The sequence below is a fragment of the Ancylomarina sp. YFZ004 genome, from assembly GCF_054254355.1.
In genome coordinates this window covers 1-115343 of sequence record NZ_JBTCHQ010000005.1, presented here as the reverse complement: position 1 = coordinate 115343, position 115343 = coordinate 1, and the positions used below count along the sequence as shown (strand labels likewise).

Annotated in this window: 96 protein-coding genes, 1 tRNA gene and 2 riboswitches (1 of these 99 running past the window's edge); of the genes, 38 read left to right on the top strand and 59 right to left on the bottom strand. The window is 35.7% G+C overall.

Annotation, left to right across the window (positions count from 1 at the left end):
* The 13 genes from ACXR6G_RS10050 to ACXR6G_RS09990 form a co-directional block, all read left to right on the top strand.
* Positions 1 to 1062: the 3' portion of a cytochrome c3 family protein gene (locus ACXR6G_RS10050; protein ID WP_458361297.1), read on the top strand. The gene continues 72 nt to the left of window position 1, outside the view; the window shows 1062 of its 1134 coding nt (coding positions 73-1134); its start codon lies beyond the left edge, outside the window; it ends in the stop codon at positions 1060 to 1062.
* 49 nt (positions 1063 to 1111) lie between these two features.
* The gene (locus tag ACXR6G_RS10045; RefSeq protein WP_458361296.1) at positions 1112 to 4060 is read left to right on the top strand and encodes a Fe-S-cluster-containing hydrogenase; all 2949 of its coding nucleotides are present in this window, start codon (positions 1112 to 1114) and stop codon (positions 4058 to 4060) included.
* A 19-nt stretch (positions 4061 to 4079) separates the two neighbouring features.
* Entirely contained in the window at positions 4080 to 5450 is a 1371-nt protein-coding gene (nrfD, locus tag ACXR6G_RS10040; RefSeq protein ID WP_458361295.1) for an NrfD/PsrC family molybdoenzyme membrane anchor subunit, read from the top strand.
* Entirely contained in the window at positions 5447 to 5965 is a 519-nt protein-coding gene (locus ACXR6G_RS10035) for a DUF3341 domain-containing protein (protein ID WP_458361294.1), read from the top strand. The genes nrfD (ACXR6G_RS10040) and ACXR6G_RS10035 overlap by 4 nt, the downstream gene beginning before the upstream one ends.
* A gap of 21 nt (positions 5966 to 5986) precedes the next feature.
* On the top strand, positions 5987 to 7150 hold the full coding sequence (locus tag ACXR6G_RS10030) for a hypothetical protein (RefSeq protein WP_458361293.1): 1164 nt from the start codon (positions 5987 to 5989) through the stop codon (positions 7148 to 7150).
* Between the two features lie 197 nt (positions 7151 to 7347).
* On the top strand, positions 7348 to 7725 hold the full coding sequence (locus ACXR6G_RS10025) for a GxxExxY protein (protein WP_458361292.1): 378 nt from the start codon (positions 7348 to 7350) through the stop codon (positions 7723 to 7725).
* A 2-nt stretch (positions 7726 to 7727) separates the two neighbouring features.
* Positions 7728 to 8768 carry a c-type cytochrome gene (locus tag ACXR6G_RS10020; protein WP_458361291.1) on the top strand — a complete coding sequence of 347 codons (1041 nt, stop codon included), beginning with the start codon at positions 7728 to 7730 and terminating at the stop codon, positions 8766 to 8768.
* A 35-nt stretch (positions 8769 to 8803) separates the two neighbouring features.
* Positions 8804 to 10774: a Sec-dependent nitrous-oxide reductase gene (gene nosZ, locus ACXR6G_RS10015; protein WP_458361290.1), complete on the top strand. Its 1971-nt coding sequence runs from the start codon at positions 8804 to 8806 to the stop codon at positions 10772 to 10774.
* Positions 10775 to 10985: 211 nt separating this feature from the next.
* Positions 10986 to 11441: a hypothetical protein gene (locus ACXR6G_RS10010; protein ID WP_458361289.1), complete on the top strand. Its 456-nt coding sequence runs from the start codon at positions 10986 to 10988 to the stop codon at positions 11439 to 11441.
* Entirely contained in the window at positions 11426 to 11881 is a 456-nt protein-coding gene (locus tag ACXR6G_RS10005) for a nitrous oxide reductase accessory protein NosL (protein WP_458361288.1), read from the top strand. The genes ACXR6G_RS10010 and ACXR6G_RS10005 overlap by 16 nt, the downstream gene beginning before the upstream one ends.
* Positions 11882 to 11887: 6 nt before the next feature.
* Complete coding sequence (gene nosD / locus ACXR6G_RS10000) at positions 11888 to 13132, top strand: nitrous oxide reductase family maturation protein NosD (RefSeq protein ID WP_458361287.1); 1245 nt, start codon at positions 11888 to 11890, stop codon at positions 13130 to 13132.
* Positions 13119 to 13826: an ABC transporter ATP-binding protein gene (locus tag ACXR6G_RS09995; RefSeq protein ID WP_458361286.1), complete on the top strand. Its 708-nt coding sequence runs from the start codon at positions 13119 to 13121 to the stop codon at positions 13824 to 13826. The genes nosD and ACXR6G_RS09995 overlap by 14 nt, the downstream gene beginning before the upstream one ends.
* Positions 13819 to 14601 carry an ABC transporter permease gene (locus tag ACXR6G_RS09990; RefSeq protein WP_458361285.1) on the top strand — a complete coding sequence of 261 codons (783 nt, stop codon included), beginning with the start codon at positions 13819 to 13821 and terminating at the stop codon, positions 14599 to 14601. The genes ACXR6G_RS09995 and ACXR6G_RS09990 overlap by 8 nt, the downstream gene beginning before the upstream one ends.
* Before the next feature lie 122 nt (positions 14602 to 14723).
* Here the strand turns inward: ACXR6G_RS09990 and coxB are convergent, their stop codons facing one another.
* From coxB to ACXR6G_RS09965, 5 genes are read right to left on the bottom strand one after another with little or no spacing between them, the layout of a single operon-like run.
* On the bottom strand, positions 14724 to 15665 hold the full coding sequence (gene coxB, locus ACXR6G_RS09985; RefSeq protein WP_458361284.1) for a cytochrome c oxidase subunit II: 942 nt from the start codon (positions 15663 to 15665) through the stop codon (positions 14724 to 14726).
* A gap of 3 nt (positions 15666 to 15668) precedes the next feature.
* On the bottom strand, positions 15669 to 15956 hold the full coding sequence (locus ACXR6G_RS09980; RefSeq protein WP_372644465.1) for a cytochrome C oxidase subunit IV family protein: 288 nt from the start codon (positions 15954 to 15956) through the stop codon (positions 15669 to 15671).
* A 10-nt stretch (positions 15957 to 15966) separates the two neighbouring features.
* Positions 15967 to 16581: a cytochrome c oxidase subunit 3 family protein gene (locus ACXR6G_RS09975; protein WP_458361283.1), complete on the bottom strand. Its 615-nt coding sequence runs from the start codon at positions 16579 to 16581 to the stop codon at positions 15967 to 15969.
* Positions 16574 to 18184 (bottom strand): cytochrome c oxidase subunit I, encoded by a 1611-nt coding sequence (locus ACXR6G_RS09970; protein WP_458361282.1) that lies wholly within the window; start codon positions 18182 to 18184, stop codon positions 16574 to 16576. The genes ACXR6G_RS09975 and ACXR6G_RS09970 overlap by 8 nt, the downstream gene beginning before the upstream one ends.
* Positions 18185 to 18187: 3 nt before the next feature.
* A complete protein-coding gene (locus tag ACXR6G_RS09965; protein ID WP_458361281.1) occupies positions 18188 to 18970 on the bottom strand; it encodes an SCO family protein in 783 nt (260 codons plus the stop codon).
* A 328-nt stretch (positions 18971 to 19298) separates the two neighbouring features.
* Here ACXR6G_RS09965 and ACXR6G_RS09960 point away from each other — a divergent pair, with 328 nt between their 5' ends.
* Positions 19299 to 19730: a c-type cytochrome gene (locus tag ACXR6G_RS09960; RefSeq protein ID WP_458361280.1), complete on the top strand. Its 432-nt coding sequence runs from the start codon at positions 19299 to 19301 to the stop codon at positions 19728 to 19730.
* Positions 19731 to 19784: 54 nt separating this feature from the next.
* Here the strand turns inward: ACXR6G_RS09960 and ACXR6G_RS09955 are convergent, their stop codons facing one another.
* From ACXR6G_RS09955 to ACXR6G_RS09900, 12 genes are all read right to left on the bottom strand, one after another.
* Entirely contained in the window at positions 19785 to 20048 is a 264-nt protein-coding gene (locus tag ACXR6G_RS09955; protein ID WP_458361279.1) for an SEC-C metal-binding domain-containing protein, read from the bottom strand.
* Between the two features lie 126 nt (positions 20049 to 20174).
* Complete coding sequence (locus ACXR6G_RS09950) at positions 20175 to 20900, bottom strand: sulfite exporter TauE/SafE family protein (protein ID WP_458361278.1); 726 nt, start codon at positions 20898 to 20900, stop codon at positions 20175 to 20177.
* 30 nt (positions 20901 to 20930) lie between these two features.
* Entirely contained in the window at positions 20931 to 21377 is a 447-nt protein-coding gene (locus tag ACXR6G_RS09945) for a FixH family protein (RefSeq protein WP_458361277.1), read from the bottom strand.
* 17 nt (positions 21378 to 21394) lie between these two features.
* Complete coding sequence (ccoG, locus tag ACXR6G_RS09940; RefSeq protein WP_458361276.1) at positions 21395 to 22792, bottom strand: cytochrome c oxidase accessory protein CcoG; 1398 nt, start codon at positions 22790 to 22792, stop codon at positions 21395 to 21397.
* Between the two features lie 16 nt (positions 22793 to 22808).
* A complete protein-coding gene (locus ACXR6G_RS09935; RefSeq protein ID WP_458361275.1) occupies positions 22809 to 23384 on the bottom strand; it encodes a cbb3-type cytochrome c oxidase N-terminal domain-containing protein in 576 nt (191 codons plus the stop codon).
* Positions 23385 to 23438: 54 nt separating this feature from the next.
* Positions 23439 to 23645 (bottom strand): cbb3-type cytochrome oxidase subunit 3, encoded by a 207-nt coding sequence (locus tag ACXR6G_RS09930; protein WP_458361274.1) that lies wholly within the window; start codon positions 23643 to 23645, stop codon positions 23439 to 23441.
* A gap of 84 nt (positions 23646 to 23729) precedes the next feature.
* Positions 23730 to 25874 carry a cytochrome-c oxidase, cbb3-type subunit I gene (ccoN, locus tag ACXR6G_RS09925; protein WP_458361273.1) on the bottom strand — a complete coding sequence of 715 codons (2145 nt, stop codon included), beginning with the start codon at positions 25872 to 25874 and terminating at the stop codon, positions 23730 to 23732.
* Positions 25875 to 25912: 38 nt separating this feature from the next.
* Positions 25913 to 26161 (bottom strand): cbb3-type cytochrome oxidase assembly protein CcoS, encoded by a 249-nt coding sequence (gene ccoS / locus ACXR6G_RS09920; RefSeq protein WP_458361272.1) that lies wholly within the window; start codon positions 26159 to 26161, stop codon positions 25913 to 25915.
* Positions 26162 to 26197: 36 nt separating this feature from the next.
* The gene (locus ACXR6G_RS09915) at positions 26198 to 28678 is read right to left on the bottom strand and encodes a heavy metal translocating P-type ATPase (RefSeq protein WP_458361271.1); all 2481 of its coding nucleotides are present in this window, start codon (positions 28676 to 28678) and stop codon (positions 26198 to 26200) included.
* Between the two features lie 172 nt (positions 28679 to 28850).
* Positions 28851 to 29765, bottom strand: coding sequence for a c-type cytochrome (locus tag ACXR6G_RS09910; protein ID WP_458361270.1), 915 nt, complete (start codon positions 29763 to 29765; stop codon positions 28851 to 28853).
* 15 nt (positions 29766 to 29780) lie between these two features.
* The gene (nrfD, locus tag ACXR6G_RS09905; RefSeq protein ID WP_458361269.1) at positions 29781 to 31121 is read right to left on the bottom strand and encodes an NrfD/PsrC family molybdoenzyme membrane anchor subunit; all 1341 of its coding nucleotides are present in this window, start codon (positions 31119 to 31121) and stop codon (positions 29781 to 29783) included.
* Between the two features lie 53 nt (positions 31122 to 31174).
* Entirely contained in the window at positions 31175 to 32110 is a 936-nt protein-coding gene (locus ACXR6G_RS09900; protein WP_458361268.1) for a 4Fe-4S dicluster domain-containing protein, read from the bottom strand.
* Between the two features lie 667 nt (positions 32111 to 32777).
* Between ACXR6G_RS09900 and ACXR6G_RS09895 the strand changes: the two genes are divergently transcribed.
* Positions 32778 to 33872: a chorismate mutase gene (locus tag ACXR6G_RS09895; RefSeq protein WP_458361267.1), complete on the top strand. Its 1095-nt coding sequence runs from the start codon at positions 32778 to 32780 to the stop codon at positions 33870 to 33872.
* 74 nt (positions 33873 to 33946) lie between these two features.
* Here ACXR6G_RS09895 and ACXR6G_RS09890 read toward each other — a convergent pair whose 3' ends face one another.
* From ACXR6G_RS09890 to ACXR6G_RS09860, 7 genes are all read right to left on the bottom strand, one after another.
* On the bottom strand, positions 33947 to 35650 hold the full coding sequence (locus ACXR6G_RS09890) for a transglycosylase SLT domain-containing protein (RefSeq protein ID WP_458361266.1): 1704 nt from the start codon (positions 35648 to 35650) through the stop codon (positions 33947 to 33949).
* Between the two features lie 141 nt (positions 35651 to 35791).
* Positions 35792 to 36334, bottom strand: coding sequence for a hypothetical protein (locus ACXR6G_RS09885; RefSeq protein ID WP_458361265.1), 543 nt, complete (start codon positions 36332 to 36334; stop codon positions 35792 to 35794).
* Positions 36335 to 36363: 29 nt separating this feature from the next.
* On the bottom strand, positions 36364 to 37017 hold the full coding sequence (locus ACXR6G_RS09880; protein ID WP_458361264.1) for a DUF5683 domain-containing protein: 654 nt from the start codon (positions 37015 to 37017) through the stop codon (positions 36364 to 36366).
* 23 nt (positions 37018 to 37040) lie between these two features.
* Entirely contained in the window at positions 37041 to 37922 is an 882-nt protein-coding gene (locus ACXR6G_RS09875; protein WP_458361263.1) for a ParB/RepB/Spo0J family partition protein, read from the bottom strand.
* A gap of 61 nt (positions 37923 to 37983) precedes the next feature.
* Positions 37984 to 38787: a ParA family protein gene (locus ACXR6G_RS09870; protein WP_458361262.1), complete on the bottom strand. Its 804-nt coding sequence runs from the start codon at positions 38785 to 38787 to the stop codon at positions 37984 to 37986.
* A gap of 235 nt (positions 38788 to 39022) precedes the next feature.
* The gene (locus ACXR6G_RS09865; protein ID WP_458361261.1) at positions 39023 to 40024 is read right to left on the bottom strand and encodes a bifunctional heptose 7-phosphate kinase/heptose 1-phosphate adenyltransferase; all 1002 of its coding nucleotides are present in this window, start codon (positions 40022 to 40024) and stop codon (positions 39023 to 39025) included.
* Between the two features lie 120 nt (positions 40025 to 40144).
* Positions 40145 to 42367, bottom strand: coding sequence for an amino acid permease (locus ACXR6G_RS09860; RefSeq protein WP_458361260.1), 2223 nt, complete (start codon positions 42365 to 42367; stop codon positions 40145 to 40147).
* A 303-nt stretch (positions 42368 to 42670) separates the two neighbouring features.
* On the opposite strand from ACXR6G_RS09860, the gene ACXR6G_RS09855 reads away from it, so the two are divergent.
* The 3 genes from ACXR6G_RS09855 to rmuC all read left to right on the top strand — a co-directional run bounded on the left by ACXR6G_RS09855 (position 42671) and on the right by rmuC (position 46074).
* Positions 42671 to 43825, top strand: a complete 1155-nt coding sequence (locus ACXR6G_RS09855) for a thioredoxin-like domain-containing protein (RefSeq protein ID WP_458361259.1) — start codon at positions 42671 to 42673, stop codon at positions 43823 to 43825.
* Between the two features lie 62 nt (positions 43826 to 43887).
* Complete coding sequence (locus tag ACXR6G_RS09850; protein WP_458361258.1) at positions 43888 to 44652, top strand: UDP-2,3-diacylglucosamine diphosphatase; 765 nt, start codon at positions 43888 to 43890, stop codon at positions 44650 to 44652.
* Between the two features lie 51 nt (positions 44653 to 44703).
* Complete coding sequence (gene rmuC, locus ACXR6G_RS09845; protein ID WP_458361257.1) at positions 44704 to 46074, top strand: DNA recombination protein RmuC; 1371 nt, start codon at positions 44704 to 44706, stop codon at positions 46072 to 46074.
* A gap of 686 nt (positions 46075 to 46760) precedes the next feature.
* Here rmuC and ACXR6G_RS09840 read toward each other — a convergent pair.
* From ACXR6G_RS09840 to ACXR6G_RS09810, 7 genes are all read right to left on the bottom strand, one after another.
* Positions 46761 to 47861, bottom strand: coding sequence for an AI-2E family transporter (locus tag ACXR6G_RS09840; RefSeq protein ID WP_458361256.1), 1101 nt, complete (start codon positions 47859 to 47861; stop codon positions 46761 to 46763).
* A gap of 364 nt (positions 47862 to 48225) precedes the next feature.
* The gene (lon, locus tag ACXR6G_RS09835) at positions 48226 to 50679 is read right to left on the bottom strand and encodes an endopeptidase La (RefSeq protein ID WP_458361255.1); all 2454 of its coding nucleotides are present in this window, start codon (positions 50677 to 50679) and stop codon (positions 48226 to 48228) included.
* A gap of 136 nt (positions 50680 to 50815) precedes the next feature.
* Positions 50816 to 52006 (bottom strand): GlmU family protein, encoded by a 1191-nt coding sequence (locus tag ACXR6G_RS09830; RefSeq protein ID WP_458361254.1) that lies wholly within the window; start codon positions 52004 to 52006, stop codon positions 50816 to 50818.
* A gap of 85 nt (positions 52007 to 52091) precedes the next feature.
* Positions 52092 to 52346: a type B 50S ribosomal protein L31 gene (locus tag ACXR6G_RS09825; RefSeq protein WP_458361253.1), complete on the bottom strand. Its 255-nt coding sequence runs from the start codon at positions 52344 to 52346 to the stop codon at positions 52092 to 52094.
* Positions 52347 to 52453: 107 nt separating this feature from the next.
* Positions 52454 to 53647, bottom strand: a complete 1194-nt coding sequence (locus ACXR6G_RS09820) for a GNAT family N-acetyltransferase (RefSeq protein ID WP_458361252.1) — start codon at positions 53645 to 53647, stop codon at positions 52454 to 52456.
* 46 nt (positions 53648 to 53693) lie between these two features.
* Positions 53694 to 54458, bottom strand: a complete 765-nt coding sequence (locus tag ACXR6G_RS09815) for a Bax inhibitor-1/YccA family protein (protein ID WP_458361251.1) — start codon at positions 54456 to 54458, stop codon at positions 53694 to 53696.
* A 173-nt stretch (positions 54459 to 54631) separates the two neighbouring features.
* Entirely contained in the window at positions 54632 to 55312 is a 681-nt protein-coding gene (locus tag ACXR6G_RS09810; protein ID WP_458361250.1) for a DNA alkylation repair protein, read from the bottom strand.
* Between the two features lie 215 nt (positions 55313 to 55527).
* On the opposite strand from ACXR6G_RS09810, the gene ACXR6G_RS09805 reads away from it, so the two are divergent.
* Positions 55528 to 55606, top strand: a tRNA-His gene (locus ACXR6G_RS09805).
* A 602-nt stretch (positions 55607 to 56208) separates the two neighbouring features.
* Here the strand turns inward: ACXR6G_RS09805 and ACXR6G_RS09800 are convergent.
* From ACXR6G_RS09800 to ACXR6G_RS09785, 4 genes are all read right to left on the bottom strand, one after another.
* On the bottom strand, positions 56209 to 57393 hold the full coding sequence (locus tag ACXR6G_RS09800) for a S8 family serine peptidase (RefSeq protein ID WP_458361249.1): 1185 nt from the start codon (positions 57391 to 57393) through the stop codon (positions 56209 to 56211).
* A gap of 524 nt (positions 57394 to 57917) precedes the next feature.
* Complete coding sequence (locus ACXR6G_RS09795; RefSeq protein ID WP_458361248.1) at positions 57918 to 59003, bottom strand: alanine racemase; 1086 nt, start codon at positions 59001 to 59003, stop codon at positions 57918 to 57920.
* Complete coding sequence (locus tag ACXR6G_RS09790; RefSeq protein ID WP_458361247.1) at positions 59003 to 59449, bottom strand: GNAT family N-acetyltransferase; 447 nt, start codon at positions 59447 to 59449, stop codon at positions 59003 to 59005. The genes ACXR6G_RS09795 and ACXR6G_RS09790 overlap by 1 nt, the downstream gene beginning before the upstream one ends.
* A 218-nt stretch (positions 59450 to 59667) precedes the next feature.
* Entirely contained in the window at positions 59668 to 59793 is a 126-nt protein-coding gene (locus ACXR6G_RS09785; RefSeq protein ID WP_458361246.1) for a hypothetical protein, read from the bottom strand.
* A 229-nt stretch (positions 59794 to 60022) separates the two neighbouring features.
* Here ACXR6G_RS09785 and ACXR6G_RS09780 point away from each other — a divergent pair, with 229 nt between their 5' ends.
* The 6 genes from ACXR6G_RS09780 to priA all read left to right on the top strand — a co-directional run bounded on the left by ACXR6G_RS09780 (position 60023) and on the right by priA (position 66940).
* Complete coding sequence (locus ACXR6G_RS09780) at positions 60023 to 60916, top strand: DMT family transporter (protein WP_458361245.1); 894 nt, start codon at positions 60023 to 60025, stop codon at positions 60914 to 60916.
* Between the two features lie 3 nt (positions 60917 to 60919).
* Positions 60920 to 61426, top strand: a complete 507-nt coding sequence (locus ACXR6G_RS09775; protein ID WP_458361244.1) for a YkgJ family cysteine cluster protein — start codon at positions 60920 to 60922, stop codon at positions 61424 to 61426.
* Between the two features lie 325 nt (positions 61427 to 61751).
* Positions 61752 to 62447, top strand: coding sequence for a (d)CMP kinase (gene cmk, locus ACXR6G_RS09770; RefSeq protein ID WP_458361243.1), 696 nt, complete (start codon positions 61752 to 61754; stop codon positions 62445 to 62447).
* A 51-nt stretch (positions 62448 to 62498) separates the two neighbouring features.
* Positions 62499 to 63356, top strand: a complete 858-nt coding sequence (locus tag ACXR6G_RS09765; protein WP_458361242.1) for a 4-hydroxy-3-methylbut-2-enyl diphosphate reductase — start codon at positions 62499 to 62501, stop codon at positions 63354 to 63356.
* 9 nt (positions 63357 to 63365) lie between these two features.
* Positions 63366 to 64346 (top strand): 6-phosphofructokinase, encoded by a 981-nt coding sequence (gene pfkA / locus ACXR6G_RS09760; protein ID WP_458361241.1) that lies wholly within the window; start codon positions 63366 to 63368, stop codon positions 64344 to 64346.
* Positions 64347 to 64465: 119 nt separating this feature from the next.
* The gene (priA, locus tag ACXR6G_RS09755) at positions 64466 to 66940 is read left to right on the top strand and encodes a replication restart helicase PriA (protein WP_458361240.1); all 2475 of its coding nucleotides are present in this window, start codon (positions 64466 to 64468) and stop codon (positions 66938 to 66940) included.
* Positions 66941 to 67025: 85 nt separating this feature from the next.
* Here the strand turns inward: priA and ACXR6G_RS09750 are convergent, their stop codons facing one another.
* The 5 genes from ACXR6G_RS09750 to ACXR6G_RS09730 form a co-directional block, all read right to left on the bottom strand.
* The gene (locus ACXR6G_RS09750) at positions 67026 to 67943 is read right to left on the bottom strand and encodes an NAD-dependent epimerase/dehydratase family protein (RefSeq protein WP_458361239.1); all 918 of its coding nucleotides are present in this window, start codon (positions 67941 to 67943) and stop codon (positions 67026 to 67028) included.
* A 119-nt stretch (positions 67944 to 68062) separates the two neighbouring features.
* Positions 68063 to 68722 carry a phosphoadenylyl-sulfate reductase gene (locus ACXR6G_RS09745; RefSeq protein WP_458361238.1) on the bottom strand — a complete coding sequence of 220 codons (660 nt, stop codon included), beginning with the start codon at positions 68720 to 68722 and terminating at the stop codon, positions 68063 to 68065.
* A gap of 140 nt (positions 68723 to 68862) precedes the next feature.
* Positions 68863 to 70377 (bottom strand): GldG family protein, encoded by a 1515-nt coding sequence (locus ACXR6G_RS09740; protein ID WP_458361237.1) that lies wholly within the window; start codon positions 70375 to 70377, stop codon positions 68863 to 68865.
* Between the two features lie 12 nt (positions 70378 to 70389).
* Positions 70390 to 71115 carry an ABC transporter permease gene (locus ACXR6G_RS09735; RefSeq protein WP_458361236.1) on the bottom strand — a complete coding sequence of 242 codons (726 nt, stop codon included), beginning with the start codon at positions 71113 to 71115 and terminating at the stop codon, positions 70390 to 70392.
* A gap of 51 nt (positions 71116 to 71166) precedes the next feature.
* Positions 71167 to 72096 (bottom strand): ATP-binding cassette domain-containing protein, encoded by a 930-nt coding sequence (locus tag ACXR6G_RS09730; RefSeq protein WP_458361235.1) that lies wholly within the window; start codon positions 72094 to 72096, stop codon positions 71167 to 71169.
* A 222-nt stretch (positions 72097 to 72318) separates the two neighbouring features.
* Between ACXR6G_RS09730 and hxpB the strand changes: the two genes are divergently transcribed.
* Positions 72319 to 72969, top strand: coding sequence for a hexitol phosphatase HxpB (hxpB, locus tag ACXR6G_RS09725; RefSeq protein ID WP_458361234.1), 651 nt, complete (start codon positions 72319 to 72321; stop codon positions 72967 to 72969).
* Between the two features lie 86 nt (positions 72970 to 73055).
* Here hxpB and ribH read toward each other — a convergent pair whose 3' ends face one another.
* The 4 genes from ribH to ribD form a co-directional block, all read right to left on the bottom strand.
* The gene (gene ribH / locus ACXR6G_RS09720) at positions 73056 to 73517 is read right to left on the bottom strand and encodes a 6,7-dimethyl-8-ribityllumazine synthase (protein WP_458361233.1); all 462 of its coding nucleotides are present in this window, start codon (positions 73515 to 73517) and stop codon (positions 73056 to 73058) included.
* 73 nt (positions 73518 to 73590) lie between these two features.
* The gene (locus ACXR6G_RS09715; RefSeq protein WP_458361232.1) at positions 73591 to 74814 is read right to left on the bottom strand and encodes a bifunctional 3,4-dihydroxy-2-butanone-4-phosphate synthase/GTP cyclohydrolase II; all 1224 of its coding nucleotides are present in this window, start codon (positions 74812 to 74814) and stop codon (positions 73591 to 73593) included.
* Between the two features lie 77 nt (positions 74815 to 74891).
* The gene (locus ACXR6G_RS09710) at positions 74892 to 75542 is read right to left on the bottom strand and encodes a riboflavin synthase (protein ID WP_458361231.1); all 651 of its coding nucleotides are present in this window, start codon (positions 75540 to 75542) and stop codon (positions 74892 to 74894) included.
* A 26-nt stretch (positions 75543 to 75568) separates the two neighbouring features.
* A complete protein-coding gene (gene ribD, locus ACXR6G_RS09705) occupies positions 75569 to 76678 on the bottom strand; it encodes a bifunctional diaminohydroxyphosphoribosylaminopyrimidine deaminase/5-amino-6-(5-phosphoribosylamino)uracil reductase RibD (protein ID WP_458361230.1) in 1110 nt (369 codons plus the stop codon).
* A gap of 119 nt (positions 76679 to 76797) precedes the next feature.
* A riboswitch (FMN riboswitch) is annotated at positions 76798 to 76912 on the bottom strand.
* Between the two features lie 223 nt (positions 76913 to 77135).
* Between ribD and ACXR6G_RS09700 the strand changes: the two genes are divergently transcribed.
* The 4 genes from ACXR6G_RS09700 to ACXR6G_RS09685 all read left to right on the top strand — a co-directional run bounded on the left by ACXR6G_RS09700 (position 77136) and on the right by ACXR6G_RS09685 (position 81026).
* Positions 77136 to 77867 carry a polyprenol monophosphomannose synthase gene (locus ACXR6G_RS09700; protein ID WP_458361229.1) on the top strand — a complete coding sequence of 244 codons (732 nt, stop codon included), beginning with the start codon at positions 77136 to 77138 and terminating at the stop codon, positions 77865 to 77867.
* A 178-nt stretch (positions 77868 to 78045) separates the two neighbouring features.
* Entirely contained in the window at positions 78046 to 79386 is a 1341-nt protein-coding gene (locus ACXR6G_RS09695) for a dihydroorotase (RefSeq protein ID WP_458361228.1), read from the top strand.
* Positions 79387 to 79477: 91 nt separating this feature from the next.
* Complete coding sequence (locus ACXR6G_RS09690; RefSeq protein ID WP_458361227.1) at positions 79478 to 79972, top strand: hypothetical protein; 495 nt, start codon at positions 79478 to 79480, stop codon at positions 79970 to 79972.
* 100 nt (positions 79973 to 80072) lie between these two features.
* Positions 80073 to 81026 (top strand): 2-hydroxyacid dehydrogenase, encoded by a 954-nt coding sequence (locus ACXR6G_RS09685; protein ID WP_458361226.1) that lies wholly within the window; start codon positions 80073 to 80075, stop codon positions 81024 to 81026.
* Positions 81027 to 81139: 113 nt separating this feature from the next.
* Here ACXR6G_RS09685 and ACXR6G_RS09680 read toward each other — a convergent pair whose 3' ends face one another.
* From ACXR6G_RS09680 to ACXR6G_RS09650, 7 genes are all read right to left on the bottom strand, one after another.
* Positions 81140 to 81895 carry a hypothetical protein gene (locus ACXR6G_RS09680; RefSeq protein ID WP_458361225.1) on the bottom strand — a complete coding sequence of 252 codons (756 nt, stop codon included), beginning with the start codon at positions 81893 to 81895 and terminating at the stop codon, positions 81140 to 81142.
* Positions 81896 to 82847: 952 nt separating this feature from the next.
* The gene (locus ACXR6G_RS09675) at positions 82848 to 83807 is read right to left on the bottom strand and encodes a methylenetetrahydrofolate reductase (protein WP_458361224.1); all 960 of its coding nucleotides are present in this window, start codon (positions 83805 to 83807) and stop codon (positions 82848 to 82850) included.
* 81 nt (positions 83808 to 83888) lie between these two features.
* Positions 83889 to 87542: a methionine synthase gene (gene metH, locus ACXR6G_RS09670; protein WP_458361223.1), complete on the bottom strand. Its 3654-nt coding sequence runs from the start codon at positions 87540 to 87542 to the stop codon at positions 83889 to 83891.
* A gap of 1 nt (position 87543) precedes the next feature.
* Positions 87544 to 88851, bottom strand: coding sequence for an aspartate kinase (locus ACXR6G_RS09665; protein ID WP_458361222.1), 1308 nt, complete (start codon positions 88849 to 88851; stop codon positions 87544 to 87546).
* 119 nt (positions 88852 to 88970) lie between these two features.
* On the bottom strand, positions 88971 to 90161 hold the full coding sequence (locus tag ACXR6G_RS09660; RefSeq protein ID WP_458361221.1) for a homoserine dehydrogenase: 1191 nt from the start codon (positions 90159 to 90161) through the stop codon (positions 88971 to 88973).
* Positions 90162 to 90170: 9 nt separating this feature from the next.
* Positions 90171 to 91184 carry a homoserine O-acetyltransferase family protein gene (locus ACXR6G_RS09655; RefSeq protein ID WP_458361220.1) on the bottom strand — a complete coding sequence of 338 codons (1014 nt, stop codon included), beginning with the start codon at positions 91182 to 91184 and terminating at the stop codon, positions 90171 to 90173.
* A 110-nt stretch (positions 91185 to 91294) separates the two neighbouring features.
* Complete coding sequence (locus tag ACXR6G_RS09650) at positions 91295 to 92611, bottom strand: O-acetylhomoserine aminocarboxypropyltransferase/cysteine synthase family protein (RefSeq protein ID WP_458361219.1); 1317 nt, start codon at positions 92609 to 92611, stop codon at positions 91295 to 91297.
* 436 nt (positions 92612 to 93047) lie between these two features.
* A riboswitch (SAM riboswitch) is annotated at positions 93048 to 93153 on the bottom strand.
* A 452-nt stretch (positions 93154 to 93605) separates the two neighbouring features.
* Between ACXR6G_RS09650 and ACXR6G_RS09645 the strand changes: the two genes are divergently transcribed.
* The 3 genes from ACXR6G_RS09645 (at position 93606) to ACXR6G_RS09635 (ending at position 98527) form a co-directional block, all read left to right on the top strand.
* Positions 93606 to 94316 carry a hypothetical protein gene (locus ACXR6G_RS09645; RefSeq protein WP_458361218.1) on the top strand — a complete coding sequence of 237 codons (711 nt, stop codon included), beginning with the start codon at positions 93606 to 93608 and terminating at the stop codon, positions 94314 to 94316.
* Positions 94317 to 94462: 146 nt separating this feature from the next.
* The gene (locus ACXR6G_RS09640) at positions 94463 to 94981 is read left to right on the top strand and encodes a GNAT family N-acetyltransferase (RefSeq protein ID WP_458361217.1); all 519 of its coding nucleotides are present in this window, start codon (positions 94463 to 94465) and stop codon (positions 94979 to 94981) included.
* 279 nt (positions 94982 to 95260) lie between these two features.
* Positions 95261 to 98527, top strand: coding sequence for a S41 family peptidase (locus ACXR6G_RS09635; RefSeq protein WP_458361216.1), 3267 nt, complete (start codon positions 95261 to 95263; stop codon positions 98525 to 98527).
* A 133-nt stretch (positions 98528 to 98660) separates the two neighbouring features.
* Here ACXR6G_RS09635 and ACXR6G_RS09630 read toward each other — a convergent pair whose 3' ends face one another.
* The 3 genes from ACXR6G_RS09630 to ACXR6G_RS09620 form a co-directional block, all read right to left on the bottom strand.
* The gene (locus ACXR6G_RS09630; RefSeq protein WP_458361215.1) at positions 98661 to 99161 is read right to left on the bottom strand and encodes a shikimate kinase; all 501 of its coding nucleotides are present in this window, start codon (positions 99159 to 99161) and stop codon (positions 98661 to 98663) included.
* 30 nt (positions 99162 to 99191) lie between these two features.
* Positions 99192 to 101795 (bottom strand): DNA gyrase/topoisomerase IV subunit A, encoded by a 2604-nt coding sequence (locus tag ACXR6G_RS09625; RefSeq protein ID WP_458361214.1) that lies wholly within the window; start codon positions 101793 to 101795, stop codon positions 99192 to 99194.
* An 86-nt stretch (positions 101796 to 101881) separates the two neighbouring features.
* Entirely contained in the window at positions 101882 to 103720 is a 1839-nt protein-coding gene (locus ACXR6G_RS09620) for a DNA topoisomerase IV subunit B (protein WP_458361213.1), read from the bottom strand.
* A gap of 482 nt (positions 103721 to 104202) precedes the next feature.
* Here ACXR6G_RS09620 and ACXR6G_RS09615 point away from each other — a divergent pair, with 482 nt between their 5' ends.
* Positions 104203 to 105657 carry a TrkH family potassium uptake protein gene (locus tag ACXR6G_RS09615; RefSeq protein ID WP_458361212.1) on the top strand — a complete coding sequence of 485 codons (1455 nt, stop codon included), beginning with the start codon at positions 104203 to 104205 and terminating at the stop codon, positions 105655 to 105657.
* A gap of 15 nt (positions 105658 to 105672) precedes the next feature.
* The gene (locus ACXR6G_RS09610) at positions 105673 to 105891 is read left to right on the top strand and encodes a hypothetical protein (RefSeq protein ID WP_458361211.1); all 219 of its coding nucleotides are present in this window, start codon (positions 105673 to 105675) and stop codon (positions 105889 to 105891) included.
* 24 nt (positions 105892 to 105915) lie between these two features.
* On the opposite strand, the gene ACXR6G_RS09605 is transcribed toward ACXR6G_RS09610, so the two are convergent.
* The 4 genes from ACXR6G_RS09605 to hpt form a co-directional block, all read right to left on the bottom strand.
* A complete protein-coding gene (locus tag ACXR6G_RS09605) occupies positions 105916 to 106605 on the bottom strand; it encodes a phosphatase PAP2 family protein (protein WP_458361210.1) in 690 nt (229 codons plus the stop codon).
* 160 nt (positions 106606 to 106765) lie between these two features.
* The gene (gene obgE, locus ACXR6G_RS09600) at positions 106766 to 107782 is read right to left on the bottom strand and encodes a GTPase ObgE (protein WP_458361209.1); all 1017 of its coding nucleotides are present in this window, start codon (positions 107780 to 107782) and stop codon (positions 106766 to 106768) included.
* Positions 107783 to 107882: 100 nt separating this feature from the next.
* Positions 107883 to 108482 carry an adenylate kinase gene (locus tag ACXR6G_RS09595; protein WP_458361208.1) on the bottom strand — a complete coding sequence of 200 codons (600 nt, stop codon included), beginning with the start codon at positions 108480 to 108482 and terminating at the stop codon, positions 107883 to 107885.
* Positions 108483 to 108577: 95 nt separating this feature from the next.
* Positions 108578 to 109117, bottom strand: coding sequence for a hypoxanthine phosphoribosyltransferase (hpt, locus tag ACXR6G_RS09590; RefSeq protein WP_458361207.1), 540 nt, complete (start codon positions 109115 to 109117; stop codon positions 108578 to 108580).
* A gap of 409 nt (positions 109118 to 109526) precedes the next feature.
* On the opposite strand from hpt, the gene purE reads away from it, so the two are divergent.
* The 3 genes from purE to ACXR6G_RS09575 all read left to right on the top strand — a co-directional run bounded on the left by purE (position 109527) and on the right by ACXR6G_RS09575 (position 113095).
* Positions 109527 to 110030 (top strand): 5-(carboxyamino)imidazole ribonucleotide mutase, encoded by a 504-nt coding sequence (purE, locus tag ACXR6G_RS09585; protein WP_458361206.1) that lies wholly within the window; start codon positions 109527 to 109529, stop codon positions 110028 to 110030.
* Positions 110031 to 110206: 176 nt separating this feature from the next.
* Entirely contained in the window at positions 110207 to 111022 is an 816-nt protein-coding gene (locus tag ACXR6G_RS09580) for a hypothetical protein (RefSeq protein ID WP_458361205.1), read from the top strand.
* 9 nt (positions 111023 to 111031) lie between these two features.
* Positions 111032 to 113095 carry a helix-hairpin-helix domain-containing protein gene (locus ACXR6G_RS09575; protein ID WP_458361204.1) on the top strand — a complete coding sequence of 688 codons (2064 nt, stop codon included), beginning with the start codon at positions 111032 to 111034 and terminating at the stop codon, positions 113093 to 113095.
* 41 nt (positions 113096 to 113136) lie between these two features.
* Here ACXR6G_RS09575 and ACXR6G_RS09570 read toward each other — a convergent pair.
* A partial coding sequence (locus ACXR6G_RS09570) for an Ig-like domain-containing protein (protein WP_458361203.1) occupies positions 113137 to 115343 on the bottom strand: 2207 nt, incomplete at its 5' end.

The window sequence follows — 115343 nt, the reverse complement described above, 5'->3', positions numbered from 1 at the left end:
CAAAATACTCCCCAACACGAAAAATCTGAACACAATTTTCTGGAATCATCAAAACAGGGTGAACGTATATTTAAGGGCTTATTACTTACAAAAACTAAGTTGAACGCTTGTGTTAGCTGTCACAATATTAGTTATTCCGATACCCTTAACTGGAACCCTTCGGCATGGGATATTTCACATAGTTTTTCCAATAAAGAAATTTCTGATTTTAACTCAGTTTTAAATGCTCCTATTGCAAAGGTTATGTCTGAGGTTCATGCTGGATACGAATACAACGAAGAAGAACTCACTCATATAAAGAATTACCTACTAAGATTAAAAGATCAAGGTGAAGAACATCAAAAGCCAATAGTTGACAACCTCATCCTATTCCTATTTTTAGGCCTATTGATAACACTAGCTTTAATAGATTTATTCTTCACTAAGAAGATAAAATACAAATTCATCCCAATTCTAATTTTCTTTTTGGCATTAGGCTATCAAATAAAAATGTTAGGCGAAGATGCCATGGCTCTTGGACGAAATGAAAATTACGCTCCTGATCAACCCATTAAATTCTCCCACAAAGTACATGCTACTGATAACAAAATAGATTGTAGATATTGCCATACAGGTGTCGACAATAGTAAATCTGCAGTTATTCCATCTGCGAATGTTTGTCTTAACTGCCACTCAATTGTTCGAGAAGGCCGAAACTCAGGCAAATTTGAAATTAATAAAATTCATGCAGCCATTGAGAATAACAAAGCAATAGAATGGGTACGTATTCACAAACTTCCTGATCATGTCTTTTTTAGCCATGCACAACATGTGAATGTTGGAAAGCGTGAGTGTCAGGAATGCCATGGAGAAGTTGAACAAATGCATATCGTGAAACAAGTTGAGGATTTATCAATGGGTTGGTGTTTAGATTGTCATGACAAAACAGCTATTGATTTCAATTACAACAACTATTACTCTAATACATTCAAAGAACTCCATCTTAAACTGGTAAAAGAACAAATTGATAGTGTCCGAGTTAAAGATATTGGTGGTCGAGAATGTGCCCGCTGTCATTACTAGGCTAGACGAGACTTATTAATCGAAGGAGCTAACTGAAAAAATACCCAATATGAAAAAATACTGGAAAAGCCAGCAAGAAAAAAACGAGAGTTCTGAAGTTAAAATAACAAAGCATGCCCCTAAAGGTAATTTGGAACAGGTTCTCGATATTTTTGAAGATGGAACTTCAGAGGCCAAAAGTAATCGTAGAGATTTCTTAAAGCTTTGTGGTTACAGTTTAGCTATTACAACCGTTTTGTCAAGTTGTGAAAATGCCGTTCAAAAAGCGATTCCATATTTGAATAAACCTGAAGAAATTACACCTGGCATAGCCAATTATTATGCTTCTACTTATATTAATGGCAGTGATTATGCCAGCGTACTCATCAAAACCAGAGAAGGACGACCAATTAAGATTGAAGGCAATAATCTATCACCAATCAGTAATGGAGCTTGTTCTGCTCAAGTTCAAGCATCAGTTTTAAGTTTATACGACAACAGTCGATATAGAAATCCTCAAATAGAAGAAGAAAAGGTTTCATGGGATAAATTTGATGACTCAATCTTAAGCGCATTAGATTCTCAAAAGGAAAATCAAATCGCTTTGTTAACACCGACCATTTTTAGTCCCTCTACCCGAAAAGCTATTCAGCACTTTACTGATGCCTATCCAAATATTAAATGGATCCAGTATGATACGCAATCAGCTAGTGCAATACTTCAAGCTCAAAAACTTTGTTTTGGCAAGGATGGATTACCTGATTATCGATTCAATAGAGCTAATTTGATTGTTAGTTTCGATGCCGATTTCTTAGGAACATGGATAAATCCTAGTGAGTATATCAAAACATATTCGGATACTCGTAAACTTTCAGGTTCATTAAATAAAATGTCTCGTCATATTCAATTCGAATCGAGAATGAGTTTGACTGGTAGCAATGCTGATGAAAGACACGCGATAAAACCGTCCGACTTAAACCTCCAAATTGCTCAGCTGTATAATGAAATCCTGATATTAAAAGGACAACAAAAATATGATATTAAAGAGTCGTCGAAAATAATTAAAGAACTGGCAAAAGATTTATTGGAACAAAAATCACGTTCACTTGTTGTTTCTGGAAGTCAAGATTTGAATGCACAAATTCTGATTAATGCTATCAATTATGAATTAGAGAATTTGAATTCGACTCTTAGTTTTGAAAATCCTCTTTTAAATCATCAAGCCATTGATGAAGATGTGGATCAGCTAATAAACGATTTAGCCTCAGGCCAAGTAAAAGGTTTAATTTGTTATCATACCAACCCCGTATTTAATCATCCAGAAGGAGATAAAATAAAGAAAGCTATTAAGTCTCTTCCATTCAGTCTATCAATTCATGAGACTCCAAACGAGACCTCATCATTGATGAAATTTATAGCTCCTGATAATCATTATCTGGAAAGTTGGAATGATGCAGAAATAAAGAAGGGTTCGTTCAGTTTGATGCAACCAGCCATTCATCCTTTATTCGATACCCGTCAGTTTCAATCTTCGCTTTTAAAATGGTCAGGTCAAGATGTCGATTACCATAAATTGATCATGAACCATTGGGAAGAAACACTTTTCCCAATTCAAACACTTTATACAAGTTTCAAATCCTATTGGGAGCATACACTACAAGAAGGCATCTTTCAGACAAAGGATATATCAACTGACAAACTAAAGTTTGCTGAGCTTGATATTAATAAAACCATTGAGACCATTACTCAAAATAAGAAATCAAGTGGGATTGAGCTGCAGGTATACGAAAAAGTATCCATAGGCGATGGAAGTATGGCTAATAATCCATGGTTACAAGAAATGCCTGATCCGATAAGTAAAATTTGCTGGGATAATTACCTCAATATATCTCCAAAACAAGCCAAAGAGATGGCCCTTGAGACAGGAAATATGGTATTGCTTAATAACAAGCTTGAACTACCAATTTACATACTTCCAGGACAGGCCTACAATTCAGTATCAATTGCGGGTGGCTATGGAAGAACTATTTGTGGTAAGGTTGGTAAAGACGTTGGTCTCAAAGTATCCCATTTAAACACAAACGAGTATTCTTCAGTCAAGCTTGAGAAAATTGAAGGACAGTTCGATTTTGCGATGACTCAAACTCACCATTCCATGGAAGGTAGAGCAATCGTTCGTGAAGCCAATTTGGATGAGTATAAGAAAAATCCCAAAGCAGGAAACGATAACAAACACGAATATAAGAATGCTGGGATTTATAAAGAACCCGAATTCCCGAATCATCATTGGGGATTAGCTATTGATTTAAATGCCTGCATTGGTTGTGGGGCTTGTACAATTGCTTGTCAGGCTGAAAACAATGTTCCTATTGTAGGAAAGAAAGAGGTTATTCGCGCTCACGAAATGTCATGGATTCGAATTGACCGTTATTTCTCTGGTGATGAAAACAAACCTGGCGTCGTTTTCCAGCCTGTTATGTGTCAGCATTGTGATAATGCACCTTGTGAAAATGTTTGTCCTGTAGCAGCTACAAACCACAGCAGCGAGGGATTAAATCAAATGATTTACAACAGATGTATTGGGACACGTTACTGTGGAAACAACTGTCCCTATAAGGTTAGGCGATTCAATTGGTTTGATTATACCCTAGCAGATTCAATTCCAAATAACCTTCATGATCCGGCAGGCATGACCTTAGATTTAAGTCGTATGGTGCTTAATCCTGATGTAACAATTAGGGCTAAAGGTGTTATTGAAAAATGCTCGATGTGTGTTCAAAGAATTCAGGAAGGCAAACTTAATGCAAAACTTGAAGGAAGAAAAGTAAAAGATGGTGATATCAAAACGGCTTGCCAACAAACCTGTCCTTCCGGAGCCATCCTCTTCGGTGACTTAAACGACAAGGGTAGTGACTTATTCAAAGTCGCTACAAGTGATCGAAACTACCATTTATTGGAAGAAATACATACACTTCCTTCCGTTAGTTATCTAACGAAAATTAGAAACAAAAAGAGTTAAACCACTATAATACTGAGTTATGTACGTATCTCCAATTCGAGAACCTCTTATAAAGGGAAACAAAACTTATAGCCAAATAACCAAGGATATTGCCGCTCCTATTGAGGGCAAACCTGGGAAAGCTTGGTATATGGGTCTGACCATAAGTTTATCAGCCATGTTTTTTGGTCTTGCCATGATGGCTTGGACTGTATGGGAAGGTATAGGAACTTGGGGACTCAATCGAACCATTGGTTGGGGTTGGGGAATTACCAATTTTGTTTGGTGGGTAGGTATTGGACATGCTGGAACCTTTATCTCTGCCATTCTTTTACTCTTCCGCCAAAAATGGAGAACCAGTATCAACCGTTCGGCTGAAGCCATGACGATATTTGCTGTTTTATGTGCAGGTCTCTTCCCATTGATCCATATGGGACGACCACTCTTAGCATTTTTTGTATTTCCTTATCCGAATACACGAGGTTTATGGGTAAACTTTAACTCACCTCTTTTGTGGGATGTTTTTGCTATTTCAACCTATCTTTTAGTATCTCTTTTATTCTGGTATATGGGATTAATACCCGATATCGGAACCATGCGAGATAGAGTGACCTCTAAAGCTAAAAAATACATTTACGGTATGCTAAGTTTCGGCTGGACAGGATCTGTAAAGCATTGGCAGCGCCACGAGAAACTCAGTTTAATATTAGCTGGTCTGGCTGCTCCGCTTGTCCTCTCTGTTCATAGTATAGTAAGTGCTGACTTTGCAACTTCAATTATACCAGGTTGGCATACAACCATCTTTCCGCCCTATTTTGTAGCAGGTGCCATTTTCTCGGGATTTGCCATGGTACTGACCCTAATGATTGTTACGCGTAAGGTTCTCAATTTGGAAAACTACATCACAGTGGCACATGTTGAGTCGATGAATAAAATTATAATTGCCACAGGGTCAATCGTGGGAATTGCCTATATGACGGAACTCTTTATCTCATGGTACTCTGGTGTAGAATATGAGCAATACGCTTTTCTTAACCGAGCAACAGGACCTTATTGGTGGGCTTATGCCATCATGATGACTTGCAACGTCATATCACCACAATTACTTTGGTTCAGAAAATTGAGACGAAGCCTTGTCTTCACCTTTATACTCTCAATATTCATCAATATTGGCATGTGGTTCGAGCGTTTTGTAATTATCGTAACATCATTACATCGCGACTACCTTCCATCGAGTTGGTCCATGTACACACCAACCATTGTTGAAGTTGGAATCTTTATAGGAACACTCGGCTTATTTTTCTCATGTTTTCTATTATTCATTCGGGTATTTCCTGTGATTGCTATTGCTGAGATTAAAACGGTTATTAAAAGCTCAGGAGAAAAAGGACCTAAAAACGAAACGCTATGAGAAGATATATATCAGCCTATTTCACAGATGAAGAAGATCTTTTAAGGGCAAGTAAAATTCTGATGGAAAAGAAAATATTGATACTCGATGTTTTAACACCTTTTCCTGTACATGGTTTAGATAAGGTATTGGGTTTAAAAGAATCCAAACTACCTATTGTTGGGTTTATTGCAGGTGCAATAGGAACACTTTTTGCTTTTGGTTTTCAAACTTGGGCTTTTGTGGTTGACTACCCCCTATTCATTGGTGGTAAGCCTCACTTTTCTATTCCTGCCTTTATACCCATCACCTTTGAAGTTACTGTGCTGTTTGCTGCTGTTGCCATGGTATTCGCTTTTCTTTTCAGATCAAAATTAGGATTGGGAGCCAAAAATAAAATTCACGATGAAAGAATAACTGATGATCGTTTTGTCATCATTATTGAGGCAAATGAAAATGATGAGCACTTTAGTCATGTAAAGGCCATATTAGAGCAAGAAGAGGCACATGAGATTCAACTCAAAGAGCATAAATAGTTAATTCAAAATCATAAGCTGATGAACACGAATTATATCTTATCAAAAAAAACTAAACAGATATTTTTATCCATTTCTGTTATTGGTATCCTACTGATTGCACTTAGTTTTCTTTTAGAGAATCCCGATAGCAAACAAGTTTGGATGAATGTTTTGCTCAACAATCTTTATTTCCTGTTTCTTTCTCTTTTTGGAGCTTTATTTATCGCTATCCATAAGATTGCACATTCTGGATGGCATGTAAGCTTAAAACGAATACCTGAAGCTTTAAGTACTTTCCTTCCCTATTCAGCGGCACTTATGTTCTTGCTATTTTTTGGCATGCACGATTTGTATCACTGGTCACATCACGATCTTCATGATCCAATAATAGAGGGGAAATCAGCCTATCTTAATTTACCTTTTTTCTTTATTAGAATGGCTGTATACTTTGCTGGTTGGATTGGCCTAAGTTATTTACTTCGCAAAAATTCAATGTCTCAAGATTTATCTGACGACTATAAATATCATAAACAAGGTAAGACGTTAGCTGCCCTATTCATGGCATTCTTTGCTATAAGTAGTTCAACAATGAGTTGGGATTGGATTATGTCAGTTGATCCACATTGGTTTAGTACTCTTTTTGGCTGGTATGTTTTCATAGGTCTCTTTGTATCGGGAATTGCAGCATTTATTCTAATTATTGCCTTGCTTAAATCTCAAGGATACATCGATTTTGTGAATAAAGAACACATACACGACTTAGGTAAATACCTCTTTGGATTCAGTATTTTTTGGATGTACCTCTGGTTCTTCCAATACATGCTAATTTGGTACAGTCATATTCCTGAAGAGACAGTTTATTTTGCTCAAAGGATAAATGGTTTCCCAATCTTATTTTTCGCCATTCTTGTTCTAAATTTTGTATTTCCATTCTTTGCTTTGATGACTAGAAATTCAAAACGTAATATCAAATGGTTAGCCATGGTTGCTAGTGTCGTTCTAATCGGACAATGGCTAAACATTTACCTCATGCTAAGTCCTGGTATATTGGGTGAGACAGCTCAAATTGGTCTAATTGAAATAGGTTCTGCCTGCTTATACCTTGGAGGTTTTCTATGGGTTGTATTCAATGCTCTTACGAAGAAACCTTTATTATGCAAAAATGATCCTTTCCTTGAAGAAAGCTTCCATTACGAAACATAAAGCAAATGAACCGCGAAGACACTAAGAAATCGCAAAGAGCGCAAAAGCTGACTTAAAATGAAAAATGGAATTAGACGAGTTGTAAACTACTTGAAGATATATATAAAATCAAGCTTTCGAACTCTGCGATTAAATCTAAAAAAAAATGAACAGCAAAGACACAAAAATTTCGCAAAAGCCTCTAAAACCGATGGAATATGACAGAAAATGAGGTGTCAAAAATTGTTGTAGACTGTGCATTAAAAGTACACCGCAAATTGGGACCTGGTTTATTAGAAAGTGCGTATCAGGAATGTTTAATGTATGAATTAAACAATCATGGATTGAAAGTAGAAAAAGAAAAGCCAATGCCATTAATTTATGATGACGTCAAACTTGATATTGGGTATAGGATCGATCTTTTAATAAATAACAAACTGATAATTGAAATTAAATCAGTTGAAAGCTTAAATGATGTTCATTTAGCTCAAATCTTAACATACTTGAAACTGTCGGGTTGTAAACTTGGCCTTTTAATAAATTTTAATGTTGCTCTTATCAAAAATGGTATAAAACGAGTAGTAAATAACTTATAGATATGACAAAATCAATATTGCGAACTTTGCGAAAAATCTTAGCGCACTCTGCGGTTAGAATTATTCACGTAAAAAATGATCTACATATCATTGTTGTAATCGCGTTCTTCACTTTACTATCATCTTGTGATAGGGATAGAAACCATCCTGGTCATTCCTATTTTCCAGATATGGTAGACTCAAGAGCCTATGAAAGCTATACGGCAAACCCAAATTTTGCTGATAGCTTAACAGCTCGCATGCCTGTGAAAGGAACTATTCCCAGAGGAATCATACCATTTGATTTTGAAAAAACCTTAGAAGATAGAGCTCTTGCTGGGCAGATTTTTTTCAATCCAAAAAAGATGAAGCTGAGAGACGTTAAAGAGGGTAAAAAGCTTTATAAGATATTCTGTTACAACTGTCACGGTTTAAAAGGTAATGGTATGGGTTACTTATTTACGAGTGACCGATTCACTTATCAACCTGCTAGCTTAATAACAGATAAAATGATGAATGCTCCACGAGGGGAATTCTTCCATGTTGTCACACTAGGTTATGGTATAATGGGTGCTCATGGATCACAAATTACACCCGATGACAGATGGAGAATTATTGAATATATCAAAGTAAAACTTCAAGGAAAAAAACTTGGAGAGCGTACTATATCTCTAATTGACGACAGTCCTAAGGAAAGCAATTCAGACTTTGAAGCTAGGTTAGCAAAACTATATCCAAATCAAAAAGGAATTGGTCCAGTTGAGACATTGAGCCTAGGCACTATTAATAACAAGATGGCAGAAGAAGGACAAAAGATATACAAGCAAATGTGTTCAAGTTGTCACAAGCCAACCAAACGTTATATTGGCCCAGCTCCAATAGGAATTCTAGAAAGACGAACTCCAGAATGGATTATGAATATGATTCTTAATCCTGAAGAAATGGTTACTAAAGATCCAATTGCCAAAGAATTATTGGGTCGTTATTTATCCCCTATGGCTGATCAAAATTTAACCGAAGATGAAGCCAGAAAAGTTCTTGAATACTTCAGAACATTAAAATAGCATAATACCAATTTAATAACCTATAAATTAATGAAATGGAAAAGTCAAAATTTAAGTGGTTAGCGTATCTATTCATCATGGGCTTAATAGTTTCTGCCTGTGGTGATAACTCAAAACAACAATCTAAAGGAGCATTTGGCGATCAAGATGCAGCCTCTCAAGTATATGTATCGCCTGGAGAATACGATGAATTTTACGCATTCATGTCTGGTGGATTTAGTGGACAGGTAAGTGTTTATGGTTTGCCTTCAGGGCGATTATTTAAAGTGATTCCTGTATTTTCAGTAGATGCTGAGAAAGCTTATGGATTCAATGAAGAAACGAAACCAATGTTGAACACCTCTTTTGGTTTTATTCCTTGGGATGATTCGCACCATCCTGAATTATCTCAAACCGATGGTGTGCCTGATGGTCGCTGGTTATTCATTAATGGTAATAATACACCAAGAATTGCACGTATCGATTTAACAACTTTTGAAACAGTGGAGATTCTTGAGATCCCTAATAGTGGTGGGAATCACAGTTCCCCATTTATTACAGAGAATTCTGAATATCTTGTTGCAGGTACACGATTCAGTGTCCCTATCCCTCAAAAGGATGTTAGTATCAAATCATATAAAGAAAATTTTAAAGGCTCTCTATCCTATATTAAAGTTGCAGATGATGGGGAAATGAGTGTTGCATTCCAGATTTTAGTTCCTGGTTACGATTATGATTTAGCTCATTCTGGTAAAGGAAAATCTCATGGATGGACATTCTTTACAACCTACAACACAGAGGAAAGTAATACCTTATTAGAAATTGGAGCATCGCAACGTGACAAGGATTATATTGCTGCTGTTAATTGGAAAAAAGCCGAAGAATATATTGCTGCAGGAAAAGCTAAAACAATGCCTGCCAACTATGCCCACAATACATATGATGAGCATAGCCATATGGCTAAATCGGAAATGCTTAAGGAAGTTAAAGTTCTTATTCCTCAAGAATGTCCTGGCTTGATCTATTATTTACCAACTCCGAAATCACCTCATGGTGTTGATGTAGATCCATCTGGAGAATATATAGTAGGTAATGGAAAACTATCATCAGATCTTACTGTACACTCTTTCTCAAAAATGCTTAAAGCTATAGAGAATGACGATTTTGATGACGAAGTTGATGGTATTCCTGTAATTAATTTTGAAAGTGTAGTAGCAGGTTCTGTTAAAAGTACAGGTCTTGGACCATTGCATACTGAATTTGATGGAAAGGGAAATGCCTATACAACTTTCTTTATCTCATCTGAAGTTATAAAATGGAAAATTGGTACTTGGGAAGTTCTTGATCGAGCTCCATGCTATTACTCAGTTGGGCACTTAATGATTCCGGGAGGAGATTCGAAAGCACCATTCGGGAAGTATATGGTTTCCCTGAATAAAATTACAAAAGATAGATTTCTTCCTACAGGACCTGAATTAGCGCATTCAGCGCAACTGTTCGACATTTCAGGCGATAAGATGAAACTCTTACTGGATTTCCCAACTATTGGCGAGCCTCATTACGCTCAAGCCATTCCTGCGGATATTATCATGAAAAATTCTGTAAAGTATTACAAACTTGATGAGAATAAACACCCTCACAAAATCACTTCTGAGGATGAAGCAAAAGTTGTTCGTGATGGTAATGTTGTTCGGATATATGTTAGTTCAATCCGTTCACATTTTGCTCCAGACAATATTGAAGGTATAAAAGTTGGCGATAAGGTTTATATCCACCTAACAAATCTAGAACAGGATTGGGATGTACCACATGGTCTTGCTGTAATGGGAGCTCGCACATCAGAAATATTGGTGATGCCAGGTCAGACCGAAACCTTAGTTTGGGAACCCCAATTCCCAGGTATTTACCCATTCTATTGTACCGATTTCTGTTCCGCTCTTCACCAGGAGATGCAGGGTTACATTCGCGTATCACCTAAAAATTCAAAAGTTGAATTAAAATGGGGTGTTGGAGATTTTGATGAGTAAAATAATATTCCAGAAAGGACTATCCAGTCCTTTCTGGAAATTATAATCACAATTTAATCTTTAAATTAAAATGATGACATCTAATTTACTCAGCAAGAAAAATAGATCCTTCATATTTATGCTATTAGCAGCATTAATGTTGTTAGGATTATTTCTTTTCCCGCTTTGGAGTATAAGACTAGAAGCCCCACAATACCCAAACGGTGTTACTATGTATATCTGGATAAACCAGATTACAGGTGATTCTCCAAGTACTTTACAAAACATCAACATTCTGAATCATTATATTGGTATGCAGTATATCAAACCTGATTCAATTCCTGAATTAAAATATTTCCCAATTGTAGTCATCCTTATGTCACTATTAGGTATTGGAGTTGCTTTCTCCAAGAAGAAAAAACTCTTCATCACTTGGGGAGTTATACTCTTAATATTAGGCATACTCGGCATCTATGATTTCTATTTATGGGAGTACGACTACGGGCATAATTTAAGCCCGACTGCACCTATTAAAATACCTGGCATGGTATATCAACCACCTCTTCTAGGGTCGAAAATGTTATTAAATTTCAATGCTATTTCTTTACCACATATAGGATCCTTATTCTTAGGTTTAGCTATGGTATTCAACTTTTTATCTTTCACATTACTATGGAAAAAAAAATAAACATATACTGCTCTGTTTTCATTTTAGCTTTGCTTTTAACTTCGTGTCAGCCAAAAGAAAAAGCAATTGTTTACGGACAAGATGAATGCATACATTGCCGAATGATGATTGTAGAGAACCAATATGGTACTGAATTGGTAACAAAAAAAGGCAAAGTCTACACCTTCGATTCAATCGAGTGTTTGATAGACTATCTACGAACAGACGAGATGGATGAAAATGAAGTTGCACTTACCTTGGTCACAGCGTTTAATAAACCCGAAGTTTTAAGACCCGTTAAGGATTCTTATTATCTACACTCGATTAAACTTCCTAGTCCTATGGGTATGTTTCTAACAGCTTTTGAGACTAAAACTGCTGCTGAAGAAGCAAAATCAAAGTACGGTGGTGAAGTGATGAACTGGGAGTTACTTCTTAAAAAATACGATTCATTTAAATAGAGCGATTTGCAAAAACTAAGCTTTTTAATTTTCTTCATATTTATTACCTATAGTTCTATAGGTACTGTACTTCGTGTGGGAAAGAAACAAACCTATGTAAGCATTGAACAAGCACTTAAAAATAGTCATTCTGGTGATTCAATAATCATTGAAAGTGGTTCATATACAGAACCCAACCTTTTAATCAAACATCCCATTCACCTCATCGGAATTGATTTTCCAAGTATTGAAAATCAACAACAAAAAGAAATCATTACAATTGAATCGGATAGTGTTTTCATTATGGGTTTACTCTTAAAAAATGTCAAGGTCAGCTATATCAACGACTTTGCAGCGATTAAGGTGAACAGACAAAAGCATATTGTCATTTCAAATAACCGATTAGAAAATACTTTTTTTGGCATTTATCTGAAGCAATCAAAAGATTGTATCATACAGAACAATCACATTCAGGGAGATGCAAAAAATGAAATGTCATCAGGTAATGCAATTCATCTTTGGTATTGTAAGGATATTAAGGTTATAGGAAATCAAGCTAGGAATCATCGTGATGGAATATATCTTGAGTTTGTTGACAATAGCATTGTTCAAAATAATATCGTTGAAAACAACATACGATATGGCCTTCACTTTATGTTTTCGGATCATGACGAGTACAGAGGTAATACCTTTCGTTCAAATGGAGCTGGTGTTGCAGTCATGTTCTCTAAGTTCATTAAAATGCAAAACAATCAGTTTGAATACAACTGGGGAAGTGCTTCATATGGTTTACTTCTGAAAGACATCACTGATAGTGAAATCATCAACAATATTTTTAAGCAAAATACAATTGGCATCTACATGGAAGGCTCGAACCGCATAAACATCCATAAAAATGATTTTAATAATAATGGTTGGGCTATGAAAATATATGGTAGTAGTATGTACAACAAAATCAATCAAAATAATTTTTTGAATAATAGTTTTGAACTTGGAGTTACTGGCAAATCAGACAGTAATAATTTCGATGGTAATTTTTGGAGTTCGCATACGGGTTACGATTTAGATAAAAATGGAGTAGCTGATATACCTTATCGACCTGTCAAATTATTTTCTATAATTATTAGTAAAATTCCATCAACAAGTATTCTAATGCGAAGTTTATTAATTGATATTATTGATTTTGCAGAGAAGGTAAACCCTGTTCTCACTCCTGACAATTTAAAGGATCATCGTCCTTCAATGAAAATTATAGACTATGATAAAAATTGAAAATCTAAGTAAAGCCTATCATAAAAATCAAGTTTTAAAGGATGTCAATATTAAACTAGATTCGAATAAGATAATTGCCATTTTAGGTCCTAATGGATCGGGAAAAACAACACTTATCAAATCGATTCTAGGATTAGTTATTCCTCAAGAAGGAGATGTCATATTCAATGATCAATCGATAATTGGAGAGTGGAAATATAGAAAACAAATTTCTTATTTACCCCAAATAGCCAGATTCCCAGAGAATTTAAAAGTTTCAGAGCTTATTGCTCTGGTTAAAGACATTCGCCAACAAGAAGCCAAGGATAATGAACTAATTCAATATTTTGGCTTGGAGAGCGAGCTCAAAAAGCCTCTACGTAATCTCTCAGGAGGAACCCGACAAAAGGTTAATATGGTTTTAGCATTCATGTTCGATTCACCCGTTATTATTTTGGATGAACCAACAGTAGGACTTGATCCAGTAGCCATCAGTCGCTTTAAAGAACTATTACAAAGAGAAAAAGCTAAAGGAAAGCTCATCATTTTCACCACACATATTATGAGTTTGGTTCAGGAAATTTCTGATGAGATAATCTTCTTACTCGAAGGGGACATATACTTTCAGGGATCAGTTCAAGACTTGATTAATCAAAATGGATCTACACAGTTAGAATCCGCGATTACAAATCTAATTGAAAATAGCCATGCTTAAGATATTTAAATATAGCCTCTTCGACCTCATTCGATCAAATTGGAGTATCGCCTACCTTATTTTTTATCTAATGGTAAGCTCTTCCATAATCTATATGAATGGTGATATCACAAAATCAATTATTAGTATGATGAATGTGATCCTTTTATTAATCCCTCTAGTGGCTACGGTTTTTGGTGCTATTTACATGTATAATTCACGTGAATTTACGGAGTTGCTACTCTCCCATCCCATCAAAAGAAAATCAATATTTCTAGGGCAATATTTAGGCTTATCGGTCTCACTATCTTTGAGTTTCATTATTGGAGTAGGATTACCCTTTATTATCCGTGGAGTTTTCACCAGTCCTCAATTATCAGATTTCTTGGTTCTTATAGGTGTAGGATTTATCCTGAGTTTTATCTTCTCATTGCTTAGTTTTTTAGTTGCACTCCGTTTCGAAAATCGAATTAAAGGCTTTGGTCTTTCACTTTTTATTTGGCTATTCATGTCCATTATTTACGATGGTATTTTATTACTGATTCTGATTTGGTTTGAATCTTACCCAACTGAAAATTTAGCTATCCTGCTCACTCTTATGAATCCTATTGATTTAGGGCGAGTATTAATCATGTTATTCCTAGACACATCAGCCTTAATGGGATACACAGGTGCCGTGTTTTATAATTTCTTTGGTGTATGGCAGGGTATTCTAATTTCTGTTATATCCTTATCAATCTGGCTATTAATCCCCATATATATTTTACTCAAATATATCAAGAAGAAAGATTTTTAAGTAAATACCAGAATCAAAAAAAACTCATAAAACGAATAAACGTCTTATGAGTTTTTTTGAGTATTTATCTTTAAACAGGATATGTGAATAACATCGCAAGATTTAAATAATAAATGAAATACTTATTTAAGCGTCTTCATAAATTCGATAATTTCTTTAATATCCTCTTCTTTTAATTCATTTTTATAAGATAGCATGAGGCCTTTCTTGAAGCCCTTTACGATATCATCATTCGGGTTATAAATAGAGTTTAAAACATAGGCACTGTCAACAGTTAACTGTCGTTCTACCCCTTTTGTCACAACTGTCTCCTCAGTCCCAAACAAGCCTTTCCAAGTTGGGCCTACAATTTTGGATCCATCCAGGGAGTGACAAGCCAAGCAGCCATTCTTTTGTACAATACGTAATCCAAGCGCTCCGGGTTTATCCGAGATAATAGGCGCAACAGTAGTCGTATCTATATACCACTTATCAAACTTTTCTTCAGTCATAACAACAACCGAGGTCGTCATTGAGGAATGTGACAAACCACAATATTCTGTACAGAATAAATCAAAATCACCTTCACGCCCTGCAATAAACCACATAAATTGCTCTTTGCCAGGAACAATATCCTGTTTGAGTCTAAATGCAGGTATGTAGAGGCTATGTAAAACATCTAAAGCAACAAGGTCGAGCTTTACTGCACGATCTATTGGTACATATAAGGTATCTGTTTTCTTACCATTCTCGTACTGAAATTGCCAATTCCACATGCGGCCAACACTTTTAATTGTAAAGGCATCATCAGGCACTTCTTTCATAGGCTTATAGCCCATCCAGCCATAATAAAACATGACCAATACCAGCAAAGTCGGTATTAGAGTCCAAATGATTTCAAGCGTATTATTTCCATGAATTTGTACTGCCTTGGGGTGTCTTGATTTTCTATATCTAAAAACAAAATAAATCATGGTCGCAGTAATCCCGATAAGGAAAAAAGAGATTATTCCGAATATAACCATAAATGAAGTATCGACTCCTTCTACAAAATTGGATGCGTCAGCCATTTCTTTTGAAAACATAAGCTATCGGTATAAATAATCTAAAAACGTAACGAAAATAACAGAGACTAATAAGAGAACAATTCCTGCCATCATAATGGCATAAAATTTCTTATCAAACTTAAGATGCATAAAGTACATCAGTACAATAATCGATTTAATTGATGCAAAGACCAAAGCAGCAGTCACTGAATACACTCCCAGTTCGAGTTGCGTAATTGCAACAGAACTAAAAGTGAAAATCAATAAAATTAAAAGGACCCAAATAAAGGTGCTGTACTTTACAATGTGTGTATGTTGACCATTATCCATTTTTTAGGTTTTAAGTAATAAGATAAAACAATGGGAATAAGAAAATCCAAATTAGATCGACTAGGTGCCAATACAAGGCACTATTTTCGAGAATCACGAAATCATCATGCTTGACATCCTCTGTTTTAACCAGCCACATGACATAACCAATAAAACCGACCCCAACAATAATATGTAGAGCATGTAATCCCGTCATGGCATAATACAGCCCAAAGAATAAGATCTCGCCTTGACTACTTTGATGTAGAATCTCACTACCAGGGAAAATACCATGTGAAATTTTACCTGTCCACTCAAAATACTTGTTCACCATAAAGATGATGGCCAAAACGATGGTTATTCCCATTAAGATGAGAGTGAGTCCTTTCTTTTTCAATTGAATGGATGTAATAGCCATGGCAATTGTCATACTACTCACTAAAAGGATTACCGTATTAGTTGTCCCAAGGAAGACATCCAGCTCCTCAGCAGCTAAATGAAAAGCCATCGGGTTTAGATATCGGTATACCGAATAGACAATAAAAAGTCCACCAAAAAGCAAGAGTTCTGTGAAAATAAAAATCCACATACCCGTTTTAGCACCTTCATCGTCTCTATGTTCGTCAATAAGGCTGTGATTAGTCATAATTATAAGGATGATCAGTTACAACAGGGATTTCTTCAAAATTTTCAAGACTAGGAGGACTATCAACCGTCCATTCCAAGGTTTTGCCTTTCCAAGGATCCTTCTCAGCTATAACACCGTGACGAGCTGATCTAACCAGATTTGTAATGACAATAATCAGACCTACTATCATGAGCATGGCACCGAAGGAGGAAATGATATTGGGACCATGAAACTTATCAACATAGTCGTAATAACGACGAGGCATACCGGTCATTCCCAAATAAAACATAGGCAGATAAAGCGTATTAAAACCAGTAAAGAAAATGGCTAAACCAATATTTGCCCATGACTTATCGTACATACGACCAAACATTTTAGGGTACCAATAATGCAGAGCTCCAAAGAAAGCGAAACCTGTTCCACCAAAAACGATATAATGAAAGTGAGCTACCACAAAAGCGGTATCATGCAAATGAACATTTGCTGAAAGTGCCCCCAAAACCATACCCGACAAACCACCTATCATAAAGACAAACAAGAAACATAAAGCCCATAAAAAAGGAGTTTGTATATTGATAGATGCTTTATGAAGGGTAGCTACCCAGTTGAAAATCTTAATAGCACTTGGTATGGCAACAAGAAAAGTTAGAATAGAAAATGTATAAAGTGCAACCCCACTCATACCAGAAGTAAACATATGATGTCCCCATACAAAGTAGCCAACAAAAGCGATGGCTAATGTTGAAACGACAATAGCCGTATATCCAAATATTGTCTTGCGGGCGAAGGTTGGTATAATTTCAGATATAACGCCCATCGCAGGAAGTATCATGATATAGACAGCAGGATGAGAATAGATCCAAAATAGGTGTTGGTATAAAATTGGGTCACCTCCTAATGCTGGATCGAAAAATCCAATTTGAAGTGTTCTTTCCAACACAACCATTAATAAAGTAACACCAACGATAGGCGTTGCCAGAACTTGAATCCAAGCTGTTCCATATAAGGCCCAAGGGAAGAGTGGCATTTTCATCCAATTCATCCCAGGAGCACGCATACGGTGCATGGTTACAATAAAATTGATACCCGTAACGATAGATGAAAAACCTAAAACAAAAGCTCCTGTAACGGCTGGCAGCATATTAGTACCTGTTCTGAAACTATATGGTGCATAAAAAGTCCATCCCGTATCAGGAGGTCCATCACCAAAAAATTGAGCTGATAGGGCAATAAGAGCGCCTACAATATAAATCCACCATGAAATAAGATTAAGTCTAGGGAAGGCAACATCTTTTGCTCCAATCATAATTGGGAGGAAAAAATTACCGAAAACAGCTGGCAAGCCAGGAACAACAATCAAGAAAATCATGGTAATACCATGTAAGGTAAAAAAGCTATTATAGGTTTGTGCACCCATAATGGTTTTACCAGGAGCCATAAGCTCCAATTTCATCATTAAACCAAGAATGGCTGCAATTGAGAAAAAGACTAACATACTATATAAATACAAGAGTCCAATTCGTTTATGATCGGTAGAAAAAATCCAGCCCATTAAGCCTTTAAATCTACCTTTGTATTCTAGGAAACTGGGGTTAGAATCCTGAGTCAGTGTTTCTATCATAGTTTAATTCTTAGGGTAGTGTTTTCTTCGTGGTTTGCGAATGATTAGCAATAGGAATACAATTAATCCGAGAGCCAATATCAAGGTTCCACTCACTCGGGTTACATTTAGAACATAACTTTGTCCTACAGGGTCGTAGGAATAACAAAACTGAAGAATCTTATTAATTGTAGGTCCAGAAAGGCCTTTTGATGCTTCAAGTAAAGCTAATTTGAATTCAAAGGGTAAGAAATAGGTTCCATTTAGGTATCTGGTAATCTTTCCATCGGGGCTTAAAATGATAACTGTAGCTGCATGAGTGAAATCATTACCTGCTTTGATATATTTAAAACCGAGGGCATCTGTTACTTTTGCAATATTGGCACTATCCGACGTAAAAAAACGCCAGCCATCTTTCGTATTTTTGTTGGGAATAAGTCCTTCGTAGTTTTTTTTCTTTTTAATTGCCAGATCGATAGTTTCTCGGGGATCGAAACCTACCGTAAACACTTGATAATCCTCAGATAAATTCATATCTGATTTTTGAATCACATCAGCCAAACCGTCCATTAATGGACTACAAATTCCAGGGCATCGGAAATAAACAAAGATCAATGCCGTCGGCTTATCAATTTGCTCTTTAAGGTTAACAATCTCACCATCCTCATTCATGACTTGAATATCGGATGGTACATACTCATCAAGGTGTTCAATTATTCCAACTTCTACATCCTTCTCAACATCCTGACTAAACAAAATCTGCATTTGCAGAAAACATGCTAAAAATAAAAAAAGTGATAATTTCATTTGAACTCCTCCTTGTATTAATACTGTGAGATAATCAAGTTAAAACTGAACACCTTTAAATATAATAAATAATACTTGCAGCTGAAAAATAATTCACAACTACTTACTAAACAAGACATAAAATAAACTCAAACATCATATGAAATGCGAAGTACAGATCGTAATTTGAATTCATATTACATCGTATTTATAGTAAAAGTGGACTGAACTAAACAATTTATATCCTTATATCAGTAGAAATTATAATTCAATATGCCATAAAGAACTTATAGGCTTACTTTGAAATAAACAGAAATGCGTCTATTTTTAGAATTTAAAGCAAAAATCAATGAGAAAAATCCATATTATATCTATCATTATATTCTTTCTTGTAATATTTTCTTGTACAAATTCAAGCAACAAATCCCTTGTAGTCAAAGGCGCAGTTTCAGAAATTGAACTAGAAAAAGGGGAACAAATTTACAGAGCTAAGTGCATGAACTGTCATCGGAAAAATGGAGAAGGACTGATTCGAGTCTATCCGCCATTAGCTAAGTCTGATTTCTTAGAGAAAAATCTGGAGGAAGCCATTAGAATGGTAAAATTTGGTAGTGGGAAGGAAATTAAAGTGAATGGTAAAAAATACAAAAGCTATATGCCTGCTTCAGGGCTAAATGATAGAGATATTAGCTTGGTATTTAATTACATTCTGAATTCTTGGGGAAATGAATATGGTCGTATCGATATTGAAATCGTAAATAAGATTAAAGAAAAAAAATAGATCAGAATCTCTCCAACCTATCTTTTCTATTGTTTTATTTGTCTTAACAGTTAACTATTCTTGTATAACTGCCGCTTTAAATAATTCGTGATCTTTTCTAATTCTTTTAATAGATAAAACCTTAAAAGTTTCTTCTCCTGTCACTTCATTAATCTTACGAACGGCACGTTTACTTGATTTGGCGTGTTGGGGATAATGACAGCTTTTATATTTCTTACCGCTGTTACAATAACATTTCTCGTTACGCTCAAATTTAACGTAGTAAAAATCTTCCGTATCTGAACGGAAAAAATTTAATATGGGATCTAATAAGTTCATAAGCACGGGTTGTTGGGTTAAATGATTTCCTTAAGTTAACAGTAATCTTTAAGAAATCAAATAAAAAAAATGAGCTAAATTGGGATTAAGCAATTTAACTCATTTTTCATCTAGCCAAATGCTAGCTTAATGACAACAACTAGGCTTCGCTTCTTCTGTCTTCTCAACAGGTACAGTCATTGATTTTTCTGGTGGGCTTAAGTAAGGGATACCTAAGCTTAAGCCTCGAAGAATAAATAGAACACCTATGAATACAATAGCATAAGGAATAACACGTGTTAGCTTCTTTCTTAGCTCTAGCGTAATCATATTTCCAATAAGCGAAATGGCTAGCATCATTGGAATTGTTCCCAATCCGAAAATAAACATGAATAAACTACCGCTATAAACTGAACCAGTTGCTATAGCTCCTGCAATGGCAAAATAAACCAATCCACATGGTAATAGGCCATTCAATAATCCGATAAGAAAAAGTGATGAATGGCTACTTTGAGTAAATAATTTTCTCAAGGACATCTTAAGCTTTCCAACATAACCAAAAACGGATTTTTCGGTATCGAACCTGTTTTTATATAAAGAAGGTGCCAGAACAGAAATAATCATGATAGCTCCCATAATAATAGAAACCCACTGCTGAAATCCACTCATTACAAGACCTTGCCCTAATAGACCAAAAACAGCACCCATAATGGCATAAGTAACTGCACGACCAAGATTGTAGATGACTCCGCCTAAAATTCGGAGCAGCCAAGAATCTGTTTTTAGTGGAATTGCCAAAGCAATTGGACCACACATTCCCACACAGTGAAAACTACCTAAAAGACCTAGAGTTAGAGCGGATAAAAAGATCATTTTTCTTTATGTTTTTTAAAATTCGAACTATTACTTTGACAAGTACATGGCTTCCTCCTGATAGTAGCCTTTATCTTGGTGTTTCCAATCAATTTTAATGGCATATCGACCATTAATAAATTTATCAAGCATAAAAACCTGAAGTCCATTAGTATCAAATTTTATATCTGATCTCAAATCATTCTCAGAATTTGATGGGCGATAAAAAATGATACTTCCACTGACATCTGAGCGCATTCCTTCTGGGAATTGAACTTGTATTACGCCTGCCTTTTGAGATACAACAACTTTCTCTTTTAGAGAATGTGCATTCTTGATTTTATCAATTTTAGTTTGGTAACCTATCCCTTGAGGATAATAATCCTTAGAAATTAGATTAATATCTTGAGTCGTACTAAAACCCACAAATACTAAAATACCTATTACATATATTGAGGCAAACATAGCAAGTTTAGTCCCCCAGCTTAATTTTTTCATATCTTATAGTCTATATACTAATTAGGCCCTACAAAGGTCAAATCTACTTTATCAACTAGTCTATCATTTGCATAAACACCTACTTCTATTTGCGTATTATCACTTAAAACAGATTCCTTAGAAAACTTAGCAAAAAAGGTTCCTTCATGTATCGAACTTGCTGCTGCATTAAAGGTTTTTCCGATAATTTGTATCTCACCTTTTCTATTAAGAATCTTAAACGTAACGGGTAAATCTTCGGTGGTTTTATTTACAATTTTGAAGCTATACATATTACTAATAATTCCTTCAGCTGGCTCTTGATACATCAAACCTGGTGTTCGTAGAATAATAGCTTCCAAATCTTTTCGAGAGGCAAACAAGCCCACCACAACTCCAAGTAAAATAACAAGCACTGTCGTATAAGCAATCTTACGAACTGGCCACTTTTGCTTGATACCCTCAGCGATATTCTTTTCGGAATCGAAACGAATCAGCCCCTTTGGTTTCCCCTGCCATGCCATTACCGAGTTACAAGCATCGATACAAGCCATACAGTTGATACATTCAAGTTGAGTACCATCTCTAACATCGATTCCCGTAGGGCAAACATCAACACAATCATAACAATCAATACAGTCGCCTTTATTATCAGCTTCTCTATCCTCACCAGCTTCTAAAGGAGCTCTCTCCTCTCCTCTTTTATAATCGTAGGCAACTACAATGGTATTGGAGTCGAGTAAGACACCTTGCAAACGACCATACGGACAGATCATCGCACATACTTGTTCTCTCAAGCGAGAGAAAACAAAATACATCACCGTAGAGAAAAACAAGAGTGCTGTAAAAAGGATGGAACTACTCGATGGATTATCCCATAGGTTTAATACAAAATCAGCACCTCTTACATAGGAAAGAAGAGCACTAGAAAGAATTAAACAGATGATATAAAACAGCGCATGTTTCGTCGTTTTCTTCCATATTTTTTCAAAGTTCAGAGCCTGTGCTTTCAGCTTTCGTTGCTGCTGAGGTGTTCCTTCAATCAAATACTCTATTCTACGGAAAACGAATTCTAAAAAAACCGTCTGAGGACAAGCCCAACCACACCATATCCGACCATAACTCACTGTAAAAAGCACAATGAATACAAAAAGGGTAATCATCGAAAACAAAAAGATATGGAAATCTTGAGGCCAAAAATGAACCCCGAAAAGAATAAACTCTCTCTCGATTACATTGAGTAAAATAAAGGGATCACCATTAACTTTTAGAAATGGTGTCACCAATAAAATAGTCAGAAGAAGATAGCTAACTAAATTTCTGTAGTTATATAATTTCCCTTTAGGTTGTTTTGCATACACCCATTGTCTTTTCCCTTTTTTATTTAAAGTTGCGAGTTGGTCGCGATAAGAATCATCAAAGTTTTGATTGGGCATTTCGCTTTATTATCTTTTATTTTTCTTGTTTATACAATTCGCCTTGAGCTGCTTTAGCATTAGGAGGGTTTGTTCCAATCAGAGTCATTACATAACTTGAAACCTGTAACATTTGTTCTGGAGATAATTGGTTTTGCCAAGCTAACATACCTTTTAAGGGCTTACCAATCTTTATGATTTTATATACCTCTTCAAGACTTCCACCATTTAACCAATAATCATCAGTTAGGTTTGGACCAATCGCATTCCCTTCTCCCAATAAAGCATGGCATGCAACACAGTTTTTATCGTAAATAACTTTACCTGCATTAATATCCTTAGCATCTTTCATTAATACTAATGATGACTCATCGAATGTTGGCTTTGGCTTGTTTGCTTGAGCAATTGCCATTTCTTTTTCGTATTCAGCAATCTGAAGATCATCTCCAAACACATGGTAACGAAACATGTAAACAGCCGCAAATACAATAGTCACATAGAATAAATAACGCCACCAAGTCGGCATTGGATTATCTAACTCTCGAATTCCATCGTAATCATGATCACTAATCAGGTGAGCATTTTCTTCAAGAAACTTATCTTTTTTTTCCATTACAGAATATTTTTAATGTCTTAAACAATTAATGTATCAGCGTAAAAAGCAAAACTAATCAGGCTTTGACTGATTTGATTTTGAATCCACACCCTCATCTTCGAGTGCGTAACTTTCCATATCATGGAAAATACTTCTATTACTCTTCTTAAATGTCCACCAAATCATCCCCATAAAAAAACTAAAAAAAATGAGTAGTGAGATGCTAGGATAAAGACCTACATCTGATATACTTTGTAAATAATGACTTACTAATTTCATACTTTATAAGGTTAAAGTACAAAGGAGAAAGGTTAAAGTAAAACTGTATCTGTTTACTTTATCCTTTATCCTTATTACTTGTTTTTATTTTTTTACTGAGATATCACGACCTAAACGTTGTAGGTAAGCAATTACAGCAATAATTTCTTTCTCACTTGCCACTTCTACACCATTCTCTTTAAGATCAGCAGCAATTTCATCAGCTTGCTTCTTTAAATCTTCAAGAGCAACAACATCATAATTTACTGGGTAAGGAGCTTCGTCATAAGGAACGCCCAACTTAATCATTGCACGAATTTTTGCCGATGTGTTCGAAGTACTCAAATCATCCTTAATCAACCAAGGATAAGCAGGCATAATCGATTGTGCATTCATCTTTTGAGGATCGAGTAGATGGTTAAAATGCCAAACATTCGTTTTATACATCTTTCCTCCCGGAACACCTTCACGAGCCAAATCTGGACCTGTACGTTTCGATCCCCATAAATGTGGGTGATTGTAAACCAGTTCACCAGCTTTAGAGTATTCACCATATCTCTCTGTTTCCGATCTAAACGGACGAATCATTTGCGTATGACAGGTATTACAACCTTCACGGATATAAATATCACGACCTTCTAATTCAAGTGGTGTATATGGTTTTACACTTTCGATAGTAGGAATATTTGACTTAACAAGATAAGTTGGAATAATCTCAAAAGCCCCACCAATCAAAATAGCAACAGTAGCTAAAAGCATAAACTGCACTGGTCGTCGCTCTAACCAACGATGTAAACCTTCACCTTTAGCACGCTTAGGTGATGTCACCAATGCAGGAGCAGAAGCTTCTTCATTATCAGCACACTTACCCGCAGAAGCAGTTTTAAATAGATTATATACCATCAAGGCCAATCCTACAAAATAGAATACCCCACCTAGAACTCTAGCATGATACATTGGAAGTATCTGAGTGATTGTCTCTAAGAAATTAGGGTAAGCCAACAAACCATCTGGTGTAAATTCTTTCCACATTAATGTTTGTACAACGGCACCCCAATACAATGGAAGAGCGTAGAAAATGATTCCTAAAGTTCCAATCCAGAAGTGTGCGTTAGCCAACTTCTCAGAATACAATTTGGTTTTCCACATTTTTGGGAAAAGGTAATATAACATACCAAAGGTTAAGAAACCATTCCATCCCATTGCACCAATATGTACGTGAGCAATATTCCAATCCGTGTAATGCGTTAATGCATTTACCCATTTCAAAGACATCATAGGTCCTTCAAATGTTGACATACCGTAAGCTGTTACGGCAACCACCATAAACTTAAGTGTTGCACTATCACGAACTTTATCCCAAGCACCTCTTAGAGTCAACAGACCATTAAACATACCACCCCATGATGGAGCAATCAGCATAATAGAGAAAACAACACCTAATGATTGTGCCCAATCGGGTAACGCAGTGTAAAGTAAATGGTGAGGACCAGCCCATATATATAAGAAAACTAAGGCCCAAAAGTGAATAATTGATAATCGGTAAGAGTATACCGGACGATTCGCTGCCTTAGGTAAGAAATAATACATCAAACCTAAATAAGGTGTTGTCAAGAAAAAGGCCACGGCATTATGACCATACCACCATTGAACTAAGGCATCCTGAACTCCAGCATAAACCGGATAAGATTGCAACCAACTATATGGAATTGCAATAGAGTTACCAATATGCAAGACTGCAACCGTCACAAAAGTGGCGATATAGAACCAAATAGATACATATAGATGATCCGCTCTTCTTCTTAAGATCGTTCCAAACATATTCCATCCAAACACAACCCAAATAATGGTAAGTGCGATATCAATAGGCCATTCAAGCTCTGCATATTCTTTACTGGTTGTAATCCCCAAAACAAAGGTTACTGCAGCAGAAACGATGATTGCTTGCCAACCCCAGAAATGAATCCAGCTTAATTTATCGCTATACATTCTAGCTTTTAACAAGCGTTGAAGCGAGTAATAAACCGCCGTGAAAATTCCATTACCAACAAAGGCAAACACCACTGCATTGGTATGAACTGGTCTTATTCGCCCAAAAGAGGTATAGGCCAAATTGAAATTAAAAATGGGGAACGCCAATTGTAAAGCAGCCAAAAGACCGACCAACATTCCGACTACACCCCAAAGAATAGTAGCGTAGGCAAAATATTTTACGATTTTATTGTCGTAAGAAAAATGTTGTGTTTCCATGTATGTTATAGCTTTATAAATTTACGAATGAATTCTGTTTACTTTTCTTTTGAGGATTTTGACTTATCCTCCTTTATATCTTTAGTTTTACTTTCTTCTTGTTTAGACGCACTTCCGTGCGTCTCTTCGTTTTCCTGATCTTTTATTTCTTGATCATCGAATAAAATCCTGACCGATGGTGAATAATGATCGTCATACTGTCCTTTCTTAACGGCCCACAAAAAACCGATTAGGAATCCTCCTGCCACGACCATACTCACCCCTATTAATACAAATATTACACTCAAGGTTCAATTTTTTAATCTTGTATATAATCAAACAGCCTAATTGAGCTGCACACGTTTCTTACTTACTTTTCCTAGACTTGGTAAAATATCTTTCTTTTTTAGAACTTTTTCCCCTTCCTTATTCCTGGCAAAATAACTCGTTGTAAAACTTGCAAAAGCGACAACAGAAATTGAACTTATAGGCATTAATAAAGCCGCCACAATAGGCGATAAAATACCTTGAACAGCAAAATATAAACCGAATATATTGTAGGCAAAGGATAATAGGAAACTTAGTTTCACAACCCACATTCCTTTTTTCGATATGCTTAAAAACCTTTTCAAATCCTGGAATTTCGATGCTTCTAAAATAGCATCACAAGCTGGAGAAAAATTGTAAATATCATCAGCTATTGATATACCTACATCACTCACCTTTAAAGCTCCGGCATCATTCAAGCCATCACCTATCATCAATATGTTACTTCCTCTACTTTTTAGAGCTTGTATATATTCCAACTTATCCTTTGGGGATTGATTGAATAATAGATTTGAATTCTTTGGGAAGATTTCAGCCAAAATCGATTTTTCAGCATCATTATCACCTGAAAGAACATGTAAATCATAGTTCGATGATAGAGAATAAATTAACTCATTTAAGCCTGTGCGATATTGATTACTCATGATGAATCGCCCTTTCACTTGTCCATCTATAGAGACATAAACTTCGGTAGAACCCGATAAATTTTCAGCTTTAGAAGCTAAAACAAAATTGGCAGAACCAATCTTCACATCTCTGCTCTCAATATGTCCTGATAGACCTAAGGATACCATTTCTTTAAAATCGTGTACCTTTCTAGAAGTCGATTGTTTTAAATGATCGTAAAGGATCGTACTTAAAACATGAGATGAATGTCGAGATAATGACTTGACTGCATCCAAATCCTGTTCGCTTAATGCTTCACCATCATACTTAACACTTACAGCATCAGCCTGTGTGATAGTACCTGTTTTATCAAAAACAATCGTATCAACTCCACTTAAAGCTTCGACGATATCGGCACCTTTTAAATATATCCCTAATCGGCCTAACATTCGCATCGTATTACCTAATGCAAAAGGAGAAGACAAAGCTAAAGCGCATGGGCAGGCGACGATCAAAACTGACGTAAAAGCAAATACAGCTTTTGATGTATCGTTCAGTAACCAATAAAAACCAGCTAAAGCACCAATTACGATTATTGAAAGTGTGAAATATTTACTTATTTGATCAACCAAGGAATTCAACTTAGAAAAGTAAATTTCTTTTTCCTCCGATTGATTCCAAAGTTGTGTTAGTCTCGATTGAACAACCTCTTTTTCGATGCACATTTCAATAGCACCACCTACTTGTTTACCTCCCGCAAACAAATGATCGCCTATTGATTTTAAAACCGAACGAGATTCTCCCGTCACAAAACTATAATCAATTAAGGCTTCACCTTTGGTCAGTATCGCATCAGCAGGTATCAATTCCTGATTTCTAATCAAGATCACATCTCCTTTTTTCAGCTTATTTATTTGCGTACTTTGTTCTTCACCATCAATAATTTTACTGACGGCGACGGGGAAATATGAACGATAATCACGTTCAAAAGATAAGGCCTGATAGCTTTTACTCTGATACCACTTACCAATAAGTAAAAAGAAAATTAAGCCTGCTAATGAATCCATATAACCAGAACCTGTGCTGGTAAATATTTGAAATGAAGATTGAACAAAAAGGGTTATAATACCCAAAGAAATAGGTACGTCTATATTAATAAACTTGTGTTTTAATCCTTTGAATGCAGAGATAACATAATCGTTCCCACTATAAAACAGAACAGGCAAAACCAGAATAAAATTCATCATTCCAAAGAATGATTTGAAATTACTTTCTAAAAATTCTGAACCTGGCACATATTCAGGTAAGCTAAGAAGCATGATGTTCCCAAAGCTAAAACCAGCGACTCCAATTTTGTATAAAAGTTTCTTATTAGCATCCTGATTCTTTTTCTCTTGTAGATTATCAAGTGTAATTTCAGGAATATAGTGGATAGAAGCCAAAAGTTCAGCCAACTGACGAAGGCTTAATTCATTTGAATCAAAAGTAACCGTAACTTCTTTTTTAACGAAGTTCACAGTTGACTTATATACAGCCTTATTTAATACATTAAGATGCTCGAGTAACCAGATACATGAGCTACAATGTATACCAGGCGTATACAAACTTACTTTACGTATGGCATCTTCTGAAAATTCGTAGAGTTTTGAACTTATTTCTTCATCGTCAAGAAAAGCAAACTTCTCTTTAAACTTCCCCTCTTCAATTTTAATCCCAGGAGTGGTCTCAATATTATAATAGGAACAAAGTGAATTGTCATTCAAAAGTTGAAAAACGGTAGAACAACCTGAGCAACAAAATGGCTTACCATCCCAAATTACGGGATGTTTACCACAATCGTCACCACAATGGATACAGGCTTCGTTTTTTGTATCTTCAGCTATTTTCGTCATCTTGCAGACTCATTAGGCTTAATCGAAAACAATGTTCTCAGATTCAACTCTTATTTATATAATTGCAGGTGTTACTCTTGCACATTTCCTATTTGGGATAGGCTATTTACTTTATAAGTTAGGCTTTGCTCCCAAAAAGAAAAAAGATGATATCGAGTAATAAGTTCAGAATCTAGCTAGATTTCGTTCTCATTTTCGACAACTGAAACACTTGGAATAGAACTAGAAAAATAACACCCCAAATTCCGATTACCCCCAGCACGTATGTCGCAATAATCCAAATTGGAGCATTCGCTCGAGTTCCCCACATGGCTCTTTCATCAAGTGGATTCTTAGGATTCGTTGGTACACCTATTGATAAAACACGCTTTTCTTCGATTTGTCCGTAATTATCTTCATCAGTAATCTTTACCAATAAGTCAACTTGTCCTTCTCTATCACCAGGAAGATCAGTTGGAAATTGTATCAACAATTCACCATTCGCATCGGTATAAGCTTCTTCGCCTGAAACATCGAGTTGACCAAATTGTCTCTTTACAAGAAAACTTAACTCAACGCCTTCCAAGCCCACACGTTTTCCGTTCTTTTTCAAACCCGTTAAGTGCGCGTTTAGTTTCTTATGCTCGCTGTCAACATTAAGTTCGATTTTAACATCAGTCACATCAGGATTTACAACAGCTTTAGTGGAAACGGCCTTCTTTTTATTCTTATCGAAAGATCGCAAATAAGCAATAACCATCCATTTGCTTTCATCGTTCAATGTTTTATCGAAAGTTGGCATAGCACCTTTACCAGTCTTAATCTTGTGATAAATTTCACCATCAGATTGAACTAAAAAATTCTGCGAACCTAAATCAGACGGAGCAGGAACCAAAGGCAACATATTTGCCTTGGTAGGGTCACCATGACATGACTTACAATTGGTTTGATATACCTTTTTCCCTGAACTAATATTCTTCTTGCTAAGTTCGTATGGGTTAAGTTTCTTTTTTGCAGTAGCAGATACTTTCCAGTCCTCTGCAGATGCCGAATTCATAAAGGCAAATACAAGAACAAGAGTCGCTAATATAGTGGATACGTTTTTCATGTGTTTCTTGATTTATTATTCCTCAATTTTATAATCAATTCCCTTCTGGTCAGCAATCTCACAGATAGGTACTACTGGAAAGATTTTAGCCAAAACCGTGATAATCAAAAGTGCCAAAGCAAAACTCAATACAGTAACCGAAATTTCAATTGACGATGGAAAATAAGTCTTAAAATGGTCAGGTACATTCTGAATAGGAAGATGTGGATGCAACATAGTAGGAATTACAATCACATAACGCTTAAACCAAGCACTAGCAATCACAAATAGAGAAATGATCATGAGTGGCTTTGGCATTCTAAAACGCTTATTCACCATCAAAATGATTGGCAAAATATTACCTAAAATTTGTGAAGACCAGAACATAATAGCCCATGATCCAAAGAACAATTCCTTAAGGTGAATACTATCTCCTGTCTTCATTTTATAACCCGGAACCAAAAACTCATTTACATTAAAATACAAGTAAACTAAACAAACAGCTACCATTAGCTTACCCATTTTATCGAAATGAAATTCGGTAATATAGTCTTGAAGTTTGTAATTAACTCTGAAGAAATACATTGCTACAACCAAGGCAGCAGATCCGGCAACAAATGCCCCTGCAACGAAATATGGTCCAAAAATAGTTGTATCCCAACCATTTCGAAGCGTTGCAGCAAACAACCATGATGTAACCGTATGAATAGCCAAACCAACTGGAACAATTAAAACCATCAAAGTTCTAATCATCTTGTGAAGATGCTTGTGCTGTTCTGGTGTGTTCGTATAGCCAAATGAAAGAACTGCGTAAACTTTCTTTAAAATAGGAGAAGAATTCTTCATTTCCTTTTTGCAGATCGCTAGATCAGGAATCATGGGTAAAATCAACAATAGAGTACTAATTACTAAGTAAGTCGTAATTACCGTTACATCCCATAGAATTGGTGACTGAAAACGTCCATGAATCATAACATTTAACACTCTATCTGGGCGACCCATATCTAAAACAATCACTAGGCCTGCCACTGCAACAAAGGCAACAGCAATAATCTCAGCAATTCTAGAAATTGGGGTAATCCAATCGACCTTTAATAGTCCAAGTATCGATGAAATTAACATCCCAACCAAACTAACTGCTACAAAGAAGACAAAGTTGGCGATATAAAGTCCCCAAGATACATAGTCACGCATTCCGGTTACGCCAAGTCCGTCACGAAGTTGTACGTAATAAGCCCAACCGCAGACAGCAATAACAGTAACCAGGAAAACAATCCACAATTCCAGTCCTTTATGATTTTGCATCGGACGAAGAATATCTTGCTTTAATTTTTCAAAGGAAAGTGTTGTTTCTTTCGATTTTGTATTGTCATTCATATGTAAAATGATTTTCTATGAATATTTAATATATCGTGTATGTTTAATCTTGATTAATGAAGATTCTCCTCATTCAATAAATCACCATTGAATTCGAAAGCCCTATTCTTAGGAGGCAAGTAAAAGACTCTAGGCTTGGTTCCTAATTCTTCCATAAGTGTATAACCCGCATTATCCTCTATCAATTTAGAGAAGCGAACGGTTTCACCACTGGTTCCATTTGTAACAGCATCTTCATTTCTATCTCCGAAATAATAAACACCATTAGGACAAGCAGAAACACATGATGGTAACTTATTTTCACGTAAACGGTCGGCGCTAAATAAACATTTACTTACAGTACCTTTCTTCTGAGGAACATTCGCCTCAATATTATAGGTTAAATCGTTATACTTCTCGGCATCTTTGGGCTCAGTCCACTGGAAAATACGTGCTGAGTAAGGACAAGCAGCAATACAGAATCGACAACCAATACAGCGTTCGTTATCAATTAGGACAATACCATCCTGTCGCTTAAAAGTCGCATCAACAGGGCATACTTTTGTACAAGGCGGGTTGTCGCAATGCTGACAAGGCTTGGGCATAAAATAAGGTGCAGTATGCTCAGAATCCTGCATCTGTAAAACATTAATATGATGCTGTTCTGGTCGTAACTGATGATGATTTTGACAAGCAGACATACACTTACGTGCATTTCTACATTTACTTAAATCGATAACCATCACGAATGATTTACCAGCGATCCCCTCGCGTCCTCTCTGTTGTAATTCATCAAGAGGTTCGTTAACTGTAGGACGAAGTTGATTTTTATCAACCTGAACCAATTGTCCATCTGCAGTAAGCAAATTCACCATCTCCTCAGGTTCTTTGGCTGCAGCTTTAGCAGCACCTAAAAGTGAAAAACTACTCACAACACCTGCAGCGCCAACAGTTACACCAAAGCTTTTCAGAAAATTTCGTCTACCCTTATCGGAAGTTTTTTGTGTCATATCTCAAAAATTTGCACTGTCACGATTTTGGAATACCATGTTCTGATCTACCTTATCGTATTTATAAAATGTGTATAAATACACGTCAAATATTAAAGTTAAAATTCTGAAAACAAAGTCACAATATATTCCGAAACCGTTTGCAAAACATTCAAAGATAAATAATATTTTCAGATTTTTTAACAATTACAATATCGTTATAAAAATTAGAATATGATAACTAAATACAAATATAAAATCCAATACAAAGCTGCTAATCTGCATATTACAAAAATGAATCAAGCCCATTACACCCGCTATTAAAATAATATTTTAAACCCACGACTAAACCATTAAAGATCCTTTACTCTTAATTATCAGCTATTTACATACGTAATACAATCAAATATGCCTCTATCAATCTAAGACAAAAAGCTTTATTGATTTTTATAAACAGCTCATCTAGCATATCTATCATCGAATAATTAAATAACACAACAAATACACATTTCTCTAATATTCAAACCCTTAACTAATATTGACTTATGATATATAAATTATTAATCATGTTTTACAAGATATTAAGCGAATCAATTGATTTAGAATTTTCTAAAAACAATTAAAAGCGTATTTTTGCGCGGATCTTTCAGCCGAGGATAAACCTATACATTTGGCTTAACTTAAGACTATGAACGAATTAAATAATTTGAAACCTATTAATGATTGGTTTAAAAAATTAGACAGCCGTCCCATTATTATTAGTGGACCTTGTAGTGCTGAATCTGAGGAACAGGTCTTAAATACAGCTCGTCAATTAAAAGAGATTGATCAGGTTAAAGTTTTCAGAACTAGAATCTGGAAACCTAAAACTCAATCTAATAGTTTTGAAGATAGAGGGGATAATGCTCTTAATTGGTTGAACCAAGTTAAATTGGAAACAAACTTATTGACCATGGTTGAGGTGGCTTCACCAAAGCATGTGGAGATGTGTTTGCGTCATAATGTTGATATTCTTTGGATTGGAGCTAGAACAACATCAAATCCATTTTCCATACAAGAACTTGCAAGTGTACTTCAAGGTATGAATGTGCCTGTAATGATAAAAAATCCACTTAATCCAGATATCAATCTTTGGATTAGTGCATTGGAGCAAATCAACAAAGCGGGCATATCAAAACTAGCTGCCATTCATTGTGGTTTCTACCCTTTTGAACAAACTAGTCTTCGTAATATTCCAAAATGGGAGATTCCAATTGAGTTGAAGTCAAGATTCCACAATTTGCCTATGATTTGCGATCCAAGTCATATTGCTGGAAATAAAGAACACATTCAGCAGATCTCACAGAAAGCTCTGGATCTAAATATGGATGGCTTAATGATAGAAAGTCATTTCAAACCTGAAGACGCATCAAGTGAATCTATGCAACAACTTATACCTTCAGAATTAAATACAATTTTGAATAGCTTGGTTTGCCGATTGAGTATTAAAAATGGTGATGATTACAACCCACTGAGTCAATACCGTAATCAAATTGACTCAATTGATGCACAGTTTATCGAGCTACTGGCACAGAGAATGAATGTTGTAAGTGAAATAGGAGAATACAAGTCGGAACAAAACTTAAACATTCTTCAATTAAAACGATGGGAGAAAGTGAGAGAACAAGGTACTGAACTTGGTAAATCACTAGGTTTATCAGAAAATTTCCTCACTCAATTACTTCGAATGATTCATAAAGAAGCTATTCTTATTCAAAATGATGTTATGAATAATAAAAAATAACCCCTTACTATAGAGAAATAAAAAGCCAGTAAACTTATGTGTTTACTGGCTTTTTCTATGTGTATATTTTAAGATTAACTCTTCGCTCTAATCTTCAGTTTCTGTCCTACTCTTAAGCTACGTGAATTTGTAATGTCATTAATTCTCATGATATCATAATTTGAGATACCTGGAAATTTCTTAGCTATTGTCCAGAAATTATCATTCTTCCGAACCGTATAATAAATGTAATCTCCACCCCCACCAGACGACGTTTTCTTAACATTACTTGTCTTCTTAGAGCTTGCCACATATGACTTACCCAAAGTTGCTTGCTTTTGAGATTTAGACATCGAATTAAACGACTTATAATATGAAGATTTCGACTTCGGTACATAAACAGCTAGTTTTTGCCCAACTCGAATCATATTACGTCGGATATTATTCCAATAACGCAAATCTGAAGTTCTAACATGAAACCATGATGCAATTAAACCGACGGCATCACCTGATTTCACTTTATAGTAAACCTTAGATTTCCCTTTCGGAGAAGCATGTGCAAACTTCTGGTATCTATCTCTAGGATTAGCAAGCTGATCCTTTAAATTGAAATAGTATTCTTTTTTATAAGATGTAATTGAATCCTGATTGTCAATAAAAGCCAAAGCTGACTCAAAAGGAATTTTTAACGAATATGGTTTATTAAAAGCAGGAATAATATCGGCTCGATACTGAGGATTCAATTCACGTAATTTCTTTTTTGAAACCTTAGTAAACTGAGCAATCTGATCAAAGTGTAGTTGTTCCTTTATCATTATTGTATCACAAACCTCTGGAAATTGATTAGGTCTTGGATACAAACCATGTTCTTCGTGAAAGTTAAAAGAATAAAGTGCTGCAATAAATGCTGGCACATACCCTCTCGTTTCTTTAGGTAGTCTGTAATAAATATCCCAATAGTTCTTCTTTCCTCCACTGCGACGAATGGCCTTATTTACATTTCCAGGACCACAATTGTATGCAGCAATAACCAAAGGCCAGTTGCCGTACATCTTATACAAATCCTTTAGGAACCTAGCTGCAGCATAACTCGATTTTATAGGATCACGACGATCGTCTACAAAAGAGTTAACCTCTAACTTATACTGCTTACCTGTCGAATACATAAACTGCCACAAGCCTGAAGCACCAGCTCTTGATAGAGCTTTAGGATTAAGAGCAGATTCAATAATTGGCAAATACTTCAATTCCTGAGGTAAGCCTTCTTTATCGAGAATTTCTTCGAAAATAGGAAAGTAATATTCCGACATACCCATCATAAGCTCAACCTGCTTTCTCCTACGTTGCGTATAAAGCTCAATATAATTTCGTACAATTTTATTATACGAAAGATCAAACATCGAAGGGATAGATTGTAATCTCTTAATATAAACTGAATCTGCTAATTTTTCCTTTTTATACTTTGTTTCTGGACCTTCATAGGCTCTTGTTTTAACCGATTTTTCAGCATACCAAGCATTAACCAACTTATCTAGGTTACTTTTAAATTCAGGTTGTATACTATCATTCAAATCCCAACGAACATCAACAGGATTGATTTTCAGAAAAGCCAAAGAATCTTTCTCCACAGCTGGAGTCATATCCTCGTCTTCAATAATAGGATTTTCAACTTCACTTTCCTGAGCAAAAACTTCAGACGTTTCAACTTCAGCAGACGAATTGTCTACAAGTGTTTTACTCGTAGAGCAAGCCATACTTGCAATAAGAGCCAATGAATAAAGGGAATATTTAAATTTCATACTTGTTGTTTTCTTCATTTCTATTTCAAAAGAAATAGAATTCAAATTAAAAATAGTGCCTCGTGCACTCTCCACACTTAATTATACGCATTCAAGCAAATTTTATTGCTCCACAAATCTTTTAAAATGTATAATCACCAACTACTTTAAGATCTCAAATAAGATTTCAGCAAGGAAACTCTTACTATTTACCTTTATATAATTTTCTTTATCTATTCCTAACAGGCCTAATTCTTCGGCAGTCTGATTCACCATAAAGAATTCGCGTGCTTCGGTTGCAATTTTTCTTTTTTGAGTAACATTTAAAAGCTCAGATTGAAACTTAGGCCAACTCGAAGCAGTTTTCAAATCTAAATCCAACGAATCTTTCTTTACAACAAGAGATTTAAAATAGCTTGCAAGCTTATCAACATGTTTCGAATTCTCTACAATATCATCTTCTTTAATCTCTACAAGCTTTAAGCCAGAAACAGAATTGATATGCATCACGTATTTTTCATTCCCACAATGAATTGTTGCAGAAGTAAAATCTTGATCTAGAATATCTGAAAATAACACAAAAGTCCTTTGCTCATGCTTATCTATTGTATCACCAACAATTTCGTGTAATACAATTAACTTATCCTGTGCAATTACAGATAAATGAGTGATAACAAGAAAAATAAAGAATAAGGCTAATCTCATATATTTCAGCTTTTTAGATTCACAAGATACTAAAAATTAATTCGACAGGACAAACCAAGTGTACTCCCCGAAATGGGTGAAAAGTTCATTTTTGGTTGAATCGTCATACTTAAATCATCGTTGATATTAAAATCAGTAAAGTGTGCATCAACAGTTGCATCGATAATATTAAGAACATAAACTCCAAATAAAATGATATAACTTAAATCTCTATCTCTCTTATACTTGTCCTTACCATTCTTTAATCTAGTCTTATACAAATCATCTAACTGAGATGATGTCGTGGTAAAGTCTACATTATTAACTAATTTTTCATAGCTTTTAGATGAAGGTTCCTGAATTGTTCCTCCTTCAGGCTGATATTTATATTCTAAATATTTAGAAAAGTCGATATAGCCATCCTTGTAATCATTGTACTGACCCGTATTCCACCCAATAGCATATAAGGTTACTCCAATACCACCGTAAAGAATGGGAAGTTTCCAATACTTTTTATTGTAGATCTGTCCCAAGCCTGGTAATAAAGCAGAATAAACTGTGGCCTTATGAGGTGAATGCTCTTTTACTTTTTTTGGTGAAAAAACAGTATCTGATTCTATTTTCTGAGCGTATACATTTCCTCCGGAAATTAATACAACAAAGCACACTACTACAAGTAAAAGGAGTGTTTTCAATTTATTCAAAATCGTGATTTTTGATTATTTTATTATTTCATCTGATCGAGAACACCTAAAATACGCTCTAAATCATCATCTGATTTAAAAGGAATAATAATCTGTCCTTTTCCTTTTGTATTACGTTTCAAATCTATTTTAGAATCAAAATGTTTTGAAAGATGTTGTTTAAGGCTTTCATATTCTTCAGCTAAACGAGCTGGTTTGGCCTTTTCTTTAACAGGTGCTCCATTATTAGCTTCACGAGCCAATTCTTCAATTTTTCTTACTGATAAATCATCAGAAACAGCCATCTTATATATAGATAGTTGATACTCTCTGTTATCAACATTTACAAGAGCACGAGCATGTCCCATAAGAATATTCTTCTCACGAACCCCCTTCTGAATCTCTGCAGGAAGCTTAAGTAAACGTAGATAGTTTGAGATCGTTGAACGTTTTTTCCCAACACGATCACTCAAGCTTTCTTGAGTTAAATCACATTCGTCAATCAATCTTTGATACGAAATCGCAATCTCAAGAGAATCTAAATCTTCACGCTGAATATTTTCAACTAAAGCCATTTCAAGCATTTTGTCATCTTCAGCAAGACGAACATAAGCAGGAATCTTACTTAAACCTGCTATTTTCGATGCTCTAAGACGACGCTCTCCAGCAATAAGTTGAAATGAATTGCTATTAAGTTTACGAACAGTGATAGGCTGAACAATACCAATTTCTCTAATCGACTTAGCTAATTCATTTAAAGCTTCCTCGTCAAATTTAGTTCGAGGCTGAAAAGGGTTCACCTCAATTTTCGATAGTTCAATTTCGTTACTTAGTTCATGTTCCTGACGCGATGGACGAGCTTGAAAATCATCTCTATCGTCAATCAAAGCTCCTAAGCCTCTACCTAATGCACTCTTTTTTGCCATAATATATCATTATAAAACATGAATTCGACTAGCCTATAATACCTAATCGAATTGCATTTTCTTATTTCTCAATTTCGTTTTCCTGATGCGCTTCTTCAAGCTCTGAATTATTCTCGACCAGTTCTCTTGCTAGATTCAAATAGTTGACTGCTCCATTTGATTCTGCATCATATAAAATAGCAGGCTTGCCAAAACTTGGCGCCTCTCCTAATTTTGTATTTCGCTGAATAATTGTTTCGAAGACCATATCCTGGAAGTGTTTCTTAACTTCACTTACCACCTGATTTGATAAACGTAAACGGCTATCGTACATGGTTAATAAGAAGCCTTCAATTTCCAATTCAGGATTCAATCTACTTTGAATAATCTTAATGGTATTTAAAAGTTTACCTAAGCCTTCCAAAGCGAAATACTCACACTGCACAGGTATTAGGATTGAGTCAGCAGCAGTTAAAGCATTAACGGTAATCAATCCTAGTGAAGGAGAACAATCGATTAGGATATAATCGTAATCGTCGCGAATCGCATTCAAAACATTCAGAAGAATTTTTTCACGATTAGCTAGATTAAGCATTTCAATTTCAGCACCGACCAAATCAATATGCGAAGGAATAATATCTAAGCCCTCCATCTCGGTTTTTAGGATTGCATCTTTAGGATTAGTACCATCAACAATACACTCGTATAAGCTATTTTCGATTGTGCGAACATCAAAACCATAACCTGATGTTGCATTAGCTTGAGGATCGGCATCAACGATAAGAACACGATGTTCCAACACGGCAAGACTAGATGCTAGATTGATAGCAGTCGTTGTTTTTCCAACACCACCTTTTTGATTTGCAAGAGCGATTATTTTAGCCATAAACAATTCCTATTTTAATCAGAAAACCGAATACAATCCGCTTCTCTATTGTAGATACAACACTTACTTTCAGCACAAGTAGAACATCGACTTAAGCAGGCATAATCTCTTATATCCTAGTCTCATCAGTTCAGATCTGCTTGTTTCAAAGATAGTATTTTATAAGACATTTAAAATTCAGACATACTTATACTTATCAAAAATAAGCTTAAAGTTATAAACAATTAAAATTGACTTAAGCTTCTGCATAAAGCTTTAAACTCTCAGCCAATAACTGTTCCTTATCAATTGGAACAACAACTGGAATCTCACAAACAATTCCCCCAGCAAGGTTCGATATTGCAGCAATTTCTGCAGCATTCATTCCTGCAGCCAAGCAAAGTGTGGCAACAGAAATAACGGTATCTCCTGCTCCTGACACGTCAGCAATTTTTCTAACAACGGCTGGAATATGCTCGTAAGTATTTTCATTACTAATAAACACACCTAATTCTGATAGTGTAATCAATAACTTATCAACGCCCATTTCTTGCTGAAATTGTTTCGCTGCTCTAAATAAACCATCGATATCACCTTTTTCTAAAGTCAAATTTGAACCCTCAAGAAATTCTTTAAAGTTTGGTTTGAATAAAGTGACATTTTTATAATCAGAATAGTGACGTTTTTTTGGATCAACTAAAACCGGGATATCCAATTGTTTTGCTTTATCCGTAACGGTTTCAATCAATTTCTTTGTGATCAAGCCCTTATCGTAGTCTTCAAATACAATAGCATGTATATCTTGACTATCCAATAAGTTTAGAACGTGATCGATAAATGACAACTCAGTATCATCAGCCAACTCATGCGTATCTTCTTCATCAATACGAATCACATGCTGATTGTTACTAATAAACCTGGTTTTAACTGTTGTTCTACGATGAGAACTCACAACAATACCCGATTGCTCGTGTTGAATTTCAGATAAAAGTTTGACAAAATCTTTACCTCTATCATCATCACCAATTACAGAACACAATATGGGATTAGCTCCAAGCGATTTAATATTCAAAGCCACATTAGCAGCGCCACCCAGTCTATTTTCGCGACTTGAGCATGAAAAAATGGGTACAGGTGCTTCCGGGGAAATACGATCTACCTCGCCCCAAGCGTAGGCGTCAACCATAACGTCACCTATAATAAGAATATTGTAATCGGAGAAGGATTCGAAAATACGATTCAATTCAGCTTTATTCACAAGCGGTATTTTTATTTGTTTGCCCAACAAAGATAAACAAATTCGAATCTTTAAAAATAGGTAGATGTAGCTTTAGATTTTTTTAAGACATCTATTAATTAATATCATCCCAATTAACATCTATTCAATTTCTTTCTTTGAATTCGCATTCACAAAAAGAATATGGCCTAAACTCTCATAGCCCATAAACATTTCAGCTCCTTCGTGCTTGATAATATCACCTCTAAAACCGATTAAGGTTAAACCTGCATGTTCTGAACGTTCATTAATCAGATCCTTAGGAGAAACATCTTCTTGCGCTATTAATACTTCAACATTTGTACTTCTAATTGGTAGTCGGCCCGAAGCAATCATTTCATCAAGACTCTCTCTCACCTCCAGAGCTTGTTCTGCCTTACAAATATTAAAAATCTTAATATCAGCCTTTCTCCAATCAGGATGTCCGGCAATAATAAAGCTCAATAAAATCATCAAATTTGCATTATCAGCATCAGAGGGTTTAATCCAAATATGAATATCTGACTTCAATTTAAATCGACGCTTTGAAGAGGCCATTACACAAAAATCAAAATCCCCTGCATTGGCTAAGGCATAGTTTTCGATAATTTCATCTAAATTCTCGCTATTATCTTTGTCATATTCGAAGATCACCATATTATTTTCCATGCCTGCAACACCTGGCAACTGAATAGCTTGAGCAATGGCAGAAGTATACGAGGGTGATATAATGGTGTCGACAAAAACATGATTCCCTACATTTCCAGAACGACTCACCAACAAATCAAGCTCTTGCGTGGCTTGCTCATGTGTAGCCTTAGAATAATAGCCTTCTATTCGATGTAGATAGGTTCCAAAACCATATTTGTAGGCAATCCAGTTTAATAGTTTAAAAGCCGTATCTCGTTCAAAAGAATCTTTTGATATACAAATGGCGCTTGGTCTCCACTCTTGCACACGCTTCTTCCCTGCTTTTTGCAAAAATACTTGAACATTCCTATTCAGCTGATATAATGAATTCAAAAAAATTGAAGCTAATCCATGCCTATCCTTATGATAGGAATTGATATACAAATAGGTCAAAACCATCAGCACAATTGCCAATAAAGCATATATCGTATTAATCTTGAACATGATCAAAATAGATACGATAAAACCCAGCAGTGACAAAAACCATTTCGACTTAAAAGAAGGTCGGTAACTAGGCGATGAACCAAAATGATTTAGAAAAGAGATCAAACAAAGCGCACCGTAGGTCACCATAAAAAACATAGATATAATTCCTGCAACAGCGTTAATATCACCTAGTAATACAAAAAACAGAGCAATCACACAGGTCACTATTGAAGCATTTATTGGTTCTCCATCTTTCTGACGCCCTTTCGCTAACCACCTATTCAGGCCTTTCGATGGCAGTGATCGATCAACCGAAAGAGCTTGCAAAGTTCTTGGTGCCACCATTACCGAACCTAAAGCCGAAGAAATAGTTGATGCGGCCAAACCAAAAGGGATTGCAATAGCACCACCTAAGGCAATTTGACTCATAACGAGTTGATGATCTAACAAATCCTGAACGCTGGCATACTGAGCTAATTTATAGACAACAAAAACATAAATAATCATGCCAATAAAAGTAGCCGCTGTTGTGCCCCAAGGAATTGATTTTGCAGGATTTTTAAGATCTCCTGAAAGCCCTACTCCAGCAGTTATCCCGGTAAAGGCAGGGAAAATAATGGCAAAAATCACAAAAAATTGATCTGAATTTCGAAACTCCGCTTTAAATAAAGAAAAATCAGAAACCGATGCATGAGCCGTATCTCCAATAAAAAATAAGATTAGCGATGCAAAAAGAATGGCCGCCACAAAATAAAGAGCCTTTACTCCCAGATTAGCACCTTTTTTTAGAATCAAAGCTGACAAGAGCAACATAGCAGGTACAGAAACGACTTGCCTAGGCAAAGAAAGATCGTAGGTCCTCAATGCCCAATTGAAAATAGGTTCGAAGGCTTCAGTAAAAGCAATCACATAAAAAGCAACCGAAATAGCTTGCGAAAGGAATAAAGCCAAACCAATTGTAGCTCCAATATTTAAACCAAAAGATCGAGAGATAATAAAATATTCACCACCACCTTCAACTCTTTTATTAGTTGCAAGTTCCGAAATAGCAAAGGCTGTTGGTATAGTTACCAAGTGTCCCAATAGGATAATAAAAATGACACCCCAAAAACCAAGAGTCCCAACCGCATAGCCAAACCTTAAGAATAAAACGGCGCCTAAAATGGTAGATATAGCTGTAAAAAAAACAGGTGCCGTTCCAAATTTTCGTTTCCCTACTCCCTCTTGCATAGGTTATTAATATTGATTTTATTTTTCCTTTTGTACTAAATTTAAACTTTATTATTTAAGCATCCGAATCTTTCAAGACAAAACTTATATATCAAAACTCGAGTTTTAAATACTTACAGACACAATCTGTTCAACAAATTTAAGTGCTAATACAGGAAATTATTACTATTTTCGGCTTTAATTATCACATTAAGATTTTTAACAATATAGCTTTACAAAATCTCAATATCAGACGTAGAATAACCTATACGAATCTATTACCTAACAAATAAGCTATATTTAAAAGACATAAAACAAAAAACAATGAAGAAACTATTATTTGCACTTCCTCTATTACTTCTGTTTGCATGTAATCAGGAACCTACTGTCAAAATAAAAGGTAGCATTAAGAAAGGTGACGGTATTACACTATATCTTGACAAGCTTCATACAGCTAGAGTAGAAACAATTGATTCAGTTAAGCTTGATAAGGATGGTGAATTCAGTTTTAAAACAAAATCATCACAACCGGAGTTTTATTTATTGCGTTTATCGAATGGGAAATTACTAACGCTTTTAACAAGTCCTGACGAAGAAGTTGAGGTGAATTCTATTTCTACTCATATGAATCAAGCTTATCTTGTTTCTGGTTCTACTGGTTCTGCATTTGTAAAAGATTTAAATGATAAGCTTACAGAAACTAAGGATAGTATAGCTGTAATCAGAAAAGAATTAAAGGAGAAAAAAGCAGATCCAAACTATTCTAGTATTTCACAGAATTTGTTGGCTAAGTATATTGAAGTGATTCAAGATCAAAGAGAATTCTCTGCTAACTTCATCATGAGAAATGCGACTTCTCTTTCGAGCTATTTAGCACTTTATCAAAGAATTGATAAGAACACATATACCTTAAATGAAAATAGCGACATAAAGTATGCTAAGGTTGTTGCTTCATCGATGAGAGCTTTATATCCCGAACACGAATACACAAAAGCCGTATTAGCGAATCTGGAGACCATGCAAAAAAGTTTGAATAATTTGAAAATGAAGAAGCTGATTGAAGATAAAGGTGCAAACTACCCAAAGCTTAGCCTTAAAAATACCAAAGGAAAAGAGATCAGCCTAAATTCTTTAGATGGTAAATTGATTGTTTTAAGTTTTTGGGCATCACAAGATGCTAACTCTAGAAAGCAAAACAGCACTCTAAAAAAGATCCATACAAAGTATAAAAACAAAGGCTTAGAAATCTATCAGGTTTCTGTTGATCAAGATGCAAAGCTTTGGAAAGAAGCTATTAAAAAAGATGGTTTAAATTGGATAAATGTTTGTGAACCTGAAAATGGTAGTGCGTTAGCAGTTCGTAATTTCAATGTTCAGCAAGTACCTGCCAACTATATTATCAGTAAACAAGGTGATATTGTAGGTAAGAATCTATACGGATTAGCTCTTGAAGAGAAAGTTGATGAATACATCAAATAATAAATAAAATATTGAGTCTGGTTAGTTCCAGACTCAAAACTATAGCTTAATTAAGCAGACGTATGACAACTGGAAAAAAGATATATTTTGCTTCTGATGTTCACTTGGGCGCACCCGCTTTAAACAACAACCTTCAACGTGAAAAGTTGTTTGTAAAATGGCTCAATCAGGTGAAAGAAGATGCTAAGGCCATTTATTTAATGGGTGATATTTTTGATTTCTGGTTCGAGTACAAAAGAGCAGTACCCCGAGGATTCACAAGGTTTTTTGGGAAGCTTGCTGAGATATGTGATTCTGGAATAGAAGTGCATTTTTTCACAGGTAACCATGACATTTGGGTTTTCGATTACCTACCACAAGAACTTGGCGTTATTGTTCATCGTAAAGAGTTCAGGACAGAAATTGATGGTAAAAAATTCTTTCTGGCTCATGGTGATGGCTTGGGACCTTACGACAAAGGCTACAAAATGCTTAAGAAGATATTCACCAATAAATTCTTGCAGTGGTGTTTTGCCCGATTACATCCCAACTTTGCAATTGGCTTAGCTCTTAAATGGTCTTCTCACAGTCGCTTAAGCGATGGGAAAGTTGAAGCCGATCAGTTTAGAGGAACAGATAAAGAATGGCTCGTACTCTTTGCCAATGATATTCTCAAAAATGAAGATTTCGATTATTTTGTATTCGGACATCGCCATTGGCCTTCAAATATAGAACTAGATAAAGGAGCTCGTTACATCAATACCGGGGATTGGATTTCACACTTCACCTATGCGGTTTTCGATGGTGAAAACATGGAACTCATGAACTTTGAAAAACCTGAAGCTTAACTTTCATCTTAAATAGACTATAACTCATCAAATTCAACTAAATTCTTTTCTATGGAATTTTTATATATCGCGATTGGAATCTTAAAAGGGATGATAATTGCCTGGTTAATTTTAAGAAAGAAATTAAATTCTGCCGCAGCAATACATCGTGAGGAACTTTTGAAAAAAGAGAATGCTTTTATTCTTGAAAAGAGCGAGCTGGATCAATCTAAGATGAGATTTGAAGAAAGAGCCAATAACCTTCAATCTGAAAAACAGATACTTCAAACTGAGCTTTTAACCGAGAGAGAAAAGACTGAGAAATTAACACGTTCATTTTCCATTTCGGCTACTGAGCGTAAGAATTTAGAAGAAAAACTAGAGAATCAGAAAAAAGAGCTTGAGGAACTACAAAAGCGATTTACTACTGAGTTTGAAAATATTGCCAACAAAATACTGAAAGAAAATTCAAAAGAATTCACTTCTTCGAACCAGAAGAATATGAATGATATATTAAGTCCTATTAAGGAGAAATTGACCTCGTTTGAGAAGAAGGTTGAAGAAACCTACGATAAAGAATTACGTGATAAAATTAGTTTGCGCGAAGAAGTTAAAAAGCTTTACGATCTGAATACGAAACTCTCTACTGAAGCTAACAACCTAACAAAAGCTCTTAAGGGTGATGTGAAAAAGCAAGGTAATTGGGGTGAAGTTGTTCTTGAGCGAATTCTTGAAAGATCGGGTTTGACTAGAGGTCAGGAATACGATAGAGAAGTTGTCATGAAAAATGATGATGGCCAAACAATTCGTCCTGATGTTATTATTCGTCTCCCTGAAGAGAAACACATTATTATTGACTCCAAAGTATCATTAGTTGCTTACGAAAGATTTGTAAACGCAAGTAGTGACGAAGAGAGAGAAGTCTGCCAAAAGGATCATATCGCCTCTTTCAAAGCTCATATAAAAGGCTTAGCAGATAAGCATTATCAAAGCTCAGACTCCTTAAATACACCTGATTTTGTATTGATGTTTGTGCCTATTGAATCCTCATTCTCTGTAGCGGTTCAGGCCGACCAGGAACTATTTGGATACGCATGGGACAATAAAATTGTTGTGGTGAGTCCCTCAACACTATTGGCAACACTACGTACCATTTCATCTATCTGGAAACAAGAAAACCAGAACAAAAACGTGATGGAAATTGCCCGCCAGGGTGGTGCTCTTTACGACAAGTTTGTGGGCTTTGTAGAAGATCTGATTAAGCTTGGTAAGCAAATGGACGGTTCTCAGAAACTGTATCAAGAGTCAATGAAGAAGCTTTGCGACGGAACAGGTAATCTGGTTGGTCGTGCTGAGAAAATTCGCATACTGGGCGCTAAAGTAAAGAAGAAACTTCCACAAGATTTACTGGATAGAACCAGCGAAGAGAAAGCTGTGGAATAAATATAAAAAGCATTAAAGAAGGAAAGGCTGTTTCAATCGAAACAGCCTTTATTTATATCTATACTATCCATAGCAGAAGTTTTCGAGATGTTCGACACTCCAATGATAATTTAGCCTTTATTAACTCTAGTGCTTTTACTATTTCTTCTTTGTAAGAGAATCACGATATAATTTCCCAATGCAACTATTGATGAAGTAATTACGATGATAATTATGTTTATATCAATTTTAACTATGGATAATTTATCAAGGATTAGTATTAGCAATAAGGCAAATATCGAAATAATAAAATACCAGAAATTTAATTTCTCATTCATTCTGTTGTTATTAATCGTTTAGAATATTAATTAAAAACAATGCCCTAAAAAATAGTCGCAAGAAGTCATTATATTACCTTCAGCATTGGTATTAGGCTAACTAGTATCTAAATTCCTTTGGGGTTATATCTTCTCCGTCAGCTTCCTTACAAAGCGATATTTATTGAAAAATTCCTTGGCAATTAGTCCAGCAATGGTTCTTGCATCTGGATACTGCACCGATAACTCTTTAAAAATCTTTTTTTCTAGAAATACCTTTTTGAAGTCTGGTTTCAATTGTCGCTATTATTTCTTTCCTGTTAATGCTTTTCTTCGCCATAAAATATTGTTTAAAATTTGTGCTAACAAGTAGATAAAGTACTCCAAGACTTATATACTCTCAGTCAGCTTCCTAACAAAGCGATATTTATTGAAGAACTCCTTCGCAATTACACGGAGAATGGTGTAAGCTGGTATCGCCAACATCATACCTAAAATACCCGACATCGAACCTGCGAACAGGATAACCAAGAAGATTTCAAGTGGGTGCGCGTTCACACTATTCGAATAAATAAGAGGTTGGAAAAGAATATTATCTATCATCTGAACAATTAGAAAGACCAAAGCGGTATAACCCAGAAGAGGGACAACTTGTGTATAAAAATCAACATCTAAATTAGTAGCAATTCCGATAATTAATCCAAACATGGTTCCGATCATTGGCCCGATATAAGGGATGACATTAATTAAGCCTGCGAATAGACCAATTACAACGGCATGACTGAATCCCATGCCTACAATCGTTAAACCTAAAGTAACCATAGTACCCACAAGAATCACTTCAAAAAAGAGACCAACAAAATAGCGCATCAAAAGATTCTTGATTGAATCGAGTACATGACGAACACCTTCTTCTTTATTCTCTGGAACAAATAAAACCAGTGAATCAATAAAAAGACTGCTATCCTTCAGGAAGAAAAATGTAATGAATGAGATTGAGAATAAGGCAATAAACAAGCCTCCAAGCGTACCAGCAAGAGATCCGAAAATAGATGAAATATCAGAAAACTTAAGCACCGAAGACAGATTATCAGTAATTAGAGCTTGAACTTTAAAATCACTTCCGTCAGTAGAGTATTTGGACACAAAGGCCTCGATATTCTTTATGGGTTCATCCAAGCTATGAATGGCAGATTGCACATCGATATTCGACAATTGCTTAGCTTCCTCTACAACCATTGGAATAAAAGTTCGGAAGAATACCACCATCACAAACCAAAGCAAAGCAAGGGTTAAACCAGCGGAAACGCTTATTGGGACCTTACGCCCTTTAATAGTCGCTTTATTAAGAAACTCGACAATTGGACGTCCAATAAAAGACAAGACAACTGCAATTCCAATATAGGCAAGTATGGCACTGAAATACCAAAATATCAAACCTAAAAAGAGCAAGCCGATGGCCGCAATTAAATATTTCCCTTTTCCATTCATATCAGAAAGTTCATTTTATACCAATTAAATTTCAAAATCATCTAAATATAAGATGGAATATTTTTTAGCTAGATCGAGACAAAAAAGTAAAAGATAGCGAGTTACCTTGCATCTTTTTTAACGAAGATATAGCTGAAAAGAAATATTTTATTAGATCGGTTTTGATGTTAATTTGGTATTATAGTAATAGACAACGTGTATAGACTACAAAGAAGCGAATTTCGCTTTCTTTATTCGATTAAAATTAACAAAAATATTAAGCAATCAATTATGATGCAAAAATTAAGGGCTATCGAATAATTTCGACAGCCCTTAATGAAAACTATATAAGTTCAATTTCTATTTAAACTCAAAGCATAGAGTCTTAAATATTAATTGGCTCTTTAACTTTTTGCTTCATCAAAGCAATTTCAAGAACATCCATTACATCTTCTACATAATGGAATTTTAGTCCTTTTAAATAGATTGGTTTGATTTCTTCGATATCTCTTTCATTCTCGTGACAAAGAATAATTTCCTTGATTCCGGCGCGCTTAGCAGCCAAAATTTTCTCACGAATCCCACCAACTGGTAATACTTTCCCTCTCAAGGTAATCTCACCAGTCATGGCCAAATTCTTCTTAATCTTACGTTGAGTAAAAGCAGAAGCAATAGATGTAATCATTGTAACACCTGCCGATGGTCCATCCTTTGGAATAGCACCTTCTGGAACATGAACGTGAAGATTCCACTTATCGAAAGCTTCTTGATTGATATCAAGTTTCGAAGCATGAGCTCTTAAGTATTCCTGAGCCAACAGAGCTGATTCTTTCATCACATCACCAAGATTACCTGTTAGGGTTAACTTACCTTTACCCGGGCTTAAACTCGACTCTACATAAAGAATCTCACCACCAACTGATGTCCAAGCTAAACCTGTTACAACACCAGCAAACTCGTTCCCTTGATATTTATCGCGATTGAAACGCTCAGCACCTAAATAGGATTTCAGCTCATCAACTTTAACAACTTTCTCGTAACTATCTTCCATAGCTACTTTCTTTGCTACACCACGCATTAGTTTAGCAAGCTTCTGATCAAGACCACGAACACCCGACTCTCGAGTATATTTCTCTATGATCTGAACAATCACCTCGTCAGGAACACTCACATGCTCAGCTGTCAAACCATGATTTTCCAGTTGCTTAGGTATCAAATGACACTTAGCAATTTCTGTTTTTTCCTCAGTGATATATCCACTAACATCAATCATCTCCATACGATCGCGAAGTGGTGCTGAAATTGCTCCAACATTATTTGCTGTAGCCACAAACATCACCTTCGACAAGTCGTAATCTACATCAAGGAAGTTATCGTGGAAAGCACTATTTTGCTCTGGATCTAAAACCTCTAATAAAGCTGATGATGGATCACCTCTGTGATCAGAACCTACCTTATCAATCTCATCCAAAATAAAGACTGGATTCGATGACTTAGCCTTTTTCATCCCTAAGATGATTCGACCTGGCATCGCTCCAATATATGTTTTTCTATGTCCTCGAATTTCTGCTTCATCGTGCAAACCACCCAATGACATTCTCACGTATTTTCTATCTAGAGCACTTGCTATGGATTTTCCAAGAGATGTTTTACCAACACCTGGAGGGCCATAAAGACACAAAATTGGCGATTTCAAATCACCTTTTAATTTCAAAACAGCCAAATGCTCAATAATACGATCTTTTACCTTCTCAAGTCCAAAATGATCTGAATCCAAAACATTCTGAGCATTCTTCAAATCGAAATTATCCTTGGTGAATTCATTCCATGGAAGATCGATCATTTCCTGCAAGTAGTTCAACTGAACTGAATATTCAGCAGCTTGAGGATTCAATCGCTGTAATTTTTTCAATTCCTTATCAAACACTTCAGCAACTTCGTCGCCCCAAAGCTTTTCAAGCGCTTTACCTTCAAGCTCCATCACATCCTCCTCACCAGGATTTCCACCCAGCTCATCTTGAATGGTTTTCATTTGTTGATGCAACAAATACTCACGCTGTTGCTGATCCATGTCAGTTTTCACCTTAGATTGAATATCATCTTTCAATTCTAAAATCTGAACCTCAGCCGATAATAGCTCAAGTAAACGCATTGCACGATCACTTAAAATACCAATATCTAGAAGACCTTGTTTCTTACTCAATTTCATCTCAGAGTTACTTGAAATAAAGTTGATTAAGAAAGATGAACCTTCAATATTTTTAATAGCAAATGTTGCCTCATTAGGAATCTGAGGACTCAACTTAATCACTTTAATAGCGATATCTTTAATTGAACCAACAAGAGCTTTAAATTCATTATCCTCTACTTCAGGACGAATATCCTTAAGTGTCTTTATTTTTGCAACATGGTAAGGGTCATTAGAGGTCATTTCTTCAATCTCGAAACGCTTTTTACCTTGCAAAATAACAGTCGTTGTTCCGTCAGGCATTTCCAAAATCTTAATGATTTGGGCAACGGTACCAATCTTATTCATATCATCAACTTCAGGTTCTTCAACCTCGTAGTCGATTTGAGAAACAGCCCCTAGAAGGCCTTTTTCAGCATAAACTTCTTTTACTAACTTTAAAGATTTTTCTCTACCAACTGTGATTGGAATAACCACACCTGGGAAAAGTACTGTATTTCGAAGTGGCAAAATTGGCAAACTGTCAGGCACCTCGAAATCATCGATGGCACTCTCGTCTTCATCCGCAATAATTGGAATAAAATCAGAGTCCTCATCCATCATATTCGTTAGCGCCATGCTTCCTATATTGATTTCTATCTTACTACTCATATCTATCTTAGTCTTATTTCTGTCAAAAAATGCAAGAATGCCATACAATCACTCAGCTTGTGACATATTGACGCAATCTTACTTTACTTTTATACTACACAGCTAACAGGCAATACTTATGCCAAGAAATAAGTAATTAAAAAGACTTACGATATTTAGCTGTAATCTCAAACACATGATCCATAATCTCCTGTTCTACCTCATCGAATTCTATACCTCGACGTTGCATCACCAATTGCGCCACTTCATGTGCAGCCTTTAAGCGATACTCCTGAAATCCATGATTACCTCCCATTGAGAATGAAGGAATAAAATTACGAGGAAAGCCTGCCCCGTATACATTAGCACTAACACCAATCACAGTTCCCGTATTCAACATGGTATTTATACCACACTTGGAATGATCACCCATTATTGTTCCACAAAACTGCAAGCTTGTTTTATCAAATCGATTCGATTTGTAATTCCATAGCTTCACTTCAGAATAATTGTTCTTAAGATTCGAATTATTCGTATCAGCTCCAATATTACACCACTCACCAATTACGGCATTCCCAAGGAAACCATCATGAGCTTTGTTAGAATAGCCTAGAAAAACCACATTACTCAACTCTCCTCCTGATTTACAGTGAGGACCTAGAGTTGTTGCACCATAAACTTTAGCTCCCATTTTCAATGCTGAATGTTCGCACATAGCCAATGGCCCACGAACAAGGGCTCCTTCCATAATTTCGGCATCTTTACCGATATAGATAGGACCTTCATTTGCATTTAGAGTTGCAAATTCAACTTTAGCACCTTCTTCAAGAAAAATATTTTCCTCTCCAAGAACATTAACTGTTTTGCTAATAGCTTGCGACTCTCTTCCTTTAGTTAAAAGTTCAAAATCATCACGAAGCGCCTTATCGTTAAGCTGAAAAATATCATATGCTTTTTCAATTCGAAGCAAGTCACCCTCGAAAATAATTTTCTCAGCGTAGTCTGGCAATGAAGTATCAAAACCATCAAGCTTATCTTCACTTACCCATGCTGCTATTAAAATACCATCATGAACTAAAACTTGCCCTTCGGATAATGAATGGATAGCTTCAATTAATGCTGGATTTGGCAAAACACAGGCGTTAATTAAAGTATTTTCACCTGCCTTATTCATCGGGTATTTCTTGGAAAGATAATCCTGAGTCATATAACTGATCTCCTGATTAAGGTATTTATTCCACTTCTCAGAAATTCTTAAAATCCCCAATCTAATTTCAGAAATAGGTCGAGTAAAGGTCAAAGGCAAGAAGTTTTGCCAGCTTTCATTATCAAAAAGAATATAGTTCATAGTGTGTTTTATTTCGTTTGGATTAACAAAAATAAAAAAAGCTCCGATAAATCGGAGCTTTTTTTATATTCTAAACACAATAAGATTATTTCTTAAGGTGATTCTTGTATTTGTTCTTAAACTTATCGATACGTCCTGCAGTATCAATTAGAGTCATCTTACCAGTATAGAAAGGATGAGAAGTGTCAGAGATCTCAAGCTTAATTAATGGGTATTCTACGTTTTCAATTTCGATAGTCTCCTTTGTGTTCGCAGTTGACTTCGTGATAAAAACAGTCTCATTTGACATGTCTTTAAAAGCTACTAAACGGTAGTTTTTTGGATGTATTCCTTCTTTCATCTTATTCTCTTTAAAATTTCTTATAATCTTCTTCCAATGGTCTGCAAAGGTAAATATTGTAATTTATTCTGCAAAGAAATGACCAAAGAATCTAACTTTTATTGCATTTATTCCTTGGATGCCTTAGTTCCTCTGTTTTCCAGAGGGATAATAGGTGTTCTTTTAAAGGGTGCTTTAGGGTCAAATAAGTAACGATAGGTATGATGCTTCTTCTTTCTGACCCCTCCAACCGACTCATAAATCGATATCATTTTAGGGTTAAAATCCCCAACCCAGGATAACTCCACCTCAGTATATTGCTTCTTTGCCTTAATCGCCTTATCCATATGCCAGAAAATAGCCGATTCAATTCCGAATCGTTGATATCTTGGCAAAACACCCATAACTGTTATACGAGTACGAGTAATGGTTTTACGTTTCAAGTAATAGAAAAATTTCAGCTTATTCCAAAAATCAAGCTTCCCATTCAATTTACTTAGAATCTGATTGATATCAGGCATTGCAACGAAGAAACCGACTGGTTTACCTTCGTGATAAGCAAACCATATAAATTCTTCCTCTAGAATCCCCTTACCTTCACGTGCAATCTTTCGGATATCTTCAATATCGATAGGCGTAAAATTATCGTGAAACTTCCAGGCTTCATTATAAACTTCTATGATATCCTGAATATATTTCTCAGCATTCGAAAATTGAAAATGTTTAAATTCAAAGCCAGGTTTCTTAGATACCCATTCCGCAATTTTTGCAAAACGCTCAGGGAAAGGTTTTGTTCTATCAACATGATAGCTGTATTGTTCGAAGAAAACTTGAAAACCATAAGATTCAAAAAATGCCTGATAGTATGCTTTGTGATATGGCATTCCGTATCCCTGTGGCATAAATCCTTCGACTAACAATCCCCAATGGTTATCGTTTTCGCCAAAGTTGATAGGACCATCCATCGCTTCCATTCCTTTTTCTTTCAACCAATTTTTGGCCGTATCAAAAAGTAAAAAAGCAGCATCCTTATCTTCGATACACTCAAAGAATCCACATCCGCCAGTAGGCTGATCAAAACTAAAAGCTTTATTCGTATTTATAAAAGCTGCGATTCGTCCAATCACCTTTCCATTATCATCGCTTAGAATCCAGCGAATAGCTTCACCATGCTTAAAAAATGAATTCTCCTTAGGATCAAAAATCCCATTTATCTCACCATCCAAAGGGCAAGCAAAATTAGGATCATTTTTATAGAGGGTACGAGCAAGATCTAAAAATGATTGCTTCTGACTTTTATTTACAACTTCAATTATATTCATTTGATGTTTTAAATGTTACAGTTTGAAAAAATCGGTTTTAAAAAGATTAATTGCGACTTGAAATCTTAGATAACAATCTTAAGATTTCAAGATATAACCAGATTAAAGTTACCATAATACCAAAGGCACCATACCATTCCATATATTTTGGAGCACCCTTTTGAGCGCCTTTTTCAATAAAATCAAAATCTAATACCAAATTCAATGATGCTATAGCAACAACAAACAGGCTAATTCCAATGCTAACGAGGCTATTCCCAAATGCAAAGCCCATATCTACACCAAACATATCTAAAACCCAAGTAGCCATATAGAATATAAATATACCGCCAGTAGCAGCAACAACACCTGTTCTAAACTTCTTATTTACCTTAATCAATCCTGATTTATAGGCAAAAAGCATCATAAACAAAATTGCAAATGTTAGGCCCACAGCCTGCATTACAATTCCTGGAAATATGGCATTAAAACTTGCAGATAGACCACCTAGAAGCAAACCTTCGCACACCGCATAAATTGGTGCTGTAATTGGTGACCAAACAGGCTTGAAAATTGTGATTAAAGCTAAAACAAGACCTCCAATTCCACCACCAATCATCCATGGCATAATTGCAGAAGATAGGCCTCCTGTTTGTGCAGATTCAAAATAAATACCCCAGGTGTAGCTTGCCGCCGATACAACCAAAAGCAACATCAATGCAATTTTATTCACTGTGCCACTCACAGTCATTACATCCTCGTAGGTACCATATCTTGCTTTCGCAAAAATTTTATCTGTAAGAGCAGGGTTCGAACTTTTTGTTAAATTCATAATTCTTTATTTATTTTTCTCTGACACGAATTAAAGCAATATCGTGCAGTTTATTCGACAATTCAGCTAGTCGTTCATTTTGTTTTCAATTTACAAAATAACGCCTGTCTATTTTTGAAATTCAAATTTAGGGATTATTTCACAATTCGTTTATTAGAATTAAGGATTTAATCTCAATTCATGTCAGGAAATTCCGCTTGTAGTTCCACATAAACGCCAAGCCACTTATCATCAGCCACTTTTAACATTTCCATATTTGAAAATACAAGTTTTTTTAAGGTTTCATTTCTGCGAGCTATCTTACCAATGGATCTTGGCAATTGCTTAATCAAATAGCTATGTTGAGGACATGCTGGTAAACAATTCATAAAATTCTCAAAAATAGCATCTCCTCTATCCTTGTCGATTAAGGCTAAACGACCAATAGTCATCGTCGCACAAAGCTGTTCCTTTTCTACATCAGACTTTATCCAAGCAAGCAATCGGATATCCAAATTTGGTAAATTAATCAACAGATTCATACAAATCTGCTCAAGCAATTCGTTACTATCCGCCTCATCAATCCATCTTTTCAATTGCTGTTCACTAGCTTTCTCAGGCTTCTCCAAAAGGCTTGCCATAATTCGACTTTCGCGAAAACCCTTTCCCCATAATTTTTGGGCAAGTAAATGGTTTTGTTCATTTCGTTTTGCGAGTTCTTTCAAATTCACAACAGAAGCACCTAATGCCTTCTGATAGTTCAAACCATATTTTTTCATTTCTGAATGTACTTCACCATTTCTAAGCTGAAGAACTTCCTTAAACAATTCCTGAAATTGCTTTTCTATATTTTCATCATCTATAAAAAACTCCATAATTCGTCTGTTTAGTCTAATATTTCTACAAAAAACGCCTCGCTTTTCGTTCTACAAAGGAAAACAAAAAAATATTTGAAAAAAAAATATACACCTAACTAATTGCAAAGCAAGAACAACAGTCATTACAGAATGTTTTTTATTATTTTTTTTACAAATAGGTTTGGAACTTAGCTTTAGTTTTTCATATCTTTGCATCGCAAAAGAGATCAAATGGTGGTTGTAGCTCAGTTGGTTAGAGCGCTGGTTTGTGGTTCCAGAGGTCGGCGGTTCGAAACCGCTCATCCACCCCCAATGCAAAACGCAGATACTTTTAATTAAGTATTTGCGTTTTTTTATGCATTCATTTTTCAAGAGAATCATCCCAGGCTTTTAATTATTTCTGCCTCCCTTAAAATCAAGAAATATTACAGTGCGAATATTATTTTAAAAGTAAAAAAATACCCAAGACCAACAATCCATCCTAAGACTATCACAACAAACCTGTCTAACACACAGCTTATATGGAAACATATGACAGGTTTTATGAACACAAAAACAAGTTATAGATAAGCCGCTAAAAATCTGGAATACCGAGCGATTCTGCTCTTTTATTTAAGCATAAAACCTGAGAGTCTTCATTTACAATCTGATAGCGTTAAAGTTTTGGAAAGGTAAATTACTTTCTGACATTGAAAGTGTAATTTATTCGTGCTGTTTGATGCCGAATTTATCGAGATTAGTTCGGTAAGTATGATAGAAAATTGTTTTAGTTTTTTAAAACCCTATTTTGCTCTGTCGATCAATTAGATAGTACCTAAGTAAATCTTGCAGTGAAGCCATTAAATTTTATTTCTCCTATTATCTATAAAAAAAGCCATCAAAATGATGGCTTTTTTTATATGAAATAATTAATTTTATATAGCACCTATTGGATCAGCATTTCCATCAGGATCACCATTTACATAACCATCAGTTTTTGGATTACCATTGGTCATTATTAAAATACCACACATATGTGGAGCAGCCATTGATGTACCGCTCAAAGTTGCATAAGCTCCTCCTTTGTAAGTAGAATATATGCTTACCCCTGGCTCGCAATAATCAATAGGGGGATTTCCATAGTTCGAAAATGAAGCAAAATTATCATTACTATCCATAGCAGAAATAGTCCAAATATATTGCCCATTAGCTCTTGCAGGAGAATGATTGTTTGCATCATCACTTTCGTTACCAGCAGCTAATGCAAAATAAATTCCATTATTAGAAGCTGCAATTACTGCGTCATCTAATGTTTGAGAAACTCCACCACCTAAACTCATATTAGCAGCATCACCAGCAGAAGCAGCACTTGCAACATAATCAACTCCAGCAATAACACCCGAAGTTGTGCCACTACCTTTTCTGTCAAGTACTCTTACAGCAACAACAGTTGCACCAGCAGCAACCCCAATTACACCAATTTCATTATCAATCGCAGCTACTGTTCCAGCGCAATGAGTTCCATGTCCATTTTGATCATCTGCATTTTTTGTTCTTACTACAAATGTTACGCTTCTAGCAACATCAACATTTAAATCAGGATGATCAAGATCAATACCACTATCAATAATCCATGCTGTTTTTCCTGTTCCATCTCCATAACCAACACGTGTAATGCCCCAAGGAAAACTTTCAGTAATTGGTTCTGGAGCTGGCTTGCGAAGAGCAATTATCTTGTCTTGTTCAATATATTTTACTCTACTGTCTTTTTCTAATTTTGCAGCATTTACTGCTGACATTTTTACACTAAAGCCTTTCATAACTTCAGCATAAGCCTGTCCGACTTCAAAATCGGAAGTAGATTTTGTTCTAAACATCGATTCAGCAAATGCTTTTACATCATTTACTCTGTCTTCATAAGTAGCAGTGCTGGCAGATTTTACCGAACTCTCATTCAGTACCACAATGTACTGTCCTTCAATAACATCTCCGTTCTGGGGATTAATATCGACCACGATTTCTTCCTGAGTGGAAGTGATCATTTCACCTTCTTCTTTCTGACAACTGGTAATTACAATAAAACCAGCAATCGCCATAAGCATTAAAAATCTTTTTTTCATAATAAAGTTTTTAATTTGTACTTTAACTAAGTGAACTATCAATATAAATTACAAAAAAAAGATCAGAATTCAACAAATTACGATATTGATTATTAATCAGTTACAAATATTAAGTAAATGTTTTATTCTTGTTCGTTAGGGATATTCTACATAGAGTCTTTAATTTATAATAATTCTAAATCTCATCACCCCTAATCTATCCTTAGCTTATCACAACAAAACTACTTGCATCCACCAACGAAGAAAAAGAAACCATTTAAAGAAGCCTGCAACTTGCTATCGGGAAAACACAAGCAAACCCCCACCCAATAGATTCAAAGGCTTCAAAAGAGCTATACGGATTAATACAGCCAGCTTGAAACAACAGAACGATTCATAAATTCATGAGTTATAAAAAAAAGAATCCCCGTAAGAAAAACTTACGAGGATTTAAATTGCAGTCCCAACAGAACACAGACAAAAGAATTTAAGCTCTGTTTATTGATGCCTTATGGGATTGAAAATATCTAATACAACTCCTACCATTACTTATACGAAATGTTAGCAATCTTTTTTTCAATATATTTTGAATTCATTATTCGAAGAATCCCCATATAATCTAACCTAAATTCAATTAAGTCTCCAACTTTATATTTCTTTTTATTTTCGTCAAGGTCAATTACTATCATATCTGAACTTGCACCAGTAATTTTCAAGCTTTTGTCAACCAATTCAAGATGATCCGTTTCTACGTCAAGCAGACCTAAATCAATGATTGCTCTGTATGAAGTTTCCCCTATGTCAGTTTGGTTAAATTCATAACTTTCTCCTTCAACATTTGTTCCCATTTCGCCCATTGGAACAACTAGCTTTTCGATTAATTCGATAATTTCACAATACAAGATAAACACATCAGAGTGCATTTTTTTAAATTTTGTATTGTTATAAACATCTGTACCAAGAAATAATGTTTCACCTACTCGAAAATGGTTAATCCCTTTGGGTAAAAGATTTTGAAAAATCAAAGGTATTGTTACCGAAGAACCTCCTGAAACATAAGGAATTTGCTTGTCAAATTTTGCTTCAATTAACTGTTCATATAAACTTAACTGAATGAGTTTATCGTGATTGGGCAGGACACCATACAAACAAGAAAGGTTTGTACCAATGCCTACAACCTGAATATTTTCTAATTTAAAAACGCTTTCATAGAAAGCAATAAAGTCTTCACCTAAAACACCTTCTCGAAGTTCACCAAGCTCAATCATTATAATGATTTTATGAGTCTTGTTTTGCTTTTTAGCTTCTTTCGACAAAAGCTTAATCGTTTCAAACTCAGTATTCATGCTAATATCAGCATATTTAATAATACTTGAGATTGAACGTTTTGCAGGTGGTTTAATATAAATAGTTTCGATTTTAGGATTAATCGATTTAATTTCCTTCAAATTGGACACACGAGAGTCACATATTTGTTTGAAATCAAATTTGAGCAGTTCAGTTAAAAATGTTTTATTACCACTCAACATTTTTGACACGATTGACCATTCGATTCCATTTTTCTTAAATAGAATATTGAGATAGTCAAAATTTGATTTTAGTTTCTTTACATCTAGTGTTACAAAAGCCATTATTTCTCCTTTTTATAACGCATTTCAACATACTTGCTGTTAAATCCAACTTTTTCATATAAAAATCTTGCTGGGTTTTCGGGTTCAACGTGCAATGCAATACTACCTTCTGCAATATCAATCGTTTTTTTCATTAATTCTTTTCCTATCCCTTTCCCCCTATGATTCTTATGTGTTGCAATATAAACTAAGATGTTCTCAGGAATATAATCTTTCATTCCTGTCTGGTTCACTACTACCACGCCTGATATTTCATCCTCTAAATATGACACCACAATAAAACCACCAAAAGAAGTCGTTTCTTTTAAAGCGTAACTCATGGCTTTTTCAATATCAGATCTTGGATCTCCATATTCTTGCAAGTTGTCAAATAAGAAGTCGAGTAAATTCTCTTTTTCTCTTAAACTCGGCTTGTTCGTTGTACTGAACACTTTTGTTTGAATCATAAAATCATTCCCTTTTAATGAATACTATTGTAATCTACCCTAATGTTTTTTTTACAAGATAAGTAAATATTTTTTTGGTCTATCGAATATATACTTGGTTTGATACTATCCTAAATACATTTCGACCTTTTAAAATAGATTTATGAGAAAAGAAAACTTAAAATTATAAACTGAATAATAATTGGATATCCTAAAATCCATTATAGTTTTGACATCGATTAAAAATTCATTTCATAAATAACTACAATCACAGTAAACGATGAGACATAAGCAGTTACAACTGTAAATATTTCTAAGATTTTATTTTGTTCAAATTCTACCTTGCTATTTATATTTCCACTCAAATCATCTAAGCCAATAAAGTTATACTGTTAAAAATTTATTATTACTGTTAAATCATCAATATATTTGTATACGTTCATAAATTATATTCGAAACCGCTCATCCATCCCAATGCAAAGCGCAAATACTTTTAAATAAGACTTTGCGCTTTTTTATGCATTCATTTTTCAAGAAAATATTTCCAAGCTTTTGATTACTTTTGTCTTCTTAAAAAATCTAAGTTTGTAAAGCATGAATCAAAAATCGTTACTTGTATATGGCAGCCTAATTCTAGCCATGCTATTTTGGAGTTTTTCCTTTATATGGACTAAAATAGTATTCTTGGTTTACAACCCAATCACAACGGTTTTTCTACGCCTGTTTATTTCCTCAATTCTCTTATTTATCATTGGAAAAGGATTCAAGCAAATAAGTCGGATTGAAAAGAAAGATAGGTTAAGCATTTTAGCTTTAGCCTTTTTCGAACCCTTTCTCTATTTCTTAGGCGAAAGCTTTGGTTTAAAATACGTTTCATCTACAATTGGAGCCGTTATTATTTCTACTATTCCTTTATTTTCACCAATTGCTGCCTACTATTTTCATAAAGAAAAATTAGGCAAAATGAATATTTTGGGAATCCTTATTTCAATTATTGGAGTAGCCATCATCATTTTTAACAAAAGCTTTTCCCTCATCGTATCTCCAATAGGATTAACGTGCTTATTTATAGCTGTTGGATCAGCTGTCGGCTATTCTGTTGTACTAAAAAAACTAGCTGCAAAATATAATCCAGTTACTCTCGTTACCTATCAAAATACTTTAGGTATGATTTACTTCTTACCCTTATTTTTAATTCTAGATTGGCAGCATTTTATACAGGCAGTCCCAACACAAGAGGTTTTAACCGCACTGCTTTTATTAGCCGTATTTGGATCTACACTAGCATTTATTTGTTTCACCTATGGCTTAAATCATTTGGGGATTACTAAAAGTAATATATTCATTAATGTTATACCCGTATTTACGGCCATATTCGCTTATTTTGTAATAGACGAATCACTGAGTTTTCAGAAGATTATAGGTATGATGGTTGTAATCGGAGGCTTATTTTTATCGCAGCTAAAATTCAGAAAAAAAGCAGTATAATTTATGGCAACATACAAAATCGACATAGAAGCTCTAAAAGAAAAAGCTAAAAACACAGAGGCTGAAACCAAAACATTCTTTGCTAAACTAAAGAAAAAAAAGCCGAAACAACTTGACGCTATTACTCAAATCCTTCACAACGAAGTGTTTGAAGAGATAGATTGTTTAGAATGTGCCAATTGTTGTAAAAGTATCAGTCCTATTATCATCGATAAGGATATTGAACGAATGGCAAAGCAACTGAGAATGAAACCTGCTGCCTTCATTGATCAATACTTGAATCTGGATAAGGAGAACGACTACGTTTTTAAAGAAGCACCCTGTCCTTTCCTTATGCCCGATAACTATTGTATGGTTTATGAACAAAGACCCAGAGCTTGTCGTGAATACCCACATACAGACAGAAAACGCTTTTATCAGATTTTAAACCTAACACTTAAAAACACGTACTATTGCCCCGCTGTTTATGAAGTGGTTGATCGTTTGAAATTACAGAAGGACAAACTTTAAATTACAAGCTTTAATACTGAAGTTACTACTAAATAGTGTTATTGGTTCACCATTTAGTAACTATCACATTTCTTCTTTTATGAAGTCAATACCATCCCATTTTCTCCTAAGAAATCTCCAGCTCTCATTTCCTCTTCATCTCCTTCAATTCAAGATATTTACACCCTTCATCAAAATATGATGCAATTAAATCCCTTATTGCAATCGTTTACAGAGAAAAACAAGAGTGCCAAGTATCAATTTTGCCCGTAAATTCTAGTCTTTTCAAGGATTTTCTTTATACTTTTGTTCGTGATATCACAAAATATATCGACAACAAAACACAATGAACTCAGTAAAACGTAAACTTATTATAGCCGTAGACGGGCATTCTTCTTGCGGGAAGAGTACCGTGGCAAAAGATTTGGCAAAGAAAATTGACTACACATACATCGATAGTGGAGCCATGTATCGCGTGATTACTCTTTTTGCGATGCGTCATAACTTGATTAATGGTGAAAAACTTGATGAAAATAAGTTAGCTCATCGAATTAACGACATCAATATCACATTCTCATATAACGAGGAACTAAAGCGCCACGAAACCTTTATGAATGGCGAATTGGTTGAAGATGAAATTAGAAGTCTTGATGTCTCGAATAATGTGAGTTTGATTGCAACAATTAAGTTTGTTCGTGAAAAAATGGTAACCCTTCAACGTAAGCTTAGCGAAGCCGGTGCCGTCATTATGGATGGTCGTGACATTGGAACGGTTGTATTTCCCAATGCTGATCTGAAAATTTTCATGACGGCTGATGTGGAAGTAAGAGCTATCAGAAGATATAAAGAATTAAAAGATAAGGGTGATGATATTTCTTTGGATGCCATTCGCGAGAATGTGAAGAAAAGAGATTTTATCGATGAGAACAGAGACGAAAGTCCTTTGCGAAAAGCAGATGATGCCATTGTTTTAAACAATAGTCATATGACTAAGGAAGAGCAACTGGAATGGATCGTTGCTCGAATGGCAGAAGTTCAATAATTAGAATAATGAGACTGAAATCTCAATTCTATAAGCTTATCTCAAAAAAATATGATTATTGAAATTGATCCCAATTCTGGTTTTTGTTTCGGCGTTGTAAACGCCATTAAAAAGGCTGAAGAAATTCTTGCAAAAGATGAAACACTTTTTTGCATTGGGGATATCGTACACAACAATATTGAGGTTGATCGATTAAAAGATCAGGGTTTGAAAACAATCAAACATGATGAATTCGATAAACTTAAAAACAAAAAAGTTTTGTTCAGAGCTCATGGCGAACCGCCAGCCAGCTATATCAAAGCAAAAGAGAATAATATTGAAGTGATAGATGCGTCCTGTCCTGTGGTTTTGAATCTTCAGAAAAAGATTAAGAAAACGTATCAGGAAACGAAGGAGAGGGATGGCCAGATACTGATATACGGGAAAAAGGGACATGCTGAAGTCAATGGTTTGGTAGGACAAACTGATGGCCATGCAAAAGTTGTTGAACGTGTTGAAGATTTAAAAGAAATTGATTGGAATAAACCTGTGGTTCTATTTTCACAGACGACCAAAACGATTTCTGGTTTTGAAAAGATTACAGAAGTTCTGAAATTAAAATGTCAGAATGAATTACATATAAATGATACCATTTGCCGAAAGGTATCCAATAGAATGCCCAATATTCGTGAATTTGCAAAAAAACATGATGTGGTCATTTTTGTGAGTGGACAAAAAAGTTCAAACGGCAAACTCTTGTTTGATGTATGCAAACAAGAGAACTCTCAAAGTTATTTTGTGTCTCATCCCGATGAGCTTAAAATGACTTGGTTTACTAAAGCCAAATCGATTGGAATAAGTGGAGCAACCTCTACCCCAAGCTGGCTGATGGAACAAATAGCAGAAAACATCAAATTAGAAATTAAATAAATTATTAGCATGTCGAGAATTAAAAAAATAGGTGTGCTTACATCAGGAGGGGATGCGCCAGGTATGAACGCCGCCATCCGCGCCGTCGTAAGAACAGCCATTTTTAACAAACTAGAAGTTGTTGGAGTAAAACAAGGTTACGAAGGTTTAATCAAGGGTGATTTCGAAACTATGGAATCATACGATGTAAGTAACATCCTTCAAAAAGGAGGAACAATTCTTTGTTCTGCAAGAAGTGAAGAATTTAGAAGTGTAGAGGGAAGAAAGAAAGCACACGAGCAAATGCTTGCTGCTAAAATTGATGCTCTTGTTGTGATTGGTGGAGATGGAACTTTTTCTGGAGCACGTATCTTTACACAAGAATACGATATTCCGGTAGTAGGTATACCTGGAACCATTGATAACGATCTTTACGGTACAGATTATACCATCGGTTTCGATACGGCTTTAAATACCGTTATTGAGGCTGTGGATAAGATTCGTGATACAGCCAGTGCACACAACCGTTTATTCTTTATCGAAGTAATGGGACGTGATGCTGGGTTTTTAGCATTAAGAAGTGGTATTGCTACAGGTGCAGAAGCTATTCTGATTCCTGAACGTCAAACCCATTTAAAAGATCTTGAGAAGTATTTAGCTAAAGGTTATAAAGGCCATAAGAATTCGGGTATTGTAATTGTTGCCGAAGGTGATAAATCGGGTGGTGCTTATACTATTGCTAAAGAAATCGAGAAGAAACATCCTGAATACGATATTAGAGTATCGGTATTAGGTCATATGCAACGTGGTGGTTCACCATCGGCATTCGATCGTGTAACAGCGAGTACATTGGGTGTAGCTGCAGTAGATGCTTTGCTTGACGACCAGAAGAGTATTATGGTAGGAATGGTTAACGGAGAAGTTTCACACGTATCTTTCAACAAAACCATTAAAAACAAAAAGATCGTAAAAGATTCATTGTTGACGCTTAATGATATTCTATCAATCTAATTGATATTTAATTTCTGCAAAAGGCCGCTGCGTCATCTGTATATTTTTTTTGAAAGTTTTCCCCCTCAAGTCTTGAGATATTCGTCACAAGACATAACTTTGAGAAAAATGTCAGATTTATGAACGCAGGCTCCCTTTTTGCAGATCTTATTTTACCTCTTCCATTGGCTGGACTTTTCACCTACTCAATTCCCTGGGAATTGCAGGATGAAGTCGCCATTGGTAAAAGAGTGGTTGTTTCTTTCGGAAGCAAAAAGATCTATTCGGGCATTGTTAAAAACATTCACAACAATCCACCTCAGGATTACGAAGTGAAAGACATTCATGCCTGCCTAGATGATTCACCCCTTATTAATTCCTTACAGTTTTCATTTTGGGATTGGATTTCTGATTATTATCAGAGCACTATTGGCGATGTTTACAAGGCTGCAATACCAGCTGGTTTAAAACTCGAAAGCCAAACCAAAATTTCCTACCGCGTAGATTTTACAGCAAATAAACAACTCTCGAGAACCGAAGTATTGATTCTTGATGTCCTAAAAAATTCAAAGGATGTTAGTATTCAAACTCTGAATCAAGCAAGTGGTTTAAAAAATGCTTTGCCTCAGTTGAAAAAACTCCTTGAGAAAGGTGCCATCGAGATTGAAGAACGGGTTTTAAGTTCTTATAAGGAGAAACAAATTAAATATATTCGTCTTCAAAAAGATATTACTGAAGGAGAACTTGGAGAGAAACTAAACAGTCTCAAAAGAGCTAAAAAACAGCAGGAACTTCTATTCGCATATCTAAACCTTTCAAAACATGGGATTGCTGAGACTCCAGAAAAAGTAAATGCTTCTGAATTATTACTTAGTAGCAATTCAAGTGCATCCATATTAAAGGCTTTGGTTGATAAAAACATTCTGGAGATCTATTTTGAAACGACCGATCGTCTTGATTTCTCAGATTCGGATGTTAGTCCCTTAAAGGAATTGAATCAATATCAGAGTCAGGCTATAAAGGAAATACGTGAAGGCTTTGAGACTAAGAACACAGCGCTACTTCATGGCGTCACTTCTAGTGGAAAGACGGAAGTATACATTCACTTAATTCAAGAACAGATCAAATTAGGCAAACAGGTTCTTTATCTCTTGCCAGAAATTGCTTTGACAACTCAAATCATAAGTCGATTAAGACGGGTATTTGGAAACCGAGTAGGTGTTTATCATTCTAAGTTTAACGATGCAGAACGTGTCGAGGTTTATAATAATATTCGACAGAACGATCCTGATAAATCGTATCAGGTTATTCTGGGTGTGCGCTCCTCAATTTTTCTCCCATTTAATAATTTGGGACTGATTATTATTGATGAAGAACACGAAAATACATACAAGCAATTCGATCCTGCCCCACGTTATCATGCACGTGATGCCGCTATATTTTTAGCACATCTACATAAAGCGAAAACCCTATTAGGAACTGCAACGCCTGCCGTTGAGACCTATTCAAATTGTAAACAAGGCAAATATGCTTTGGTTGAATTAATGCACCGTTTTCAGGATATTAAGATGCCCGAAATTCAGATTGCTGATTTAAAGGAAGCCAAGCGTAAGAAGAGAATGAAATCTATTTTCACACCTGAGCTATTCGATGAAATAACAACTACGCTTGAAAATAAAGAACAGGTTATTCTTTTTCAGAACAGACGAGGCTACGCTCCATTTTTGGAATGTAAATCATGCGGTTGGGTTCCCCATTGCGAGAATTGTTCTGTCAGCTTAACCTATCATCAATACAATAACCAGCTAACCTGCCACTATTGCGGACATAGTACACAACCCCCACAAAGTTGTAAACAATGTGAATCGACAGATATGGTTGATAAGGGCTTTGGCACGGAGAAAATTGAGGATGAATTACGAGGCTTTTTCCCGCAAGCTCGAATCGCACGAATGGATTTGGATACTACACGAAGCAAAACGGCTTACGAAAAACTCATCTATAAATTCGAAAATCATGAATTAGATATTCTGGTAGGAACACAAATGGTATCGAAGGGTTTAGATTTCGATCATGTTTCTTTAGTGGGTATTTTAAATGCCGACTCAATGCTCAACTTCCCAGATTTTAGAGCTCACGAACGTAGTTACCAGCTCATGGCTCAAGTTGCCGGACGTGCAGGTAGAAAAAATAAGCAGGGCAAGGTGATTATTCAAACTCACGAACCCAAACATCCCATTATTCAATCAGTCGTTCGCAACGATTATTTGAATATGTATCAAAATCAAATCAGCGAAAGAGAAGAATTTATCTACCCTCCTTTTTATCGACTAATTAATATTACGCTCAAACACAAGAATAATGGCTTACTAACGCAAGCAGCGAATACTCTGGCCAATTCCTTGAGAAAAACATTTGGGATTCGGGTTTTTGGGCCACAAGCTCCAGTAATTAATCGCATTCAGAACTATTACATCGTTCATATTCTCTTGAAGATTGAAAAGAAAAGTTCTCCAGCAAAAGCAAAATGGATTCTAAATCGTGAAGCCAACAACCTTAAAGCAATTGATCGCTTTAAAATGGTGATGGTGCAATTTGATGTGGATCCAATGTAATTTGATGATGTGATGATTAAAAATATTGCAAAAAAAGAGCCACACATCTATGATGTATGGCTCTTTATATATTATTCGAGACAAGTTACAAACTCGAAGTTTGCAGGTGCTCTTTAAATTCTTTCAATTCCTCTTCAAAGCTAATCTCATGGCTTGTATAGAGTGCTAAAATTGCATCGTCAGCAATAGCAATATGGTTCGGCAGTTCAAGATGATTATTAGTGAATACCATTTCCATCTCAGGATTCAATTCTTTTAGGGTATCAATCAAATCTAGCACCGATTTTTTATCGTCAACCAAATTGTAAATACCACTTTCAAGTTCATGATCAAGCAGGTTAGAAAGGATCTCTATCGTTTTATTCAAAGAGATAAACGACTGCTCTTGCTTACCATTCCCTTGGATAGAAATTCGTCCTACAAAGTGTGAATCGAACATATAAGAGTTCAGAATACCATCCATATTCAGGCTGGCTCCATAACCAAAAACTTCACCTACTCGAAGAATATGTGTTTTGATTTTAGCTCCTAATCGCTCAATATGCTGTTCCCCTCTACGTTTAGAACTCCCAAACGAAGTATTGGGTTCAACAATTGCTTGTGAATTATTCTCTCCATTTGAAGCACCATAGACAGCTACGGAGCTTAAATAAATAACTTGCTTTACATTACTTTCTTCAATGGCATAGGTCAATTCAGCTGTTCCCCAATTATTCACCTGCTCATGCAAATGATGTAATTTTTCATCATCTGTATTTTCTGCCGCTAAATGATAAACCACATCCACATCCTTAACGACCTTATCAAGGCTTCGGGAATCAAGTAGTTCCGCTTTCACAAACTTAAGCTTTCCTGGTTTGATCTGCGAATGCAAAAACAAATTATAATTCCCTTTTTTAAGGCTATCTAAAACGATAATTTCCTTAACCTTAGGGTTCTTATCTAACTTGATACATAATTCTGTACCAATATATCCTGCTCCTCCTGTAATTAATACTTTCATATGATTACAATTTTATATTTTGCCAGCCCGATATACACCGGGAGAAACTCGCCTAAATCATCCCTTTTAAAGTTGATTTTTAAAATAAATGGCTCATTTCTTGAAATTAGAATGATAAACTATTTCTTCTTTACGACTAAATCGGTATTCAATCCACACTCAGTCTTTTTCATACCAAACCATCGGCTTCCTCTATCATCCCCCATGGTCATCTTACGTGTACAAGGCTCACAGCCTATACTATCGTAACCTTGCGCTTCAAGCGGATGACGTGGTAGATCCCACTCCTTAAGATATTGGTAAATATCTTTCTTACTCCAATCAAGCATGGGGTGAAATCGAATGACATCATGCGGTGCTGGCTGCTCAATCTCCATAGCCTTGCGCACAGCCGATTGATCTGCTCTTACACCATTAATCCAAACATCATTATCAGCCAAAACACTATCGAGTGGCTGAACCTTATTGATGTGACAACAATGGTCGGGATCAGAAGTGAAAAGAAAATTGCCCTTAGCATCCTTCTGTAGAGACTTTGGAACATCAGACTTGGTATTAATAATATTCAAGCCAAATTCTTTTGCCAACTGATCTTTATAAGCTATCGTTTCTGGAAATAAAAAACCTGTATTGATAAAATATATAGGTATTTCCTTATCGATACGACTTATAATATGAAGCAAAACAATACTATGTGTTTGAAATGAAGAACTTGCAAACATACGCTTGCCTTCACTTTTATATTGTTCAAGTTTTTTCTTGATATTTTCAAAATCCATTCTCTGTATATTTCTTTTCTTATAGGATAAAGGTAGTATAAAATAGTTAAAATTGTTGGCTCAATAATTCACAACAAAGCTTAATAATTCTCAATAAAAAAGAGCTCTAATTGATCATTTAACAAAACAAATTAGAAGATCTACTTAACAACACCTGCCCGCATCAAACGAGTTCTTTTTAAACTTCTGCGTCGGAATTGAAATAAGCCATGAATAACAACTAAGAGTAATGGGAATAAGAAATTGAAATATTTTATAAACAAAACTTTAGCATCAGACAGCTCATTTAAAGGTCGAGACTGAACCCCTTTAGTTCTTAGGCTCATCAAGCCAGAATCATCACTTAACCAATCAATGGCATTCGCGATAAAATTAATATTGTCTGTCTGAATTATAATTCTTTGATCACCTATACCATTCACAATAAAGTTACCATCGCCAATGACGCAAAGTCGGGCTTCCTGATCACTTACTATGGGACCGTGAACGGCAGCTGCGACAACCTGCCTTGGAAATAAGAAATCACTAGGGCGCCAAATTTGACCGATGTTAAAACTAACAGGAGCTTTCAATTTTCCTGACATATGAGATGTCCATGCTAACTCGTGATAAGTCAATGTAGAATCGCCAACATAGGTCATCGGACTAGCAAATTGTAAAATCATTGCTTCTATCCCATCAGTAATATTATGATCGGAAAATTCGGTAATCAGAGGTAAGTAAGGGAAGTTAACTTGCTGAGGATATGAAAAATATCTTTTTTCCTGAACAGTTACAGTGCTACACTTTCGATCTACGATAAAAGCATCTTCGACTAAGATCCCTTTTTCTTCGAGCCAAATCTCAAGGTTTGTATTTACGCCAACGCCAATACCATGATTCAAAATTCCATTTACCCGGTCAATACCTACAAAAATACTTCCACCAGTACCTAAATAATTATCCAATCGCTTAAACTCTCTTTTGGTAATTTCTTCAAAAGGAGATAAAATAATGATCGCCTTGAAATCACTCAAATTCATTCGTCTGTTCAGGTTAATAACTTTCAAATCATATAAGACTGAAAGTTCCTTATTCATCTGATCCAAAGTTGCCAATACAGGTTCTCCATGCCCAATAATGTAACCAATTTTAGGCTTATCTTGAATTGTTAATCGTTTAATCAGAGTAGACAGATTGTATTCCATTGCAATCCCTGGTTGAATCAAAGGAATGGTTTCCGATTTATCCCCAACTTGAATAACAAGTCCAAGAAAGACCTTCTGAACTTTCACCTGATCTTTTTCTCTGACTTCTAGGGGGACGGGATGAATGCCAACTCCAATAGCTTTCAACTCTAGCTCCTCACTTGAGTTGGGGTTAACTTCCTCAATCTCTATACGCTTATTACTATGCTTATTATATTCGGTAAGCAAATGTTTAAAATCGCGTATTGTTCTACTGATATCTGGTGGTAAATCCTCAGAAACATACAAGGTAATGATAATAGGATCTTTCACCTCTTTCAATATTCGCTTGGTTACCTTATCAAGCGTATAACGTTTATCTGCCGTAAAATCGATACGAAAAAAGAAATATGACGACAGTATGTTTAAGAAGATTAAACATGTTAGGACTATTGTTATGCGAAAAATGACGTTATCTTTAAATCTCATCTATAAATACAGTTAAGCTTTCAAATTACGGGATACCAAAATTTCTTTAGAAGCATACAAGCCAAAAGTGATCATCGAAAAGAAAAATATAAAATCCTGAAGATCAAATATGCCTCTTGATATGGATTCAAAATGTGTAAACATGCTCAAAGAACTAAAAATACTCCCTGTCATACCCAGACTTGAACTGGCTATCGTTTCAAAAATTTGATGAAAGAAAATACCAATAAACAATGTGCTCAATAGGGCTATAATAGGGCTATCACTTAAACTAGAACAAAAAATACCCATAGCAATGTAGCTCATGCTCATCATCAATAAACCAATATAGCCCAGTATAATGGCAGGATGATCAACAGAGCCAATTGACCACAAGCTGATATAATAGATTAGACTTGGGGCCAAAGCCATTGATATCAGAATAAAAGTAGATGTGAATTTACCCAAAATGAGTTGCCAATAACTAATCGGTTTCGTTAGTAATAACTCTAAAGTTCCACCTCTTAGCTCACCCGTTAAAGATCTCATGGTGAGCGATGGGATAAAAAAGAAAAGTGACCAATAAGCTACTTTAAAAAAAATATTCAGATTCGCTTCACCTATAAAGAAAATATCATCTCCATAGATCCAAGTGAAAAATCCACTAAAACCTAGAAACATGATGATTAAAACATAGCCCATAAGAGAGTCGAAAAAACCGGCTAACTCACGTCTGGCTATTTGTATAATTTGATTCATATTGAGGATTCAGTTTAGGTTTTATTTTAAAAATTATCTTAATCGAGAAGATTAATGAGTTGTAAGTTCTCTAAAAATATCCTCAAGTTTGGTTTCTATTGGTGTTAGCTCAGTAATATAGTAATCGTTGGCGACACAGGTATTAAATATCTCTTTCACCGATGATGTATTTGGGTACGATTGAACTTCTAAATGCTGGCATTCAAAATCAAGGAAATCGACTGTTTCAACACTATCAATTTCCATTATCTTTTCAAAAATATCATTAATATCACCACCAGCAATGCCAACTTTTAATATTTCATTCCCTTGAGCCTGCTTTCTCATTTCCTCAGCCGTACCATCAACCACAACACGTCCGTTATTGATGATTAAAATACGATCGCAAGTTGCTTCAACTTCAGCAAGAATGTGAGAACTCAAAATGACAGTTTTCTCTTTACCAATTCGCTTAATTAGTTCACGTATTTCTACAATTTGATTGGGATCTAAACCTGTCGTCGGTTCATCAAGAATTAAAATATCCGGATCATGTATTAAAGCTTGGGCCAAACCAACTCTTTGTTGATATCCCTTTGAAAGTTCCCTTATCAACTTATGCTTTTCACCTTCTAAGCCACACACTTTCACCATATCTAGCAAGCGCTCCTGAATCAGGTGCTTCGGTATCTCATGGATTTTTGCAATAAATTCGAGAAAGTCAATAATATTCATATCCTGATACAAAGGATTGTTCTCAGGTAAATAACCGATATGTTTTTTGATTATTTCAGGATGTTCACGGACAGAATAGCCTCCTATTTTAATATCGCCTTCTTCTGGCAATATAAAGCAAGAAAGAGCTTTCATAGTTGTTGTCTTCCCAGCTCCATTAGGCCCTAGAAATCCTAAAACTTCTCCTGCCTTTACTCTGAATGATATGTTGTCAACCGCTTTTTGAGGTCCGTAACGTTTGGTCAGATGTTCAACTACAATATCCATAAGACGTATAAATGATTTAAACAAAAATAAAAAATTACACTCCGCATCAACATTCAAGCCCTATGTTTTAACATAAATTAACGGTGAAGTTTATTCCTTTGATAAATAGAAATGATAGAATATGTATCAAAAGTATGCAATGTAATCAAATCATAAATACTTGAGCTCATGTCATGAATTTTAGTGTTATTTTTACGAACAATTAGAATCAACACAAATAGAATGATTAAGGCTGTAATTTTTGATATGGATGGGTTATTAATTGACTCAGAACCTTTTTGGCGCATGAGTCAAAAGAATTTATTTTCTAAACGAGGTATCAACTTGAAAGAAGATGATTTTGAAAGTTTCATGGGCAAACGAATCGACGAAGTCGTGGCTATCATATACTCCAGATTTCCAAATCAAGATATAACACAAAAAGAAACCGCAGAAGAAATTGTTGACGGTGTTATAAATCTTGTCTTGGAAAGAGGCCTTGCTTTACCAGGTGTACAGTCAACTCTAGAGTCACTAAAAAAACAGAATTATAAAATAGGTTTAGCTTCATCATCTAACCTCAGAATTATAAAAGCTGTATTGAAAAAACTAGAGATTGAATCTTTCTTTGAGGTGGTTCATTCAGCTCAGTTTGAAGAATACGGCAAACCTCATCCTCAAATTTTTATTTCAACAGCTAAAATGCTCGAAGTATCACCATCGGAATGCTTGGTTCTGGAAGATTCTTTCCATGGTGTGATTGCTGCGCTAGCTGCCAATATGAAATGTGTGGCTATTCCTGATACTAAAGCCAATAATCTGAACCGATTCATTATAGCTGATCAAGTTCTAGAAAGCATGGAAGATTTTTCAATTGATAATCATAGCAACTAAACAGATTCGAAAACATACAAAAAGAGCACTTGAAAAATCAAGTGCTCTTTTTTTGTATGATTGTGAATCAGATAAAAACCTTTTTATTAAAGCTGCTTCAATAAATTAGCCATTTCAATTGCAGACATTGCAGCTTCGAAACCTTTGTTTCCAGCTTTAGTTCCAGCACGCTCAATTGCTTGCTCAATGCTATTAGTCGTTAAAACACCAAAGATTACTGGTACTTCTTGATCTAAAGAAACGCTTGCTACACCTTTAGTTACCTCACCTGAAACATACTCGAAGTGTGGGGTAGACCCCTTAATAACAGCTCCTAAACAGATAACAGCATCATATTTTCCAGATTTAGCTAATTTTTTAGCAATTAATGGAATTTCGAATGCACCTGGCACCCAAGCAACATCAACATCGTCTTCAGAAGCACCATGACGCTTAATTGCATCCAATGCACCTTCTAGAAGTTTACCTCCAATAAATTCGTTGAATCGTCCAGCAACAATACCAAACTTCAAACCTTCAGCAATTAAGTTTCCTTCAATTATATTCATCTTTTTTGAGATTTTGGATTAGAGATATGCGATTGGAATTATCCAAGCTAATATCTAAAATTCTATAGTTATATTATTTATTTACTTGATTCCATTTAGCATCCTGATGTAAGAGGTGTCCCATCTTTTCCATTTTGGTATGCATATAAAATTCATTCTTTTCGTGACAAGTCATTTCAATCTCTTCACGACCTACAACTTCAAGATTATAGCCTTTTAAACCCGAAATCTTAAGAGGATTATTCGTCATCAATCTTAGTTTCTTAACACCAAGGTCAGATAAGATAGCTGCACCAATTCCATAATCACGAAGATCAGCTTTAAAACCTAAAGCAATATTTGCCTCAACAGTATCCATGCCTTCATCCTGCAATTGGTAAGCCTTAAGCTTGTTCATTAAACCTATTCCACGACCTTCCTGACGCATGTATAATAAAATACCCTGTCCTTCTTTTTCGATACGACGCATTGCTTCTTGTAACTGATCGCCACAATCGCAGCGAATAGAACCAAAAGCATCACCAGTTAAACATTCTGAATGCACACGAACCAATACCTCATCAGTAGAGCTTATATCACCTTTTACAAGTGCAATATGATGCTCACCCGTAATTTTATTTACGTAGCCATGAGCTCTAAAGTCACCATGTTTAGTTGGCATTGCTGTTTCAGTAACCTTCTCAATCATCGTCTCAGTCTGACGACGATATTCAATTAAATCAGCAATAGTGATCATTTTCAAATCATGCTTCTGGATATATTCGCGCAACTGAGGCACACGAGCCATAGTACCATCCTCATTCATGATTTCGCAAATAACACCTGCAGGATACAAACCTGCCATACGAGCTAAATCGACAGCAGCTTCGGTGTGACCTGCACGAACCAAAACGCCATTTTTACGAGCTACCAATGGAAAGATATGTCCTGGACGAGTAAAATCCTCAGGTTTTGCATTACGATCAAAAACCAATTTAATGGTGTGAGCTCTTTCGTGAGCAGAAATACCAGTTGTACAATCGGCAGCATCGATACTTACAGTAAAAGCAGTTTGCTTTGCGTCCGTATTCTTCTGCACCATCATGTCAATATTCAGCTCATCCAAACGTTCCTGAATGATAGGCATACAAATTAAACCTCCAGCCTGACGGGCCATAAAATTAATTGCTTCTGGCGTTACCATTTCGGCAGCCATTAACAAATCACCTTCATTCTCACGATCTTCATCATCAACCACCACAATCATTTTCCCGGCTTTGATATCTTCTATCGCTTCTTCAATGGTATTAAATTTCATCTTGTATAGAGTTATATTGCTGTATTGTAATTTGATTATATCTTAAACTAGCTCCGCACTAGATCTTTGTTTTGTATTTAAAAAAAGCCATTCTCCTTAAGGAAATCCATACTGATATTGCTTTCTTCTTTCTCATCTTCCTTATGAAACATGAATTTCTCAATGTACTTAGCTGTCATATCACATTCCAAATTCACATGGCTTCCAATTTTCTTTGAGATGAGAGTTGTATCATCCTGAGTTAATGGAATGATTGAAACCTTAAATTGGTTCTCATCAACATAGGCAACAGTCAAGCTGATTCCATCAATAGCAATTGAACCTTTCTCAATCACATACTTAAGAATATTCTTAGGAGCTGAAATACTCACCCAAATGGCATTATCATCTTTGGTCTGAGAAACAATTTCTCCAACACCATCAATATGTCCACTTACCATATGACCACCCATTCTGTCACCAACTCGGAGAGCTCTCTCAAGGTTTACTCGAGATCCCTCTTTTTGCTTATGAAAACTGGAACGATTCATTGTCTCTGGCATCACATCAGCAGAAAAACTCTTTGAATCAAAATCAACAACCGTTAAACAAATACCATTGGTTGCGATACTATCACCTAGTTTTACGTCATCCATTATTTTATTTGCAGCAACAGTCAAACGAATTGAATTGCTGCCTTTTATCATGGCTTTTATATATCCTATTTCTTCTACTAGTCCTGTAAACATTCTCTTGTAGTATTTACTTTTTCACCTTAATAGATAACTTCACCAATCACTAAAATATCATCGTCTATATTTTCAAAACGAATATTTTGCAAATTCACAGCATCTTTCATCATTTCAATTCCATGACCTCCAACGGGCGTTTTTGCATCATTCCCTCCAATTATCTTTGGAGCAATATAAGCATGCACCTCATCAACAATTTGAGATTCTAAAGCAGCATAATTAAGAGTTGCTCCACCTTCCAGAAGAATCCCATCTATGCCCTTTTCTCCTAAAACCTGCATAAGCTGGTTCAAATCGACTCTTCCATTCTTCTCATCAATGATCAATACTTCATTTCCTAAGGCATTAATCTCATCAAGCTTAGTTTGATTAGCTGCTGATGTTACCGCAACAATTGTTTTTGCTTCGATCGTTGTATTCAATATTTTTGAATCCAAAGGAATTCTAGCTTGACTATCAACTACAATTCGAATTGGATTTCGTCCTCTTTTATTTCCTATCAATCGAGTCGTTAGAATGGGATCATCAGCAATAACAGTATCAACGCCTACCATAATTCCCATTAACTCATTTCTCAGCTCATGCACATTCGCTCTGGATAGTTCATTAGATACCCAACGAGAATCTCCTGTTCGTGAAGCAATTTTCCCATCCAATGTCATGGCCGTTTTCATGATTACATAAGGCTTCTTGCTTTGAATAAACTTCAAAAACACACGATTCATCTGAGTCAACTCTGCACTTAAAAAGTCAGATTCAACTTCAATACCATGCTCTTGTAATAGTTTTACTCCTCGACCTGAAACAAGTGGATTGGGGTCTAGCATACCAATGACAACACGAGCAATCTTATTATCAACAATAGCTTGAGCGCATGGCGGTGTCTTCCCATAATGAGAACAAGGTTCTAATGTAACGTATATGGTAGCACCTTCTACCGATTCCTTAGCAGATCGAAAGGCATTCACCTCGGCGTGAGGTCCACCAAATATTTCATGGTAACCTTCACCTATGATTCTATCGCCTTTTACAATAACTGCACCTACCAATGGATTGGGGTTTACACCACCGCATCCTTTAGTTGCCAAATCATAGGCCAACTGCATGTATTTATAATCCTGATCTGTTCTCAAAATAAATCTGCTTTAAGCAAAAAATAAAAAAGCCCCGAATAGCATAACTATTCAGGGCTTAATAATATCATCGACCAATGGGAATACCCCCAATGGAAACATCAATCAAATTGAAGTCTTGTTTTCTTCTTCCATCCAGACTGTACTGTCGGTACTGGAATCACACCAGTTCAATCTTTCGATTCGCGGACTATCACCGCCGGTCGGGAATTTCACCCTGCCCTGAAGAAACAATAAATATGTTGAAGCAGACTTGACGCCTTGCTTCGTTGCAAATATATATCTAATTGATTAGATATCACAATAGAATAATAAATTTGATTTTAGTCTTAAGAACATCTTTGAAAATTAAGTTCATTTCTTTTTTCACTTTTTAACTAAAGCTTGAGTCTGCATATCATTCAGATGTGCTATATTCGTGACTTAATAATATATTTCAACTCTAAATTCTTTATTAGTGACTGATCGCATTGTTATAATCCCAACCTACAACGAGAAAGAAAATATTGAAGCAATAATCAGGAAAGTTGTTTCTCTTGATATTGGTTTTGATATCCTAGTTGTAGAAGATAATTCTCCTGATGGCACGGCCAATATCGTTAAGAATTTACAGAAAGAATTCTCTCAACTTCATATTCTTGAGCGTAAAGGAAAACTTGGACTAGGAACAGCTTACATCGATGGTTTTAAGTGGTGTTTAGCTCGCCATTACAATTACGTTTTCGAAATGGATGCTGACTTCTCTCATAATCCTGAAGATCTAATTCGTCTACACGATGCTTGCGCAAATAAAGGCGGTGATTTGGCAATTGGATCACGTTACGTTTCGGGCGTAAATGTAGTAAATTGGCCAATGGGACGAGTTTTGATGTCATACTTCGCATCAAAATACGTGAGATTTGTGACTGGAATGAAAGTTCATGATGCAACCGCTGGTTTCATTTGCTATACACGAAAAGTTCTTGAAACTATCGAATTAGATCAAATCCGTTTTATCGGTTACGCTTTCCAGATTGAGATGAAATTTACGACCTGGAAATACGGCTTTAATATTATTGAAGTACCTATCATATTTACAGATAGAACTGAAGGCACTTCAAAAATGAGTGGTGGTATTTTTAATGAGGCTGTTTGGGGTGTTGTTAAAATGAAACTCCGTAGCTACTTTAGAAAGTACAAAAGATCATAATTCTCAAATAATGGTTTTGATAAACACAGACACTTCTTCTTAATAATTTATTGAAGAAGTTTTTTTCACGTCTGATATTTTGAGAAATTCAAAAGCTCATTAAAAGCGATAAATAGTGATTTTCATTTCGAAAATTCTTAATTTGCATATTATAGTCCCGACACTCTAAACAACCAAAATGATAAGTTTACTCATAAAAAATGCCTTAATTATAAATGAAGGCAACCAATTTATAGGATCTGTGTTAATTAAAGATGATCTGATTGAAGAAATTTACACAGGCTGTCCAGATAACATTCAAGAAGATTGGAAAATAATTGATGCATTTGGGAAATTATTGATTCCTGGTGTCATCGATGATCAGGTACATTTCCGCGATCCGGGTATGCCACAAAAAGGAGATTTGTTTACTGAATCGAGAGCAGCTGTAGCTGGAGGAACAACTTCGTTTATGGATATGCCCAATGTAAAACCTCAAACTCTGAGTCAGGAATTGCTTGAAGAACGTTATAAGCTTGGAGCTCAGAAATCCTTGGCAAACTACTCCTTTTATATGGGTGCTTCAAACACCAATTTGGAAGAAGTAATCAAAACGAATCCGAAAAATGTTTGCGGTATTAAAATATTTATGGGATCATCTACTGGTAATATGCTGGTTGATGACATCGATACGCTTTCGCAGATTTTCGAGAAGGCTCCTCTTCTTATCGCGACGCACTGTGAAGATTCGCCTATGATTGATGCTAATTTGGAGACTTATCGTGAGAAATATGGTGATGATATCCCTATGGATTATCATGGAGAAATTCGTTCAGCAGAAGCTTGTTATAAATCTTCGTCAAAAGCTATTGAGTTAGCTAAGAAATACAATACACGTCTACACATCCTTCACCTTTCAAGTGGAATGGAAATGGATTTATTCGATAATAAGATTCCTTCAAAGGATAAACGAATCACTGCTGAAGTTTGTGTGCATCACCTTCGTTTTAACGACACTGATTATGCAAGTAGAAAAGCAAGAATTCGTTGGAATCCGGCCATTAAAACTGCGGATGACCAAAATAAAATTTGGGAAGCTTTACTAGACGATCGTCTTGATGTGATCGCAACAGATCATGCACCACATACGGTAGAAGAAAAAGATGGTAACTACATGCAAGCTGCTGGTGGTGGACCTTTGGTTCAGCATTCTCTTGTATCTATGCTTGAGTTTGCTCACAAAGGTAAGTTGAGTATTGCTAAAGTAGTTGAGAAAATGTGCCATGCTCCTGCTGACGTATTCCAGGTTGAAAAAAGAGGTTATATCCGTAAAGGTTACTTTGCAGATTTAGTTCTTCTTTCTGAAGATGAATGGACAGTAAACAAGGAGAATATTCTCTATAAATGCGCTTGGTCTCCATTCGAAGGCGATAACTTCCACTATAAAGTCAATCAAACATTTGTGAATGGACAAATGGTCTATAACGAAGGGGAAATTGACGATAACTTTAGAGGGAAACGTCTAACTTTTACCAGATAATATCGATCCAAAATATTGGCGATGATAATTCATGTGGATTATCATCGCCAAATCATCTTTATAATTTTGTAATACACCAATATCTTTCATCATGAAAAAGGCAAACTCATTAATGTTAATGGCTCTGTTTGCCTCACTCGTTCTTACATCTTGTGAGTCTTCTGGTAGCCAAAATCCTAATAACTCATCTCCAATTCAAGGTCTGAATATTGCGAATCCTATCACTTATGAGGTTCTTATAAAGAATCCTGACATTGAAGATGATTGGCAATCGAAATGCCTGGAGAACACCGATATCAAATCAATGTCAAAAGATGTTATCAACGCAGTTATGGGTGGACGATTAAAAGCCTATGATTATTTTGACGATCATCTTCTCTCAAAATCTGAGATAAAGGCGATCCTTAAAAAGAACGGCAAGGAGAACAATATCGGTAACATCCAATTTAAAGAGGAATGGTATTGGAATAAGAAAGAACTTCAACTTCGAAAAAAAGTAAAATCCTTGATGTTTGGTTACGAAATATGTGACGAGAACAAGAAAGTTAGAGGATATAGAGCTAGTTTTGTGGTGTATTTAGATTAAAATTAGAAGATGTGTTAATTTGAGGATATGATGATTCATCAATGTGGACTCCCTCTAAAAAACATCAACTAAAAACAAGCACAGAAGAATTTAAGCTAAGATGATCAAAGAAAAACAGAGAGTATTATTTATAGATTCAACACACCCACGATTACTTGAAATGTTGGAAGAGGCAGGTTTCGACTGCCAATATACGCCTGAATTGACAAAAGAAGAAATGTTATCAATTTTCGATCAATTCGATGGTTTTATTATTCGAAGTAAATTCAAATTAACAAGAACAGAACTTGATAAAGCAACACGCCTGAAATTTATAGGTCGTGTGGGAGCTGGTCTTGAGAATATTGATGTGCCATATGCCGAAAGTAAGGATATAACTTGTTTCAATGCGCCTGAAGGAAATCGTGATGCTGTAGGAGAACATGCACTAGGAATGCTTCTATGTTTATTCAATAATCTGTGCCGATGTAATGCTGAGGTCGGTAAGGGTATGTGGAGAAGAGAAGAAAATCGTGGCTTGGAAATCAAAGGCAAAACGGTTGGAATTATTGGCTATGGCAATATGGGCAATGCTTTTGCACAACGCCTTAAAGGTTTTGGTTGCAAAGTAATCGCTTACGATAAGTACAAATTCGATTACTCAGTTGATTATTGTGAAGAAAAACAACTTCAGGATCTTTTCGATCAGTGTGATATTTTAAGCCTACATATCCCTCAAACTGAAGAAACCATGTTTATGGTGAACGATGACTTCTTGAATAAATTCAAGAAACCGTTTTTCTTAATTAACACAGCCAGAGGGAAGATTGTTAAAATTTCTGATTTGGTGAAGCATCTTAAAACAGGTCAAGTTCGTGGTGCATGTCTCGATGTATTGGAGTACGAAAAAACATCTTTCGAAGATTTACATGCCAATGAATTACCAGATGATTTCAAATATTTAATTGATGCAGAGAATGTGCTTTTAAGTCCACATGTTGGAGGTTGGACTCAGGAATCAAACATCAAATTATCTGAAGTTACTGCTCAAAAAATCATCGATAAATTCGCATAGATCTTATTCCCGCTGATCATGCATATCTGCGGGGAAACAAAAACTTATATAAAAGTAAAGCACCCCGAAAGAGGGTGCTTTTGTGCAACTACACACTTAATATTAATTCCGAATCAAACTTGTTCAAGCACAACGTCCTGATTTGATTTTTTATTAATATGTTCTTCTGAATTCGTTATATCAGCATTAGGCTTTGTTTTCCTAACCTGCTTAATAATGTGGCTAAATTTATACCCATCACATTTTTGTTTATCTGCTTTCATTAGAAGTCTTCCGGTTTCTGAAAGATCCTTTAAAAAACACCAAAGAAGTGTGTATTCAGTCATATTATTGACAACCAATTGTTTCTTATCTCTTATTTTCTCTTCCTGTAACAGATTAAGGCTATATGCTTTTCTAGTCATGCTATTAAGCTCAGCACCTAAAGCTTCGGTGAAACCTCTTTCTTTTAAAGCTTCCAGATTATTCGCTATGTTTTGCTCTACAACTTTTACTTTAGTGCAAACCCCTTCGATATTTCTTTTACGAATTTCTTTCTTAGCCTGCATCACACCAAAATCTGTAGCTTTTACTGTAAGAGCGGCATTCGCCCTTTTAGCATAGGCTGCAATCAAATCTAGGGTGGGAATAATCTCATCTACACACTGGTATAAATCTGACGTCTTTCTCTTAATTTCTGCTCTCAATCTTGGTGCTTGGGTCAAATTCAAAACCTTTATAATCTGGCTCTCAACTATCTCCAAAAATTCTCCCTTATACTCTGGAGAAAACTTCTCAAAAGCATTCCGATCACGCTCAAACATCTGCAAGAGTAACTCCCCTACTACTGGAAGTTCTTCTTGTCTAAATTTATAAAATGAAACACCCATTTAAAATAATTGATTTGAATTATACTGCTTTAAATAAAATCAATAATACATGATAACCAACGACTCCCACCAAACATCATTTCTCCCAAGATATCAATGTACGCTTAAAATCGAATTTTGCGTTCACAAACAAGCCAAACAGAACATTTGATAACGATTTTAAATCCTCCAACGACCCTTTAATGTCATCAGATGCACGCTTTTTACTATCAGTATGTAAAAAACCACCCTCCGCTAAGAACTTAATCTTTTACTGTAGACATTCAACAAGCTCCGATGATGATTAAATTAGATCCAATACTTAATTTTCACTATACGATCAAACTCTTTTATCCTCCACTATTCATCTTGAGAACTACATTTATCAAATCATTACTTCCCTATTAGAAAAACAAGTTCATAACAAAGATGATTTCTCATCCGATAAGCAATTTTGAATATCTACTGATGATATTTAACCCTACAGAAACTAATTTATCAACAAGAAAAATCAACATTCCAACTCTCTAAAGAAACAATCAAAGTAAGGTTAATTACATAAACGCTTCCAGAATACTTATTATCATAAGTACTCATAGAGGTGTGATGCAAACATAAGAAATCTATTTTAATATGTCTAATTATAGCTTTAGTTTAAAAAAGGAAATATTACTCAGGATAATCAATTATACTGAGCTTAGAGCATACATGATCTGAATCATTACAAAAGGAACACAGCACCAAATATCAGAATAGCAGAATACAACTACAGCTTCAAAACATACATAATAACGAATTAAAATAAGTTACAAAGGGAGCTTTAAAGGGATAAATAATTTAAAAGAATCCTTAAAAGTAAGGTCAATCAATATAAGGTATCGGATTCAACAAAAAACCGAAAATCCTATTTCTACAATTGAATCAGGATTCCCGGATGGAATTTTAAAGATTAAAACTTCCCTATATAAGCAGACTAAAAAATCACCTTAGCGATATCCCTTACACAGTTGCTCGCCATAAAAGAATAAAAGTGCAAAGATGGCACTCCATGTTTTATAAGCTCCTTGCTCTGATGAATTCCCCATTCGGTACCAAGAGCTTTTACATGTTCATTCTTTTTACATTTTCGAACTTCAGCAGCTAATTCTTCAGGAATATCCACCTTAAAAACTTGAGGTAAAAGATTCAACTGGCTAAGAGCAGAAATCGGCTTTATTCCTGGAATCAATGGAACCATAATACCTGCAGCACGAATTTTCTTTTCAAACTCAAAGAATTTCTGATTATCGAAGAACATCTGAGTCACAATATACTCAGCTCCAGAATCCACTTTTTGCTTTAAGTAAAATATGTCTGAGTCCAAATTTGGAGCACCTTCGTGCTTCTCAGGATATCCGGCGACTCCATACGAGAAGGGTGTCTCGAACGCTTCGGTATGTGTACCATCCAGATAATCGCCTCTATTCACTTGATTAACCTGCTCAATAAGATCAATGGCATAATTATGACCAGATTCCTTAGATGCAAACTCATGGCGCTTTGAAGAATCGCCTTTAAGAAGAAGGAGATCTTGAATATCAAGAAAATTTAGATCGATTAAAGCATTCTCAGTTTCCTCAGGTGTAAAACCCTGACAAATAACATGAGGTACAACGGTAACCTTATATTTATTCTTAATCGCAGCGGCCACAGCAACTGTTCCAGGGCGTTTATTGATCACTTTCTTCCGAAAAATTCCATTACCAGATTCTGCAAAAATAACCTCATCGCAATGAGACGTAATATTGATATACTTAGGATCGAATTCCTTAAGTTTATCAATAGTATTAAAAACTTTATAGATACTATTCCCCTTGCGAGGAGGAAGCAGCTCAAAAGAAAAATGTGTGGTTTTATTTTCTATGGCTTGGTTTATATGGTCAATTACTTTCATTTTATAGTTCAAAATATCAAGATGGTAGTTTTTAGTTATGGCTCTACCATCTTGACTGGTTAATAGTTAAAGTGCAAAATCTCATAATGATTTTAAATATTGTTGTGCTTGATCTTCACTCATATTCCTTCTTTTGGCGTAATCCTTAATCTGATCATCTTGAATTTTACCTATACTGAAATAAAGTGCATCAGGATGTGCAAAGTACAGACCACTTACCGTTGCGGTTGGGTACATGGCAAAATTCTCAGTAAGGGTTGCGCCAATATTATCTTCCACATTTAAGAAATCCCAAAGAACTTTCTTTTCAGAATGTTCTGGTAAAGATGGATAACCAAATGCTGGGCGAATACCCTGATATTTCTCACGAAGCTTCTCTTGGATTGTTAGGTCCTCGTTTGGAGCATATCCCCAATCTTGACTTCTAACTCTATCGTGAAGTAATTCGGTATAGGCTTCTGCCAATCTATCAGCAAGAATTTTAAGCATGATACTCTTATAATCATCCAAATCCTTGGCATATTCATCCAAACTTTCTTCAATGCCTAATCCTGCAGTGGCAACAAATGCACCAATATAGTCAATACGACACGATTCAACCGGAGCAACAAAGTCTGATAAACAAAGGTTACTTAAGCCTTTAGTAAACTTCTCTTGCTGGCGTATATTAGTAAATCGAGTCAACTCTGAACTTCTTTCCTCATCGGAATAGATGATAATATCATCACCTTTAGAATTGGCTGGGAACATTCCAAAAACGGCTGCTGCTTCAATCAGATTTTTCTCCTCAATCTCGTCCAACATCAAATTGGCATCGTCGAATAGTTTTTTAGCCTCCTCCTTATATTGTGCATCTTCCATAATTTCAGGATACATGCACTTCAGCTCCCAAGCCACAAAAAAGAAAGTCCAATCGATATACTTACGTATTTCGCTTACTGGTAAATTGCGTTCGACCTGCAAGCCAAGTTTATTCGCCTTATAAATAGGAGATGTTTTCCAATCAATTTTCTCTTTATTAGCACGAGCCTGTTCTATGGTGAAATACTCTGCAGGTTTTTCTTTAGCATAAGCCTCACGAATATCATCGTACCTAATGTGAACCTCTTTCAAATAGGTTTCTCGCTTATCTTTATTGCATAAACTTTTGAATACACCAACCGATTTTGAAGCATCGCTAACATAGACCACGCCACCCGAATAGTTGGGTTCGATTTTCACTGCTGTATGCAATTCTGAAGTTGTTGCACCACCTACCACCAAGGGAATAGTCAAACCCAGACGTTCCATCTCTTTAGCGACGAAAGCCATCTCTTCAAGCGATGGTGTTATCAAGCCACTTAAACCAATAGCATCGACATTTTCAGCCAGTGCTACTTCTAATATTTTAGAACAGGTCACCATAACACCTAGGTCGATAACCTCGAAATTATTGCAACCCAATACAACACCAACAATATTTTTACCGATATCGTGAACGTCACCTTTAACAGTTGCCATTAGAATTTTGCCAGCATTACTTGCTGCTAATCCTTTTTTCTCCTCTTCGATAAAAGGTTGAAGGTAAGCCACTGCTTTTTTCATGACTCTGGCAGATTTAACCACCTGCGGCAAAAACATCTTTCCTTCACCAAAGAGATCACCAACAATATTCATCCCATCCATCAAAGGACATTCAATCACTTCAAGAGCTCTCGGATAGAGCTGACGAGCTTCTTCAGCATCGGCATCGATATAATCCGTTATTCCTTTTACCAAAGAATAAGATAAACGCTCTTTTACAGGCTTCTCTCTCCAAGCATCAATCTTCACTTGGGTTTTGCCTTCCGATTTCACATTCTCGGCAAACTCAATCAATTGCTCTGTAGCTTCAGTATGACGATTGAGAACAACATCTTCAACTCGCTTTAGAAGTTCAGGTTCAATCTCATCGTAAATCTGCAACATTCCCGGATTAACAATACCCATATCTAGACCTTCCTTTATGGCATAATAAAGAAAGACAGAATGCATGGCCTCGCGAACCATATTATTCCCTCGAAAAGAGAACGATAGATTACTAATCCCGCCACTAATCTTCGCATATGGTAGATTGGCCTTAATCCAAGCTACCGTTTTAATAAAATCGACAGCATAATTGTTATGCTCCTCAATTCCTGTAGCAATAGCCAACACATTTGGATCAAAAATGATATCCTCAGATGGGAAATTGACAACTTCGGTTAATATTTCATAAGCTCTTCCGCAAATTTCGATGCGTCGCTCATATGTATCAGCCTGACCTTTTTCGTCGAAAGCCATAACCACAACCGCGGCCCCATATCTTTTTATCTTCCGTGCATGAGCGACAAATTCAGCCTCACCCTCTTTCATAGAAATAGAGTTAACCACACATTTACCTTGCACACATTTTAAACCTTCTTCAAGAACCGACCATTTTGATGAGTCAATCATGATAGGGACACGAGAAATTTCAGGTTCAGAAACCAAAAGCTTCAAGAAAGTAACCATTTCTACCTCAGCATCCAGCATGGCATCATCCATGTTTATGTCGATAATTTGAGCTCCATTCTCAACCTGATTACGAGCAATTGATAAAGCCTCTTCGTATTTTTTTTCACTTATCAATCTGGCAAATTTTCGAGAACCTGCTACGTTAGTTCGTTCACCGACATTTACAAAATTCGATAGCGAGTTAATTCTTAACATCTCCAATCCACTCAAACGGGTTTCGGGTTCTATAGTAGGTAACTGACGAGGCTTTTCACCTTTCACCGCCTCAGCCAATGCGCGAATATGCTCAGGTCTTGTACCGCAACATCCACCCACAATATTAATCTTCTCACCCTTCAATAGAATATGAAGGTCAGAAGTCATTGTTTGTGGCGTTTCGTCGTACTCGCCTAATTCGTTTGGTAAGCCTGCATTGGGATACACACTCACATAGACTGGAATCAGCTTATCTAATTGTTCGATATAAGGAACCAGATCCTTTGCTCCAAAAGCACAATTAAGGCCTAAGCTTAAAAGTCGATCCGATTTCATCGAAGTCACAAAAGCCTCGAGTGTTTGACCCGAAAGTGTTCTTCCACTATTATCCGTAATTGTACCTGAAAGCATAATAGGCATATCAAGCCCTCTCTCATTGAGTATCTCATCAGCAGCAAAAACAGCAGCCTTAGCATTCAGTGTATCGAATATGGTTTCTATCAATAAAACATCAACCCCACCATCAATCAATCCATTAATTTGCTCAGTATAAATCTTAACCAAATCATCAAAATTCACATCGCGATAACCCGGATCTTCAACCTTAGGCGACATGGATGCTGTTTTATTGGTAGGTCCAATTGCACCTGCTATCCAACGTGGAATTGAAAGATCTTCCTTAAGAATTTCATTGACAACTTCACGGGCGTTCTTAGCCGCTTCAAAATTTAATTCGTAAGCCAAATCTTCCAATCCGTAATCGATAAGCGAAATAGCATTGGAATTAAACGTATTGGTTTCAATAATATGAGCTCCTGCTTTCAAGAAATCTTTATGGATTGATTTAATGATCTCAGGCTTAGTAAGTGTCAATAAGTCATTATGCCCTTTCTGATCAAATCTCGAATTGGCAAAACGCTCTCCACGAAAATCAGATTCAGATAATTCAAAAGCCTGAATCATGGTTCCCATCGCTCCATCCAACACCAAAATCTGATCCTTTAATCTGTCCTTTATCGATGTCATCTTATTGTTTTTTATCTTGTAAACAGCAACAGTTCTCAAGAGGTGTTTCCTGACTGCCTTGACTTAGAAATATAGCGGTATTCTTATTTTTTTGCTCAATTAATATCTGATGATTTTGAGTAATTTCAGCAATCGTATCAGGTGTATAATGTCGAATTGTTATCAACTCCAAACCATCTTCGCGTTCTACATCATATTTTAATTTCAGATCATCAATTAAATCATTGATGAATCGGAAAGAATGGCTAACACAAAACACAAAGCTCACGGCGGTATTCTGCGTAAAGTTCAGTTTTACACCATACTTATTAATTAAAGAAAATACGAAAAACAAATCGTTCTCGCCAATAAAAGAAAAGTTATGAGGCTTGATACTGATCAAAACCTGCTTCTTCTTTACTATAAAGTTAGGCAATAATGGCTGAGGCAGTTCCCCTTTTGTGATTAAAGTACCTTCTTCTTTAGGCTTAATAAAAGATTTTACCCGTAAAGGAATTTCTTTTGCCTGAAGAGGCTTGATTGTTTTAGGGTGAATCACACTTGCTCCATAATATGACAACTCAATAGCTTCTTGATAAGGAATCAAATCGAGCTTGGTTGTATTAGAGAAGTAATCTGGATCGGCATTTAAAACACCCAGAACATCTTTCCAGATAATCATTTTTTCTGCATTCAGAATATAAGCTAAAATAGCTGCCGTATAATCAGATCCTTCACGACCTAAAGAACAGGTATTCCCTTTAAAATCAGAAGCAATAAAACCTTGTGTGATATAAAGTGAGTTATTCTCTGTTTTGAATCTATCTTGAACTTTTTTCTCCGAACTATCCCAACGAATATTAGCATCACGGTATTTGTCATCAGCATCTAAGCAAGTTCTTATATCAACCCACTCATTAACTTGTCCTGTTTTATTTAAGTAAGCCGAAACTATAGTCGTTGATAACAATTCTCCATATGCAATTAGCTGATCGTATTCAAAATTGAAAGACTCACTAAAAGGTTTAGATAATCGATGCTCAATTTCTAAAAAAAACGACTGAAGTTTATCTAATAAATCTTGTGGGAACTCATCGAATAAATCAAGCGTAAGAGTTAAGTGTTTTGCCTTCAATTCTTCCAACAACGCGTTAACATTAGCTTTCCCTGAGTAATGTGCATCAATAATTCCCTCTAACAAATTGGTCGTATTACCAATTGCAGAAACCACAACCGCTAGAGGTTCTTTAATCTCTCCTATAATTTTACTAATATTTTTTATGGCAGCTGCATCTTTTACTGATACCCCTCCAAACTTATATATGATCATGTTAATGTGATGAATTGTGAATGTGTAAATGAGTAGAAAAGTAAATGTGTCATCTGAACTTATCAGATAAATTCACATTATACCTAATTATTCATCTGATAATTATTAACAAGAAAAAATTATTCATCACCCAAATAGGCCAGGAAAATATCCTTATCAATCAACTGATTCTTAATCTTCATCAGACTTGAAAGATTGATCTTACCTATAACATAGTTGAAATCTTGCCCGGTTAGCGATTCACTAACTTCAGTAAACTCAAAAAGATCTAAATCTTCCTTCTGGGTATACCTCAGGTAAATCTGAACTGACATATCATTGGTATATTCCAGACCTCCATAATACTTCAACTTCTTATATTCATACTTGTAATTATAAGCCAAAGCTGTAATATCTGAAAGCACTGCCGATCCTGTTGGATGAGAACCCGCTCCTTTCCCATACATAAACTGATTGTCGTAGAAATTTCCTTGAATTAAAACGCCGTTATAGTGATCTTCTACGGTATAAGCATGCTCTGTAGGTTTTACAAACTTGGGTGCAACCAATAAATTCACATGATTTCCATTCACCTTAGTTACTTTACCAAGTAAACGAATTTTGTAGTCTTTCTGAGAAGCCAGCTGAATATCGTGAGCAGATAATCTTGAAATACCAATATTAAATACCTGATCGGGGTGAACAAATAATCCAAATCCGTGAACAGTGAGAATGATTAACTTATAAAGCGTATCGAAACCTTCAACATCAGAAGTTGGATCACTCTCAGCAAAACCTAAATCCTGCGCTTGCTTTAAGGCTACATTATAATCAAGGTTTTCATTAAAAATCTTAGTCAAAATATAGTTCGATGAACCATTCAAAATACCACTCACTGATTGAAGTAGATCATTGTCGTAATACTCTTCCAGATTACGGATGATAGGAATACTACCACAAGCCGATGCTTCGTAAAGGAATGAAACCTTATTCTCCCATTGCAGTTGAATCAACTCTTCAATATGATAGGCTAACATCTTTTTATTTGCAGAAACAACATGCTTCCCATTCTGAAGAGCCGTTTTCACGATACGATAGGCTTCATCAGCATCATCAATTAATTCAGCAACAACATTAATTTCAGGATCATTCAAAATATCATCAGGATTCAAAGTCAAAACCTCTGGTGCTAAATCACGTTCTTTCGATGGATCTTTCACGCAAACTTTTACAATTGAGGCATCGAGCCCCTTAGAGTTTTTCAAAACATGAGCCAAACCAGAACCCACAACTCCAAAACCAAATACACCAATTTTTAATTTCTTACTCATTACAATGTTCTATTTATAAAATGATTGAATAACCTTTGTTAATTGTTTTTGTTCCAATAAAAACCCGTCGTGTCCATATAAAGAACGAATCTCAGCATATTGAGCTCCTTGAATATTTTGAGCAACAAATTTTTGTTCTGCCACCGGGAATAATAAATCGGACTCAACTCCAATAACCAAAGTCTTCACTTTAATCTGACTTAATGCATGAGCTGGTGAAGTTCGCCCTCGTCCTATATTATGCCCATCCATTATTTTTGACAACTGCCAATAGGAATAAGCATTGAAACGATTAGCCAACTTCAGTCCTTGGTAGTTTTGATAAGAACTAGCTTTAAAATCATCCTGCTTATCATGTTCAGTTTCACTTTGCGTATCCTGATAGGTCTGATAATTCCGATAACTCAATAAAGCAATCGATCGTGCCGTTTTCATCCCTTCCAAACCTGCTTCATTTGTTGATTCCTTCCAAGTTGGATCAACTGCAATGGCCATTCTTTGCGATTCGTTAAAGGCAATTCCCCAAGGCGAATGCTGTGCATTACTGGCCAGAAAAACCAAATGCTCCAAATGTCCATTCAAATTGTAAGCCCATTCTAAAGCTTGCATCCCTCCCAGAGAGCTTCCAATCAACGTATGAATTTTTTCAATTCCCAATTCGATTCGTAATAATTCGTGAGCTGCAACCAAGTCACGAACTGTCAGTTGTGGAAACTCATGGTAAAATGGTTTTCCTGTATTTGGATTTTCGCTTAAAGGCCCCGTACTGCCATAACAAGATCCCAAAACATTAGCACAAACAATAAAGTGCTCCTTGGGATTAAAGAAATCTTCTTCGCCAAACAAGCCTGCCCACCAATCAAACACATCAGAATTGGCTGTGAGAGCATGGCAAACCCATATCACATTATTCTTCTGAGGATTATACTCCCCATAAGTGTGATAAGCAATGGTGATACCTTCGAGTCGTTCTCCGGACTCCAAGACTAAACCAGCTTTATAATTGAAATATTTTGGATTCACTTTGTTTTGTTTTTATTGTATCAAACTATACTATGCAAAAGGGTTTTGAAGAAGGCAATCCAGTTGGTCTAAGTTTTTATGAAGACTCAGACTAACTGAAATTGTTGCCACTAATCAACTATCTCTAATATTGCCTTCTCTACAGATTGTTTGATATCTGCTTTTATATCTTCAATATGCTCGATACCCACTGAGATTCTCAATAGTCCTGGTTCAACTCCGGAGTCTTTTTGTTCTTCCAAACTCAACTGCTCATGTGTTGTTGAACTTGGATGAATGATTAAGGTTTTGGCATCTCCAAGATTGGCAACATGAGAAAGTAGTTCGACTCCATCTACCAATTTGTCAGCAACTTCTTTTCCTCCTTTTACTTTAAAAGTCAGAACTGATCCAGCTCCTTTCGTAAAGTATTTCTTTGCTCTTTCATAGTATGGACTAGATGGTAAACCAGGGAAATTCACTTTTTCAACCCAATCTTGTACCTCTAACCATTTTGCTAAAGCATATGCATTTTCAACATGACGATCAAGACGAAGTGATAATGTTTCTAATCCTTGCAACAACAAGAATGAATTGAATGGACTTTGCGAACAACCATAATCTCTTAAGCCCTCAACTCGAGCACGAATTGCAAAAGCAATATTTCCAAATGGTCCATCCGAACCAAAAACATCCCAAAATACAAGTCCATGGTAACCATCAGATGGTTCAGAGAATTGAGGGAATTTCCCATTGCCCCAATTGTAATTTCCACCATCAACAATTACTCCTCCTACTGCGGTTCCATGCCCACAAATCCATTTGGTTGCAGATTGAACAACCACATTTGCTCCATGATCAATCGGGCGGAAAAGGTATCCTGCTGCTCCGAGTGTATTATCCACGATCAGTGGCAAATCATACTTTTTGGCAATAGCTGAAACCTTTTCAAAATCAGGAATTGAGAACTTTGGGTTAGGCAAAGCTTCTACATAAATCGCTTTGGTATTCTCATCAATCAAGGGCACAATTGTTTCTGACTCATCGATATCAACAAATCGACATTCAATACCTAAACGTTTAAATTGAACTTTGAATTGATTATATGTTCCACCGTAGACCTGAGCAGCACTCACAAAATTATCTCCGCACTCAAGAATGTTGGTTAAAGCTAAGAACTGTGCAGCCTGACCAGATCCTGTTGCTACTGCAGCAACACCGCCTTCTAGAGCAGCAATTCGCTTCTCGAAAACATCGTTAGTTGGGTTTTGTAAACGGGTATAAATATTTCCAAATGCTTTCAAACCAAAAAGGTCTGCTGCATGCTTCGAATCGTTGAATGTATAGGCTGTAGTTTGATATATAGGTACCGCTCTCGAGTTTGTTGTTGCATCAACTTCCTGACCTGCGTGTATTTGTAGTGTTTCGTATCTTAAATTCTTAGACATAGCTATCTTATTTTTTGGATGGAGTATTCCCCTTAAGAAATATCACTTTCCGATTGTCTTAATATGGATTTGAAATAATAAGGTGAGTGTAGGTATACTGACTCACATTGGCACAAAAACTTAGCAGTTTGAGGTACAAGGTAGTTAAGCCTATAAAGCTTAATTAAAAAAGATTGTACAATTCTAAATCCTAATCAACTAGATTAGAAAGAATAAATCACAAAATGTAAAGGTTTTTGAGTTCCCGCATCGGAGTTATTTTATACGCACTAGCATCTAAAAAAGGGGAAATTTTATAGACAGAATGCGTTACAGCATACGCATCATCATTTGCATTCGCATCACCTGTGTAGATGTGCTATGGGATTGCAAATGTAAACTTAGCTCTTGAAGAGCTACCTGATGGATGTAATGATTTTCTGTCTTCATAGTTTCTAATTTATATTCACCAATTACTTGGTCAGGATTTGACACCTTTCGGTTTTGGTACCGCGGTTGTCAGAAGGTCACAGAGCCTGTCTCTCACTTCTTCTGTATAAATTATGGCCTCTAAAATCGAGGTTTCTTCTCTTATAACTGTGAGCAAATGTAGATATGTTTTTTTAATATCCAAATCAAACATCCTCACTTCATCTCTAAACAAGCAATTTCAAACGACACTATTCAGCTATATTACAGCACGATAACACACTTTGTTATTTTCTGAAATTAAAATCACTGACAGCTTACACCTGTGTAGAATGATAATTTATACCAAAATAGGCTGTAAAGTTGGATATTGATATTCAATCACATCCCAAGCGGCAATAGGAAAACACCTCACGTGACACTGAAAAATTGATAAATTTAAGGATCATATAAGCCCAAGTCCTATATCAATTTAGAGCAAAAAATCTCAGGAAATATAAATCAATTATAATCCTTATAATACAACCAGACAATATACACTGCTTCAACTCGTTATATACCAAACCTCTAAATTTATTATATGATTATGATACAGTCTAAGATTCAGCTTAAGTTACTATTATTATTCCTGACAATCATACCATTTTCCGTGGCTAATGCACAGAAACAAACTCCTTTTAAAGAAAAAACAGACTTCCAATTTATGACAGGATTAAACAGAGGATTTGGTTTAGGTGCAAATCTAGTGTTTAATAATTTTTCAGAAGATTTCCCTTTTGATATTCGACTGGGGGTTGGATATACATGGTTAAATCCTGGTAATTCATCGGATGCTCGTCGTATTTTTATTAATAATGCAACAAATGGTGTTCCTGAGGAAAAAGGGCATAATATTGATATGAGAATTGACTTATTAAAGCCAATTACCTTGATGGGGAATTCATCATCATACTGGTTTATAGGGCCTCGCTACTCGAAATTTAAAGGAAATTTTAAATATATTGGGGGCAATGAAGATTTCGACGTGACCTCCTCTCAATATGGATTTGGTGGCGGACTAGAGAGTCACTACAAAATCTCGGACAATCTAAAACTAGTGATTACCGGAGGATTAGACTACTTTCTATCAGCTAAATTGAAAGGTCATGATACAGCATATTATCCTGATAATGATAACGTAAATGCTCGCACAAACGAAGATACTGATACTAAGTTCCGATATAAAGACGCCAACAAAGCAATCGATCAACCAAAATGGATGCCTCGATTGCTAGTTGGAGTTCAATTGGATTTATAGATCAGTCAAATCCATTTCATAGCTGCCCCTATCTCTATTTTGGCACCATACTAAAGTGGCTTAAGTTTGAGATTAGAATCAGTTAATCTCATTTGCATCTTTTCTTTCGTATATTGATCGCGATTCTGAACCTAAAATATCAAACGATGAATATCCAAATCCGTCCTGAACACAAAAATGACATATCTGCCATATCAACGCTAAACGACATGGCATTTGGACAAGAAGCTGAGGGAAATTTAATCGTCAAGCTAAGAAAGAATCAAAACTTCATTAAAGATTTATCTTTGGTTGCTTGTATGGGAAATGAAATTATTGGACACATTCTTTTTAGTAAAATTGCTATAAAAAATGATACAGAAGAATTTGAATCTTTAGCTCTAGCTCCAATGGCAGTTATTCCTGAATTCCAAGGCTTAGGAATTGGTTCTCAATTGATAAATAAGGGACTACAAAAAGCCACAAAACTAGGTTACAAATCAGTTGTTGTTTTAGGCCACGAAAACTATTACCCTCGTTTTGATTTCAAACCAGCAAGTCAATTTCAAATCACATGCCCTTTCGAAGTTCCAGATGCCAATTATATGGCTATTGAGTTACAAAAAGGGAATCTTGATAGTGTTTCTGGATGTGTCGTTTATCCAAAAGAATTCAAGAATTTATAAATTACAATAATTTCATATTATTGTAAAGATTCTAACAAACAGTATTTTCTATTAAGCATATAATACAAGCTAATTAAAGTAGCCTTTCTGCATAGAGTACGAAACCGTACACCCTTTGTTCGTCTACGAACAAATACAAAAGAAGCTCTAAAATCATTACACCCTGTAATACTGAACAATACACCTTCTGGCATAGTATATGATAAGAAATCGAGTTTGCATATTATCTTTCTTTAGATAAACTGCTTTTCATTCTATTTTTAATCAACAAACTGAGACATGATCAAAAAGTTATTTTTCATTACAACTTTTTTAGTTGCACTTGCAAAAAGTCTTTTAGGTGCTGAAACTCCAACTTGGCTTCGCTATCCTGCAATTTCTCCAAATGGAACAACATTAGTTTTCCAATATAAAGGAGATATATTCAAAGTAAACTCAGATGGAGGGATGGCGACTGCTCTTACTTCAAATTCTTCATACGACACGCAACCTGTTTGGTCACCTGATGGCAAAACAATTGCATTTGCTTCTGATCGTTTTGGAAACTTTGATATTTTCACGATTCCAGTTGAAGGAGGAAGTCCAAACCGAATTACTTTTAATTCGGGGAATGAAAAACCAAGTAGCTTTACACCAGATGGGAAACACATCTTATTCTCAGGACTTATTAGTGATACTCCAGAAAATGCCATGTTTCCATCAGGCGGAGTACCTGAACTATATAGTATATCTGTAGATGGTGGACGCGAAAATCAGATTCTGACTTCTCCAGCTCTATTTGCTAGTTACAGTTCAGATAAAAGCTTACTGCTTTATCAGGATCAAAAAGGATACGAAAATCAGTGGAGAAAACATCACACTTCGGCTGTAACTCGTGACATTTGGATTTATGATGTTAATAACAAAAAACATAAAAAATTCTCTTCATTTAAAGGTGAAGACTTAAACCCAATATTCAGTTCTGATAATAAGGACGTTTATTACCTTTCTGAGAAAACAGGAAGTATGAATATTTGGAAAGCTCCTGTCAACGATGCTTCAGCATTAACTCAGGTTACTCAATTTGAGAAACACCCTGTTCGTTTCATCACAATTTCCAAGAATAATACTTTAGCTTATTCTTATAATGGTGACATCTACACTCAAGCTGCAAATGGCAAAGCCAATAAGATAGAAATTAACATCAATGCGGATAGCAAAGAAAACCCTATTGTTTATAAGCAAATGAGAGGTGGGGCTGGTGAAATGTCTGTTTCTCCTGACGGAAAAGAAGTTGCTTTTATTATACGTGGTGAAGTCTTTGTTACTTCGGTAGAATATGGAACAACGAAACGAATTACCAATACGCCAGAACAAGAACGTGGTGTAAGTTTCAGTCCCGATGGTAAGGCCTTGCTTTATGCATCAGAAAGAAATGGAAGCTGGAACCTTTATCAAACTAAAGTTGTTCGCGATGTTGAAATGAATTTTGCAAATTCAACCCTTTTGAAGGAAGAAGTCGTTTTAGAGTCTACACCAGAAACCTTCCAAGCTAAATTCTCACCTGATGGTAAAGAAGTTGCTTTCCTTGAAGAGCGTGTTATACTAAAAGTTATTAATCTGGAAAGTAAAAAAGTTCGTACTATCCTTGAAGGAAAATGGAACTACTCCTATAGCGATGGGGATCAGCATTACGATTGGTCACCTGATAGCAAATGGTTTTTAGTCAACTTTTACCCTCATACCTTATTTATGTCCGACGTCGCTTTAGTAGATGCTCAGGGCAATAAAACGATCAGGAATATTACAGAAAGCGGTTACTCTGATAACGAAGCCAGATGGTCTCTAAAAGGGAAGGCTATGATTTGGTTCACTGACAAACGTGGTTTTAGAAGTCACGGTAGTTGGGGATCTCAAAGCGATGTATATGCTCAGTTCTTTACTCAAAAAGCTTACGACGATTTTAAATTATCAAAAGAAGAACGCGAGTTAAAAGATGAGATTGAGAAAGAAGCCAAAAAGAAAAAAGAGGATACTGAGAATAAAAAAGACGAAAAAAAGAAAGGTAAAAAAGACAAGAAGAAAGACGACAAAAAAGATGAGAAGAAAGACGAACCTTTAAAAATCGAATTTTCTGGTTTAGAAGATCGTCAAGTTTGTCTAACGATTAATCCTTCCAGACTTTCCGATGCCATTCTTACTCCTGATGGAAAAAAACTATTCTACTTAAGTAAGTTCGAAGGTGGATACGACCTTTGGGTTAACGATTTAGTTAAAAATGAAACTAAAAAGATTCTGGATCTTAAAGGTGGCGGAGGTGCTATGCAATTCGACAAAGATGCTAAAAATCTTTTCTTAATGTCAGGTCGTAGCATTATCAAAGTTGATGTTGCTAGCAACAAGCGTAAGAACATTAGCTATAATGCTGAAATGTATCTTGACAAAGCCGCTGAACGTGAGTATATGTTTGAGCATGTATGGCGTCAGATGAAGAAGAAATTTTATGATCCAAAACTACATGGTGTGGATTGGGATTTCTATAAAGAAGAATACAAGCGATTTCTACCTCATATTTCTAATAATTACGACTACGCAGAAATGCTAAGTGAATTGTTGGGTGAATTAAACGCATCACATACAGGATCTGGTTACAGAGCAAGTTCAGACAATGGTGACAAAACGGCAAAACTGGGTGCTTTCTTCGATTGGAACTATAATGGTGATGGTCTCAAAATTGCTGAGGTTCTTGAAAAAGGGCCACTACATAAAGCTGAATCTAAAATAAAAGCTGGTGTTATTATTGAAAAGATAGATGGCATAAGCTTAAATAAAGACAAAAGTTATTACCCACTTCTGAATCACAAAGCAGGCAAGCAGGTATTATTGAGTCTATACAATCCAACAAGCAAAAAACGTTGGGATGAAATTGTGAAGCCAATTTCTTATACTGGAGATCTTTTATATGAACGTTGGGTTAAGAAATGTCAGAAAGAATGTGATAAGTTATCTAATGGCCGTATTGGCTACGTTCACGTAAAGGGAATGAACTCGGCAAGTTTCCGTAAAGTTTACTCTGAGATGCTAGGTAAATATGGTACTCGCGATGCGATTATTGTTGATACACGTTTCAACGGTGGAGGTTGGTTACACGATGACTTGATCACCCTTTTAAGTGGAAAAGAGTATGCTAAATTCAGCCCTCGGGATCAATTAATGGGATCAGATCCTATGTCGAAATGGAAGAAGCCATCTGCTGTATTGATTAATGAAGGAAACTATTCCGACGCATGTGCATTCCCATATGCTTACCAGTATTTAAAGATTGGTAAGCTGATTGGTATGCCTGTTCCTGGTACAATGACAGCTGTTTGGTGGGAAACTCTACAAGATAAGAGTATATACTTCGGTATGCCACAAGTTGGTATCAAGGATATGAAAGGTGACTATATCGAGAATCAGCAAATAGAGCCAGATATTAGAGTAGAAAATAAATTTGAACTGGTCACTGAAGGTAAGGATCAACAACTACAGAAAGCTGTTGAGCATCTACTTGAAGGCCTAAAATAAATAATAGTTTGTTTAGACCATGATTCCTTCCACAAAAGAGGAGCATGGTTGATTTTAAAATGAAAAAACGGTTTTTCACAAAAATGGCTAGTCTTAATTGACTAGCCATTTTTATATGCTATAAACTCGATTCTTATTTAAACAATTTAATGAGTTCATCAAGTCTTAAACCATCTACATTTACGTTTAACTGTGCTTGCTGATAGAAGGGTAATCTTTCATCAAGATGATTGGCAATATAAGCTTCAAGCTCATTATTAGGAATTGCCTTTACAATAGGACGTTCTCCATCAGATTTTAGGATATTTTGCTTTAGTATCAATGGACTTGATTCAAGAAACAAAGTCTTCCCCATAGCATTCATTTTATCCATATTATTGTGAAAACAAGGTGCTCCACCTCCAGTAGAAATGACACAAGCTTGTTCCAGATCTTTCACAGACTCTAGAGCAGATTGCTCACGTTCGCGGAAAGAAACCTCACCAAACTGTTCAAAAATATCAGGTATACTCAATCCTTCTCTTTTTTCGATCAGTTCATCTAAATCGATAAAATCGAAGCTTAAGGAGTCTGCTAAACGTTTACCCCAATAGGATTTCCCGCAGCCCATATAGCCTATTAGAAAAATATGCATAATTGTCACTTGAATTTATCCACAAAGCAATTAAGCTTCAACATTTACTACTGTATCATCAGACACATTATTATCATCCCCTAATTCAGAATCAACGTCTTCTACTTCACGAACAAGAGGTTCAATTTCTTTAATCTTAGCCACATCATATGTCGTTAATCTCTTACCTCTAGCCTTAAATGATTTTACAGCAATAAACTCTTCCGCATCGATTTTCTCAGTTGGTCGATCTGCCTGAGCCCCTCCAAATTTGATTTCAAACTGTGGGAAGGCTGCATCTGATAAACAAACTAATTTACTTGCCTTATTATCCCCTATAAAACCCTGCACTTTCGAGTTACCATCCATCGTAAAACGCTTCAGGTAATAATGTTCTTGATCAGCATCATAGAAAACAGCGGTCCAAATCTTATTCACATCGAATTTCTCAATAATACTTATCTGATCAGAATAGTGATTGCTTAAATCAAAACTACTCAGATAAAAGGCATTGTTACGTTGAACGACCAATATTTGATCCTCCCCAATAAATTCACCTATGAAATCCCCACGCTTTTCAGTATTCAAACGCAATACATCTGGATCGAACCAAACCTTTCTTCCGCCTAAGGTCGAAACTCCTTCATGTTTGAGGGTGATTTTTTGAACCGGAGTACGACTTAAAATATTCCCCATTGAAGCACGTCCCTTGATCAGTAGATCTGCAAAATTGTATTCAAAATTCAATTTTTTGATTCTACCTTGAGCCTTCAAGAGGACTCTTATAATTTCAGCTTCACCATTAGGATTAGCACTAAAGTAGGTAATTCTAGAACCCGGACTTTCCTTGGTTAAATTATACTCTTTATCACGAGTTAAGCCCGTAACATTAAATCGTTTTGCATAAGTAACCCCAGCTTTTCCATCGCGATAAACCACATTATAAATGGTTCGCTTATCGTTTTTACGGAATATGGATATATGCACTATATTTTGCCCAATAAATAATTTATCGGTAACCTTAGTGATGAAATAAGAACCATCCTTACGGAAAATAATCACATCATCAATATCTGAGCAATCACATAAGTATTCGTCTTTCTTCAAGCTGGTCCCTAAGAATCCTTCAGCAAAATTTACGTAAAGTTTTTCGTTAGCAACCACAACCTTACTAGCTACAATACTATCAAAACTTCTAATTTCTGTCTTACGCTCTTTGCCTTTTCCATACTTCTTTCTAATCGATTGGAAATATCGAATAGTAAAAGGAATAATATTGGCGATATGAACTTTAATTTCCTCAATCTCATCTACGATAGACTGAATATAATCCGTTGCCTTATTGATATCGAATTTAGAAATACGCTTAATTTTAATCTCAGTCAATCGAACAATATCCTCTTCAGTTACTGCTCGCATTAAATGCTTGGTATGCGGCTTCAGTCCAATATCAATCGTTTCGATTACAGATTCCCAAGTTTCGCATTCTTCTATATCTCTATAAATTCTTTTCTCAATAAAAATACGCTCAAGTGATGCATAATGCCAGGCTTCTTCAAGTTCTGCTTTTCGAATTTCAAGCTCAAGTTTTAATAAGGCAACTGTCTTATCTGCTGAACGTTTTAAAATCTCCTGAACTCCAATAAACTTAGGCACATCATCCTCAACAACACAGGCATTAGGTGAAATTGAATATTCACAATCGGTGAAAGCATATAATGCATCAATAGTTTTATCCGAAGAAATACCAGTGGCCAAATGAATTAAAATCTCAACATCAGCCGCTGTATTATCATCAATTTTCTTAATCTTAATCTTCCCCTTATCGTTCGCTTTAATAATAGATTCAATCAGGGTCGATGTTGTTCTCCCAAATGGGATTTCAATTATTTTAAGGGTTTTATTATCAATTTTCTCGATACGTGCTCTTACTTTCACAGCTCCACCGCGCAATCCATCATTGTATCGACTCACATCAACCATACCTGCAGTTGGGAAGTCTGGAAAAATCTCAAACTCTTCCTCCTTTAAATAGGCAATACAGGCTGCTATAAGCTCATTGAAATTGTGAGGTAATATTTTAGAAGCCAAACCCACAGCGATACCTTCAACTCCCTGTGCAAGTAATAATGGGAATTTAACGGGTAAAGTTATCGGTTCCTTATTTCTCCCATCGTAAGATTGTTTCCAATTGGTCGTTTTAGGGTTGAATAGAACTTCTAAAGCAAACTTAGACAAACGAGCCTCGATGTAACGAGGAGCAGCTGCAGAATCACCCGTTAGGATATTCCCCCAGTTTCCCTGCATATCTATCAACAATTCTTTCTGTCCCAATTGAACCAAAGCATCACCAATAGATGCATCACCGTGTGGATGAAACTGCATGGTGTTCCCGATGATATTAGCTACCTTATTGTACCTACCATCATCAAGCTTTTTCATTGAATGCAGAATCCTACGTTGTACAGGCTTTAACCCATCGTTCACATATGGTACGGCACGTTCAAGAATTACGTATGAAGCATAATCTAAAAACCAATTTTCATACATCCCTGACAGATAGGTCACTTTTCGTAAGGCTTCAGAGCCCTTCTCTTCATTGTGTCCATCATTTTCTTCAGGAGTTTCCAAACCATTAGTCTCGTCGATACTCATTGATATTTAGTTTTATTTCTGCTAGCCTGAAAAACTAGTTTATTTTATAAATTATTTTGTTTACTGACAAAGCTACATTCCGATGATCATCCATTGATATCGTCACGCTCAACATGCAAATTCTCAATAATAAATTCTTGTCTATTGGGGGTATTCTTTCCCATATAAAAGGAAAGCATATCAGAAACAGAATCCTCTTTCTTCATCAAAACAGGATCTAAACGAATATCCTTGCCAATAAAATATTTGAATTCGTCTGGCGAAATTTCACCCAAACCCTTAAATCGAGTAATCTCAGGATTAGCTCCCAAACGTTTCATTGCTCTTTCTTTTTCTTCGTCAGTATAACAATATTTTGTCGTCTTCTTATTTCGAACTCTAAACAAGGGTGTCTGTAAAATATATAAATGACCACTTCTCACTACATCAGGAAAAAACTGAAGGAAGAAAGTAATCAACAACAATCGAATGTGCATTCCATCAACATCGGCATCCGTCGCAATAATCACATTATTATAACGTAAACCTTCTAACCCATCCTCAATATTCAAGGCTGCTTGTAAAAGATTGAATTCCTCATTTTCATAAACAATCTTCTTCGTTAAGCCATATGTATTCAAAGGTTTTCCCTTCAAACTAAAAACAGCCTGAGTATTTACCGATCTTGATTTTGTAATCGATCCACTGGCCGAATCTCCCTCGGTAATAAAAATACTAGTTTCTGATTTATTCTCGTGAGTCGAATTAAAATGAACTCGACAGTCGCGAAGTTTCTTATTGTGTAAGTTCGCTTTCTTAGCTCGCTCTTTCGCTATTTTCTTAATGCCTGAAATAGCTTTACGCTCTTTCTCCGACTCTATAATTTTTCTATGAAGAGCATCCGCAACTTCTGGGTTCTTGTGTAAATAGTTATCTATGTTAGATGTCACAAAATCCATTATGAAATTTCGAACCGATGGACCATCAGGACCAATATCTTTCGATCCTAATTTGGTTTTTGTCTGAGATTCGAAAACTGGTTCCTGCACTTTGATACTAATTGCTGCAATTATAGAAGTTCTGATATCAGAAATATCAAAATCCTTTTTATAAAAATCGCGAACAGCTTTTACAAGTGCCTCACGAAATGCTGCAAGATGCGTACCTCCTTGGGTGGTATGTTGACCGTTGACGAAAGAATAATATTCTTCACCGTATTGATGGCCGTGGGTCATAGCCAATTCGATATCTTCACCCTTAAGGTGAATAACCTCGTAAAGACTTTTACTATTCATGTTCTCGTGCAACAAATCGAGAAGTCCATTCTTTGAGAAAAATTTCTTACCATTGAAATATATAGAAAGACCTGCGTTCAAATAAACGTAGTTCTTAAGCATAGTTTCGATATACTCGCTTATGAAACGGTAATTAGAAAACATTTCTGGATCAGGGTGAAAAGTAATTCTAACCCCATTCTTTTCTTCACTCTCCTGAATCTCGTCTTCGCTAACTAATTCTCCTCTACAAAAAGTGGCTTTTTTAACTTCACCTTCGCGAAAAGATTCTACAACAAATTCATCGGAAAGTGCATTGACAGCTTTTATACCAACACCATTCAGACCTACAGATTTTTTAAAAACTACAGAATCATATTTAGCACCGGTATTCATTTTCGAAGTCACATCAATAACCTTACCCAAAGGAATCCCTCGACCATAATCGCGAATACAAACGGTACGATCAGTAATATCAACATAAATTGATTTACCAATCCCCATTGCAAATTCATCGATAGAGTTATCGATAACCTCTTTTATCAGGATATAAATACCATCGTCATGAGAAGAACCGTCGCCCAACTTACCGATATACATACCGGGACGTTTGCGAATATGCTCTTTCCAATCGAGTGTTCTAATTGAATCTTCTGAATATTTAGCTGTCATTTATTGAAGCGCTCAAAATGTTAACAAATAAAAGATCTTTGATTATCAAAAACCTTAGAAATGAAGAATAGGTTTGAAAAAAGTGAATCAGCTTATAAACAACCTACACTCCAAATTGACCAATCACATTAGAATTACGACCTCTTTGAGAATTCTTTGAGGGTAAAATAATCCAGCAAAAATCAGCCACCCACAAATATAGCTAAAAGTATGGCTTTTCCGAAAGTAGTTTATCAACAGCTCATTAATTGGAAACTATATAAAGAGCTGAACACATCTCAAATAGGGATCTTCAAGCATATACACATGAAGCATACATTGTTAAGAAATAGATTTCACAAAACATAAGACACAAAATTGAACATCTACATAAAACGCCTTCCTTTTTGCAAACCATTGCATAAAAAATCATCATTTACTTCTGATTTCAATAACAAGGTCATCAATATTTATATACATTTGCGGCTTAAATTTAGAGCTTTATGAATTTTAAATTTGTCCTAAACATCCTGGGACGCATACTTCTCATGATAGCTGTTTTCATGATGACAATCATACCATGGATCATCTATTTTCATGAAAATAGCATTTTGTTTGCTATTGAAGAATCAATAGCAATTCCTTTAATTACAGGATTGGTATTGATTTTATTAACCAAAGGTTATAATAAAGATATTGGTGCTAAAGAAGCCTATATTCTGGCATCATCTGCCTGGATAATCATGGGAATGGCTGGTAGTCTTCCTTTTTGGCTAAGTCATACAACAAACAGTTTTATAGATGCTCTTTTTGAGTCAATATCGGGCTTTACAACAACAGGTTCCTCTATTCTAACTGATATTGAAGCGGCACCTAAGTCAGTTTTATATTGGAGAAGCTTAACCCATTGGATTGGTGGAATGGGAATCATTGTATTAACTGTAGCCATTTTTCCTTCACTTCGAATTGCCTCTTACCGATTATTTTCAAGTGAATCATCAGGTATCGATTCTAGCAAATTGATGCCAAAAACCTCATCGATGGCAAAACGTTTATGGGGAATATATATCAGTTTAACAGCCATCATGACGCTGATATTAATGCTCGGAGGCGTCAACTTTTATGAAAGTATCTGCCATGCCTTTGCTAGCATTGCAACAGGAGGCTTTTCCACTAAAAATGCAAGTGCAGGCTTTTACACGCCATTTGTACAGTATGTCATGATGTTTTTCATGCTGATCTCGGGCATTAACTTTGCCTTGCACTATGGACTTTTAAAAGGACGATTCAAAGATCTGATCAACAACATCGAACTAAGAACTTACCTCAGTATTATTTTCTTAGTAGGAACTTCTATCAGCTTGATGCTTTATTTTAAGATAGGCTTACCTTTTGAACAAGCTTTCCGCGATTCGTTCTTCCAAGTCATTTCTGTGATTACAGCTACAGGATTTGCCTCGGCCGATTACTTAGAGTGGAATCAAGTATCGTGGTTGCTTATATTCTTATTGATGTTTATAGGTGCATGTGTCGGTTCTACTGGCGGTGGTATAAAAGTTATCAGACATGTCATCGCAGTAAAAGTTATTTTCAGATTATTACTTCAACAAATACACCCACATCAAGTTAAATCTATCAAAATCAACAAAAAAACTGTAGAAGAAAAGAAAGTGCACTCCATTGTCACTTTTATTTTTATCTATCTTTTTATATTCTTTTTAGGTGGTATGTGTTTAATGGCAACTGGACTCGATCCTGCATCAGCTTTCAGTGCATCCATTACATCTATGGGTGGCATAGGGCCAGGTCTTGGAACAGTTGGTCCAGCATCCAACTTTGCTCATCTTTCTGATGTAGCCAAAATCATTCTTCCAATTCTTATGATTACTGGACGCCTGGAGGTATTAAGTTTTTTAGTTATATTCACTCCTAGTTTCTGGAAAGGAAATAATAGATAAACTAATACTTGAAAGATGATTAAGAAAGTAGTTCCAATAAGTCTCTTTATCCTACTATTTGCAAAAATCACTTACACCTTAATCACAGATTTTAACGCCCTAAACGGAATTCAACTTTTTGGAATGGGACTTGGACTATTCATCTGCTCATACTTTCCATTTATAATAGCAAGTGAAAAATACATTGACTTTTTAGATGGATTTAAAGTCAAGCCAATCAAAAAAGAAAAATAAGATTATATCCTAAAACTAAAATACCTAAAAGAAACCCAGCTTTAGCAACTTAAGAATCACAAAGGAAATTGTTACCATTTCTAAAGCAACAATTGCAATCAATAAACCAGCTCCCGAATTTTCTAAAACTTGCTTATAACGTGCAAATTGCTTTTGTGGGTACAAGCGGGACACCCACCAGCGAGTGATTCTGTAAAAGAAGTATCCTACTCCCAGACCTAAAGCCATTCCACCAAGAATATCACCTGGATAATGAAGCCCTAAATACAAGCGGGTATAAACAATCAACAAAGACCAAATCGTAATAAATAAGGTATAAATATTATTCTTAAAGAGTTTTGAGGTATAAATCGCAAATGCAAAAACAGCTGTAGCATGTGATGAAACGAATCCAAATTTATCGCCAGCATAAGCCTTCACCAAATTGACAATCCCATATAAATCGGGTTCATGACTCGGACGGAATCGCTGCAGTATATTCTTAAAAAGATAGGTTGATATTAAATCACCAAATAATATCAATAATGAAAGTCCAATCAACCACCACCAAGCTTCTTTTCCCTTATACTTAAAAATCTGATAAGCAATTAGAATGTAAAAAGGTATCCAAAACTCAATTCGAGTAAAAAACATCATGATAGCATCCCAAAAAGCACTATGAGAAGAATTGAACCAAATAAAAAGTTCTTTATCGAGTTGAAGTAAAGTTTCCATAGAGAATAATAAGTATAAATGAACAATACATCAACGCAAGAACACTTGCTTTTATTGCACCTAGACAAGCTTAGGCAGCAGAATATTGTCAATTAATTTAGAGCAAAAAATAGGCTTGGTTTATAACCAAGCCTAAATCATAAAAAAATATCTTAAAGATCTACTCAGCCTTATCAGCTATAGCATTATCTTCATTTATAGCTTTCCAAAGCATATCTTTCAGTTCAACAAGACCTTGCTGAGCAACTGAAGAGATAAAAGTACATGGGATATCGGGTAGATCTAGACGAATCTCGTCTTTCAATTCCTCATCCAACATATCAGACTTCGTAATAGCTAACAAACGCTTTTTATCTAAAAGTTCTGGATTGAACTGTTTCAATTCATTCAAGAGAATTTTGTATTCATCATGAATACCCTTACTATCAGCAGCAACCATAAATAAAAGAACCGAGTTTCGCTCGATATGACGTAAGAAACGTAGACCTAAGCCACGACCTTCATGTGCTCCCTCGATGATTCCAGGGATATCCGCCATTACGAATGATTTATTATCGCGATACCCAACAATACCTAAGTTAGGAACTAGAGTCGTAAATGGATAATCAGCGATTTTTGGTTTTGCAGCAGAAACTACAGATAGTAACGTTGATTTCCCAACACTTGGAAAGCCTACCAAACCAACATCAGCTAAACATTTAAGCTCTAGAATCACAACACGCTCAACACGTTCTTCACCTTGCTGTGCATAGCGTGGTGTTTGATTTGTTGACGATCGAAAATTCCAGTTACCTAAACCACCACGTCCACCTTTTACTAAGACTTTGGTTTCACCATCATCAGTCACATCAAAAATGACTTCACCGGTTTCAGCATCACGAGCCACTGTTCCCAATGGTACTTCGATAACCTCATCAGCACCTTCGAATCCAGTACTTCTACTCTGACCTCCAGAACCACCATCTTTACCGAATACGTGTCGGCTAAAACGTAAGTGAATTAAAGTCCAAAGTTGCTTATTAGCTCTGATAATAATGTGACCTCCACGACCACCATCACCACCATCAGGTCCACCTTTCATGGTTAACTTATCACGGTGAAGGTGAGCCGAACCAGTACCTCCAGCACCAGAGCGACAAAATATTTTAACGTAATCTACAAAGTTAGATCCTGCCATTTTGTGTTGATTTTTAGCCTATATAGCACGAGCTATTTGCTATGAGTGAAATACAACGAATACACAATGGCAAAGTTGTACCTTTAAAATTTATCGTTATTTATACGATATTGAGCTCTTTATTTGAACAAGCTTTCGCAACTAGAACAGCTATTCTTTCAGAAACTTCAGAGAGTGATCCTATACCATCAACGGTAAAATAGAGATCTTGTTTTTTATAATAATCGGCAATGGGAGCAGTTACGTCATCGTATATTCTCAAACGTTTAATAATAACTTCCCTTCCACTATCATCAGGTCTCCCAGATGATTCTCCTCTTTTTAGTAATCGCTGAATCAGAATCTCTTCTTCAACTCTTAATTCAATTACCAAATCGACATTACCTTGTCTTTCAGCCAGCATATCAGCAAATTGGTCTGTTTGACCAATATGGCGAGGCATCCCATCGTAAACGATACCTCTAGCTTTAGAATGCTGATCTAAAAATTTTTCTACAATTCGATAAGCCAATTTATCTGGGAAAAAATTTCCTCCATCAATTAACCTTTTAGCTTCCAGACCTTCTGGTGTTGCAAATTTTATCTCTTCTCGACATACATCACCCGTGGATAAATGAATCAAGTTGAATTTCTCTTGCAATAATTTAGACTGAGTACCTTTTCCAGATCCTGGAGGCCCAAACATGATGATATTCACCATAGAACTTATCAGATATAAAATCAAAAACGAATGTGAGTCAGCATTTAAAATATCTATTTAATAAGATAATTTGAGACAAACACATTCGAATATAACTAGTCGATAACTGTATAAACATCAGGAAGATTTCTTCCGATACCATCGTAATCTAAACCACGACCAACAATAAAGTCATTAGGAATATCAATACCTACGTAGTCAATTTTCACATCACGCTTTAAAGCATCAGGTTTAAATAACATGGTTGCAACTAGAATTTCTTTAGCCTTATATTCTTCGATTTGAGCTAAAGTGTTTTCCATTGTAATTCCAGTGTCAACAATATCTTCAAGAATAACAACTGTACGATCTTTAAGATCCTCAGTGAAACCCATCAATTTTTTCACCGTACCTGTTGTTCCCATACCTTCGTATGAAGTTAAACGCATGAAAGTAATTTCAGCATTTTCAACAGTTATTAGCTTCATCAAATCAGATGCAAACATGAATGATCCATTTAGAATACAAATAAACATTGGATTCTTTCCAGCTAAATCCTTGTTCATCTTCTCAGCCATTTCTGCAATAGCATTATCAATCTTCTCAGCCGGGATAGATACCCTAAACTCTCTATCAAGAAGTTTTACAGTTTTCATCTGTCTATAATTTTATTTGCCTTCCCAATTCTTTCGGAAAGAGTTCGCTTCATAAAATTCCAAATGGAATTAAATTAATGCTTCCGTTAGGTGATTATTCTTTTGATTTTATTCTCACGTAAGCCGTCTCAATTTCATTAAAGAAAATCAACGTCCCATATCCTTCACACTCTATATGCCATGTTTAGCTAAAATTCAACCTTAAGCATAAAACCGTCAATATAAGCCATCTAAAGGACAAAAAAAAAGTTTTAAATCCATAATGTAACATCCATATTTTTTTTCCATTTTTGCCTTAAACAAAAGCAACCATATGTTTGTTGATCATATAGAACTAAAACAATTCTTACTTGGCGACAAAAGTACAATTTTTTGTTATTACTTTTATAAATCCACCAATTAAAACACGATGAAAGCGAAAGTTAGTATTATCATGGGAAGTACTTCTGACCTTCCAGTTATGGAAAAGGCAGCCAAAATTCTGAACGATTTTAAGATTCCATTCGAAATAAATGCCTTATCGGCACACCGTACTCCTGAAGAAGTTGAAGTTTTTGCGAAAGGCGCAATGGATAATGGCATTAAAGTTATTATTGCAGGTGCAGGTATGGCAGCGCATCTACCAGGTGTAATTGCAGCTATGACGCCACTACCAGTTATTGGTGTACCTATTAAAGCAAGTCTTGATGGAATGGATGCTCTACTTGCTATTGCGCAAATGCCTCCAGGAATTCCTGTTGCTACTGTTGCTATTAATGGGGCAATGAATGCAGGTATTTTAGCTGCTCAAATTATTGCATCAGGTGATGCAGCACTTCAAGTTGAGGTTATCAAATTCAAAGAAAGCCTAAAGCAGAAGATCGTTAAGGCAAATGAAGAATTAGCTACAGTAAAATATGAGTATCGAGTTTGATAGTGAAAATCTATCTAATGAGATTATAGAGATACATTTATAAATAATCCGCAAAGTAAACCTATTTACTTTGCGGATTCTTTATTTACTCAGAACCAGGAGATTAAAAAACAATTAATATTTGACATATTAAAAATTCTACACTAACTTCATGATTGATCTTAAAACATTTAGCAATGAAATCGATCAATCTTATCCTACTATTACTATTTACATCGTATTTAAGTCAGGCCTCTTCTGAAAATCATTTAGCAGGTGCACGATCAAATGCTATGGCTAAGGCATCTGTTGCTTCATTCGATATTTGGGGTAATTACAACAACCAAGCTTCTTTAGCCAAACTCAAAAAAATCCAATTAGGTATTTTTTACGAAAACCGCTTTCAGCTCGAGGATTTAAGCACCAAAGCAATTGCTTTATACCTACCTACAAAACTTGGTGGTTTTAACCTTAACTATTCACAATTTGGTTCAGACTTATACAAAGAGAGCAAAATCGGTATAGGTTATTCAAAAGCATTAGGTCAGCATTTCTGGGCTAGCGTTCAGATCAACCAAATGCGAGTAAAACTCAATCAGGTTTATGGTGAGCAGAGCAAATACAACTTCGAAATTGGCTTATTGGCTGAAATATTTTCTGACTTTTATGTAGGCTTCCATCTTTTTAATCCGACTCAGGAGAAATTTGAAACCCTATATTTTGATGAAGCCATTCCAACTGTTGCACGCTTTGGTTTTTCGTGGCATTTATCAAAGGAGACGTTGCTTAACTCAGAAGTTGAGAAGGATTTTGATAACGACATTCGTTTAAAATTTGGTATCGAACACAAACTACTTGAAAAACTATTTCTTAGGCTAGGTGTCTCAAATCACCCCGATCAAATTAGCTTTGGACTGGGCTACCAATACAAAGTGATTAGAATGAACTTTGCCTACTCCAAACATCAGAATCTTGGATATACGCCTTCAATTGACCTCAATATTTCATTTTAAAATTTAGCTATGCTTCGTTTTAAATCTATACTAATATTTCTCACCATCACACTACTGGTATGCACTAAGCTTATCGGACAAAATACGGCTAGTAGAAATGATATTATTGAGAAAATGATCGAGAATATTGCTGAAAACAGCGAAGAAACCCTAGACTATACTGATCTAGTAGAAAGATTCAACACATTATATGACAATCCCATCAACTTAAATAATGCTAGCAAAGATGATTTAGAACAATTACATCTACTTTCAGATTATCAAATACAGAACCTATTGGATTACAGAAAAGAGAGTGGCCTTATTTATAGTTTTTACGAACTAAGATTACTTGATGGGTTCAATTATTCTATACTTCAGAAAATAATTCCTTTTACAAGTCTGGAAATTGACTCTCAAAAAATTTCAATTCCAACAAAACGTAGAGCCAAACATTTTGTTCTCGTCAGAACTCAAAGAACATTAGAGCAAGAAGAGGGCTATAATACATATAATTTTGAAGATGATGAGTTGATTAGTCCTGATGATAATCCTCAGTATCTAGGTAAAGAATGGAAATATTATACACGTTATAAATATAGCTCACCTAAAAAGAATATTGAATTTGGATTTACTGCTGAAAATGATGCTGGCGAACCCTTTTTTAAGGAAATTAACACCAATGGATTTGACTTCTATTCTGCCTTTGCCGAATTTAAAGGCAAGGGGACAATTCGTCAAATTAATATTGGCGATTACCAGATCAAATTTGGACAAGGCTTAAGTCTTTGGTCAGGCTTGGCTTCTCGAAAGTCTACATTTACGACTCAAAATTCCAAAAGATTACAGGGTGTCAAATCCTACCATTCAACTGACGAAAATCTATTTTTTAGAGGTGGTGCAATCCAATTAAAACTTCTAAAGAATATTCACTTGACTGCTTTTACCTCATCAAAAAAAAGAGATGCAAGCATTGAAAACGGTTTAACTAATAGTATCATCAACACCGGGCTTCATCGTTCATATAGCGAATCGGAGCAAAAGGATAGACTCGATGAAAAAATATGGGGTGGCACATTGCTTTTCAAGCTAAACAAAATTGAATTTGGAGCTTCATTTCTAAAATCACAATTTTCACCTGAGCTTGCAAACAAACCAGATGAAATCAATAAAATTTATGATTTTTCAGGAAAGGAAAACCACAACCTGAGCGCCTACTACGAAACTCGATATAAGAGAATTCATTTGTATGGTGAAGTTGGACAGAGTAAATCGGGTGGTCATGCCATTTTACAAGGCATGCATTTACAAGCCCATCCTCAATTATCCTTAGAATTCATTTATCGAAATTACGATAAAGATTACCAAGCTCTTTATGCTAATGCCTTTGGAGAACAATCTGGCACTCAAAACGAAGAAGGCATCTATTTTGGAGCTGAGTTTCATCCCTACCCCAAATGGACAGTTTTAGCCTATTATGACCTATATGAGTTTCCTTGGCTCAAGTATCGCGTTAGCGCTCCAACAACTGGTCGAGATTATCTTTCTCAAATAGAATTTAATCCTAACAAAAAGGTCTCAGTCTATTTCAGATACAAGCACGAAACCAAACCAGAGAATTCAAATGATGAAAAAATCAAAACCCCTATTGATGTCTCAAAGAAACAATACCGTCTACATCTATCAGCCAAACTTAATGAGAATTGGGAAATTAGAAATCGTGTAGAATTATCTGAATACAAAAAATCTAAGAAAGAAAATGGCTATCTCCTTTATCAGGATCTTATCTATCATCATGGTCAACTACCATTCACAACCAGCATTCGATATGCACTTTTCGACACAGATTCATATAACACTAGAATCTACGCCTACGAAAATGACATTCTATATGCATTTTCGATACCTGCCTATTTCAATAAAGGATCGCGTTTCTACTTCAATTTCAGATATAAGTTCAATAGATCAGCTAGTTTATACATACGATATGCACGAACACAATATGCCAACACCAAAAATATTGGTTCTGGAAACTCAGAAATCTCAGGAGACACAAAATCAGAAATTAAATTACAGCTAAAACTAAGTTTATAAAAAATGCCACCTAAATGATTAGGTGGCATTTCTAAATCTTATTAATATGTCATATAAACGTAACCAGATAATGGCTTTTTATTGACACCAAATTTGAATACGTAAAAGTAGGTTCCTGGTGGAAGTCTATCATTAGAAATTTGTCCAGAAACATTTCCATACCCCTCCCATTTATTATCGTAATCACGTTTTTCATAAACGATATTTCCCCATCTATTGAAGATCTCCAAACTATTATCTGGAAACCTTTCCAAACCGACAATCTTAAATTTATCATTTAAATTATCGTTATTGGGTGTAATCGCATTGGGTATAAACACATCGATCGGAACAACAACAATTTTAACTTTCCCTTGTGTAGACAAACCATCTTCATCGCTCACCTCATATAGCATAGTCAATTCTCCAATGAATCTTTCTCCAGTATTAAATTCCATACTAAGAAGATCATCAATTGAAATGATATCATTATCATTAAGTATTTGACCATTTAAAAGAACAATTTCCCCAAAATCAACCGTTGCCAGAATTTTTACAGAAAGTTCATCGCCATCTGGATCAAAAGGACTTTCCAAGTTAATCGGATTGTTCAATGAAGCCTCTTTTACTTCCATTTCAAAGTCGAATACCCTCGGAGCATCATTCACTGGTAAAACAGAAATTGTCACTGTAGCTTGTCCACAAGCAGCTAAATTTTCATTATCACAAATTTCATAAGTAAACTTATCTGTACCATTATAATCTGCATCAGGAATATAAGTATAGGTTCCATTCGTATTTATAGTCAAAATACCGTGTTCAACATCTTCAATTGGAGATGTATTTATCTCAAAGGAATCACTATCAACATCCGAATCATTATCTAAAACACTTGCTCCATCCAATATTTCATCCTCATTCACATGGGCTTCATCGTCCATGGCTAGAGGTCCATCGTTAACCGCTATAATTGTAATATTAACTGCAGCCTGATCACATTGCTGTGGCGATCCATCATCACAAACACCATAGACAAAAGAATCTATTCCACTAAATTCCAGATTTGGAGTATAAGTGTATGTTCCATCATTATGAATTACTAAGTTTCCATTAGTTACATCAACGACTGGGTTTGTATTAATTGTCAAATTTGTGCCTGGAACCTTATAATCGTTAGTCAACAGATTTTCACCATTCAGAATATCATCTTCATTAACTTGCGAAGAATCATCATTAGCTTGTAATATTTCATTAACATCTGTAATTAATATCGTAAAATCACCCGCAATTTTAGAACCGTCAGCACTAATAGCTTCGATACGAATTAGGTGAGATTCATCCATCTCAAAATCAATCAAAGTTTCATTAGCAATAGTGACAATACCAGATGATTCTTCAATCTTAAATCGACCGCCAGCATCGTCCAATAAATGATAACTAATTACATCCCCATCGGCATCAGTCGCCAAAGCAGTAATATGAACTGGAGAATCATTTGTCTCAAATTCACTGATGATATTATCAGCAGGGTCAATATCTATTAAGTTTGTAATTGCATGATCTGTATCGCCTCCTGTATCATCAACGTCAGTCACAAAAATTGGAAAATCACCAGCGATTTTAGAACCATCAGCACTTCTGGCCTCAATACGAATACTGTGACTAGCATTGCTCTCGAAATCAATCTGACTTTCATCCTTCACAGTCACTTCTCCTGACAACTCTTCTATTTTGAATCGACCATTATCATCATCAATTAAATGGTAAGTAATGGCATCATCATCAAGGTCGGTAGCATGCGCTGTAATATGAACAGGCGCATCGTTTATAGCATTCTCGCTGATAACATTCTCACGCTCCTCATTATCGATCAAATCTGTAATAGGATGATCCGTATCGCCATCCTCATCGGTAACTAGAATTGTGAAGTTCTCTTCTACCGTTGAGTTATCTGAACTCTTAGCTTTAATTTTAATGATATGTGACTCATTGATCTCAAAGTCGATTAGACTTGCATCGGCGACAGTCACAACACCAGTATTTGCATCGATCTTAAAACGACCTGCTGCGTTATCTACTAATTCATAGGTAATATTATCGCCATCTTCATCTGTGGCAAAAGCTGTGATATGAACAAGTGCGTCGGCAAGTACATTCTCACTTATTGTGTTGGCTGCTGGATCATTGTCAATCAAGTTTACAATAGCATGATCCGTATCGCCACCTGTTCCATCAACATCAGTCACATCGATTTGGAAGTCGCCTGCAA

Excerpts from the sequence above, each read along its gene's own strand:
- cmk (WP_458361243.1), top strand. The coding sequence starts at position 61,752 with ATGAACTCAGTAAAACGTAAACTTATTATAGCCGTAGACGGGCATTCT.
- ACXR6G_RS09645 (WP_458361218.1), top strand. The coding sequence starts at position 93,606 with ATGATACAGTCTAAGATTCAGCTTAAGTTACTATTATTATTCCTGACA.
- metH (WP_458361223.1), bottom strand. The coding sequence starts at position 87,542 with ATGACATCGATAAAGGACAGATTAAAGGATCAGATTTTGGTGTTGGAT.
- nrfD (WP_458361269.1), bottom strand. The coding sequence starts at position 31,121 with ATGAATGACAATACAAAATCGAAAGAAACAACACTTTCCTTTGAAAAA.
- ACXR6G_RS09800 (WP_458361249.1), bottom strand. The coding sequence starts at position 57,393 with ATGAAAAAAAGATTTTTAATGCTTATGGCGATTGCTGGTTTTATTGTA.
- ACXR6G_RS09960 (WP_458361280.1), top strand. The coding sequence starts at position 19,299 with ATGAGAAAAATCCATATTATATCTATCATTATATTCTTTCTTGTAATA.
- ACXR6G_RS09740 (WP_458361237.1), bottom strand. The coding sequence starts at position 70,377 with ATGAGATTTAAAGATAACGTCATTTTTCGCATAACAATAGTCCTAACA.
- hpt (WP_458361207.1), bottom strand. The coding sequence starts at position 109,117 with ATGAAAACTGTAAAACTTCTTGATAGAGAGTTTAGGGTATCTATCCCG.
- ACXR6G_RS09820 (WP_458361252.1), bottom strand. The coding sequence starts at position 53,647 with ATGAATATAATTGAAGTTGTAAATAAAAGTCAGAAGCAATCATTTTTA.
- ACXR6G_RS09780 (WP_458361245.1), top strand. The coding sequence starts at position 60,023 with ATGAATCAAAAATCGTTACTTGTATATGGCAGCCTAATTCTAGCCATG.
- ACXR6G_RS09625 (WP_458361214.1), bottom strand. The coding sequence starts at position 101,795 with ATGAGTATCGACGAGACTAATGGTTTGGAAACTCCTGAAGAAAATGAT.
- ACXR6G_RS10005 (WP_458361288.1), top strand. The coding sequence starts at position 11,426 with ATGGAAAAAAAAATAAACATATACTGCTCTGTTTTCATTTTAGCTTTG.
- ACXR6G_RS09660 (WP_458361221.1), bottom strand. The coding sequence starts at position 90,161 with ATGAGTAAGAAATTAAAAATTGGTGTATTTGGTTTTGGAGTTGTGGGT.
- ACXR6G_RS09615 (WP_458361212.1), top strand. The coding sequence starts at position 104,203 with ATGAATTTTAAATTTGTCCTAAACATCCTGGGACGCATACTTCTCATG.
- ACXR6G_RS09830 (WP_458361254.1), bottom strand. The coding sequence starts at position 52,006 with ATGAACTATATTCTTTTTGATAATGAAAGCTGGCAAAACTTCTTGCCT.
- ACXR6G_RS09685 (WP_458361226.1), top strand. The coding sequence starts at position 80,073 with ATGATCAAAGAAAAACAGAGAGTATTATTTATAGATTCAACACACCCA.
- nosZ (WP_458361290.1), top strand. The coding sequence starts at position 8,804 with ATGGAAAAGTCAAAATTTAAGTGGTTAGCGTATCTATTCATCATGGGC.
- ccoN (WP_458361273.1), bottom strand. The coding sequence starts at position 25,874 with ATGGAAACACAACATTTTTCTTACGACAATAAAATCGTAAAATATTTT.
- ACXR6G_RS09970 (WP_458361282.1), bottom strand. The coding sequence starts at position 18,184 with ATGATAGAAACACTGACTCAGGATTCTAACCCCAGTTTCCTAGAATAC.
- ACXR6G_RS09680 (WP_458361225.1), bottom strand. The coding sequence starts at position 81,895 with ATGGGTGTTTCATTTTATAAATTTAGACAAGAAGAACTTCCAGTAGTA.
- nrfD (WP_458361295.1), top strand. The coding sequence starts at position 4,080 with ATGTACGTATCTCCAATTCGAGAACCTCTTATAAAGGGAAACAAAACT.
- obgE (WP_458361209.1), bottom strand. The coding sequence starts at position 107,782 with ATGGCAGGATCTAACTTTGTAGATTACGTTAAAATATTTTGTCGCTCT.
- ACXR6G_RS09910 (WP_458361270.1), bottom strand. The coding sequence starts at position 29,765 with ATGAAAAACGTATCCACTATATTAGCGACTCTTGTTCTTGTATTTGCC.
- ACXR6G_RS09630 (WP_458361215.1), bottom strand. The coding sequence starts at position 99,161 with ATGCATATTTTTCTAATAGGCTATATGGGCTGCGGGAAATCCTATTGG.
- ACXR6G_RS09715 (WP_458361232.1), bottom strand. The coding sequence starts at position 74,814 with ATGAAATTTAATACCATTGAAGAAGCGATAGAAGATATCAAAGCCGGG.
- ACXR6G_RS10045 (WP_458361296.1), top strand. The coding sequence starts at position 1,112 with ATGAAAAAATACTGGAAAAGCCAGCAAGAAAAAAACGAGAGTTCTGAA.
- ACXR6G_RS09775 (WP_458361244.1), top strand. The coding sequence starts at position 60,920 with ATGGCAACATACAAAATCGACATAGAAGCTCTAAAAGAAAAAGCTAAA.
- ACXR6G_RS10020 (WP_458361291.1), top strand. The coding sequence starts at position 7,728 with ATGACAAAATCAATATTGCGAACTTTGCGAAAAATCTTAGCGCACTCT.
- ACXR6G_RS09975 (WP_458361283.1), bottom strand. The coding sequence starts at position 16,581 with ATGACTAATCACAGCCTTATTGACGAACATAGAGACGATGAAGGTGCT.
- ACXR6G_RS09990 (WP_458361285.1), top strand. The coding sequence starts at position 13,819 with ATGCTTAAGATATTTAAATATAGCCTCTTCGACCTCATTCGATCAAAT.
- ACXR6G_RS09730 (WP_458361235.1), bottom strand. The coding sequence starts at position 72,096 with ATGGATATTGTAGTTGAACATCTGACCAAACGTTACGGACCTCAAAAA.
- ACXR6G_RS09895 (WP_458361267.1), top strand. The coding sequence starts at position 32,778 with ATGAACGAATTAAATAATTTGAAACCTATTAATGATTGGTTTAAAAAA.
- lon (WP_458361255.1), bottom strand. The coding sequence starts at position 50,679 with ATGAGTAGTAAGATAGAAATCAATATAGGAAGCATGGCGCTAACGAAT.
- ACXR6G_RS09595 (WP_458361208.1), bottom strand. The coding sequence starts at position 108,482 with ATGGTGAATATCATCATGTTTGGGCCTCCAGGATCTGGAAAAGGTACT.
- ACXR6G_RS09900 (WP_458361268.1), bottom strand. The coding sequence starts at position 32,110 with ATGACACAAAAAACTTCCGATAAGGGTAGACGAAATTTTCTGAAAAGC.
- purE (WP_458361206.1), top strand. The coding sequence starts at position 109,527 with ATGAAAGCGAAAGTTAGTATTATCATGGGAAGTACTTCTGACCTTCCA.
- ACXR6G_RS09965 (WP_458361281.1), bottom strand. The coding sequence starts at position 18,970 with ATGAAATTATCACTTTTTTTATTTTTAGCATGTTTTCTGCAAATGCAG.
- ACXR6G_RS09640 (WP_458361217.1), top strand. The coding sequence starts at position 94,463 with ATGAATATCCAAATCCGTCCTGAACACAAAAATGACATATCTGCCATA.
- ACXR6G_RS09815 (WP_458361251.1), bottom strand. The coding sequence starts at position 54,458 with ATGAATTTAACAAAAAGTTCGAACCCTGCTCTTACAGATAAAATTTTT.
- ACXR6G_RS09915 (WP_458361271.1), bottom strand. The coding sequence starts at position 28,678 with ATGACGAAAATAGCTGAAGATACAAAAAACGAAGCCTGTATCCATTGT.
- ACXR6G_RS09735 (WP_458361236.1), bottom strand. The coding sequence starts at position 71,115 with ATGAATCAAATTATACAAATAGCCAGACGTGAGTTAGCCGGTTTTTTC.
- ACXR6G_RS09750 (WP_458361239.1), bottom strand. The coding sequence starts at position 67,943 with ATGAAAGTATTAATTACAGGAGGAGCAGGATATATTGGTACAGAATTA.
- ACXR6G_RS10030 (WP_458361293.1), top strand. The coding sequence starts at position 5,987 with ATGAACACGAATTATATCTTATCAAAAAAAACTAAACAGATATTTTTA.
- ACXR6G_RS09945 (WP_458361277.1), bottom strand. The coding sequence starts at position 21,377 with ATGAAAAAATTAAGCTGGGGGACTAAACTTGCTATGTTTGCCTCAATA.
- ACXR6G_RS09695 (WP_458361228.1), top strand. The coding sequence starts at position 78,046 with ATGATAAGTTTACTCATAAAAAATGCCTTAATTATAAATGAAGGCAAC.
- ACXR6G_RS09935 (WP_458361275.1), bottom strand. The coding sequence starts at position 23,384 with ATGGAAAAAAAAGATAAGTTTCTTGAAGAAAATGCTCACCTGATTAGT.
- ACXR6G_RS09650 (WP_458361219.1), bottom strand. The coding sequence starts at position 92,611 with ATGTCTAAGAATTTAAGATACGAAACACTACAAATACACGCAGGTCAG.
- ACXR6G_RS09840 (WP_458361256.1), bottom strand. The coding sequence starts at position 47,861 with ATGAATGGAAAAGGGAAATATTTAATTGCGGCCATCGGCTTGCTCTTT.
- ACXR6G_RS09580 (WP_458361205.1), top strand. The coding sequence starts at position 110,207 with ATGAAATCGATCAATCTTATCCTACTATTACTATTTACATCGTATTTA.
- ACXR6G_RS09930 (WP_458361274.1), bottom strand. The coding sequence starts at position 23,645 with ATGAAATTAGTAAGTCATTATTTACAAAGTATATCAGATGTAGGTCTT.
- ACXR6G_RS10025 (WP_458361292.1), top strand. The coding sequence starts at position 7,348 with ATGACAGAAAATGAGGTGTCAAAAATTGTTGTAGACTGTGCATTAAAA.
- ACXR6G_RS09885 (WP_458361265.1), bottom strand. The coding sequence starts at position 36,334 with ATGAGATTAGCCTTATTCTTTATTTTTCTTGTTATCACTCATTTATCT.
- ACXR6G_RS09605 (WP_458361210.1), bottom strand. The coding sequence starts at position 106,605 with ATGGAAACTTTACTTCAACTCGATAAAGAACTTTTTATTTGGTTCAAT.
- ACXR6G_RS09850 (WP_458361258.1), top strand. The coding sequence starts at position 43,888 with ATGACAACTGGAAAAAAGATATATTTTGCTTCTGATGTTCACTTGGGC.
- ACXR6G_RS09610 (WP_458361211.1), top strand. The coding sequence starts at position 105,673 with ATGATTAAGAAAGTAGTTCCAATAAGTCTCTTTATCCTACTATTTGCA.
- ACXR6G_RS09875 (WP_458361263.1), bottom strand. The coding sequence starts at position 37,922 with ATGGCAAAAAAGAGTGCATTAGGTAGAGGCTTAGGAGCTTTGATTGAC.
- ACXR6G_RS09855 (WP_458361259.1), top strand. The coding sequence starts at position 42,671 with ATGAAGAAACTATTATTTGCACTTCCTCTATTACTTCTGTTTGCATGT.
- ACXR6G_RS09795 (WP_458361248.1), bottom strand. The coding sequence starts at position 59,003 with ATGGCTTTTGTAACACTAGATGTAAAGAAACTAAAATCAAATTTTGAC.
- ACXR6G_RS09890 (WP_458361266.1), bottom strand. The coding sequence starts at position 35,650 with ATGAAATTTAAATATTCCCTTTATTCATTGGCTCTTATTGCAAGTATG.
- ACXR6G_RS09860 (WP_458361260.1), bottom strand. The coding sequence starts at position 42,367 with ATGCAAGAGGGAGTAGGGAAACGAAAATTTGGAACGGCACCTGTTTTT.
- ACXR6G_RS09665 (WP_458361222.1), bottom strand. The coding sequence starts at position 88,851 with ATGATCATATATAAGTTTGGAGGGGTATCAGTAAAAGATGCAGCTGCC.
- pfkA (WP_458361241.1), top strand. The coding sequence starts at position 63,366 with ATGTCGAGAATTAAAAAAATAGGTGTGCTTACATCAGGAGGGGATGCG.
- ACXR6G_RS09575 (WP_458361204.1), top strand. The coding sequence starts at position 111,032 with ATGCTTCGTTTTAAATCTATACTAATATTTCTCACCATCACACTACTG.
- ACXR6G_RS09980 (WP_372644465.1), bottom strand. The coding sequence starts at position 15,956 with ATGGATAATGGTCAACATACACACATTGTAAAGTACAGCACCTTTATT.
- ACXR6G_RS09810 (WP_458361250.1), bottom strand. The coding sequence starts at position 55,312 with ATGGAGTTTTTTATAGATGATGAAAATATAGAAAAGCAATTTCAGGAA.
- ACXR6G_RS09955 (WP_458361279.1), bottom strand. The coding sequence starts at position 20,048 with ATGAACTTATTAGATCCCATATTAAATTTTTTCCGTTCAGATACGGAA.
- ACXR6G_RS10010 (WP_458361289.1), top strand. The coding sequence starts at position 10,986 with ATGTATATCTGGATAAACCAGATTACAGGTGATTCTCCAAGTACTTTA.
- ACXR6G_RS09870 (WP_458361262.1), bottom strand. The coding sequence starts at position 38,787 with ATGGCTAAAATAATCGCTCTTGCAAATCAAAAAGGTGGTGTTGGAAAA.
- rmuC (WP_458361257.1), top strand. The coding sequence starts at position 44,704 with ATGGAATTTTTATATATCGCGATTGGAATCTTAAAAGGGATGATAATT.
- ACXR6G_RS09620 (WP_458361213.1), bottom strand. The coding sequence starts at position 103,720 with ATGACAGCTAAATATTCAGAAGATTCAATTAGAACACTCGATTGGAAA.
- ACXR6G_RS09995 (WP_458361286.1), top strand. The coding sequence starts at position 13,119 with ATGATAAAAATTGAAAATCTAAGTAAAGCCTATCATAAAAATCAAGTT.
- ACXR6G_RS09765 (WP_458361242.1), top strand. The coding sequence starts at position 62,499 with ATGATTATTGAAATTGATCCCAATTCTGGTTTTTGTTTCGGCGTTGTA.
- ACXR6G_RS09950 (WP_458361278.1), bottom strand. The coding sequence starts at position 20,900 with ATGATCTTTTTATCCGCTCTAACTCTAGGTCTTTTAGGTAGTTTTCAC.
- ACXR6G_RS09790 (WP_458361247.1), bottom strand. The coding sequence starts at position 59,449 with ATGATTCAAACAAAAGTGTTCAGTACAACGAACAAGCCGAGTTTAAGA.
- ACXR6G_RS09675 (WP_458361224.1), bottom strand. The coding sequence starts at position 83,807 with ATGAAAGTAATTGACCATATAAACCAAGCCATAGAAAATAAAACCACA.
- hxpB (WP_458361234.1), top strand. The coding sequence starts at position 72,319 with ATGATTAAGGCTGTAATTTTTGATATGGATGGGTTATTAATTGACTCA.
- priA (WP_458361240.1), top strand. The coding sequence starts at position 64,466 with ATGAACGCAGGCTCCCTTTTTGCAGATCTTATTTTACCTCTTCCATTG.
- ACXR6G_RS09690 (WP_458361227.1), top strand. The coding sequence starts at position 79,478 with ATGAAAAAGGCAAACTCATTAATGTTAATGGCTCTGTTTGCCTCACTC.
- ccoG (WP_458361276.1), bottom strand. The coding sequence starts at position 22,792 with ATGCCCAATCAAAACTTTGATGATTCTTATCGCGACCAACTCGCAACT.
- ACXR6G_RS10035 (WP_458361294.1), top strand. The coding sequence starts at position 5,447 with ATGAGAAGATATATATCAGCCTATTTCACAGATGAAGAAGATCTTTTA.
- ACXR6G_RS09710 (WP_458361231.1), bottom strand. The coding sequence starts at position 75,542 with ATGTTTACAGGACTAGTAGAAGAAATAGGATATATAAAAGCCATGATA.
- coxB (WP_458361284.1), bottom strand. The coding sequence starts at position 15,665 with ATGTTTTCAAAAGAAATGGCTGACGCATCCAATTTTGTAGAAGGAGTC.
- ACXR6G_RS09745 (WP_458361238.1), bottom strand. The coding sequence starts at position 68,722 with ATGGATTTTGAAAATATCAAGAAAAAACTTGAACAATATAAAAGTGAA.
- ACXR6G_RS09635 (WP_458361216.1), top strand. The coding sequence starts at position 95,261 with ATGATCAAAAAGTTATTTTTCATTACAACTTTTTTAGTTGCACTTGCA.
- ACXR6G_RS09825 (WP_458361253.1), bottom strand. The coding sequence starts at position 52,346 with ATGAAAGAAGGAATACATCCAAAAAACTACCGTTTAGTAGCTTTTAAA.
- ribH (WP_458361233.1), bottom strand. The coding sequence starts at position 73,517 with ATGAATATAATTGAAGGAAACTTAATTGCTGAAGGTTTGAAGTTTGGT.